This window comes from Chryseobacterium contaminans, from assembly GCF_001684955.1.
In the GTDB taxonomy this organism is placed as follows: Bacteria; Bacteroidota; Bacteroidia; order Flavobacteriales; family Weeksellaceae; genus Chryseobacterium; species Chryseobacterium contaminans.
Genome location: NZ_MAYF01000002.1, coordinates 1 through 81,620, shown reverse-complemented (window position 1 = coordinate 81,620; position 81,620 = coordinate 1). Strand labels below are relative to the sequence as shown.

49 protein-coding genes, 3 tRNA genes and 2 pseudogenes are annotated in these 81,620 nt (G+C 36.3%); 21 read left to right on the top strand and 33 right to left on the bottom strand.

What is annotated here, in order from left to right; translation table 11 throughout:
• Nucleotides 1-592: pseudogene (locus BBH99_RS00935) on the top strand (glycosyltransferase family 4 protein); the annotation flags it as partial.
• 90 nt (nucleotides 593-682) lie between these two features.
• Here BBH99_RS00935 and BBH99_RS00930 read toward each other — a convergent pair.
• Nucleotides 683-1,327 (bottom strand): hypothetical protein, encoded by a 645-nt coding sequence (locus BBH99_RS00930; RefSeq protein ID WP_066690752.1) that lies wholly within the window; start codon nucleotides 1,325-1,327, stop codon nucleotides 683-685.
• Between the two features lie 235 nt (nucleotides 1,328-1,562).
• On the opposite strand from BBH99_RS00930, the gene BBH99_RS00925 reads away from it, so the two are divergent.
• Nucleotides 1,563-2,534, top strand: a complete 972-nt coding sequence (locus BBH99_RS00925; RefSeq protein WP_066690750.1) for a YpdA family putative bacillithiol disulfide reductase — start codon at nucleotides 1,563-1,565, stop codon at nucleotides 2,532-2,534.
• Between the two features lie 505 nt (nucleotides 2,535-3,039).
• On the top strand, nucleotides 3,040-5,829 hold the full coding sequence (locus tag BBH99_RS00920) for a reprolysin-like metallopeptidase (protein ID WP_066690748.1): 2,790 nt from the start codon (nucleotides 3,040-3,042) through the stop codon (nucleotides 5,827-5,829).
• Between the two features lie 85 nt (nucleotides 5,830-5,914).
• Here the strand turns inward: BBH99_RS00920 and BBH99_RS00915 are convergent, their stop codons facing one another.
• On the bottom strand, nucleotides 5,915-7,096 hold the full coding sequence (locus BBH99_RS00915; RefSeq protein WP_123872938.1) for an MFS transporter: 1,182 nt from the start codon (nucleotides 7,094-7,096) through the stop codon (nucleotides 5,915-5,917).
• Nucleotides 7,097-7,395: 299 nt separating this feature from the next.
• Between BBH99_RS00915 and BBH99_RS00910 the strand changes: the two genes are divergently transcribed.
• Both BBH99_RS00910 and BBH99_RS00905 read left to right on the top strand, forming a co-directional pair.
• The gene (locus BBH99_RS00910; protein WP_066690745.1) at nucleotides 7,396-8,274 is read left to right on the top strand and encodes an AraC family transcriptional regulator; all 879 of its coding nucleotides are present in this window, start codon (nucleotides 7,396-7,398) and stop codon (nucleotides 8,272-8,274) included.
• 89 nt (nucleotides 8,275-8,363) lie between these two features.
• Nucleotides 8,364-10,304 carry an oleate hydratase gene (locus tag BBH99_RS00905; protein WP_066690742.1) on the top strand — a complete coding sequence of 647 codons (1,941 nt, stop codon included), beginning with the start codon at nucleotides 8,364-8,366 and terminating at the stop codon, nucleotides 10,302-10,304.
• Nucleotides 10,305-10,448: 144 nt separating this feature from the next.
• Here the strand turns inward: BBH99_RS00905 and BBH99_RS00900 are convergent, their stop codons facing one another.
• Nucleotides 10,449-12,122 carry a glutamine--tRNA ligase/YqeY domain fusion protein gene (locus tag BBH99_RS00900; RefSeq protein ID WP_066690739.1) on the bottom strand — a complete coding sequence of 558 codons (1,674 nt, stop codon included), beginning with the start codon at nucleotides 12,120-12,122 and terminating at the stop codon, nucleotides 10,449-10,451.
• Nucleotides 12,123-12,277: 155 nt separating this feature from the next.
• Here BBH99_RS00900 and BBH99_RS00895 point away from each other — a divergent pair, with 155 nt between their 5' ends.
• The 3 genes from BBH99_RS00895 to BBH99_RS22175 all read left to right on the top strand — a co-directional run bounded on the left by BBH99_RS00895 (nucleotide 12,278) and on the right by BBH99_RS22175 (nucleotide 14,348).
• Nucleotides 12,278-13,408: an alpha/beta hydrolase gene (locus tag BBH99_RS00895; RefSeq protein ID WP_165601854.1), complete on the top strand. Its 1,131-nt coding sequence runs from the start codon at nucleotides 12,278-12,280 to the stop codon at nucleotides 13,406-13,408.
• Between the two features lie 481 nt (nucleotides 13,409-13,889).
• Nucleotides 13,890-14,057 (top strand): bacteriocin-like protein, encoded by a 168-nt coding sequence (locus tag BBH99_RS22180; RefSeq protein WP_165601853.1) that lies wholly within the window; start codon nucleotides 13,890-13,892, stop codon nucleotides 14,055-14,057.
• A gap of 138 nt (nucleotides 14,058-14,195) precedes the next feature.
• On the top strand, nucleotides 14,196-14,348 hold the full coding sequence (locus tag BBH99_RS22175) for a bacteriocin-like protein (protein WP_165601852.1): 153 nt from the start codon (nucleotides 14,196-14,198) through the stop codon (nucleotides 14,346-14,348).
• An 8-nt stretch (nucleotides 14,349-14,356) separates the two neighbouring features.
• Here BBH99_RS22175 and BBH99_RS00890 read toward each other — a convergent pair whose 3' ends face one another.
• Together BBH99_RS00890 and fbp are read right to left on the bottom strand one after the other, a co-directional pair.
• Nucleotides 14,357-15,361 carry an o-succinylbenzoate synthase gene (locus tag BBH99_RS00890; RefSeq protein ID WP_066690734.1) on the bottom strand — a complete coding sequence of 335 codons (1,005 nt, stop codon included), beginning with the start codon at nucleotides 15,359-15,361 and terminating at the stop codon, nucleotides 14,357-14,359.
• Nucleotides 15,361-16,377, bottom strand: a complete 1,017-nt coding sequence (gene fbp / locus BBH99_RS00885; protein ID WP_066690732.1) for a class 1 fructose-bisphosphatase — start codon at nucleotides 16,375-16,377, stop codon at nucleotides 15,361-15,363. The genes BBH99_RS00890 and fbp overlap by 1 nt, the downstream gene beginning before the upstream one ends.
• Nucleotides 16,378-16,955: 578 nt before the next feature.
• On the opposite strand from fbp, the gene BBH99_RS00875 reads away from it, so the two are divergent.
• The 3 genes from BBH99_RS00875 (at nucleotide 16,956) to BBH99_RS00865 (ending at nucleotide 20,239) form a co-directional block, all read left to right on the top strand.
• A complete protein-coding gene (locus BBH99_RS00875; RefSeq protein WP_066690728.1) occupies nucleotides 16,956-18,194 on the top strand; it encodes an aspartate kinase in 1,239 nt (412 codons plus the stop codon).
• A gap of 22 nt (nucleotides 18,195-18,216) precedes the next feature.
• Complete coding sequence (locus BBH99_RS00870; protein ID WP_066690727.1) at nucleotides 18,217-20,058, top strand: lysophospholipid acyltransferase family protein; 1,842 nt, start codon at nucleotides 18,217-18,219, stop codon at nucleotides 20,056-20,058.
• Nucleotides 20,059-20,166: 108 nt separating this feature from the next.
• Nucleotides 20,167-20,239, top strand: a tRNA-Phe gene (locus BBH99_RS00865).
• Nucleotides 20,240-20,485: 246 nt separating this feature from the next.
• Here BBH99_RS00865 and BBH99_RS00860 read toward each other — a convergent pair.
• On the bottom strand, nucleotides 20,486-20,917 hold the full coding sequence (locus BBH99_RS00860; protein ID WP_066690720.1) for a hypothetical protein: 432 nt from the start codon (nucleotides 20,915-20,917) through the stop codon (nucleotides 20,486-20,488).
• Between the two features lie 221 nt (nucleotides 20,918-21,138).
• On the opposite strand from BBH99_RS00860, the gene BBH99_RS00855 reads away from it, so the two are divergent.
• Nucleotides 21,139-21,211 (top strand) — tRNA-Phe (locus BBH99_RS00855).
• A gap of 264 nt (nucleotides 21,212-21,475) precedes the next feature.
• Nucleotides 21,476-21,548, top strand: a tRNA-Phe gene (locus tag BBH99_RS00850).
• Nucleotides 21,549-21,680: 132 nt separating this feature from the next.
• On the opposite strand, the gene BBH99_RS00845 is transcribed toward BBH99_RS00850, so the two are convergent.
• From BBH99_RS00845 to BBH99_RS00760, 18 genes and pseudogenes are all read right to left on the bottom strand, one after another.
• Nucleotides 21,681-23,279, bottom strand: coding sequence for a hypothetical protein (locus BBH99_RS00845; protein ID WP_066690716.1), 1,599 nt, complete (start codon nucleotides 23,277-23,279; stop codon nucleotides 21,681-21,683).
• Nucleotides 23,280-23,281: 2 nt separating this feature from the next.
• Nucleotides 23,282-24,652: a hypothetical protein gene (locus BBH99_RS00840; protein WP_066690713.1), complete on the bottom strand. Its 1,371-nt coding sequence runs from the start codon at nucleotides 24,650-24,652 to the stop codon at nucleotides 23,282-23,284.
• Between the two features lie 2 nt (nucleotides 24,653-24,654).
• On the bottom strand, nucleotides 24,655-26,409 hold the full coding sequence (locus BBH99_RS00835) for a hypothetical protein (protein ID WP_066690709.1): 1,755 nt from the start codon (nucleotides 26,407-26,409) through the stop codon (nucleotides 24,655-24,657).
• 65 nt (nucleotides 26,410-26,474) lie between these two features.
• Nucleotides 26,475-28,145, bottom strand: coding sequence for a hypothetical protein (locus tag BBH99_RS00830; RefSeq protein WP_066690706.1), 1,671 nt, complete (start codon nucleotides 28,143-28,145; stop codon nucleotides 26,475-26,477).
• 85 nt (nucleotides 28,146-28,230) lie between these two features.
• Nucleotides 28,231-34,491, bottom strand: a complete 6,261-nt coding sequence (locus tag BBH99_RS00825) for a hypothetical protein (RefSeq protein WP_066690696.1) — start codon at nucleotides 34,489-34,491, stop codon at nucleotides 28,231-28,233.
• Between the two features lie 11 nt (nucleotides 34,492-34,502).
• A complete protein-coding gene (locus BBH99_RS00820; protein WP_066690693.1) occupies nucleotides 34,503-41,417 on the bottom strand; it encodes a hypothetical protein in 6,915 nt (2,304 codons plus the stop codon).
• Between the two features lie 217 nt (nucleotides 41,418-41,634).
• The gene (locus BBH99_RS00815; RefSeq protein ID WP_066690690.1) at nucleotides 41,635-42,000 is read right to left on the bottom strand and encodes a hypothetical protein; all 366 of its coding nucleotides are present in this window, start codon (nucleotides 41,998-42,000) and stop codon (nucleotides 41,635-41,637) included.
• Nucleotides 42,001-42,020: 20 nt separating this feature from the next.
• Complete coding sequence (locus BBH99_RS00810; RefSeq protein ID WP_066690687.1) at nucleotides 42,021-45,587, bottom strand: hypothetical protein; 3,567 nt, start codon at nucleotides 45,585-45,587, stop codon at nucleotides 42,021-42,023.
• Between the two features lie 5 nt (nucleotides 45,588-45,592).
• Nucleotides 45,593-47,770, bottom strand: coding sequence for a hypothetical protein (locus BBH99_RS00805; protein WP_066690684.1), 2,178 nt, complete (start codon nucleotides 47,768-47,770; stop codon nucleotides 45,593-45,595).
• Between the two features lie 331 nt (nucleotides 47,771-48,101).
• Nucleotides 48,102-48,608, bottom strand: coding sequence for a M15 family metallopeptidase (locus tag BBH99_RS00800; protein ID WP_066690681.1), 507 nt, complete (start codon nucleotides 48,606-48,608; stop codon nucleotides 48,102-48,104).
• Between the two features lie 401 nt (nucleotides 48,609-49,009).
• Nucleotides 49,010-50,467: a hypothetical protein gene (locus BBH99_RS00795; protein ID WP_066690679.1), complete on the bottom strand. Its 1,458-nt coding sequence runs from the start codon at nucleotides 50,465-50,467 to the stop codon at nucleotides 49,010-49,012.
• A gap of 564 nt (nucleotides 50,468-51,031) precedes the next feature.
• Complete coding sequence (locus BBH99_RS00790) at nucleotides 51,032-51,796, bottom strand: LytR/AlgR family response regulator transcription factor (protein ID WP_066690676.1); 765 nt, start codon at nucleotides 51,794-51,796, stop codon at nucleotides 51,032-51,034.
• Nucleotides 51,797-51,870: 74 nt separating this feature from the next.
• Nucleotides 51,871-53,190 carry a RagB/SusD family nutrient uptake outer membrane protein gene (locus BBH99_RS00785; RefSeq protein ID WP_066690673.1) on the bottom strand — a complete coding sequence of 440 codons (1,320 nt, stop codon included), beginning with the start codon at nucleotides 53,188-53,190 and terminating at the stop codon, nucleotides 51,871-51,873.
• Between the two features lie 11 nt (nucleotides 53,191-53,201).
• Nucleotides 53,202-56,534 carry a SusC/RagA family TonB-linked outer membrane protein gene (locus tag BBH99_RS00780; RefSeq protein ID WP_066690662.1) on the bottom strand — a complete coding sequence of 1,111 codons (3,333 nt, stop codon included), beginning with the start codon at nucleotides 56,532-56,534 and terminating at the stop codon, nucleotides 53,202-53,204.
• A gap of 6 nt (nucleotides 56,535-56,540) precedes the next feature.
• Nucleotides 56,541-59,126 carry a zinc-dependent metalloprotease gene (locus tag BBH99_RS00775; protein WP_066690660.1) on the bottom strand — a complete coding sequence of 862 codons (2,586 nt, stop codon included), beginning with the start codon at nucleotides 59,124-59,126 and terminating at the stop codon, nucleotides 56,541-56,543.
• Between the two features lie 113 nt (nucleotides 59,127-59,239).
• Entirely contained in the window at nucleotides 59,240-60,835 is a 1,596-nt protein-coding gene (locus tag BBH99_RS00770) for a histidine kinase (protein WP_066690658.1), read from the bottom strand.
• Nucleotides 60,836-61,010: 175 nt separating this feature from the next.
• A pseudogene (locus BBH99_RS00765) lies at nucleotides 61,011-61,578 on the bottom strand (cysteine hydrolase family protein).
• Nucleotides 61,579-61,589: 11 nt separating this feature from the next.
• On the bottom strand, nucleotides 61,590-62,534 hold the full coding sequence (locus BBH99_RS00760; protein WP_066690657.1) for an alpha/beta hydrolase: 945 nt from the start codon (nucleotides 62,532-62,534) through the stop codon (nucleotides 61,590-61,592).
• A 134-nt stretch (nucleotides 62,535-62,668) separates the two neighbouring features.
• Between BBH99_RS00760 and BBH99_RS00755 the strand changes: the two genes are divergently transcribed.
• The 4 genes from BBH99_RS00755 (at nucleotide 62,669) to BBH99_RS00740 (ending at nucleotide 65,203) form a co-directional block, all read left to right on the top strand.
• Nucleotides 62,669-63,031, top strand: a complete 363-nt coding sequence (locus BBH99_RS00755) for a winged helix-turn-helix transcriptional regulator (protein ID WP_066690654.1) — start codon at nucleotides 62,669-62,671, stop codon at nucleotides 63,029-63,031.
• 152 nt (nucleotides 63,032-63,183) lie between these two features.
• Nucleotides 63,184-64,359, top strand: coding sequence for a thioredoxin family protein (locus BBH99_RS00750; protein ID WP_066690652.1), 1,176 nt, complete (start codon nucleotides 63,184-63,186; stop codon nucleotides 64,357-64,359).
• 6 nt (nucleotides 64,360-64,365) lie between these two features.
• Nucleotides 64,366-64,992 (top strand): DUF3575 domain-containing protein, encoded by a 627-nt coding sequence (locus BBH99_RS00745; RefSeq protein ID WP_066690651.1) that lies wholly within the window; start codon nucleotides 64,366-64,368, stop codon nucleotides 64,990-64,992.
• 4 nt (nucleotides 64,993-64,996) lie between these two features.
• Nucleotides 64,997-65,203 carry a hypothetical protein gene (locus BBH99_RS00740; protein WP_066690649.1) on the top strand — a complete coding sequence of 69 codons (207 nt, stop codon included), beginning with the start codon at nucleotides 64,997-64,999 and terminating at the stop codon, nucleotides 65,201-65,203.
• Between the two features lie 51 nt (nucleotides 65,204-65,254).
• On the opposite strand, the gene BBH99_RS00735 is transcribed toward BBH99_RS00740, so the two are convergent.
• Nucleotides 65,255-66,451: an exo-beta-N-acetylmuramidase NamZ family protein gene (locus BBH99_RS00735; RefSeq protein WP_066690760.1), complete on the bottom strand. Its 1,197-nt coding sequence runs from the start codon at nucleotides 66,449-66,451 to the stop codon at nucleotides 65,255-65,257.
• A gap of 4 nt (nucleotides 66,452-66,455) precedes the next feature.
• On the opposite strand from BBH99_RS00735, the gene BBH99_RS00730 reads away from it, so the two are divergent.
• On the top strand, nucleotides 66,456-67,685 hold the full coding sequence (locus BBH99_RS00730; RefSeq protein ID WP_066690646.1) for an ABC transporter permease: 1,230 nt from the start codon (nucleotides 66,456-66,458) through the stop codon (nucleotides 67,683-67,685).
• 117 nt (nucleotides 67,686-67,802) lie between these two features.
• Entirely contained in the window at nucleotides 67,803-68,786 is a 984-nt protein-coding gene (locus tag BBH99_RS00725; protein WP_066690643.1) for a PLP-dependent cysteine synthase family protein, read from the top strand.
• 51 nt (nucleotides 68,787-68,837) lie between these two features.
• Here BBH99_RS00725 and BBH99_RS00720 read toward each other — a convergent pair whose 3' ends face one another.
• From BBH99_RS00720 to BBH99_RS00710, 3 genes are read right to left on the bottom strand one after another with little or no spacing between them, the layout of a single operon-like run.
• Entirely contained in the window at nucleotides 68,838-69,365 is a 528-nt protein-coding gene (locus BBH99_RS00720; RefSeq protein ID WP_066690757.1) for a hypothetical protein, read from the bottom strand.
• Nucleotides 69,366-69,402: 37 nt separating this feature from the next.
• Nucleotides 69,403-69,705: a chaperone modulator CbpM gene (locus tag BBH99_RS00715; protein WP_066690641.1), complete on the bottom strand. Its 303-nt coding sequence runs from the start codon at nucleotides 69,703-69,705 to the stop codon at nucleotides 69,403-69,405.
• 3 nt (nucleotides 69,706-69,708) lie between these two features.
• A complete protein-coding gene (locus BBH99_RS00710; protein ID WP_066690639.1) occupies nucleotides 69,709-70,620 on the bottom strand; it encodes a DnaJ C-terminal domain-containing protein in 912 nt (303 codons plus the stop codon).
• A gap of 93 nt (nucleotides 70,621-70,713) precedes the next feature.
• On the opposite strand from BBH99_RS00710, the gene BBH99_RS00705 reads away from it, so the two are divergent.
• On the top strand, nucleotides 70,714-71,913 hold the full coding sequence (locus tag BBH99_RS00705; protein WP_066690637.1) for a dicarboxylate/amino acid:cation symporter: 1,200 nt from the start codon (nucleotides 70,714-70,716) through the stop codon (nucleotides 71,911-71,913).
• A gap of 113 nt (nucleotides 71,914-72,026) precedes the next feature.
• Here the strand turns inward: BBH99_RS00705 and BBH99_RS00700 are convergent, their stop codons facing one another.
• On the bottom strand, nucleotides 72,027-72,410 hold the full coding sequence (locus BBH99_RS00700) for a DUF779 domain-containing protein (protein WP_066690631.1): 384 nt from the start codon (nucleotides 72,408-72,410) through the stop codon (nucleotides 72,027-72,029).
• Between the two features lie 321 nt (nucleotides 72,411-72,731).
• Nucleotides 72,732-74,261, bottom strand: a complete 1,530-nt coding sequence (locus BBH99_RS00695; RefSeq protein WP_066690630.1) for an aldehyde dehydrogenase family protein — start codon at nucleotides 74,259-74,261, stop codon at nucleotides 72,732-72,734.
• Between the two features lie 181 nt (nucleotides 74,262-74,442).
• On the opposite strand from BBH99_RS00695, the gene BBH99_RS00690 reads away from it, so the two are divergent.
• Nucleotides 74,443-75,369: a helix-turn-helix domain-containing protein gene (locus BBH99_RS00690; RefSeq protein WP_066690627.1), complete on the top strand. Its 927-nt coding sequence runs from the start codon at nucleotides 74,443-74,445 to the stop codon at nucleotides 75,367-75,369.
• A gap of 100 nt (nucleotides 75,370-75,469) precedes the next feature.
• Here the strand turns inward: BBH99_RS00690 and BBH99_RS00685 are convergent, their stop codons facing one another.
• From BBH99_RS00685 to BBH99_RS00675, 3 genes are all read right to left on the bottom strand, one after another.
• Complete coding sequence (locus tag BBH99_RS00685) at nucleotides 75,470-76,936, bottom strand: RagB/SusD family nutrient uptake outer membrane protein (protein WP_083188703.1); 1,467 nt, start codon at nucleotides 76,934-76,936, stop codon at nucleotides 75,470-75,472.
• A 14-nt stretch (nucleotides 76,937-76,950) separates the two neighbouring features.
• Entirely contained in the window at nucleotides 76,951-79,752 is a 2,802-nt protein-coding gene (locus BBH99_RS00680; RefSeq protein WP_066690621.1) for a SusC/RagA family TonB-linked outer membrane protein, read from the bottom strand.
• A 683-nt stretch (nucleotides 79,753-80,435) separates the two neighbouring features.
• A partial coding sequence (locus BBH99_RS00675; RefSeq protein ID WP_066690619.1) for a hydroxymethylglutaryl-CoA synthase family protein occupies nucleotides 80,436-81,620 on the bottom strand: 1,185 nt, incomplete at its 5' end.

The following is an 81,620-nucleotide window of genomic DNA, read 5'->3' as shown; positions in this document are numbered from 1 at the left end:
TGAAAGTGATTCAGGCGAAAGAACAGAGAAAAAAGAGGCTAATACAACCTTTGTATTGAGTTATATCGGAGTTCTGGAGCAGCTTAGGAATCCGGAAAACCTTTGGAAAGCCCTGGATGAACTGGTAAAGGAAAATTCAGAATTTGCTCAAAATTTCAGTTTAAAATTTGTGGGAAGAATTGATGATAAGATTCTTCATACCCTTGAAAATTCAAACCTGAAAAAGCATATTTTGAATCTTGGATATCTATCACATGGGAAAGCTGTTGAAGAAATGCAGACTTCAGAAATGCTGCTGATTACCAATTTCCCGAATGAATCCTCCAAAGGAATTATCCCCGGAAAGATATTTGAATATCTGGCATCCGGAAAGCAGATCCTTTCATTTGGACCGGAACAGGCTGATGTTGCTAAAATTCTGGAAGAAACCCATGCCGGAAAACATTTCAGCTATAACGATTCTGAAACAATAAAAAGCTTTATCCTTGAAAAATTTGAGCTTTGGAAAAGTGGAAACCTTTCTGAAAACACTCAACATATAGAACAGTTTTCCAGAAAAAATCTTACAAAGCAATTAAGCGAAATTTTATAAAGAATGGAGGTTTGAAGCTGGAAGAAGGAAGTTATGAAATAACATTTTATATCTAAATTCTTTCAGCTTCCTACATCCAGCTTCTCTATTTTATATTGTCCACTGATCATTGACCACTGCGATCAGATAATATTTCCCCTGAAATTCTTCAAATACCATACGAAGTGTTTTCCAGTCCATATCACTCTTTTCTTCAGTTCCTTTGATATAGTTTTCTGTAAAATCTTTATTAGGATAGATTTTTTCAAGATTATTGAGAGAATTTCCACCTCCTATAAATTTCCCCTGAGAATATTGGGATGCTGTAAAATCCGCAGCGAAAACCCATTTGCCAAGATAATCATTGATTGTTGCTTTATAAGGATCACCAGAACCATCCATTGCTCCCCACGTAAATAATGTTTTGGTAGGCTGATATTTTTCAAAATCTTCTTTAGAAAAATGTTTATCTGCCTTTGGATCAACAAAAGCATACATAGAGAAACTAATTCCTTTCTCAGGATGAATCAATGAAGCAAATGTTTTATAATCCTTGGCTTTTAAAGCTTGTAAAACCTCATCATTTACCTTTTTAAGCTCTCCTTCTTTTTTGATCTTCTCTTTAGCAATTGTTGCACTATCCTTTGGCTGTACGCGGGTAATAGTATCAATTTCGCTTGGAACCGGCTTTCCGACCTCTTTTTTACAGGCCACCACCAAACTAAGTACAATCACTGCAACGAGTAGTTTTTTCATATCTTTTAGTTTTGTAATACATAAAAAAGCACCAAAACTAATGCCAATACAGGATTCGGGGTGTGAGAGACAAAGTATCGTAATTTCAGATTTAAAAGCATTAGTTTCTGATTTCCCTTTTCAGACTATCTCGTCTTATTACCTATCCGTCTATTATCTATTCGTCTATTATCTAAATGTCTATTATCTCTTACCTGATGAAAGCTTTTTCCCAATTAGATTGTACCTTTGGAATATGGAAATTTTGGATATTCTTATTATAGGAGCAGGACCTATTGGTATTAACTGTGCCATCGAAGCCCAGAAAAACAATTTAAATTATTTAATCGTAGAAAAAGGAACCATTGTTAACTCACTGTACAATTATCCTTTATATATGCGGTTCTTTTCAACAGCTGAAAAACTGGAAATTGATGGAACTCCTTTTATTTCTACTGCTCCCAAGCCAGGAAGGCAGGACGCCCTGGAATATTATCAGGGAATTGCCCGACAGAAGAATCTGAACATTCATCTTTACGAAAAGGTATTGAAAGTATCCAAAGTATCTGATAGGTTTGCTATTGAAACCACAAAAGGAAATTATAAAGCCAAAAATGTAGTAATTGCCACCGGTTTTTATGACATTCCTAATCTGATGAATATCCCTGGCGAGGCACTTCCCAAGGTGAAACACTATTATACCGAACCTTATCCGTATGCAAAACAGAAAGTGGTAGTGGTAGGATCCAGCAATTCAGCAGTAGATGCAGCACTGGAAACGTATAGAAAAGGAGCTGAAGTTACCATGATTATCCGCCATTCCGAAATTTCAAAAAGTGTAAAATATTGGGTAAAACCGGATATTGAAAACAGAATTGCAGAAGGAAGTATTAAAGCTTATTTTAATGCAGAAATGGTGGAAGTAAAAGAAAATTCTGTGATTTTTAAAGATGAAAATAACAGGCTGCATGAGCTTGAAAATGATTTTGTTCTGGCGATGACCGGCTATCTTCCCGATTTTGAATTTCTGAAAAACTCCGGGATTGAGCTGAATGGCGATTGCCTGAATCCATTTTATAACCTTGAAACCATGGAGACCAATGTTCCCAATCTGTATCTTGCAGGAGTTGTTTGCGGCGGGAAGGATACTCATTTATGGTTTATTGAAAATTCCAGGGTTCATGCCAGTATGATTGTCAACTCTATTCTGTCTAAACATAGCATATAGAAAAAACATCTATAGTTAAAAAACAAAATATTACTATTAATCATAATACTATTAGATTTCCTACAGTAAAACGACTCAATACATCAGGATTTTACAAAATCTTCGATAAAGCAACTTATACCGAGACAGCTTGAAAGATTACAGACAACAGATTACTGAAATCCTACTTAACATCAGCCACTCTAAAGAAAACATTTTATATTTCTTCACTGTATAAATCACCTTATTTCTCAATCATTATCCATAAAATTATAAAGCAGCCTGTTGTTGAGCTGCTTTATAATTTTATATAGTTATAACCTTATTCAAAAAATTTTATTATTCATTAAAAAACAACGATTCCATTTTTAATCAAATCCCAATTTTCAACGAAAAAAAAGAATTATAAAATAATGATTATCAGTTATTTAACATAAAATAAAATATTTCAAACCTATGAGATAAATTTATATTTTTAGCACAGTTATTATCATTTTAATAACAAAAAAACCAAAAAAGTAAAAACATGAAAAAAAAAATCTACCTGCTTTTGGCCATCGCTGCCATAGGAGGCCAAGGTCTGCATGCACAGAACTTCTGGAAAAAAACAAAAATCAATGAGAGAAATGTAATTGATTCCAAAAGGAATATCGGAGCTGATTATTCCAATGCCTACATCCTGGATATTAATCAACTGAAATCTGTATTACAGGCAGCACCAGTATCGGAAACAGGATCAGCAACCCAATCTACTGTCACCATAGATATTCCGGGATTGGATGGAAAGTTTGAAAAATACAGGGTCTATGAAACATCCAATATGGCCCCTGAACTGGCTGCAAAATTTCCGGAGATTAAATCTTACCGAGGTATATCAGTTATTGATCCCGAAAAAAGGATAAGTTTCTCACTATCACCAAAGGGAATAAAGATGATTCTGTTCTCCAGCCGGAAACCTGTGGTAATAGAGCCTGTTACAAAGGATGCTTCAGTATATCTGGTAAGTCCGGCAGTTCCGGAACAGCTTCCTGGTACTATTAATCCGGGCTGTTTACTTGAAGAAGGAAAAGGGAATTCAAATAATAAAAAGGGAAATTTCCCTACTGACAATACCAATGATAAGAAATTCAGGACCTATCGACTGGCAGTATCTGTAGATGGAGAGTTCAGTGAATTTCACGGAAATTCCGTTATCAATTCTCTGGCGGCAGTCAATGATCTGATGAGCTATATCAATCCGGTATACGAAAGAGATTTGTCCATTCATATGAACCTTATCAATAATAATGATCAGGTCATTTTCCTGAATAAAACCACAGACCCTTATACTGTTCCCGCCATCCCCATTCTGGGTGCCCTTACAGGTAATGATTTAAATTCCCAACTTCAAAAAACCCTTACAGAAACTATAGGAGAAGCCAATTATGATATTGGTGTCTTATTTACCAATCAAACAGGTGGCGGAAATGCTGGAAAAATCAAGGCAGTCTGTGTTGATGGCGGAGCAGTGATTAATCCGGCTCCAGTTTTTGGTTATAAAATAGTTCTTGGAAAAGGAGCAGCTTATGCAGGACCAGTAAATGGAACAGGACCACAAGGTTTTGTGTATGCAATGGTTATTGGGCATGAAATGGGGCATCAATACGGAGCCAATCATACTTTTTCCCGACCTGAAGGTGATGGCAGTGCCACAGCCCCTGAAACAGGTGCCAACAGAGAGCCGGGAAGCGGAACCACTATTATGGGATATCCCGGAGTAACAGGAACACATGATGTTGCAGATAAACATAGCGATCAGTTTTTACATTACAGTATCAGCCAAATCAATAATTATATCAAAACAACAAGTTGTGGTACTTCAACGAATATTGCCAATAATCCGCCTATCGTTAATGCAGGTTCTGATTATACAATACCTAAAGGAACTCCATTTAAGCTAACAGCTACAGCAAGTGATCCTGACAATAATGCCATTACCTATTCGTGGGAGGAAGCTGATATCTCGCCTCCTAATCCTGCAGGCTCAGGAGCAAGTGGAGTATACTCCTACCCGGACCGAATGTCTGCCACAACTCCTAACTTCAGAGTATATCCACCAACATCAAGCCCTACAAGATACTTACCTCCACTCAAGGAAGTTCTTGAAGGAAGTTTATACAGTACATGGAATATGACTTCTGATGTAGCCAGAAATATGAAATTCATAAGCCTGGTAAGAGATAATGCTCCTGGTGGTGGCCAAACCGCAACAGATGAAGCCACAGTAAATATAGATGGAAGCACCGGCCCATTTAAAATTACATCCTTATCATTAAACCAGAACTATTCATCAGGATCCACACATCTTTTAAAATGGAATGTTGCAGGAACCAATGCTGCTCCTATCAACACTCAGTCTGTCAATATTTTAATTTCAACGGATGGCGGAACTACCTTTACTCCACTTGTTTCCAATACAGCTAACGATGGAGAAGAGGTGATTACCATACCTTCTACCCCAGCAAAAAAGGCTTTTATCATAGTAGAATCTGTAGGGAACATTTATTATGCAGCAAGTCCGGCATTCGCTATTGACTATAATATAACCATGAACTGTACGCAATATCCAGCCGTTGGAACGTTTGCATTCAGTCCGGGATCACCGGCAAATATTAACATCAATGTTGCCAATACCACCTTAATTGAAGACATCAATATCATCATGGATCTTACCTATACTGATATTAAAGAATCTGCGTTACTGCTTAAAGGTCCTGCAGATCAGGGTAATCAGATATTCTGGCTTGGAAGCTGCTCCGGAACCAATGTACTGAAAGCAACTTTTGATCAGGAAGGAGAATCTCCGGTGATGAACTGCAGCAACATCGGAAACAATCCACATATAGAACCTATCAGATTAGATTTAAGTAAATATTATGGTCAAAATCCAAATGGGAACTGGCTTATAAAAGCATTACACACTTCGGATGTTCTTAACAATGTTACTGCAAACAGCACTTCAGGAACGGTAAATGCTGCTGCCATCGAACTTTGTACCCGACAGCCGATCTCTACTCTTGCCGTAAATGATATGGCATTGGAAAAAGATGGATTCCAGATCTATCCCAATCCATCCAATGGAAAGTTCAATATTCTGATGAATAAAAATACTCCTACAGAGGTAAACATCTATGATATTGCAGGAAGGCTGGTACACAGCCAGGGTGGTATTACCAATGATACCCGAATAGATTTGACCAGTTTTGCAAAAGGAAACTATATTATGGTTTTCAATGTCAATGGTAAAAAAATAGCTAAAAAAGTAATTATCAAATAAACTTCAGATTCTTTTATTCAATGAAAAACCCAGCCGGAATAATTTGGCTGGGTTTTGTATAGTATGTAAGAAAAGAATCATCATTTTAAACCATATCCTCCTCCACTTTCTTCTTATCTTTAAGCATCCATGGAATAACAAAATAAAGAGCAGCTGCAATTCCTGTTGCCAGCACTCCGGTTCCTATCCATAGAATATTAAATCCCAGCTTATCAGCAATAAGAGTTCCTATATAAGGGGTAATAATAAATGCTATGGAAAATGACATTCCGTTCAGCCCCATATAAGCCCCTTTATTATTCGTTCCGGAACGTAAAGCCGTGATGGTTGACATAAAAGGTAAGGTCCAGATTTCCCCTACACAAAGCAATGTCATAGAAACCAATAAGGTAATCATACTATAATCAAAAGCTAACATTGCATAGGAAAAACCACATATAAAAGTTCCTATTAACATGGTGAATGCCAGTGTAAAATACTTTTCTGCAACCTGTACCAGTCCCATTTCCAGCAGAACAATCAGGAATCCGCTATAGCCAAGAATATATCCGATATTTTGCTGGCTCAGATGGGCGGTATCCTTATAAAAAATGGTCAACGTACTGAATAACTGGAAAAAACAGATAGAAAACAACATGCATAGTATACAGTAAATCAAAAACTTACCATCTTTATAAGGTGAGTTTTCTTTTTTAATTTCTATTACCTCTTTTACTTTCTTCGCTTCCTGTTTTGCCAGTTTTGCCCGACCTCTGAAAAACCAGATATACATTAGACCAGCCAGCAAAGCAGCCAAAGCATTACTATAAAACAGAAACTCATAGGAAATCGCAGACAGAATCCCACCCAATGCCGGACCTATAGAAAAGCCTAAATTAACCGCCATACGATTCAGAGAGAAGGCTCTGGTTATATTTTCAGGTTTCGCATACTTTGTAATCGCAACTGAGTTTGCCGGGCGAAATGTTTCACTTACAATACTCTGCGCGAGGATAATGGCTGCTAAACCTACTTCGGTTTTAAATAAGGGAATCATACAGAACAAAGGCACGCTGAGCAGTAAACTTAAGCATTGAACCTTGTATTCGCCAATCTTATCCGTAACCATTCCGCCAAACCATGAACCAATAACCGAACCGATTCCGAAAAAGCTCAGCACAATTCCTGAATTTTCAATGCTAAAATGTAAATGATCAGTCATATAAACTCCCAAAAATGGAAGTACCATAGAACCAGCCCTGTTGATGAGCATTACCAACGCCAGCATCCAACTCTCCTGCGAGAGTCCTTTGAAAGAACTCGTGTATACGTTTATTAGTTTCACAATAATATTTTGGGGAAATTTGAAAGTGCAAAGTTAGGTAAAAATAGCCTCAACCCCCTTTATTTTAAGCCTTTTTTATAAATAACATTCATAAAAATAAATAATGAGCTGTGTCCAAATGAAACGAATATTTTTCGATAGACAGGACTTAAAAATATGTATAAAATTCGTAAATTGCAGTAATAGCAGGTTTTCAGTCTTAAATTTCAAAAAACACCTATAAAAAATCAACCAAAAACAAAATGGTTACCTACGAAAGCTTACACGATACCTTGTCTTTTTACAATATTGACTGCCACCAATCCTATTATATCTCATCTGGAAAACCCATTTTTGAATTCCCTAAAACGGCCTTCAGAATGGATTATTATGCGCTCTGCATCTGTACCGCTGGTGAAGTAAGTGTTGAAATAGATCACCATCAGTATAAAGCAGACGCTAACAGTATTCTGGTTGCAGCTCCGTCTACTATTGTAAAATTTTTGGAAACGAGTCAGGATTTTATGATGAAATTATTATTCTTCGACAAAAATTTTCTGATCAAAAATATCTCGAACCCTTTTATCATCGAGAAAATGAACCTGTTCTTCAAAGGCTCTTATAGTATTGTAAAAACTACACCTAAAAACTCTTTGGTACTACAGAACCTACTGAATTATCTCGAAAAGAAATCCAGAAAACAAGGCAAATTCACAGAGGAGATTGTTCGTACCATTATTTTTAATCTTTTGCTGGAGACTGCTGAAATTCTGGAAACAAAACATTCTACAGCCTCAGAGAAGGAAGAAGGAAAAAAGGATCTTTATCTTAAGTTCAGCCAGCTCATACGGGAGAACATCAGACAGCAAAGAACAGTTCAGTTTTATGCTGATCAGCTTTGCGTTTCCAGTAAATATCTTATTGAGGTCATTAAAAAATCCAGTGGAAAAACACCTCATGAAGTCATTGATGAAGCGCTACTGAAAGAAGCCTATGTTATGCTGGGAAATCCGGACCTTACTATTTCAGAAGTAGCTTTTGAACTTCAATTCAATTCCACTTCTGCCTTTGGCCGTTTTTTCAAAAAACATACTTCCGTTTCGCCTTCTGAGTACAGAGTCTCAGAAAATATCCAGTCATAGGAATTTCGGGACACTAATCCTGACATTAGGGATATACATTGCGTTTTGAATAGGAGTACCTTTATAATGTTAATTAAAAACAAGATAAAATGAGTACGATCAATTCAAAATTCGACAAAGTTTTAAATACCTCAGACCAGTTTGGAAAAATAAACCATGAACCGGATTCAAGCAAAGAAGTTCAGATTAACACTCCTGAAAAGACGATGCCTTTTTCAGACCAGATCGGAAACTATCAGAGAAATAAAGGAATTCCTTTACAATCCTATGAAAACAGCAAAATCTATATTGTCGGAAGCGGAATTGCAGGAATGTCCGCAGCCTATTATTTCATTCGTGACGGCCATGTTCCTGGTAAAAATATCATCTTCCTTGATCAGCTTGCGATTGAAGGTGGTTCATTAGATGGTGCCGGAAATGCAAAAGACGGATACATTATCCGTGGTGGACGTGAAATGGATATGACCTATGAAAATCTATGGGATATGTTCCAGGATATTCCTGCATTGGAATTGCCTGCGCCGTATAGTGTTCTGGATGAATACCGCCTCATCAATGATAACGATCCCAACTATTCAAAAGCAAGATTAATTCATAACCAGGGACAAATCCAGGATTTCAGCAAATTCGGTTTGGAGAAAAAAGATCAACTGGCTATTGTAAAGCTTTTATTGAAGAAAAAAGAAGAACTGGATGACCTCAGCATTGAAGATTATTTCTCAGAATCATTCCTGAACAGTAATTTCTGGTTCTTCTGGCGTTCTATGTTTGCTTTTGAAAACTGGCACAGCTTACTGGAACTGAAACTGTACATGCACAGGTTCCTTCACGCCATTGACGGAATGAAAGACTTCTCGTGCCTTGTATTCCCTAAATATAACCAGTATGATACTTTTGTTACGCCTTTAAAAAACTTCCTGGTAGAAAAAGGAGTACAGATCCAGTTTGATACTTTGGTAAAAGATCTTGATGTTCATATCAATACAGAAGGAAAAACAGTTGAAGGCATTATTACTGAACAAAACGGAGAAGAAGTAAGAATCCCGATCGGTAAAGACGATTATGTGATTGTCACTACAGGATCTATGACTGAAAGTACTTTCTATGGTGATAATACCTCTGTTCCTGAAGTAACGATTGACAACAGCAGCGCCGGACAAAGTGCAGGATGGAAATTATGGAAAAACCTGGCAGCCAAGTCTGAAGTTTTCGGAAAACCTGAAAAATTCTGTAGCCATATTGAAAAATCTTCATGGGAATCTGCAACCTTAACGTGCCGTCCATCTGCGTTTACAGAAAAGTTAAAAGAATTGTGTGTGAATGATCCTTATTCCGGAAAAACAGCTACCGGAGGGATTATCACGATTACAGATTCTAATTGGGTGATGAGCTTCACCTGCAACAGACAGCCTCACTTCCCTACTCAGCCGGATGATATCCTCGTAGTATGGGTATATGCTTTACTGATGGATAAAGAAGGAAATTACATCAAAAAAACAATGCCTGAATGTACCGGGAATGAAATCCTTGCAGAATTATGCTATCACCTTGGAATAGCTGATCAACTGGATAATGTTACTGAAAACACGATCGTTCGTACTGCGTTCATGCCTTATATCACCTCTATGTTTATGCCGAGGGCAAAAGGAGACCGTCCAAGAGTAGTTCCTGAAGGCTGTACCAACTTAGGATTGGTAGGACAGTTTGTAGAAACCAATAATGATGTGGTATTCACCATGGAAAGCTCTGTAAGAACAGCCAGAATAGCAGTATATAATCTCCTTAACCTCAACAAGCAGGTTCCGGATATTAATCCGTTGCAGTATGACATCAGACATTTATTGAAAGCGACTCAGGCATTAAATGATTATAAACCGTTTCTGGGAGAAGGAATTTTAAGAAAAATACTTAAAAACACTTACTTTGAGCATATACTGGTTGACCGTCCTGAAGAAAAAGAAGAACATGAATCTTTCTTTATGGAACAGGTGGGTAAATTCCAGGAATGGATTAAAGGTGTAAAAAGCTAGGTACTTTGAACTCTCCTAAAATATAACGATGCAAAGTTTTTATCGCCACGAATGCCCGAATTATTTTATTAGGACATTCGTGGCTAAAAATAAAAAACCAGGACTTATTTCTAAGTCCTGGTTTTGTTTTATGGATTCCTGAAATTATTCAGGCTTATAAGAATCTTTTAAAGTTACGGTACGGTTGAATACCATCTTAGTATCCGTAGAATCCTGATCTTTCGTAAAGTATCCGATTCTCTGGAACTGTAGAGGTTCTCCAACAGCTACATCCTTCAGGCTTGGCTCAGCAAAACCTTGAACTGTATTTACAGATTCAGGGTTAATGAAGTTTAAGAAATCTACATCCTTTTCAGCATCCGGCTGTTCTACCGTAAACAATTGGTTGTAAATTCTTACTTCTACAGGGATTGCATGTTTGGCAGATACCCAGTGAAGTGTTCCTTTTACTTTTCTTAAACTTTCTTCTGTTCCGCTTCCGGATTTGCTCTTCTCATCGTAAGTAGCATAAATGGTAGTGATTTCTCCATTTTCATCCTTCTCTACTCTTTCAGCTTTGATGATGTATGCTGATTTTAAACGAACTTCTCCGCCTAATTTCAGTCTGAAGAATTTATTATTAGCTTCTTCTTTGAAGTCTTCACGCTCAATATATAATTCTCTTGAGAAAGGAATTTCTCTGGTTCCTGCATTTTCCTGCTCTGGATTATTTTCTGTTTCTACCCATTCTTCTTTATCTTCAGGATAGTTTTCGATCACTAATTTTACAGGATCTATAACAGTCATTACACGTTTAGCCACCTTATTCAGGTCTTCACGTACGCAGAAATCAAGCAACTGGATCTCAATAAGGTTTTCTCTTTTTGCCACTCCAACTTTATCAATAAAGTTTCTGATCGCAGTTGGCGTGAAACCTTTTCTTCTCATTCCGGAAATGGTAGGCATTCTTGGATCATCCCATCCTGTTACCACTCCTTCAGCTACCAATCTTTGTAACTTTCTTTTAGAAGTAATCATATAGGAAACATTCATCCTTGCAAATTCTCTCTGCTTGTTTTTAACCTTTCCTTCTTCGTAAACCTGGTCTAAATACCAGTTGTACAATGGTCTGTGGTTTTCAAACTCCAAAGAACAAAGCGAGTGCGAAATCTGCTCTATATAATCAGATTCACCATGTGCCCAGTCGTACATTGGATAAATTTTCCAAGCCGTACCTGTTCTGTGGTGAGGCTTATTCAAAATCCTATACATCACAGGGTCACGCATATTCATATTAGGTGAAACCATGTCGATTTTAGCACGAAGAGACATTGAACCACTTTCAAATTCTCCGTTTTTCATCCTTTCGAATAAATCTAAAGACTCTTCAACAGGACGGTTTCTGTATGGAGATTCAATTCCCGGTTCTGTAGGATTTTTTCTTTGCTCGGTAATTACTTCAGAAGGCTGCTCATCTACATAAGCTTTTCCTTCTTTAATTAATTGTACTGCCCAATCGTAAAGCTGCTGGAAGTAATCGGATGCATACAAAACTTTATCCCATTTGAAACCTAACCATTCAACATCTTTCATGATAGAATCTACGAATTCCTGCTCTTCTTTTTCAGGGTTCGTATCGTCGAAACGAAGGTTTACGGGAGCATTGTATTTTTCACCCAAACCGAAGTTGATGCAGATAGCTTTTGTATGTCCTACATGCAGATAACCGTTTGGTTCAGGCGGAAAACGGAAACGGATCTGATCTTTATTCAAACCGTTCGCCAGATCATCTTCAATAATTTGCTCAATAAAATTGAGTGATTTTTTTTCTTCTTCCATTAAATTAGCTTTTGTTTTATAGCAAAAAAAGTGGTACAAAGTTAAGGAAAAATAAGCGTTTTTGAAAATGATAATTTTTAAGCCATATGCATTGTAATTCAGTATTTTTCATTAATTTAGGAAAAACTAAAAACCATCGTACCAAATTATCGCTTATGGCTGTTTATATCTTAAGCAATCGGAAAATCGTCCGTTATAAAGGCGAAAAAGTAGATTCTTTTTCCAATGACGAATATTCAATCCCTAATTTCAGGATTGCAAAATGTGATTTTGATCATTATAAGGAGCCTACTGCCGCAGCCAAAAAGAAAAAAGACTATACCAACAGAAATATCCTGAATTACAAACTGTTCTCCGAACCTGAAAAGCAAGGTTATGAAGAAGTTCTAGAAGTTCTTTTAAGCGAAAAAGGAATTAAAAAATCCACTCTTACAGCCAATAATCTTGGCGGAACCCAACGCTTATTCTACGAACTATATAAAAATATGTCTGCCACCAAGGACAGAAGTGATGTATTGATTTTTATTCATGGCTATGCCTATGATTTTGATGATGAATTGAAGGCTATGATTGATCTTAAAAAACTCTTCATTGATAATCCCGCATCTCCTGTTGAACATATTTTATTTGTGAGCTGGCCGGCTTCCAGCAGCATTGTACCTTTAACTTATTTTGATGATAAGGCAGCCAGTATCAATTCCGGAACATCATTGCTGAGACTGTTTTATTTTTACACTCAGTTTTTAAAAGACATTTTTTCTAACCGCGATCTTATCCCGTGCAACCAGAGAATTCATATCATGGCTCATTCCATGGGAAACAGAGTTCTTCAAAGTATGCTGTACAGCCTTAAAAGAGAAAATATTCTGAGGGTGATTGACCAGGTAATTTTGCTGAATGCTGACGTTTCTTATAAGGTATTTGAGGACTCAGAAGATTCTTTCAATAAGTTACCGTTACTTGCCAACCGGATTTCTATTTATCTGAACAGGCAGGATCTGATTCTGGGAATCTCACAGTTTACCAAAAATATCCTAACTCCAAGGCTGGGTAAAAACGGACCGAGTGATATTACTCCTTATAAGGATATTGTTTCTATCATCGATTGTACTTTCGTGAAAGATGATGTATTAAACAGCTTTAAATTTGAAGTGGGAAATCATTGGGGATACCTTTCCAGTTCACAAGTACAGAATGATATTTTTCAGAATTTATATGGAATAGATAGGAATCTTATCAGCAATAGAATCAAAAATAACGAAAATATTTTCACAATTATTTCTTAATGGTTAATTAAAAAAATACTATAAAATTAACCTAATGTTAAAGTTGCCGCAGATCTGAAAAATGGCATAATGATTGCCAATTCAAATAATAGAGAATTACAATTTTTTTATCATGAAAAAGATTAAAAAAAGGTTTTCTTATATCATAACTTATATAAAGAAAGCCATTTTCGTAAAAGATGTGATTTAAATTAATAATAACTTATACAAAAAAAGATTAATTATCCGATCCTAAAATTACTTTATTCTTTAAATGCTCCGATACTTTTGATAATTCCTACATGTACTTTGCAGGGATTCTTTATCATATTTGATTGTTATAAATAATGATTTAAACATCATATATTCCAGCTCTCGTTTTTTACATATTAATACAAAAATTCTATTATTCTGTTAAAAATCAATAAAACAATTCACCATGTATTGTATAATATAAAATGATTTTAGATATTTACTTATCAAACAAATTAAAATATTTACAATGAAAAATCTAAGAAAATTAAACAAAGGAGAATTAAAAAGAATCAATGGAGGAAGACCTCCACTTGGATGTAACAATTGGGATCCTGAAGCAGCATGTTGCAGATCATGGGCAGAAGGATATTGTGGTGGAAAAACCTGCCCTAACTCTCCACCTCCATATTGCTAGTTTATATCTAATCAATATATTTTGAAACCAGAAAACTCAGAAATGAGTTTTCTGGTTTCAAAATGATCTAAAAGCTCCAACGCCTAAACCTTGTGGTGTTGGACTTTTACTATACAACACTCAATCAAAAAATCAACTATGAAAAATCTGAAAAAATTAAAAAAAGGAGAGTTAAAAAACATTAAAGGAGGAAATATTCCTGTAGTTCCCATAGGATGTAACATCTGGGATTCCAGAGCAAGATGCTGCAAACAATGGGATTGGGAACACTCGGATAATCCAACTTGTTAATTTATCTTTTATTTTCTGAACCATAACAGTTCATTTCTGAGATCTAAACTGGATTCAAAATTATTTGTAAATAAAGCTCCAGTGCCTAAACCTTGAGGCATTGGACTTTTTTTTGTGAAGGTATATTGTGCAATGGCATTTAATCCTATATTGCTTTCTAATGCTGAAGTAATCCACCAGCCGATATTCTGCTGTTCTGCCAGGGAAATCCATTCATCAGAACCGGAAAAACCTCCTACTAAAGCAGGCTTTAAAATAATATATTGTGGCTTTATCGTTTCTAAAAGTTTTTTCTTCTCCTCAGGGTCTGTAATTCCGATTAACTCTTCATCTAAAGCAATAGGTGTTGGAGTGTGAGCACACAATTCAGCCATATCACTCCAGTTTCCGGCTTTAATAGGCTGTTCTATGGAATGAATATGCAAATCTGCAAGCTGCTTCAGAACAGTTACAGCTTGTTCTTTACTGAATCCACCATTAGCATCTACACGCAGCTCCAATTGCTCTTTGGAAAATTTTTCTCTTAATTTCTGCAAAATAACATGCTCTGATTTCCAATCAACTCCGATTTTTAATTTGATACAGTGAAAGCCTTTTTCCAGCTTATCCTGAATCTGTTCTTCCATGTAGCCAACATCACCCATCCAGATCAGCCCATTGATGGTGATAGCAGATTGCCCTTCTGTAAACTCACTTGGAAAATAAAGATTTTCTCCAAACTTCAAGTTCTGAATAGCCTGTTCATATCCAAACCAAATGGAAGGAAAACCTTTTAATTCTTCTTTCAGAAACTCCGGGCTTTGGTTTATGTTTTCACAAAGCCACTTTAATTTCTCTTCATAATCCGGTCTGTCATCAAAGCTCAATCCTCTGAAGATGGCACACTCACCTGTCCCTTTTTTTTCATTTGCGGAAATTTCAAGGATAAAGGTTTCCTTATCAAGCAAAACGCCGCGAGATGTTCCACTCGGGCGTTTGAATTCTAATAAATATTTAAAATAAGTTGCTTTCATTACTTTACGCTGTCAATACGCATAAACTCTTCTGCTTTTTCCACCATATCAATACTTCCGCAGAAAAATGGAATTCTCTGGTGAAGTTCTGTAGGTTCCACTTCCAAAATTCTTCTGAAGCCATCTGTAGCTTTTCCTCCTGCCTGTTCTGCAAGGAAAGCCATTGGGTTACATTCGTATAATAATCTTAATTTACCATTAGGTGCCTGGGAATAAGAAGGATAAATATAAATTCCTCCTTTCAGCATATTTCTGTGGAAATCTGCTACCAGTGAACCGATGTATCTGGAAGTATAAGGACGATCACCTTCTTCCATCTGGCAATATTTAAGATAATTTTTTACTCCCTGAGGGAATTTGATATAGTTTCCTTCGTTAATGGAGTAGATTTTTCCTGTTTTCGGGAAAGTCATGTTTGGATGAGAAAGATAATACGTACCTAAAGACGGATCCAAAGTAAATCCGTTTACACCGTTTCCTGTAGTATAAACAATCATGGTAGAAGAACCGTAGATTACATATCCTGCAGCAATCTGATTCACTCCTTTCTGTAAGAAATCCTCAAGCTGTACAGGGGTTCCCGGCTCTGTAACTCTTCTGTAAATAGAGAAAATAGTTCCTACGGAAACGTTCACATCGATGTTTGATGATCCATCCAAAGGATCAATCAGCACCACATATTTGCTTAAGTGACCGTTTTCTCCGCATTTGATATCAATGAAATTATCATTTTCTTCAGAAGCTATACCACAAACAACCTCTCTTTGAGACAAAGCTGTAATAAAAATTTCATTGGCAATTACATCCAGTTTCTGCTGCTCCTCACCTTGAACATTTTGGTTTCCTGCTGCACCTGTAATATCTACAATTCCGGCTTTATTTACTTCTCTGTTAACCACTTTAGAAGCCAATCTTATTGCACTTAGAAGACGAGAAAATTCACCTGTTGAATACTGAAAATCGTCCTGTTTATCGATAAGAAATTCTCCTAAAGTCTGTAATGGCTGATTTGACATATTTTTCTTTTTACGTTTTCTCCAAATTTCGGAAAATTTCTTGCATTAAGAAAATTTAATTACAAAAGAAGCTACACACTGTATATCAATACAATACAAACAAAACAAAACATAATATTAAATATACTCTTATGATTCTACTCCCATTTCGTTATCCCAAACCATTGAAAAATTCAGTTTATTTATTTTAATACTGAACGTTTAAAGACTCCAATGAAAACTGAAAAAATATATCTTATATTATTCTTTCTTAAGCTTTGGCTAAAGCCAATGGAATTTTATTTTTTATTTGAATGGGCTAAAGCCCATCCTATTGAATTCTTAAGGATTTTCCTGTTTTCTAATTCAAAAATAAATATCAAAGAAATGTATGGGATAAATAGGGATTCTTCATAGATCTTAATCCTCTCTGTTCCTGCGTTCAACCGTTATCAAATCTCATATTCATAGGTATTTTAAGGAAATCTTAATTCGATGCTCTCATTAGCCTATTTCATATCTCGTTGTAAATTTATAATTTTGACGTCCGTAAAAAACTCATGTAATTTTTATCTAACAATTTTATTTTTAACAATTTAATGAAAATTTTCAAGTTTGGTGGCGCGTCTGTGAAAGACGCTGACAGTGTGAAAAACGTGTCCATGGTTCTAAAAAGCCAGGGGTTTGCCAAATGTTTGCTGGTGATTTCAGCAATGGGCAAAACGACCAATGAGTTGGAAAAAGTTGTAGAACTTTATTTCAAAAAGGATAACTATCAAACTGAGATTGAAAAGATAAAACGAAAACACATTGAGATTGCGGAGGGTCTTTTTCCTGAAAATCATGCGGTTTTTGCTGAAATCAATCTCTTCTTTGATGATATTGATTCTTTCTTAAGAAGAAATAAGTCTCCTAATTACAACTTCGTATATGATCAGGTAGTTAGCTGTGGAGAAATGATTTCTACCAAAATCGTAAGTGAATACCTGAATGAGATCCAATTTACCAATCAATGGCTGGATGCAAGAGATTATGTAAAAACAGATAATTCTTACAGAGAAGGGGTTGTAGACTGGTCAAAAACTGAGGAATTCATTTCTCATTTAAATCCTGAGATCTGCTATGTAACACAAGGTTTTATTGGTTCTGATGATAATAACTTTACGGTAACATTAGGAAGAGAAGGCTCAGATTACTCTGCTGCTATTTTTGCCTATTGCTTAAATGCTGAAGCCATGACCATCTGGAAGGATGTTCCGGGAGTAATGACCGGAGATCCAAGAAAATTTAAAGATGTTTCTCTGCTTTCCAATATCTCTTATGAAGAGGCTATTGAAATGGCTTATTATGGAGCAAGTGTTATTCACCCGAAAACCTTGCAACCGCTACAACAAAAAAACATTCCATTTTATGTAAAATCCTTTGTAGATCCTACCAAGGAAGGAACTAAAGTAGGCGCTTCAGACAAGAATCAGCAGGAGGAATCTTATATCCTTAAAGAAAACCAGGACCTTTTAAAAATCTCTACCAGAGACTTCTCTTTTATTGCAGAAGACCATATGAGCCTGATCTTCGGATATTTATCTAAATACAAGATTAAGGTTTCTCTAATGCAGAATTCTGCCATCTCATTGGCATTATGTCTGGAAGATAAATTTAATCACCTTGAAGAGCTTAATGAAGAGCTTCAAAAAATTTTTAAAACCGAAGCAATTAAAAATGTATCTTTATTCACAGTAAGAAATGCGAAGATGGATCACATTGATAGATTTTACCATGAAAAAAATGTATTATTGGAACAAATTTCCAAAAATACGCTTCAAATGGTAACACAATAATATTAATTGCGACTAAACACACATGAGTTTAATTTCGAAAAACGATCTGATCAAAGCTTCCGGCTTAAGTAAAATTGGATTTCTAAAGAATCCAGTAGCATCTGCTGTGATGAGCATTGCTAAAATAAATGAAGTAAATAAACTATACGACAAATTAAAAGATAAGGAAGGCAAAGACTTTTTCGACTCGTTTGTAAGAGAAAGAAACCTAAGCTATGTAGCTTTTGAAGAGGATCTGGCAAAAATTCCGAAAACAGGACCCTTTGTTCTGGTTTCCAATCATCCGCTGGGTGCTATTGACGGAATTCTGATGTGCAAGATCTTGTCAGAGGTTCGTCCGGATTTTAAGGTAATGGGAAATTTCCTTTTGGAAAAGATCAAACCTATGGAACCGTACGTAATCGCTGTAAATCCTTTTGAAAACAGAAAAGAAGCTTACAGCAGTGCTTCAGGAATGCGAGAAACGCTCAAGCATTTACAGAATGGAGGCTGCGTAGGTATTTTTCCGGCGGGAGAAGTTTCTAACAAAAACAATCCTTACGGAGAAATTTTAGATAAAGAATGGGAAAAAACGGCACTTAAGCTTATCAGAATGGCTAAAGTGCCCGTTGTTCCTATGTATTTCCATGCAAAAAACAGCCGTCTTTTTTATCAGGTAGCTAAACTTCACCCAAGTTTACAGACCCTTATGCTTCCTGCAGAAATGATGAATGATAGAGAGAAACCTATCAGAATCAGGATTGGAAAACCAATCTCTGTAAAGGCTATGGATGAAATGGAAACCATTGAGGAACTGGGAGAGTTTCTGAAACGTAAGGTTTATATGATGAAATCTTACTATGAAAAAAGAAAATCTCTTGCTCAAAGCATCAACCTTCAGAATCTATCTGTTAAATTTCCTTTACTGAAAGAGGAAAATATTGTTCAGAACATCATTGATGAAACTCCTGTTGAAGACATTATGAAAGATGTTGACAAACTTAGGGGAACTGATAAGATGTTATTCAGCAACGGAAATTACGAGATCTATTTTACTACTTACGAAGAAATTCCTTCTATTATGAGGGAAATCGGACGTCAGAGGGAGTTGACTTTCCGTGCGGTAGGAGAAGGAAGTAATCTTCCGTTTGACCTTGATGAATATGATAAACATTACCACCACCTGTTCCTTTGGGATAATGCTGAGAAGAAACTGGCAGGAGCCTACAGAATGGCCCTTGGTAGAGAGGTAATGAAGAAATATGGCATCAAAGGTTTCTATACAAGTTCATTATTTGAATTTGAGCAGGATATTCACCCTTTCTTTAAAAAGGTAATTGAAATGGGCCGTGCTTACATCTGCCAGGAATACCAACAGAAACCACTTCCGCTTTTCCTTTTATGGAGAGGTATTGTGCATGTATGCCTGAGAAATCCTGATCATAAATTCCTGATGGGAGGAGTAAGTATTTCCAATAAATTCTCTGAGTTCTCTAAATCTCTGATGATTGAGTTTATGCGTTCCAATTATTTTGATTCTGCAGTAGCTCAGTATATCACTCCTAGAAATGAATACAAAGTAAAGCTTCGTGATAGGGATAAAAGTCTTTTCTTTGAGGAAATGGAGTCCGATCTTAACAAGCTGGATAAGATCATTGATGATCTTGAACCTGAACTGAGACTACCTGTTCTGATAAAAAAATATATCAAGCAAAACGCTAAAGTAATTGCTTTCAACGTTGACCCGAATTTCAATGATGCGATTGACGGATTGATGTATATCAGAATCAGTGATCTTCCTGAAAGTACGATTAAACCGGTATTGGAAGAGATGAGTGAGCAAATCAGAAAAGAACAGGAAAATAATTCAGCTGATAATCAATAGGTTTTAGTTATAATCGAAAAAAGTACGATGAATACTTGCTTTGTATACTAAAACTTACTAATTTTGCATCACTTTAAAACAACGAAGTAAGTCAAACAAAAATATAATGGTTTCTTAGCTCAGTTGGTAGAGCAATGGATTGAAAATCCATGTGTCCCTGGTTCGATTCCTGGAGAAACCACTTGAAAACCTCTGATTAGTCAGAGGTTTTTTTGTTTTCTTATCCAGTCTCAAATTCGCTATTATAAAATAGTATTCCTCTTCCAGTTTTATATACAGGTTGAAACCTACTCCTCTACTTCATTAAACTCATTGTCTATAAACGTAGTAAATCTTTGAAATAAACTTAGTTTTTATTTTTAACGGCAAGCCAGACTAAACTTACTATTAGTAATTCAGCACATCAGAATTAAAAAATACTTCTTGTCTATTTAAGATCTTTTCTTAAAAATTCATACCTCAGAAGCCCTGGTGGAAGCTCCTTACAATAAAAAAACAATTCATATTTGTAGAAATTCTGATGTAAACCGAGACTATTAATCTTTTGAGCTACTTCTCTGGAAATTCGAGCGATATTTTCTTTTTTCTGTTCACAAACTATTGTAGAAAGGTAAAGAGTATAAACCAATGTATCTTTAGGATGTAACAGTTTCTGTTCTGTATCAGGAGATCTTTCTATTTGGGTTAAATGATATTCTTTTTTTAATGCAGTAAACAGAATCTTTTCTTTTGGTAAACTATTAATCCTTTTAGTTGAAGAGAAATAACTTATCCAGGAGGCTACTAAAAAGCTCATTCCGAAATACACTATCACTCCAATACCTAAAACAATCAAAATCCGTTTAATTGTGCTTCCCATTAAATTTTATAAATATCACTAAATATAAAGGTATTTATTCAATCTGCCAGCGGTTTCATCAAAGATATATAAAAAGGCTGCACTACTCCTATCCGGACTATACTGATATACAATTCAATAAAAGAAAAAAATCAGATATAAAAATAAAAAAACATAAAAAAACATTGCCAGAATAAAAAAAATACATTAGTTTTGCACCACTTTAAAAACAACGAAGTAATGGTTTCTTAGCTCAGTTGGTAGAGCAATGGATTGAAAATCCATGTGTCCCTGGTTCGATTCCTGGAGAAACCACTTAAAAGCCTCTGATATCTCAGAGGCTTTTTCTTTTACTGTTTACATCAGAAAACAGGAATGAACTTTTCCAGTATTCCAAGATATTATAAGAACAATTTTTCTTAAAACCAACTTACTGAATGGCAATATATTGGGATTTTAAAAGAAATAAACTGACCTATAATTGTAAAAAAGAGTTGCAAAAACTTGCGTGATATTACAAAATGTTATACTTTTGCAACACTTTAAAACAACGAAGTAAGTCAAACGAATAAATATAATGGTTTCTTAGCTCAGTTGGTAGAGCAATGGATTGAAAATCCATGTGTCCCTGGTTCGATTCCTGGAGAAACCACTTGAAAGCCTCTGATTAGTCAGAGGTTTTTTTGTTTTATACTATCCTTATTTTGATAAACCATAAACTCCCCCAAACCAATTTGAGGGAGTTCTTTTTTCAAATAGTATTATATTATTATATTGAATGGTACTATTTTTCAATAATAGCTTTCAGGTTTTCTATTTCTTTATTCTGAGAAATGACATATAGTGTTAGCTCTTCAATCTTCTGAAGCAGTTTCATTTGGAAGTCTCCCAGATTAACACCGTCTTTTTTAATGGCGTCTCCGGAAGGAATCTCCGGAAGGTGCTTATTTTCTTTTACAAAAGCTTCCAGTTTCTGAAGTGTTGGCATCTGATAGTCCGGTCTGAGGGAAGATTCTCCGTCAAAATATTTCTGGAAAACATAATCCGCAGGAACATTCATGTCTACTATCACATCTTCTGCATGAATTTTTCCTTTTACAGTAAGCTTCTGGTCTGGATTTCGAGTCCCTATTCCTACATTTCCACCAGGGGTTATTCTCATAAGCTCTGACATCGTAACTGGTGAGTCCTGTGCTATTTTCTCATAAGCAGAAGACAAAAACCTGATTCCATCATTCCCTGTAGTAACTGCTGTCTTATAACTAGGATAGGATCCACTGCCTGACAACCAGCCATAAGCTGTTTTATTATCAGCTTTTACCCCATAACTCATATAAGTTTCAGCACCACTTCTTAACGATCCCCAATTATTTACTGAGCCATTTTCATAACGGATAGCAAATGCATTGATTCCTTCTGTTGCATCGGTTATACCAGCAACGATATTTCCCCTAACATCTAATTTAGATATTGGATTAACGGTTCCTATTCCTATATTTCCATTTGGCATTATACTTAATCTTGTTTGTTTATTGGTAACTATATTAATAGCACCATAAGTACCATCATCAATATTATTAACAATATTAAAATCCCCATAAGAACCATATCTGAAATTGGTTCCGGTAAACAAAGAGTTTAGCTCAAGGTCTGCTGTAGAATGATACTTTAATTGTACAATATTACTTCCTCCGGCAGCTTCATTTCTATCAAACATCGCTCCTACAACATTGGAGTGCCCCTTATCTTTTGGTGCCATTACATGGAGACTTGTTTCCGGTAAAGAGGTTCCTACTCCCAGATTATAATTATAGTTAATATGATGCACTCTTTGCCCTGTAAGAGCATTAGTATAAACATCTGAAAGTTTTACCTCACTAAGGTCCTGCGTATCAAACGGGCAATGATAAGTAATTCTGACATCATATATATTACCTGAAAAATGAGTGTGATAAATAGGTATTTTATATTGATTAATAGCAGCGTCCCAAACAATGTCTCCAATATAAATATGATTCGTAATAAGTCCTGCTGCTTCTACAATTCTTGATGTGGGTGTATACCACACTCCGTTATCCGGATTGAATCCTACCTGAAACAGTTTCTTAATATTTCCAACGCTATTCCAGTACATCCATGTTCCCACAATTTCTATTTCAAGCCTCCCTGACATTCCCCTATTTCCTAGAAGGATATCTACAGCCTGATCAGCTACATTATGAGGAAAATCTAAACTTAGCCTTTTCTCAAAATAATTCTTAGGAAACAGCTGTGGATCTTCCAGGTTGGCAAAACTATCCATTACGTCACCAAACTGTCCTTCAGTTGGTCTTTTTCCTGCTTTAAAATAATTTTTTAATTCTGTTATTGTTTTTTTTGCCATAATTAATTAGGTTTTAAATCAATCTCCTTTTTAAGAGCAATGATATACAAGGTTAATTCTTCAATTTTCTGAAGTAATTTGATCTGAAAATCTCCTATGGACAATCCATTGTCTGTCATTTCTTTAGCAGAAGGAATTTCCGGAAGATGGTTCTTCTCTGTGATAAATTTTTCGAGTTCATTAATTCCCCTTAAATTATAATCGGCTGCAAAAACATAGTCTGCTGTTGGGGTAGCAGACACTACAAAGTTTTTAGCTTCTACTTTCCCTTGAAAGGCTGCATTACCATTTCTGTTAATAACCAGTTGCCGCCCTTCAGCATATGTTCCACTAGAAACTACAAAAGTATCTGGGCCTGCATTTCCAAAAAACCAATTGTTGCTGCCGTCCAATAATCTGGTCTGGATACCCTGGGTATATCCACCATAATTTTCACTTCTGTCTAGATAAATGGTTGGTGAATAATCAAAAATCCTCTGACTTCTGGATTTTGCTTCTCCGTAAACATCAATATTTCCACCGAATGAACTTTGTCTGTTTTCAGGATTAAATGTCACAATTTGATTTTCATACTTTCCTATATAATATCGGTTAATATTATTTTGCACTCCTACAGCTCCAAAACCTCCTGTATTTTGAGTTCCATCGGATGAAACAAAATTATACCCTCTTGCCCACATAGTCTCATACCCTTTGATTCCGACTCCTCCTACAACAGGAGAATCAGCATCAAATAATATTCTTCCCTGGATATCTAATGAAGCAGCAGGGTTCTTTGTTTTTATTCCTACATTTCCGTGGTAGTGTACATAATGTTTCTTCTGACCTATAAGCGGATTGGTATAAACATCTGAAAGAACTGCTTTATCTACCATTGCGTTTAATGTAGAATGTTGCACCAGTCTTACTACATAATCGTTACCCCTTGAGTTTGTATGATAAATAGTTATTTTATATTGTTTAAGGGTATTATCCCAAACTATATCACCAATATAAATATTATCGACAATCTCTCCTGAAGCTTCAATAACTCTTGATAATGATGGTCTCCAAATACTATTATCATTAAAGGCTCCAATAACTATCTGCTTTTTAATGACTCCTACACTATTCTGGAAATTGTAAAAACCAGTAATTTCCACTTCAACCCATCCATCAATGCTCACATTTCCTAGCAATATATCTATTGCCTGATCTGCCTGTTGCTCAGGAAAAGTAAATCTCAGGTTATTTTTTTCCTTATAATGGGTTGAAAATACATTTGGATCATCCCAATGGGTAAAACTGTCTATTAAATCTCCAAACTGGCTTTCAGTTGGTCTTCTTGCTGCTTTGAAATATTCTTTTAATTCCGGTATACTTTTTTTAGCCATGATTAGTTTGCTTTTAAAACATCAATCTCTTTTTTCATGGAGATCATGTATAGTGTTAATTCTTCAATTTTCTGAAGCAGTTTAATTTGAAAGTCTCCTACTGACAATCCACTATCTGTCATTTCTTTAGCAGAAGGAATTTCCGGAAGATGGCTTTTTTCAGAAATAAATTTTTCAAGCTCATCAATTTCTCTTAAATTATAATTGGATGCAAAAACATGATCTGCTGTAGGTGTAGCTGTAATAACTACATCTTTTGCTTCCAGTTTACCAAAAATGGCAACATTTCCATTTGCTTTCCATTGCAAAGCGATCTTTTCTACTCCTAAATTATCTTGCTTTACCCCTAAAGCACCACCACTGTATCCATAAAGTACTGGGCCATCTATAACAGTATTAGCAAAAGTTTTATGAGTATACTTTAAGCCGTGATTTGTATCAAAGCCTGATAATTGTAAGGTAGATTCACCCGCAATGGAAATATTACCAGCTACATCCAATTTAGCTTGAGGGCTTGCAGTTCCAATTCCCACATTTCCATTATCTGCAATCGTCATTCTGGAACCATAGCTATTTCCATCTGCAGAATAGCTCCAGAACTGTAATCCGTTGCCATATCCTCCGGTCATATTATAGATGGCCCATTGATGAGCAGTACCTGCTGTTTTATTAGGGTTCTGTAAAAATACAGCTCCTCCTTCATTACTAGCTACCTGTGATGTAATTATCCCTCTTACATCAAGCTTCTGCTGTGGATTCTCTGTTCCAATTCCTACATTTCCATTGGGACTAATTCTCATCAATTCAGACATATTAACCGGAAGATCTAAAGCTGTCTGCTGATGGCTTGAACTAAAAAATTTAATTCCTTCACTTCCTGTAACTACTGCTGTATTAGAGCGAGGAAAAGCACCACTGGTAGATAACCATTTTAATCCGGCATAAGGATCTGCTCTAACACCAAAACTCATATAAGTTTCTGCACTGCTTCTTAATGATCCCCAGTTATTTACCGAACCATCTTCATAACGAATAGCCATTGCGTTATTTCCTTGTGTTCCGTCTCCCTGTCCTGCATAAATAGTTCCTCTGACATCCAGCTTACCTTTGGGAGCTTCAGTTCCCATTCCTACATTTCCGTCTTTATTTACTTTTAGGGCTACTTTAGCACTCTCACTTGACAAAAGATTGCCCACCCAAAGATTCCACTCATTGGTCATAGGCTGAAGAGGAATAGAATCAGAGGTATTTCCTCTGATATCTATAGAAGCCCATACATCATTTTTATTAATGGATCTTACTTTAATAAAAACCCTTAATACCTGATCAGCAGAACCATAGGTATGAACTGCCCTGATACGAAACTTATTGGTTCCACCATTAACATCGATGGTGAAATTATAGTTTATGTTACCATCAACATAATTATTTTCATTGATGGTTCCACATTCTCTCCAGATATTGGGATTTGAATGCGAAACCGCTGCAATATGCGTTGCTCCACAAGCAATATTTCCTCTTGTATAGGCTAACGATACTTCAAAAAACCCACCTGCACCTACACTGGATGGGGCGAAATTTAAAAATTCCACATAATCTCCTACCTGATAATTGGCAGGGAATTCTACTATGGTTGAATATTCTGATGATTCGTCTACATGAACATAGCTATCTATAAGATCACCAAACTGACTTTCAGTAGGTCTCTTTCCAGCCTTAAAATACTCTTTTAAAGCTGCAATTGTTTTTTTGGCCATAATTTGTTGTTTTTTGATGATTATTCTTTCCTGTTATTGGCTTAAACAGGAAAGTTTTTGTTTATTTAAGCCAAAACTTCTAAGGTAAATTGGCCCAGATTTATGATCTTCAAATCTTTTGTGATATAAATCTTTATATAGTTCATTGGTTCTACCACAGCAGCAGAGATTCCTTTTAACTGAAGATTAATTGATGAAGATGCTGACAGGTTGATGATTTTAATTTCCTGTTGAGAATATGATTCCGTTATATTACAAACCATATCTGACAACTGATTACCTGTGATTGTAATAAATTGTGTTTCATCGTTTACTTCCAGATAAAAGGTTGAATCAATTTCATATTCTTTCTTGCCGGACAGATTATTTTCTGTGGATTGAGCAAAGGATACTTTTTCTGGTGATAATGTAGCTTTGGATGCTGAATTTAACTGATTGATAACCCAATCTCTTGAAGCAATCTGTCTCCAGGCTCCTTTACCATCACCGGATTGGAACCACAGATTATCCGAGTTATCTCTGGCTCCCAATAATCTTGTTGAAACAGCTGCGTTACCAAAAGAGATTAGCCCTCCTGCTTGCGTAAAAGGCAAATTGACAGACGCTGTGCTCACTGTTGCTGCATAAGTTCCTACCGGCACAGCCAACATATCGTTTTGATAAGGCAGTGCATTAACAGGAGTAGCATAATTTATGGGTAGGTATTTTCCTGCATGATTGCCCCAGCCATAAGCCGTATTCCATTGGTCTGAGCTTCCATTATTTAGTGTGCTGATCACTCCTGTACCTGATATCTTTACCAGTTCAATAAGAGAAACTGCAGAACCATTCACTGTACTGCTATTCGCTTTGTTAAAGGAAAAACCTTTGTGATTATTGACTGTAAAAGCCCAGGAATTTAAGCTACCTCTTGGCTGAATAAAGTCTGTTCCGTTAAACTGAAGGTTGTGCCCCATCCATATTCCATAACCGGGAGTGTTAGTTCCTGAAATATTGGTATGAAAAATAGATGATCCTGCTGCTACCTGAGATCCGAAAAGTAAGTTATAATTATCTACGTACTGAGTTCCGTTCGCGCTAATAATTATCTGACCGGTTCCAACTGTGTCTCCCGCAGGTCTTAAAAATATTCCACTTGTAGAACTGCTGGATGTTCCTGATAATATTGTGTTGGCACTGTCTGCCCTTAGTTTATTAATTCCCAGATGCTGAACCTGTAATGAACCCTGATAGGTATTCAGGCCACCGGCAAAGGTAACATCTCCTCTTACATAAGCATTTCCTATTACATCTAATGCATATCCGGTAGTAGGAAGTACTGAAGAACTTCCCCCTATAGCCACTCTCTGATCTGAGGTCCATCTGATTGCATTTTTACCATTATAAGCAGTTCCTCCAATAAATCCCCAATTCATTGTTACTGAGCCGGTATTGGTTACTGCCCCATAATATCCAAAACTGTCAATATCTCCATTAGAACCCGTCAGTTTTGTAAAGTATCTGGAAAAGTTGGTGTTAGTCGTTATATCTGACAAATCCCTGGAAATATATGTTGTGCTGGCATTTCCCAAACTTAAAACACCTGTCATTTTGCCTCCTGAAAGTGGTAGATAAGCATTAGGATTAAAAGCGTCCATATGGATATAACTATCAATTAAATCTCCAAACTGGCTTTCAGTTGGTCTCTTTCCAACTTTAAAATATTCTTTTAATGCTGCAATTGTTTTTTTTGCCATAATTTTTTTGTTTTTGATAAACAGTCCCCCTTTCCTACCGGTAAGGAGGAACTGTTTTATCTTTATTAGTTATGTGAAAGGTTAATTAAGGTCTTACAATGAAAGTTCCCTGTAAGATCATTCCGTCTGTTCCGTCATGGGAAATTCCACCTATATCTGTCCAGGTTTCTTCTTTGTATATCGTAAGAATCTTTTCTTCGGTACTGAACATATTAGATGTATTCTGAGATACCATCTTGAAGTGATGATAAAGTACTCTTCCTTCTGCATCTTTAATCTTCATAGGATCCAATCCTAATTTTTCAACAGGAAGGAAAAACTCATTTCCAGTCATGTCAAATGTTTCTGTAAGGAACCATTCTTCTTTATTGGTTGCCGGATTATTCCCATAAACATACAGTTTTGCTTTTGAAGTATCTTTCTCATCTGTGTCTATTCTGGCGATTTCTTTCCAGTTCCCCGTTGGGCTCATTTTATAAAGGTGGTATTTTCCTTTATAGCAGACTTGATCCCAGGATAGGATCACCCAATTGATCACATCCGAATCTACTGGCTCTGAATGATATCTTAATACAGGTGCAGGCGGATTATAATTTTCAACCAACATAGTTACCGTTGTCTTTGAAGGTAATGACGGAGCCTGTTCCTGTACCGTTTTAGAAGCAGGAGGTGATACGTTATAATCTATTGTAGTATACTCTACTTTTCTGGAAGCAACTACACGATAGAACAACGGATCTCCGTAAGGTTTTTCATCCAGATCTTCAAATTCATCGTACACTGTCCACGATCCGTTTTCAGGATTCACTTCCACATCAGCAATTTTCACTGTTTTAATGTGCTTCATACTCAATATGGAATCTGCATCCAGTTTATTGGTTGCCCTGTAAATGGAAATTTCATTGATCTTGTGTACATCAGTATAGGAGTTCACTTCAATCCTTACTTTCGCAGAAATTCCCAATGTAGAATTATCCACTACCGGAAGTAAGCTTAAAATCTTTGGTGGTTCAGCAGGATTGGTGTTAACCAGTTTAATAGGTCCCTGGAATTTACTGAACTCTCCCATCTGCAATTGATTTCCCAATTCTCTTACTCCGTAGAAGTAGAAGTTATCCGAAGCTCCATCAAGTGTAAAATCGGTAAACAGTGTTGAATGAGGAGTTCCGCCCTGACCTTGGCTGTATATAGCTGCCATTGGGGCCATATCAAAATCCGCATGGGTAGTAGGCAGTAAATATCCTGAAGCATCCCTGATATTCTGTTTCTTATTTTTAGGCCTGTGCCCTTTCAGATCATTGAAATCAAAATTATGAATCTGCTGATAAATAACAGGTACTTCTGTAAGCGGCAGGAAGCAGTTAATCATTGCTTCTTTAATAAAATGTCCCAAACGTAATTCCTCAAACTTATTGGGAACTGCCTCAATCACATGATAGTTAATTGGATATTGTCCATTTTTCCACTTGGTTTCATCTAATAAGTTAGCATATCCACTTTGTCCTGCCTGGAGCCCAAAATGTTCGTTATGATTCGCAACAAAATAATTAATTGCATCCAATAATATTTTACTGTTTGGAAGTGGCAGGGCATATTTCACTGGGCTATCCGGTGGAAATGCTTCAAATTCTGTTTTCGTTGTATTAAGAAGCATTTCAAAATCCACGAAATTCATCCATCTGTCAGTAAAGAATTCTTCATCATTACCTCCAAGAGCATTAAGCCTGTTTTTAATTTCCTCAATCTTTAACGGTTCATATAAAGAAGCCAGCAATACGGCATTATTCGCTCTGAAAAACTGTACTGAATAAGGTTTATGATCATACTCTGTGATAAAGCTATAGGTTGACTTTCCGAATTTATCCGGTCTGGTTGCATACATAGAGCCTTTTGGCTTTCTTGGAGGCTTAGGTTCTACAATTCTATTGGCAAACATTACAGCAGGAACACTGAATTTAGATTTATACTTAGCTCCCTGCATATCCACATTATCATTATCAACACTCTTAAATCCAAAGATAGAGTATCTTACATCTTCATTTTCAGAAGGTAAAACAGCATTCTCAATTAAATTATTGGCTGCATTCTTATACAGATATACCCTGTAAGAAGGATAATAATTGACCTGCATATTTTTGCCCATAACAGGATCAGTAGGATATACTGGTGGAGTTATTGGTTTAGATGGCATTGTTGCCACATCATCAGGATGATAATTAAATATAGGTAAATGAGCCGCATTTTCTTTAATGCTGAAATTTTCATCGTAAATATATAATACAAGATCCTGGTTTGTTCCAATATTTTCTGTTTTTACCACTTTGAAAATAGATCTGGACTCTTTAGGAACTCCATTACCATAATCTTCTACGGTAAATAACCTTACAATACCATTAAACCATTCAACAGAATCTGAGGTGGGTGAAAACTGAGAATGCTTTGCCAGCTTGAATCCAGGGAATGTAACTTTATAAACCCCTCTATGGACCCTATAATCTTGAACCGGTTTATCTATAACTACTCCCTCACTGTTTTGATATTTATCAATTTTCTCATAATGCATCTCTATTTCAGCTGTTTTCCAGAATCCTCTACTCTTTTCAAGGAATCTCTGAACAGATCCATCTGATTGCTGTGTATGAATAATCTCTCTGTGAATTGTCCAATCATTGGTTCCGATTTTCACTTTCAGCGAGTTAGGGTTTTTCGGTCCCCAGGTTGGTGTATTCTGCATATTTTCCGTAGCGCTGAATAATCCTTCAGTTCCCGGACTGAATGTAGGAAGTACAAGACTGCTCTGATCGATCATCGGTGAAGTTCCTGCAATAATAGCTGCACTTGGTGCTTTTTTAAATACTGTAAACTTCAATCCTGTAGATTCCACTTCGATGCCGTTAATGATATAGCTTTCACCATCCAGTAAGAAAATTCCTCCGATAAAATCATTGATCGTTGTTCCTGCCGGAATTTCTGATTTTAAAATATTTAATGGAATTGAAGGCTGAGCAGGCATACCAGATCCCGGAGCAATGGTTCCTCCTGAACTTGGCAAGGTATAATCTACCGTTTTGATTTCTGCCAAAAGCTGATTACTTGGATGATGATGAATACTGGCCACCTTCGCAGAGATTTCCTTCATCGTATAATTCCTGTAGAAGATCTCTACTTCGTCTGCCATCACCTCTTTATCATCCGGGAAAACAGCATCCGGATTCAGGTAGTAACTATCCTGCAACGTTGAGTCAAATGGAATAGGATATACAATTTCATCCTGGTAAATATGATGATCAAATCCAAGTCTTACCAATGTTTTATCAGGGTCTGTAATTGCATTTCTACGATCCTGCTCACCTTGAGAAGTAAGGGTTACAGGATATTCTTTCTGGATAAGAAAAGCTGTTGTTGCCGTTGGAGGCAATAGCCTGTTGTTGGGTTTAATTTTGGTCTCGATAGACAGCTCTTCTCCTCCAACCTGCGCTCTTGAGAACCAGTTGATCCCATATCCTTTATAAAAATACGTTCCACTTTTATCCTGCTTATGCATATATAATGGAGCATACGTATCAGGAATCTGAAGAGGCAGTGTTTCAAAAGAGTCAGCCGCATTATCAATATTGGCATATTTAGTATCATGGCATAGTTCCGGCTTAATCCATTGATAATCATCTATTTTTCCAGGCTCTACAACACGATATTCCAGTCCAGCATATACCGGGAAGGTAAATGAAGACGCATTGAACTCCTGAGAATCCCCCATAAATGTAGGGTTTACTTCAATTTCGGGAACCTGTTGATTATAAATACTGATGTAACGATACTTTCCATTATGGGAATACCCTTCAGCATCATATAATCCGGCAGACTGAGGATTATTAGAGTCCATTCCTTTATTCAGCTTCATCAGCTTCACAGGTAATGAAAGCCTTTCAATCTCTGTAGAAACGGGAAGAGACATTGAAAGCAGCTGATAAGTCTTATCATCTGAATTAATATCCAGGTTTTTATTGGTATAATATTCTGCGATATAAATATACTCGTTTCCGAAAACATCATCTTTGATATCAAGATATCCCAATCCCAGCATTCTTGCAACATGGTAATCCAGAGCAGCAATATTCAAAATATCCAGGTTGGACACCTGCATATCTCCATCCTGAGGAAGATTCGTGCTAATATCAACTACTTGTTGTGAACCCGTAGGAGAAAGGTTAATTGAAATGGTTTCATTCGCTTTTGGATTCTGCTGGTCATTACTTAACTCTACATACCTTTTTACCACAGTCTGAATATCTCTGTCCAAAGGACCGGTAGAAGCATGTTCCCATTTCATCCGATAATTTTCTGTATTGACGTACGCTCCATCATTGTATCTCAGCCATGCTCCATGAACAGGGTTGTCACCCGGTAGAGGATCTAATCTGTCAAAGGCTCTGTCTCTCTCATCAGTAAGAGAAAATTCTCCCATTAATTTCCATGCGTTTGCCTGGTTTCTGCTGATGATAAAGTCTGAATAGAATTCAAATTTAATTCCGGTAACAAGGCAATGGGTTGGTCTGAAGCGCAATGTCTTTCCATTCTCAGCATTAAAATAGGTATTGGCAAGCCCGTTAAAGCTATAAGGGTGTGCCCTGTAAGAAAGCTGCTGTTGGGATAGGTTGTTGGGTTCTGCAATAGAAAGAGCTTCCAGCTCTACCACTGAATCCGACTGCTGATTTTCCACCCTTAGTTCTGCGGCAAAGAAAATGTCTGTTTTACAAAGAATTTCTACAATTTCATTACCATATTGCTCCATGAATTTAAGAGGATCAGTCATCGGGTTGACAGATTGCCTTACCTGAGCATATTTTGTTTTATTTTTGAAATAGACATAAAAGATTCTACTGTCATTATTAAACTTATATACCCACATCTTCTTACTTTCATCAATAAGCTGAGGAGATTCCGTAAAATCCAGGCTGAATATTTTCTTTTCATAAAGGGTTCTGTATACTTTTACAAAATCATCAGGTTTATTGAAATTGTTTTTATTATCCGTCAGTTTACCTTTAGGAAGGTGATTTTCCCCCAATTTACCACCGAAAGCCCATCTCAGGTGAATTCCTTTGGTACTGTCTTCTCCTCTGGATCCAGCAGCCTGAAGATAGAAATTAGGGGTTTGTAATCCTGAAAATTCATTAAAAGTAATCTCTGTTCCGTCACCACCATTTGAACCACATGCATTTTCATTAGCATAAGGCTTATTGATGATATCAAAATTAAGGTCTTCTTCCTTAAAATCTACTTTGTTGGAGATATAGAGCGCTTCTTTGTACTTATACCCCTCTAGTGATACATTGGTATTATTAGTAGGCGAGGTAAAACATGTATTAATGCCAGAGCTGACAAGTCCTGTAAAATCGGAAGTATGTGTACCTCTTATGGTCACTTCATTTCCTACAATCTGATCAATATAAAAACCTTTGACTAATGACTGCTGCGTCCATACAGGTGTATAATTATAATCAGAATAGCAGAAGCTAGAACCTGCACCTGTAGTTGCATAGAAAAAGTCTTTACCATGGATAAATTTTACTGATTGAGAACCCCAGTCTTTAAATAAAAATGCTCTGTCACCGGGTGCCAAAAGAACAGGTATATTGTTAATTTTACCTCCCAAATGCAGCTCATAGCTACCTTGTTGGTTCGGGCGGCAATAAACTCCGTTTAATACAACAGGAATCCCATTCACAGAAGGATATTGAGCTGTCATTACCGGCTCATTTACCTGCCCGTAGAAAGACACACCGCGTGTTACTCCATTCAGGGTTTCATTAGCACTGATATGAACAATTTCACTAAAGGTACTGATCCCGGTTACTTCCAGGGTTGCCCCTGGAGTACCGTTATTAATAATATCTGTTCTGGAATCTACCTTTCCTTCCCATCCGGTTAGTAAAAGAGTTCCGCTGGTCTTTGTGTTTACACTATGAAAAGTAAGGTAAATCAGTGAATCAGCAAAAATGTCAGCAAAAATACGTCTTTCATCAGTTTCAATCGACGGAAAAACTTTACACCATAGTACTTCTCCAGTTCCTTTGATCCTCATCACAACAGGAGTTTTATAGGCGGTTACCCCTACCACGGCGAAATCACCGTTTTTGAATGGGATTACCTTAACAAAGGTAGTATATCCTCCTTGAGGAGATTTGAAAGCTCTGTTCCATTTCAGGTTACCGCTTTCGTCAAGAACTGTAATCAGCCCAACGGAATCAATACTTCCTACCTGCATTACATTTCCCTGGCTTCTTGTAGAAGAATTGATTAATCCTTTGGAACTTATATAATTATGATTTTTAAAAAAACTCATTTTAGATTTAATTAATTGTTTAGTTTTAATTCGTTGATTGTCACTCTGCTTCCCGGAAATTCAGTATAAGCTGATCCATTCCAGTATTTATACATAAACTGCAGTTTTAATTTCAGATCTTTGATCTTATTGCTCTTATGCACGACTAAAATCTGAGAATAATCTTTAGAAAAGATTAATTGGAAATCTTTATTATGCTCGTTTAAGCCGTCAAGAACTTTAAGACATTCCCTCACTTCTTTCAATGGAATTCTAGGATCATTGAATGGCTCCGGATTCCTTATCAGTAATGCAACTACGTCATTATTGGTATTGACTATTTTAACAAATTCCGTATTGGTTGGCGGATTTAATGGTTTTAGCCCCATTACTCCTTCAAAAGCACGGTCAAATACTTCGGAATAGGTATTGGCAAGCCCTTTTAAGTTTGGATTTTCAATACCTTCTGAAGCTAAGATATAAAGGTCATTAAGCTGTTGTGGCTTAAGATCTGCTTTCACTTCATAGATAGCATCTTTCTGTCCGATCACTTCGTTTTTATCATTGTATTCTTTCAGCTTATAACTTTCTACCTGCTCTTTGAAATCCTTGTATCTTGAAGTTCTGAATACAAATTCATGAATCTTCTGGTTTTCTTCATATACTTTGTAAGGATCTTCCGTTGTTGGTGCAGGCTGTGGATTATAATTTCCGTTGCCGTCATCATCAAAGGCATTGTAAATAATGGCTGTATATAATTTTTCCGGACTCAGATCTTCCAGCTTAACCGAGTATTTATATGCTTTTGGGGTAACGGGCTTTCCAAGATTAATGGTACAAGCCATCCCTATATTGCTTTGGTTAACGTGATTCACATAGTTAAGCATCTGCTGAATTCCCAATGGTAAATTCGGATCGTCTTCTTCCCAGATTTCTTTAGTTACCGGTATTGTTTCATGTTTTGTCCATGTAGTAGGCAATGGATATGGAATACTAATACCCGTTACAGGATCTTTAATTGCGATATTAATACTTCCTTTGATCTCTCCTATATCCATTCCATTTGCATTATGAGCAGCCCATGTTTTAAGCATATTGTAGATATAAGGCTTGGTAAATGAAAGTACAATTTTGCTCTGTTCATTACCGTAGAATAATGGTTTTGACATTAGAAGATCTCCATCTACATTAGGATATGATTTTTTCATATCGATATATGATTTCAGGGAAGTAATTGGATATTCATCTATATTTTTCTTCTTATCAGGAATTGGATTGCCATGTTCATCTTTAAGATTTTCAATATAACTTTCCTTTTTCTTTTCAAAGTGCCCGATAGGCCCTGCCGTTTTAAAAGCGAAGTAATAATCAATGATATGCGGTGTATCTCCGTTTACATTATCTTTCAGTTTAAGGTTGATGTAGTATACACTGTTGGGTCTCCAAACCGGCTGTACCACTTTGCTCATTGCCTCCTGCATCAGCTGCATATCTTCTGTTACAGCATCTTGTGATGGAATGGTCTGCTGATATTCATAATCTTCAGCCGTTACCCATCTCACCTGATGGAACAATGTATAACAAAGGTTGGATGTATTTCCACTACCATCATCATCACTACATCCGCAGTTTCCTAGTCTAAAAATGATGTCGTGAATATCTTTTGTTAACTGTACTGCCACAGACATCTTAGCACCTTCGGTATTCAGATAGCTTCTCAGTTTCTCCACAAGCTCTCTCACATATCCTGCCCCTTGGATCAGGTTATATTGTGGGAACTCTTTATCAAACTGGTAGATGGCATCAATGAATATTAAGAAACATTTTGAACTGTATCTTAGCTGGGTTACTTCATCTACTCCCTGATAAACAATACACTGGTTAAGATTATACATAAGCCCTGTAAGGAAATCGCAAAGTTTTGTATCTTTTGTACAAGGTTCTTCTACAGAACTACATCCGCAATCAGGGGTAAACTTCAGATTGAGAGGCTTTGGAGTAGTCTTGCTCACCTTAATAATCACCGCTTTGTTCGTTGTTTCTTTCGGATAATCACTTGAATAGCAGATATCAATACCATCCGCTTTATCTGAAATTTTTGTGATTACACTATTATATTTAATAAACTGGCTGGTAGGACCATAAGGTAAAACCAGGAAAATTACGGAATGAGTATTGAAATCAACAAATGGCGGAGTGTTTCCTCCTGTTATCATCATATACTGGGTTTCATAATCTGCCCACTGAGTGGCTAGATTAGACATATTAAAGTTTACGTTTCCATTACCCCATACTCCATTATAACCATTTTCAACATGCATCACATTAAAGTCAAGCTCCTTACATTGAGAGGTTGTACATCCTCCTTCTTTCAGTTTTTTTAACTGTTCAGCAAGTTCATTGTATACAGCCTGTTGTTCCGGTGAAAGGACAACGCTGGTTACCTCACCCGTTGTATTAGCCGTTGCATTGGCCCAGATCTGATCAATTTGTGCATTGATAGCATCAATCTCCTGCTGGTTGGCATTATAAGGAATAATTTCAATCTTACTTACATACTGACCACCATGATTAACTGCTTCATACACCAGTTTTGATGCCAGTTCGGCTTTGGTTTTGGTTACTTCTTCAATCAGAGCATAATTCTGATTAATAGCATTAGAGAATACATCTTTATAATATCTTACCCTCACTGAGCTAGCCATTGTAGAAAGGAATAACTCTATACTTGCTGATGCTTCAGGAAGTAAAAGAACCATTGTATTTCCGTTGGTAATCTTTAAGGATTTAGAGAAATTATGCGGGTTAGAAGCATTTGAAACCATCATATAATCCGTTGTATCCGATACTGTTCCTAAAAGGTTGTAATAGGCCCCATTAATGAAGTTATAAGGTGCTCCTGCCGGTGGATAATATACCGTTCCTACCGTTTTATCCTTCACATCAGATTCATGCCATACTTTTTCTGTTTTTGTACAGAATAATGATGAAGCCGTAATTCCATATTGTTCAGGAATAAACCACCCCGGTTGTGCAGAATCCAGGAATGAGAATGGCGTAGATGCCAAAATCCTGATGGTATCATACTTATCATTGGTTTTCTGCCAGAATCCTAATTTAAATTTATCCAGATTAGCGATGCTGTTTGCTTCATTCTGGGTAAGCACGGCTCTGTAAGGGTTATATTTATTCCATGCAGTTCCTTGTTTATTAAGAATTTTAATCTCTACATCTTCAATGGAATACTGGTGTTTTACCTGACGAAGAACATGACCTCCCGGCTGTGTTTTCTGAGGCGGGATAAGATCTGTAAATTCACTTGCTCCGTTGGTATGGCCTCCGATTTTCTCACCTGCAGTAGAAGTTGGAATAAGTCCTTTTTCAATTTTGATATCAATATATGTATCCAATGGAATGGTAGGCAGCTTTTCATGATCTTTAACAGATGGTAACGGTGCATTACCAACCTGTACAACAGGAAGATCAAAGGTCTCACTGGTCAACATATGGACTCCTTTCACCGCATTTTTCAATCTTTCTTCTTTCGGATAATCAATCTCTGGCGGATCTGATTCGTAAGTAAGAGGCGGTACAGCGGTTGTATCTACCTTATCATTTTTCTCCCATTTGATGCTTAGGTGAACTTTAAGCTTAATTTTAATGAACAGCAACTTAATCTTCAGTTCGAATTTGAATTCTGCCAGGATCAGGAACGGGAATACAAGCTCTACTCTGAAATAGATCGAGATAAACAGGGCAACACTTACGATGAATAGATTGATCTCTGCTCCTCCTTCCACATAAATGTATCCTCCTACCTGTGGCCTTTCAAAACTGATGTGGGCTCCCACTTCAATAGCGGCATACACTTTTACAATGATCAGGTTCAGGTTAAAATCTACCCTTGCGCCGGCTTCAATTCCTTTGGCGGCAATCATCAGATACGATTCTGCCTTAATATTCACCGAATCTTTAAACAGACTGGCTCTGATTGGCTTATCCCTTGTTCCGAAATTAACATACCATGGTCTTTGATTTTTAAAGAAGAAGCCCATCTGAACTTCGGCCTTAATATCAATGAATGATCCGTTATTTTTGTTAAGCTGGAAGTTACCTCCCGCTCCGATTTCCAGTGAATTATCACCTACGATCACGAAAGCATAGAATGGCGGAACTTTAGGATCATCTTCCGTCAGTCCAAGACGCTCACTGATGATCGTTAATCCGGCATCAATAGCAAACATACTTGGTACTGAAAGCAATACCATGGCTCGTAATGAGGCAAGACGTCCGTCTAGAGTTGCCAGGGAAGCCCCTGCTCCAAAAGAGAATGGTGCACTATACTTCTGCGTAAACTGAGGTCCGATAAATTTATCCGTATTGATTCCTCGCTGCGGATGTACATAGTAATCGTACCAGGTATCGTTTTCTGTCATTCCGATAGCCTCTTTATGGGCTACATATCGGTATCCGATGAGTCCCCTGAATCCGAAAATACCAAATGAACCTAATGGAATCACAAACGGAAGTTCTACGCTTGCATCTACCAGGAATCCCGGATATTTAGGATCAAAAGCCATTTCTGCAGAGCCGGAAATATTCATTTTTGGCAGCTGAAGAGAAACTTTTCCTCTGTATTCTGTAGATTTCCCTGGTTCCGGAATGGTAAGAGCCCCTTTGATAATGGCTACGGCAGCACTTGCACTCGCTGTTCCCGGAATGACAAGATCTACTTCAAGGGTTGAGATATGGAAATAAGAATCTTTATATTCCTCAATATTCCCTCCGTATTTCTCAACCATTTCATCGTTATCTGCAGTATAATAATATTTAACCCCATTACCTCTTACATCAAGACCTAATGGATTGATATTGATACCACCATCAAATCCGATATAATTATAGGTACGCATTTTGTCTTTATACATACGCTGAATAGTTCCCATGTGGATGGCTGTAACCGCCATACGTACCGGACCTAAATTCAGATGAAGGTTGGTTGGAATGATAGAACTCCCGCCCGCAATTTCAAATTTACCGTTGGCGTAATAACGGATAGCCGGCAGATCGATTCCTTCTTTTCCTAACAATTTTTCTCCGAATGATCCTTCAGGGAAGGTAATTTTGGTATCTGCCTCCACATAGAAGTTATCATTTTTCTTTCCGATTTCTATTCTTTGCAAATAAAAGGTAAGGATGTTGAAAAGATTCATTGGCAGACCAAAAGGTAAAACGGCAGCAGAAAGTTTAAAGTTTTCTTTGCTCTCCCATTCCCCTATGACATCAATGATCATATCCTGTCCATCATACTTTTTGAACTTCTTAATCTTCAGTCCGGCATGTAGTGAGGAATGCACTACCTGCCCCTGATGGAAATCAATATCAAATTTGCTGAATCCTAATTCCCATGACTTTTCAGAATCTTTCCCAAGATTAAACCACAGGGTACGGTTAGCATCATCAAGACTATCAACAGACAGGCTTGCCAGAAACTTATAATAGTCTTCTTCTTTCTGGAATTCCCTGTAATCTCCTGCAACGGTTCTTAATCCCATTGGATAAACAAATTTAAGCTCAGAAGGTGATGCCAAACCGTTCATGAAAGTCATCAGTTCATCCATGTCATGAATAGTTGTTTCATTAGAACTGCTCATGGATTTCACTTTCAGATTATCATAATCCAGCGTAAAAAACTTGCTGAAATAATCAACAACTTTTGTTTCAGTTCCTACTGTCTTTACGGCGTAGGTAGGTCTAATAGCAATATTTCCTGAAAGTCCTCCGGTTCCGATCAGCATATGATTGGCTGAAATACCGATGGTCTGCTGAGTATTTCCTTCTGGATTTTTCTTTTTAAACCATTTTTTAGGAAGGAAAATCTCGGTGTATTCCATATAGACTCCCATAAATTCCTTAGGTCTTCCGTCTGCATCGGCTTCAGCAATATTTTCCGTTTTGCTGAGGTCAATTTTAAGGTTGTGAATATCAATGATAAAACCTGTGTTTCCAATCTGAGCAGGGTTACTCATATTCAGGACCAGATCCATATTGTATCCGAAACCTTTTTCAGTATCCGCATAGAATAAAGCTTCCCCGAAGCTGAGGGTTACTTTTTTAGTTTCATCTTCAATAACTTCTAAAGGAGCAGTCGGGTGCTTTAATGGGTTTACTGGTTTTAAAATACTTCTTGGAAACTCAATCGCTGCCGACAGCATTAAGGTTGCCTTGAATTTCGGAATGGCTACTTCTTTGATGAACTCATCAATATCTTGTGGCATTAAAGCTTTGAAGTAGGTTTTTACCTTTTCTGCTGTCTCCTGAAGATCGTTTGAAAGTAAATACGTTGCAAAAGCAACAAGGGATGCGTATTTTTGATTTGAGTTCTGGTAGATATCTTCTACAATTTTTGTTATTGTAGTTGCTTCGTTTACTACCAGTCCTAAATTATGCTTAGCATTAATATCACTCGCAAACTGCATCAGAGGTGTGATATTCTGATTCGCTGGAGAGACAAATGTGTTCACAAAGTGCGCGATGGCCTGTTCTTCCGTTACGTTGAGCACCCTAAGGGCCACCTCGAAGATCTGCTGAGGTTCAAAGGAGAAGTTTCCTAAGCTGAAGTAGCGTAAATACGCCAGGATCTTCCATTGGTATTCAACGGTAATGGGAAATGCGGAGATCGCGGTGTCATCTGTTCCGTTCAGGACCAATGAAATCCCCGTTCCCGGAATTTCAATATCGATTCTCTTGGAAACGACAGATAAACTGTAAAACGCTGAATCTCCTTTCGGCCCTTTACTATACTGTAAATCTTTATAATAGATTTTATCGAGGAGGTTAGTAATCCCCGGTTTTAAGAATCCCAGAAGGTCCGGGATGTCGTCTTGTGTAACCACAGAGGATAACCTCGGGTAATACCTGTGTGTTACCGGTGTTTGATTTGACATAAAAATAATTTTGTGTTTGGGTGAGTGGAAGGCTTTCGTTTAGGCAAACAAAAGCCTTATTAAGTAGGGTTTACTTAATTTCTCGTGGTGTTGGAATGTTTCCTAATTGGTTGCCTGATTATCAGTATATGACTTTAGTAGCTAGATAACAATAAATATTATTGTTATATTATTTTTTTACCATTAAAAATAATATTTCTTAGCTCAAACAATCATTTTACTTAATAATTCCATGATTAGTTAGAAACTCAATCCAAGACAATATAATTTCTTTTAAATCTATTGTAGGAATAGAAACATTTTTTGTTGATATTCCAGTATAAGTAAAGTTTGAATTAGTTTTTCCTATAGTAAGGATAACACTATCTCCTCTTTGAAAATCATCTATTGTCCCGTTATTCAATGCATTATTTATTTGTGGTATAATTTCATTATTTAAGTAATTCACATAAGGGTGTTCAATTAAGAATATTGATATCAAATATCCAAGATCTGTCAATATTGTTTGCTTAACTATAGCTTCGTTAATATTAGATAAAAACTGAAAATCTATCTTATAATTATTTAAAACAGTTGTATTCATATATGTATAAAATTGAAAGTTTAAGGTTCAATTAAAATTGCTGATAAATGGTGTGAGAATATATCATCATATTCGTCAATCCAATGTGGTTCAATTATTACTAGTTTTACAGGAGTTCCATCTTGAAATTTAGAAACATATCTCAGATAAGTTTCTCCTTTTGGAGATATCTCTTCAAGATAATTGATTTTATTCAAATATGCAAACGCAACGTCTTCTTTAAACTCTTGTCTAGATATACCTTCAATCCAAGTGTGCCAACCATCCTTTCTTTTTGATGTTATCCCGTCCGTCATGGTGATAGATGTAGTTCTTACTTGTTTATAAATTCTACTACCTCTTGGAGTACTGAGAGGAATTGTACCAGGATCTAATATAGCATAAATATCATTTGATGAGTCAAACAACTCTGAACCTAAGTGTCCTCCTACCCATTTGCCATTAATTGACTTTATTTGAGCAAGTTTATCAATAACATGAATATCTGAAACGTAACTATATGCTTCTAAGTAATCAATTTGTTTTCTTAGAATATGATTGTTAATTTCAAGCCAGCTATTAATAAAATTAGGATCTTTTTTAAATCTCACAAAATTTCCGCCATGTTCTGTAAGAAAGATTATTTGTTCTGATGCAGATAAACTATCAAACTTTGCTTGGGTATTTAATTCTGTATGGAACAATTTCCAGTGATCAATTAATTCTGGATTTTTCTTAAAGGCCTGAAGATTATTACGATGCTTTATTAAAAGATTAAGCTGAATATTAGCCTCTAAATTCATAAACGAAGTGGTAGTATTTGCTTCTTTATAAAGTATATTCCAATCATCTAATAATTCCCAATCTTGTCTATACGTATTAAAAACAGTATCATCATCTTTTACTTTTCTAAGAAATTTCCATCTTTCAGATGTACTCCAATCGCTCAATCTTATTCTGATTCGATATTGTTCATAATACTTAACAATTCGATTAACTTCACTTGTATTAGTAGTGATATCTAATATTAATCTATCAGCAATATTATTAGTCAATAATTTTTCCCAATTTGCAAGGGCAACATCATCATTTAGTCTTAATAAATCTGCATTAGATAAACTTTTAAAATCTTCATAAAACTTTTTTTGTTTTATAATACTCCATAGGGATCCTGTTTCAAATTTTGCAGATATTTTGGATAACCCTGTTAACTTTTGTTGCTTAAATGCATTTAATGCAGCTGTATCATATCCTGCAATCTGACCTACCATATTTCGTATTTCAGAATCTAAGCCATTTAAAAATGTATTATCCGCAGCCAGTACTTTCCGTGCATATTTTCCAACTCCATATTCCAAAGCACCTGTAACTCCTGCTGAAATTAAGGTAAGATTAAGAAAAATTTTATGTAAATACTCATAATTCCTTTTTTCATCTTCAGTATAATGATTATTAGGATCTTTTAACTTTACTAAAAGATCATAATATCGTTCACAAATGGCACTCGTCAAGGTAACAGTCTGTGCTGCTCCAGATAAGCCTTTTAAAACCAAAACTGTATAATGTGCACTGCCTGTTCCTGCTTTAATTGCCTTAGCAATTTCCGTTGCGTACCTCAAATACCTTAATTCAGCTAAAGCAGTAACCCCTCCGGTCAGGAAGAATAAACCTACTTCAATTCCTACATCAATGGCAAAAGATAATTCAGCATGAAAATCCTTCAATCTATTAAATTCTTCAGAATAATACCATAAAAATGCAGGAACATATTGCCTTTTAGGAAAAGTAGGTTCCAGCTCTTCATCGGTCTTATATCCCACCAACGTAATAGGTTGAAATAAATGAAACTTTAATTCAGTTGGAAAAATATTAGCAAAATCTACGTGAGCTTGTGTATCTTTAACTTCGTTATTAGAATTTAAAGTTTTTTCTACGTTGATAAACTGCCAAGAACATACAACATCTGTGGATTGAATTTTAGGTTTCGTATACTTTTTCTCAATGGATGCAATAGTCTTTGTATCATCATTACCAATTGCATCTCCCTGCCATATTGTTCCAAACTCTAATGCGATATTTTTAATTTTATTAGCATTCCCTTCAAAATACTTTTTCCCATTGGTAGTGTAAAAATAAGAATTGGGATTCAATCCCCATTGATCAGGAACTACTCCATCAATGAAATTAAAATTATAGTTTGACTTTTGCCACAATCTATACACCCCATATACAAAATTTCTGCGATTGGTTCTTTCATTTGCAAAAAAGCCTACAACTGGAGAAACCTGTTGAATATCTTTGTCATCAAATAAATCAAATAATCTTTCAAAATTTGTTTTTGTGTATCCATCTACAGTTTGTAATAAAAAATCCAAGAAAAACTGACCATCGGTAGAAACAAGACTAAATGAATATATGATTCTAAGGACAATATCTTCTGCCTCTGTAGGAAGTTCATTTTTACTGATATAAAGTTCAATAATTTTTACTCTTTCTGCTGCGCTTAACAATATCAATACTTCTTTTGGTAAAATAAAGTTTAAATATTGAAATCTGATATTATTCTGTTCTGTCCATACAGCTGGAGTCCAAGTTCCAGGATCTGTATTTGGTGCTCCAAACAATTGGGTTTCATTTTTCTGGTAAAGATTATTATAGAGATTTACAAGAGCATTATAATAGGTATCAAATGGTTTGTATAAACCTCCATAAAATTTATCTTCACTGAAATCAAGAGTCAATTCTTTAGTATCAGCATAACTTCTGTACCCCCAATCTACTAATAGTTGTGCTATCGTTTTATCTGTAGTACTTGACAACAACGTATTATTAGATTTAATAGCTTCACTTACACTTGTTCCAACGGGAATGCCATTTTTAATAAAGTTCAGAATATCTTGTAGTTTTCTTATTGCCAGAGTATCTAAAACATCTTGAAAAATACGATCAATCCTAAAACATATTTTAGTAATTCCTTCATAAAGAACTTGTTTACTTTCTTCGGAAATATTAATATTTGCGATTTTATTTTTGAAATTTTTTGTAAAAAAATTCCCTTCGTCCTTTGTAGAATATGAATTTATCTGATCCTGATCAACAAGTATTTTTTTGCAATAATTAGGACTTGACTGGTCTGGATTTTCTACTGGATATTCTTCTGTATTAGAAAACTTAATATTTAAATTCGTAATTCGAAACTCATATTTTGTATGAATAAAATACTTGGTATAATTATTTGTAAAGCTACGACTAAATTCAACTTTTTCTATTTTGAAAATATCTCCAATCTGAGCAGACTGAAAATCAGTAAACCAATTTTCAAGTTTCAAAAAATCCTTTAACCTATATTCACTTATACTATTTCTATATGTATTATAAGCTGACTGCTTACAATAGCCAAATATCAAACCTCCTTTTCCCCTATCTCTTACATCATATTGTATTAAATCAATATTAATATAAAGATGTCCGTTAAATGTAAAGGTTAATAATTCACCCTTAATATTGTAAGATACAGGTATAATTTCATAATTAGCACCATTAATTTGTGGTGAGGTTCCTTTAATTCGGACCGGTGCGCCTCTATTTATAGCCAATACTGCATTCATAATTTTTAGTTTTTAATTTTTTCATAAATATTATTGTTTACAGTTTGTTCAATCACTGGAGTCCATTTCGCATATTCATCTGTTGAGAATACCAAATTATCAACCGTACTTACATATATTTTAGGTGTTGGGGTAACGATTTTAAGTGCTCCTGCATTATCTTCACCAACTACTGCTAAATAATACTTCCTATATTTTGTATCCTGTTTGGAAGTGTAATATCCATTGTTCTGTAAATCACTTTTAAAGAAAAATTTAGGATTGTTGAGAGTATGAAAATTAATCAATTCAATAAGCTTCTCATTTTCATCATAGGTGACTCCTAATATCTTTTTACTTGGTAATGCGCCATCTTCAAGATATAAGGATAAAGCGTTAATAATTGTACCTTCAATGCCTTCAAAGACTTCTTTTTTTAAACTGTAAGGTTTTTCAGGCTGATAAAAATTATTTCTACTATCTTCAAATGAACGTGTACCACTATTACTATTATCAGAGTATGCAGTTCTGTTCTCAAAAAAAGCTCCCATATTCTGTCTGATATTATTTAATAATGTCTCATACGTTATCCTCATTAAATTGGTTGCTCCTTCTTTTACAATTGTATCTTCTACACGTTTTGTTGTTACCGTAGCAATATCCGGTTGCCCAGTCTTATTTTCGAAATCAATTAATAAGAGGTTCTGATCTATAACATATTTCTGTTCGTAATTTGTGCCAGACTTTATTTTTGGAAAAACATTGATAAGACCAAAAATATCATCAATATCTTTCATATATAAACTACTTACCTGTGATGGGATATTTGGATCATTGCTAACTGTATTTTCTTCAACAACAATTGTTTTCCCTTCATAAATCAACTGTATAAAAGAAGCAACCGTTTTACCAGCACTTGTTTTATCTAGTTTGAAAGTAATAGGTTTCGTAAAATTCATATCCGCTCCGTTTCCTTCCTCCTGAAGCAGGTTTTTCCCTCTGATAAAATAATCCTCATTTCGGGTATCTGCATGTAAAACGCCCTGTTTTACGTACATGGCAGCGGCGTCATTGTTATCTGTTGTAAGCTGAACTACCAATGAAGGTTGTGCAGCCAGCTCTTTTACCGGCCAGCCTGCTTCAAACTGTTCTAAAGCAAGGTTTGCAGTGGTGGGTCCAATTTTAATATTGTTGGTACTTCCTTCCAGGTTCTGATTTCCATAGAAATTATAAGATCTCTGCCTGCTGCCCTGGATGTACAGATAGGTTGTATCAGCCGTTTTAAAGCCTGAAATCTGACTGGCAATTTCTTCTACCGTCTGCAGAACAGAGTTATCACTCATATAGATCTTTCCTTTCCCCTGCGTATGCAAACCATAAAAGGCTGCAATATCAAGGAACTGGGTGGCTGTTTCTCTGATCAGCTTCTTTTTAAAAGCTGTATTGCCAACAGCCTGATCTAAAACATGGTCAGCACTTCGGGCAAAAGCCAGATTCAATTGAAATGGATTTGGGTCGTTAGCTATCGTATAATCTCCTTCGTTCAATACAATATCAATCCCCACACTTCCCGTAACATTTCCAAGATGGGTTCCTCTTGGGATCATCGGCAGCTCAAAAGCTTTTTTAGGCTGTTCAGTAGCAGTACCTCCAGTGACTTCAACTTTAGAGATCTTAAGGAAATAATCATCAATAAGATCAGTTTCTAATTGAGAATTTCCTACCGGAAAGCCGATATGCTGAGCAGTAAACTGAGGAACAGCAATTCCCAGCATATTGTAAAGCCCTGTAAATTCTTTTTTGATAATGTCTACAAAGGTTGTTGGTGTTCCTGATGTGATCAGATCACCTTGGAAGAAGTCTGATCTGTTCAGGCCTCTGTATACGATATATTTGATCGCTAGTCCTTTAATCGGCTGATTAAAAGGCTTCAGGATCGCATTTACTTTAGTGGTATCTGTACCACAAGGTTGTAAAAATACCTGTCCCTGGCAAATGGTGTATACTTTGCCGGTGTATCCGTTTATTTTGGAGGTGGTCCTGAATACAGTCCCGTTAGCTCCAAATTTTTCGGATAGGCTTTGCGTGAACGTCTTTCCCTTCTCCAGGAAGAAGAAAGATTCCGGCAGAAGATCCGGCCGTACGTTAAGCCCTTTGCTGTCGGGAGCTGTTGATAAGCTTCCCGATGGAATATTTTGTGGCATTTTTGTGATTTTTGGTGTTAATAAAAGGTAAGACGGTAGTAATGATCAGTCTGATAAAACTGAAAAGGACTCCGAACCCTTAAGGTTACTGAAGGCTTTAAGAATAGTAAGCCCGGTTATTTTTTTAAAGAGTGTTTTTCTTAAAAATTCGATATGATTTTTCTTCATGCATCTTAACTGCTTCAATAATTTTTTTATTCAGAGTTTTTAGATTTTAACAACTGTTCAATAAGGAAGAAGGGTTTTATTTTTCCGGAAAAGACAAAACCCTTCCTGTACAATCATTTCCGGTTGATTGTAGTATTGATTTTCACTGTGAATAATCCCGGGATTATTTGGTAAAAATTACATATCCGTCTTTATCTTTTGGTAAGTTTTGTAAGTTTCTCCAGGTTGCTTTGACCTTTCGTTCGGCTTTCCAGATGAAGCTTCGCTCAAAATGCGGCAGGTCTTTAAAGGTTTTCCAGTTTCCGCCCCAGCTCCAGCCGTGTCTGGCAAAGATTTTCACACATTCGTACCAGTCTGCTACGCCATCATTATCCCAGTCTTTCGCAGTGTCCCAGCTTGCTGCTTTTCCGTCGATAATCAGGCAAATATCTACTGCTAATCCGTAATTGTGAATACTTTGTCCGGCTTTGGCATTGGTGACTTTTTTGCCGGCTTTTGTTCTCCCTTGTGCATACAATTCATCTTGTTCTTTGAAAGTTCTAAGCCCTTGGGTAATTCTTACTTTTGCTCTCCCGGTAAGGGCTTCATCACATTCTTTTACAATCTGTGTGACTTCTTTCCTTACCAATGGATGGAGTTTTTTTATTCTGTTTTCACTTGGTTTATCCATGGATGATTACTATTTTGTGATTTGGTGTTTGATTCTTTAGCAAAGCTATTTCAGGCTAACGCCAAAACTTGACGTGTTATATTAAATGATTAAAAAAATTGTAATTGTTTCCTACAACTGGTTTGAAACTTTAAGTTTAGAAATGGTAAATATCATTAGGATAAGCAAGTTTACAATCATTTATAGTTTGTTCTTTAATTCTGAAACAAAAGTATAGCCCGCTAACGTCAAAACTTGACGCATTATATTTTTTTCCAGGAAAATTTCATCACGGAAGCAGTATTCACTGAAACTATCTATTAATCAAAAATTAGAAACTTATGTCCTATTATTAAAAACAGAAATCCGACAATAGAAAATGAGGTCTATTGCCGGATTTATTATTTTGTATTGATATTTAATTACTTCTTACACTTACTGTAATCAGAAATAATCTGGATCAGGTTTTGTTCATTTTTAAGATCAAGACTTTCCTTTTTTAATTGATCGGAGACCGTTTTACAATCTTTGAGATACTCTGCCAGCTTTTCTGAAAGTTTATCGTTGGACCTGTTATCAAGCATCTGCCCTTTAGGCTGAAGGTCTGTTTTGATAACATATTTCTGTAATTCTACAGGATCCTGAAGCAGCATAATTTTATTTTCTTTCGCAATAAGCCTGTAGAAATAAGAATTATTGCCATGCAAACTTCCATAGTTCTGCATTTTCTTCATAAATTCTCCTTTTACATCCAATCCATAGTAACATTCTTCATTTCCATTAGGAGAAACACAGAAATGCACACCGGAATCTGCATCATAGATCTTGGTTGCCATACTGTTCATTCCCGGTAATTGTTTTTTAAGGGTAACGCGCTGCCCAAAGAAGTCTGCACCTCCTTCAGGAAGTTTCTGGCCGGTTCTTTCCGTATCCAGTATTTCAAACCAGATAGTGATCTTTCCTTCTGTTTTCTTTCCTGATTTTTCTACCAGATATCCCGGAACATCATATAAATTAATGCTTCGATTAATAGCATCAGCAACCTTTACATGCTGCAGTTCCTGATTTTTATAATAGGCCTGATGTTCCAGCGTATATCCCTGAATAAAAAGATTCGCGATAAATTCATTCACGAAAGCATAATCCGATTGAGCATAAGGTCTTGTAGCCGTAAAAGTAAATTCATTCTGATCAAATGTTCTTACGGCATAGGTCTTAATGCCCTGCGTCTGATACATAGAGGCTACTTTAATCCCATCCAGATCAGTCACTTCAAGGCATGGCCCGGCATTGCTGAAACCAACGCAATTATACCCTTTGGCATAGCCAATTATTTTAGCAGGATAGGAACCATTATTAATCAAAATCTCCCCTTTTGATCCTAATCTTGGATTATAAAGACTTCTGATATTATCAAGCCTGCTTTTTCTTTCATTATCTTCGGCAATGCTGTTGGTTTTTGCTTTCAGGTATTTATCTGCTAAGTTTTCCCTTGGTGTGGCAAAAAATTTTTCCACCTCATTTTTATCAAATCCATTTTCACTGAAAAGGTGGTATTTTACTGCCAGCTGATGGGCTACAATTCTGTCCGGTTTAAAAGAGGTGATTAATACTTCATACGGAATCTGAGTGGTTTTCCCGTCTGCCGATTTCATATCCAGATAATAAAGAAACTGATCTTTTGCCAAGGTAACGCCTTTAAGGTCTGCATCAAAAATTTTTTCATTGACCAGGTTATAGAACTCAAAATGATCTCTGTAAGGTGATTTCAGGATTCCCACCTCCTTTTCATTGAATAAGATTTTATCTTTTTTAAGCTGTATCTTTTGTGAAAATACCGTACCGGAAAGCATTATGGTAAGAAGTAAGTATATTTTCATAGTTCCGTTTTTAAATAATAAGTTTTAGGTGGGAAAATACGAAAAAAAATGAAGAGAGAGATTAGAAGCTGGAAGAGGAATGCTGGAGGTTATTGTTGTAAGGTGAACTCTTATTGTTGTTTGATGGAAATGAAGTATTGGATGGTGATTTTTTCAGGTGCAAGGGTTTAAATAACCACAAAATTCACAAAAGATTTTAAACACTTAAGTAATTTTAAGCTAAAAGAATAATTCATAAGAAGTACACATAAGTTTTTGAAAATCTTTGATTTTCTTATCCGCAAACATCTGCGAAATTTGTGCTATCCGCGGGAGATAAAAAAGCATAACAATGCATTATTTACCACATACAATAAGCAAATTCATCGTTAATAAAGCTATGTGATTCCTATGTTGTTATTACAAAAAATATTCAAGGAAATAATTTAAAATAGTGTAAAAAAATGGATTAATGACATTTAGATTCTTCCTTCGTCAGAATGACAAAGTATAAATTAAAAAAAATTAATCAGATATTATGACTACAAGTATTTCCCTCTTCCAGCATCAAACATCCAGCTTTTCTTAATTCTTCAGCCAGTTCAGACACTCAGTAATCTGCATTTTACTTATGAAAACCTCATCACTTACTTCGGGTTTGGGAGAAAGTTTCAATTCTACCTTTTGGCTTGAATGTTTGATGATCTCTATAATCGCTTCTTTATTAATGATAAACTTACGGTTCACTTTAAAGAAAACCTGAGGATTCAGTTTCTGGATAATATCTTTGATGGTATCGTCATAAATATAAGTCTGGTTGTCCATTGTAGTAAGGAAAAGATATTTTCCGGAAGCAAAGAAATAGGCTGTATTCTGCTCATCTACAGATCTCAGCTTATTGCCTTCTCTCACCATAAAACGTTTCATCATCTCAGTATCTTCTCCCTGACGCAAGGTGGAAATGGATTTCAATAAAGGTTCGGGATCGAAATTATTCCGGATAGAAACAAATTTCTGTAATGCCTGATGAAAATCTTCCTCCTCAAAAGGTTTCAGAACATAATCTATTGTAAAATGTTTGAAAACCCGCATCGCATACTCATCAAATGCCGTAATAAAGATAATGGGTGTAAAAAGCTCTACCTGCTCAAAAATCTCCAAGCTCATCCCGTCACCAAGATGAATATCCATAAAAATAAGATCGGCCGAATTATTTTCAAAAAAGTCTATTGCCTGTTTTTTGGAACGAAGAACTACTATTTCCGTAACAGGAATGATGCTCTGTTTATCTAAAAGTTCTTTCAGATAATTAACAGCCAGCAGCTCATCTTCTATAATGGCAATTTTCATAAATACAAAAGTACAAAAAAACCGCTAGAACGGTTAAATTCCAGCGGTTTCAAGGGTTGTTAATATGAAGTGTTCTATAAATTAGGATTATTCTTCTTCGCACTCATTGGATATTCTATTGTATATCTTGGGTCATTCTGCTGAAGAATATAGTCCTTACCATTAATGGTATGTTTAATTTCTTTCTGGTTGGCTCTTCTCAAGTCAAACCATCTGTGCCCTTCTACAGCAAATTCTCTGGATCTTTCATCAAGGATGAAATTCATGAAGTCTGCAGCATTCATTGATGTTATCGTGTTCTGAACTGCTGTATATCCTTCCGGAGTATATCTGTTTTTAAGAACTTTAGATAAGGTTTCTTTTGCTTCATCAAGTCTGTTCAGTTTCAGAAGGGCTTCAGATTTTATGAAATACATTTCTGTTGTTCTGAAGGATACTTTAAATTCTGAACTTCCTTTCTTAATGATTTTATACTGGCTTCCATTTTTTTCAAAATAGAGTTTGAATCTTTTATCTGTAGTTGTATTGAATTTTGACATCAATTCAGGAGATGCAAAAGATAAGTTCTGTGCAGCACTGTCAAATACATCATCCAATGCCATAATAGATTCTACCGCCATGTAATGATGAGGAAGTGTACTGTTTGCATTCAGGTCTACCAAATCTCCTTTCATCGCTAATGCCTGCTCTGCATAGTACAACGCTTTATTCCAATCGGTCTGATAAAGAGCTGTTCTGGCCTGTAAAGCTGTTAATGCAATCTTAGAGAATCTGTAATTGATTCCCGCAGTCTGCTTCTGCTCTACCATAAGACCTTCTGCTTTGCTCATATCTGCATGAATAAGGTCATAAACCGCCTGTACGCTTGATGGCTTCAATACTGCTTCGATATCCATTTCAAGGCTGATAGGAACTCCTCTGTCTGTAGAAGCTGTAGCACTGTTGTATGGTTTTGCATAAAGGTTAACCATATCAAAATAGGTATAAGCACGTAATGCATAGGCTTCTGCAAGAATCTGTCTCTTTTCAGGAGAGTCTGCCATTGTTTTGCTTCCTTCATTGATGATCTGGTTCAGATAAAAAATCACTGAATAAAATCTCACCCACGGAAATTCTGCCGTTGCGGAATCATTGTTCGTATCTTTCCACATGGCAATTTCACGGTATACATTGAAATCACTGATATTTTCGTTAATGATTACCTCATCGGTACGAAGAACTGACAATGATTTATGAGCCGGGTATTTTGCATATGCCGAAGTAAGAACTTTGCGGTAATCTTCAACAGTGGTAGGAATTACTTTTCCCTCAGGCTGAATATCCAGAAATCTGTCACATCCCACACTGGTAAAGCTGATAACGGCTAATGCTATAATAGTTGTTATTTTTTTCATTTTTTCAAGTTTTAAAAAGAAACATTAAATCCTACTGTTACCGATTTAGCAATAGGCTGTGCATAAATATTACCATACGTCTCCGGATCAAAATATCCTTTATATCCATTACTGAATACAAACAGGTTACGTCCCTCCACACTCAGTCTAAGACTGCTGATTCCCATAGGAGCTGTAAACTCTTTCGGAAGTGTATAGCCCAGACGGATACTGCTGATCCTTAAGTAACTGATTTCTTTAGCCCATACATCAAGCAATCCGTAAGTGTTGGAACGGTTACCTGCAAACCATTTATTAGCCATCCACCCATTCGGGTTAGCATCCATATCCGGACTTGTAATGCCTGGCAATGAACCTCCTGCTTCATAAATCTCTCTGGTATAATTTCTTCCTCTGTCAAGCTCCATTCCTCTGTAAGATGGGCTGCGCATTACCGTCTGCTTAAAATTGAATGTTGCAGAAATGGTCAAATCAAAATTCTTCACTTTGAAGTTGTTGATGATCCCTCCTGTAAATTTAGGATCTCTATCTCCTACATAAGTAAACAGGTTTCTCAGTTCTTCGTTTGTTAATTTTGTATCTACGAACTGCCCCGGAAGGAAGTCTGCATATACATCATACAATTTGAAGAATTCTTCGGCAGATACCTTTTCATTTCCTTTCCAGAACATTGGGTTTCCATAAGCATCCATTCCTGCTGTTTTTAATGCAAACAGAGCATTTACAGGAAGACCTTCCCTGGATGGAAGTAGTGCATTATCACGTGGCTGTTCACTTAACACATTGCTCTTGTTGTGAGCAAAGTTGATGGTAGTAGACCACTTAAAGTTCTCTTTGTCGATGTTTCTCGTAGATAAAGCCAATTCAAAACCTTTATTTGTAAGGCTTCCCCAGTTCATCATGGTATATTCAAATCCGGATTCAAGCGGAGTTTCTTTCATACTGATCATATCCGTTCCTTTTCTGCTGTATATATCAGCGGTAAGGTTGATACGGTTTTTGAACAATCCTAAGTCAAGACCAAAGTTAACGTTGGTTGTTTTTTCCCAACGAAGTTTATCATTAGGCGGGCTGATCACGTTAATTACATCTTCTCTCATTCCCGGAAGAATATTGGCATAGTTATATTCTCCAATAAAGAATGGTGAAGTATTACGGTCAATATTTCCCTGCAGACCATAAGAAGCTCTCAGTCTAAGGTTGGAAACAGGCGTGATATTCTGCATGAAGTTTTCCTTCGTTACCAGCCATGAACCGGAAACAGCCCATATCGGAAGGTATTTATATTTCTTGTTTACCCCGAATAAATTGGTACCATCATATCGCACACTTCCGAAGAAAGTATATTTCTGGTCATAAGTATAGGAAGCCGTAGCAAACATAGAGGCATAAGCATTCTCTACCGGCGGCATTTCACGATACGTCTCATATTTTTTCTCTGCTGCAAAATTGGAGCTAGGGAAAGCTATAGGAGTAGCGGTTCTTGTATTTTTGTTATACCCGAAAGCTCTGGTAAGCGTTGTATTATCTTCTGTCTTACGGATCTCTGTTCCTGCCATCAAATCAATTTCATGTACAGAATTGATTTTGGTATTATAAGTTCCCTGTAATTTCCAATTGTATTGGAAGAAATCATTATCCCAATTTTGCTTGATATCTCCGGCAGGAAGGAAATATTTATATCCGCCATCTTTATAATAACGGGTTCCTTCCTTCATCTTTCTGGTGAAATAGGTCTCTTGTCCGGCATATTTTTCCGTCTTGTTGGTATCATACTGAATTCCTAATTGAGACGTGAATTTCAGGTTTTTTGAAACTTTATATTCTAAATCTAAAATAGCCTTTAAAGAGTGGTTTTTCAGGGTATAGCTTGTATTCTGTCTCTCTTCAAGGAAGTTGAACGGAACGTAAGTATCTGCAAAACCATCAATGTCTTTATCATATCTGTAGCTTCCATCCGGATTAAACGGGTTCATGTACGGATTGGCATTTCTTGAATAATTGATTGGGCTTGCCGCAGCATCTGCATCCGTCATAAATGATTCTTTCTCACTCTGGGTACCGAAAACAGAGATCCCGGCCGTTAATTTATCGCTTAACTTATAATTATTCTTTAAAGTAAGGTTATAACGCTTAAATCCTGTCCCAATAGTGGTTCCCTCTTCATCATAATATCCTAAGGAGAAATAGTAATCTGCATTTTCTCCACCTCCGGAAACACTTACTCCATATTGTTTATTGATAGCATTTCTATACAACAGCTTGCCCCAGTCGGTCGTATTATTTCTTAATGCATTAATTTGGTTACGGGTGGTTGGAGTTAAAGCATCAAGACCACCATTCCTAAAGTCATTAAGCTGATTGTTTTGAGTTAAAATCCTCATCACCTCTCCTTTATCTGCACGGTAAGTAAGATCTGCACGCTTGGCAAGCATCAATTCAAGGTCTACTTTCTCTGATGCATTCATCAGGTTTAATTTCTCAAAATCAGGACGGGCTGTTACAAAAGTATCCGCAGAGAAGTTTACTCTCATGGTTCCTTTCTTTCCTTTTTTCGTAGTGATGGAAATTACCCCGTTTGCTGCTCTTGCTCCGTAAATGGCTGTTGCTGCAGCATCTTTCAGAATGGTGATGTCTTCAATATCGTTCGGGTTCAGTCCTGCAATGGAGAAGTTCTGAAGCTGATCAATATTATCTTTATCACTGAAATTAGGCACATCATTTCCTTCTAACGGAAGTCCGTCAATTACCCATAGCGGATCCTGAGGACCAGACAAAGAAGCTGTTCCACGGATTCTGATTTTCGCAGGTCCACCCGGAGATCCTGTTTCCGGAGTCACCACTACCCCGGCAATCTGTCCGGATAGCATCTGGTCTACACTCGCTACTCCAGCCTGGCTGATATTATCCATTTTTACCGTAGCAACTGCTGAAGTCTGCTTACGTTTTTCGATCTTCTGATATCCTGTAATAATTACTTCCTGAATTTTATTTTTATCTGAAACTTCAGGAGCCAATCTTACAATATAGTTGGTTTTATCTTCACTGATTTGAATAATACGGGATTCATATCCTGGAAAGCTTACCAGGATGGATTTCGTACCTACCGGAATTTCCAGTATAAATTTTCCGTCTTTATCGGCTACTGTACCTACTGATACACTTTCGATGATGCCGTCCAGATCGGTTTTTGTAGAAACGGACTGTGTTTCTATCTTTACAGATGCTCCTGCAATTACGCTGGAAGTATTACCGTCTTCTATCTTTCCTGTAATGGTCTTTTTTTCCTGAGCCAATGCAACCTGGGCCGCTAAAAGAGGTAAAAGGATTAGAGTTTTTTTCATTGCTGTTTATTTGTTTAAAGCCTCTTCAATACGAATAATTAAATCTGCGTAATGCGCTCTTGAAGCGTCATCACCTCTGTATCTGGTTCCATTCAGGAAGTTCAGAACCTTTTGTAATTCTGCTCTTTTGTACGTTGTTACTTCAGATACTCTTTTCATGGATGAATAATTGATGTTTCTAAGGTTTTTACCTTCTTCATGATAGTTGCAGATCATCGGCATATTTAATGTCTGATCTGTTTTCAATGTTTTTACGGCTGTTTTTTCGAATAATTTGTTCACCGAAACAATCAATGCATCCACGTAATTTTTCTGCGCCATTTTCTCAAGCATCGTGAGGCTTCCTTTCTTATTAAAAATGGCTGTTCTCACCTGTTCAAACAGGTTTTCAACGGTATAAATCTCCTCTTTGGAACCTGAAACTTCATGCTTCAACTCGTTCTCAAGGAGTCTAAGCAATCGGTCGTCCATAAACAGGGAATAGATGTTGGCATACTGCATTCCTCTTGCCAGGGTATATGGCGTCTGTTCAAACGGTCCCATTGGTGAATTTTTCACCGAATATGTTTTCTCTGTAATCGGGTTAAAGAATAGCCATTCCGGAAGATGGATTGAGTTTTTAACCAGGTAATCAACCGCTCTTCTCTGGGTTTCAGCAGGAACTGCTTCATAGGCTTTTTTCTTGTTTCCAAAAACGGTATTGTTCAGGTAGATCCCACCTACATTCGCCATTACATGTCCTGTATACAGATCCCATTGCCCAATAACACCCATGTATAATTTACCTGCATCCGTATAATCTTTACCGTCTTCATACGTCCATTTTAAAAGATTATTGGCAACCACCTTCAGGTTTTTCATTCCGTATTCGCTGGCTTTCATCGCATCATCACCCAAATCTTCCGACTGTGAGCGCGGATCTATTGTTTCAAGGTAGCTTTGCTGTTCCCCATAGAAATACAATGGATCATCTTCGTGCTTATCAATCAGATTTTTTAATGCTTTTTTCTCAGCAAATTCGTCCGGATACCAACGGTAACCCCATTCAATGGCATATTTATCATAGATTCCAATCTTTGGAGTAATCGCTGTAACACCATCTTCCGGCTGTGCCACGTAGTTGTAACGTGCGTAATCCATGATAGAAGGTGCAGTTCCACCCATTTTATCTGTGAACTCTTTAGAACGAAGCGATTCTACAGGGAATGCAAATGAAGATCCCATATTGTGCTTCAATCCGAAGGTGTGTCCTACTTCATGAGACGATACAAAACGAATAGCTTCTCCCATATATTCATCACTAAACTTATTCGCTCTTGCTTTCGGATCAATAGGTCCTATCTGAATTCTCATCCATTCCTGAAGAGAAGTCATTACATTGTGCCACCAGATGATATCCGCTTCAATGATCTCCCCACTTCTTGGGTCTACTACAGATGGTCCCATCGCATTCGACTTAGGAGAAGCTGCATAGGTAATCACGGAATATCTTACATCATCGATATCAAAATCTTCATCTTTTTCATCCGGCATCTTAGCAATTACTGCATTCTTGAAACCAGCCTGTTCAAAAGCAACCTGCCAGTCATGAACTCCTGCAATGATCTTTTCACGCCATTGTTTTGGTGTTGAAGGATCTATATAATAAACGATCTGCTTTTTAGGCTCTACAAGCTCTCCTCTCAGATATTTCTCCTTGTCTTCATCTTTAGGTTCCAGGTTCCAGCGGGTGATGAAAAATTTCTCATCCATTTTCTGCTGCTGATCGTTAAAAGACCAATGCTTTTCGCTGAAGAATCCTACTCTTGCGTCTGCAATCCTTGGTTTCATAGGAACTTTGGGAAGCAACACCAGGTTACTGGTTACTCCAAGTGTTACCGGTAAATCTACTCCACCTTCATTCACAGATGTGCTCAGCTGAGACTTAACCACAACGTTCTCCGGGAATGTTTTTACTCCTTCAATAAAGGAAAGACTTGATTTTACTGATCCGCCAAGGCCAACATTGGCCAACACATCATTAAAGCTTTTCTGATTTCCGTCAAAAACCTTATTTACTTTAATGGCTACCGAAGTAGAGTCACTGTTCTGTGCTTCAATATCAAAAACTTCAATGACAGATCCTGAAAAGTTATCTTTAACAGATTTTGTAATGGCATCATTTTTAGGAGAAGACACCTTAGCTTCAGAAGTTCTTACCCATACCTTTTTGGCAACACTGTCTTTGTAAAAAGAAATAATCTTATTCTCATAATTCATTCCTTTGTTCAGACCAGCTTCATTGACCTGCAACGGTACCTGAGACAACTTATTCACTACCAAAAACTGGCGCCCCATCAAACTGTCAGGGATTTCAAAATAAAGATCTGTTTTTACCTGAATGGTATTGAAAAGCCCTTTTTTATAAGTCCCTTTCTTAATCAGTTCGTCAATCTTTTTTGTTTTTTTTGATGATGAAAGATCTGCTTTTTCGGTTTTGTCCTTGGTCGTTTTTACAGTATCTTTTTTCTGTGCAAGGACGGCCGGCGATGCCATAGCTAATCCAAGATACAGTGCAAGCCTGTAATTCTTCATTAAAATAGTCCGATTCATTCCAAATAGTAAATATCTTAGTTTCAGCTGGCAAAGCTATAGGTATAGTGAATTATATAGGGTGTTTTAGGGAGTGAAAGGTGATTATTCGGGAGTGAATGGATTTTTCCATTTTATTTCATTAATGGCAAAAAACATATAAACTTTTCACCATCTACAGAAATATGAAGCGGATTTTCTCTAAAATACTCATAAACCTGATTCAAATAATCAATTCCGAATTTCTCTCCCTGTACCTCTTCCGTTTTGGGCTGATATGTATTCTTTACTGTGATTCCATTTCCTTCTACTTCTATTGTAATCTCCAAGGGTTGATCTATGGTTGCAACATTATGTTTTATAGCATTTTCCGTGACAATCTGAAGGGATAAATAAGGAATCCGTTTCTTTAAACTTTCTTGATCTTTTATAATGAGCTGAAAATTCAGCTCTTCATCAAACCTGCTTTTCAGAAGCTCCATATATTTCTGGATAAAATCAATCTCTTTAGAAACAGGAACAATATTTTCCTTTGGCGGAACAATCAGATACCTGTAGATCTTGGAAAGATTCATCGTAAATTTCTGGGCATTCTCTTTATTAATTCCAATCAGCATATAAAGAGAGTTCAGAGAATTGAACAGAAAATGGGGATTGATATTATTCTTAAGCTGCTGAAGCTGATTAATCACTTCTGCTTTATGCATTTTTTCATTCTCTACCAGCAGCAGGTTTTTTTCAGACTGTATCTTTTCTTTTTCTTTATATGCGATGCTTGTAGACCGCTGGAATAAAATGAAAACAGTAACGATCAGAAATAAAGCAGCCAGAAATATATATACTGTATAAGCTTTTACTTTATTGATATTTTCATCTGTAATAAAGTTGACATAATTAACCACTGCATACCCATCGAAATTATCTGTTTTCAAAGGTTTGATAAAGCGTGTGACTTCCATCGCCAGATATTCTGAGTTGGCAAGTCCTTCTGTATATCCTGATTTTACGGCATTACATAAAGTATCTTTTGCTTTAATATCCGTAAAACTGAAAACATTCTTCCCAATGTACTTTTTTTCAGGATGGGTAATACAGATTCCTTCCTTGGTAAAAACATAAGCATAAGTATTGGAGCTTTTATCTACATTGGTAAAATATTGGTGAAGATCATCCAGGCTTACCGTAGAACCATAATACAGAACATTTTTCTCCGGCAATGTGATAGAATCATAGCTCACCCAGAACATGCTGTCTTTACGACTTATTAAGAGATCTTTGAAATGTCCGGAACGTGTATTTCTTATAGCAATAGATCCTTTTTCACTATTTCTCTCTTTGAAAACATTAGCCAGAGGATTATTACTTTCATATTTTCCTGTTTTATGATTGTCGTAATAATACCAACTGTAGGTTAACAGGTTTCTTTTTTTATTCAAATCATTTAAAACCAGAGAATAATCTCTATAGTTTTTCAATCCGTCTTTTTGAATCAGCTCACGAAGGAGATACTGGTAATCTTCAATATTCCTGAATTCGCTTTCCACAGATTCATATTTCCTGAAGAATGTTTTTTTCGCAAAGTCTTCATTATTTTTACGGTTATCTTCGGCAATTAAATGACTTAAAACGGCAAAAGCCACTACTGCAATCAGGCAGGTGGATAAAGCGGCAACATAAATAGATTTTTGGGATAAGGCGTTTTTAAAATTAATACTCAAATTCTTCTGCATTCTATTTTCTTATACAGAAAACCTTAACAATGCTGTAGTAGAGCCTATATTTTAAAGATCACTTCTGTATATAAATTATTCGTTTGCAAAGGTATTACAAAGATTTGAGGACCATTTGGTGAATTAAAATTATCTTAAAATTTGTTGTAGACACAACTTGTTTTGATAAAATTCACTACAAGCTTTTTAATAATTCTTCAGCATTCATAACTGTTGCAAACTCTTCATTCAAATTGGCTAATGCCATCAGATGAACCAACTCTGCATTATATTTTTCACCATGTATCCCAACCCTGTCAAAAGCTGCTGTAGCATCTGAAATAACATACGTTTCATATCCGAAATTCCCTGCCATTCTTGTGGTTGTAGAAACACAATGATTGGTTGTTATCCCTAAAATAACCACCGTATTTATTTTCCTGAACATCTAATTTTTCTTTCAGATCTGTTCCTATAAATGCGCTGTTAACATTTTTGGTGATAATACATTCATCATGTTGAGGTAAAACGTTCTCATTAAATTCAAATCCCGGATCAGATTCATGCAATTTAGATTGAGGATTGGCTGAGCTGTGCCGAATGTGAAATATTGGTAAATTCAGTTCCCGCCATTTTTCCAGTATTTTACCGCTTGTTTTTTCTGCATCTTTATTATTTCGGTTTCCGCCCCAATAGTTTTCATCAAGAAATCCTTTTTGAATATCTACAAGAATCAAAGCTGGTCTTTTTTCTCTTAATTTCATGTGTTTTTATTTTATTTAAACAGCTTATTCATCATAAACTTTTTGTATTCATCAGTTAAAGGGCAATCAAACAAATCGAAGACATGTACTGCTCCGGGAACTACCCACAATTCTGTAGCAACTCCGGCCAGATATAACAATTGGGAATATTCAATACCTTCATCCCTTAAAGGATCAAGCTCACAGGCTACGATGGTGGTCTGAGGTAAGGCAGAAAAATTGCGATAATGCGTCAGATCTGAATAAGTAACACATTTATCTATATTCTCTTTACCTAGAAAATGCTGCCATGCTATTTCAGCATATCTTCGGCTCCATAATGGTGAATCTGTAAACTCTTTCATAGAAGATGTATTCAATCTATTATGAATAACCGGATACAATAAAAACTGATGTTTTATATTATCAATATTCTGATCTACGGCCATCTGGGTAACTGATGCAGCTAAATGTCCGCCGGCACTTGCTCCGGAAACAGTAACATTTCCTGGGTCAATTCCCAATTGGGTTTCTCCGTTATCAATGAGCCATTTTAAAGCATCAAAACCATCCAAAACAGGCACAGGAAAACGATGTTGAGGTGATAATCTGTAATCTACCGATATAATAGTTGCCTGCAATCCTTCTGCTATTTCAAACATTTGGCTGTCAACCTGCTCCGGCAAGCCAAAAACATAACCGCCACCATGAAAATAAATCAATGTTTTATTCCGGTTGAATTTTTCCGGCTGATAGATATGCAGACGTATTTTTTCACCATCCACTGAACTTGGAATAAAAATATCTGTCACCTTAATATGAGCCGGCTGCTTAACAGAATGAGCCTTTGTAAATTCTATTCTTTCCTTCTGTAGTATTTCAGGAGCATTCAAAAATAAATTTTCATCAAGTTCCAGCGAATACGGAACACTTTCAATACTTGCCCTCAGTTCTTTATTAATTCTATTTAAATCCATAATATTTTATTGTATAAGAATCTATGGAAATAGGATCATCACCTATATTTCCTGTTTTATTTGTAAATTTAAATCATCAATGTTGCAGTGTACAAGTATGCAACAGATTGTATGAAGCGAACAAAAATGTTAGTATGAGTATTAAAGAATCATCCACCAATAACGAGAATAAAAAAACAATGGAATCCTGTTGCTCCGAAATATATGCTGTCAACTTAATTAGTGGACGATGGATTCTTTCCATTTGTTACCAACTCAAACAGGAAAGGCTGAGGTTTGTTGAGCTGAAAAACAGAATTCCCAATATTTCCGAAAGGATGCTTACCCTACAGCTTAAAAAAATGGAACAGGAAAATCTGGTTATCAAAACAGTATATGCAGAGGTTCCTCCCAGAGTAGAATATGAATTATCAGAAATAGGAAAAAAGTTACTTCCGGTACTCAGCCAGCTTGAAGTTTGGGGCAAAGAACATAAAGCATCTAAGAAAAAGGAGTAGATACAGTTATTTTTAATCACAGAAAAGATAGGCAAGAGAATCACAATTAAAAAAGGTAAGTCTTAAAATTAGTTAATATCAACATTCAACCTTCAGATTCCAGCTTCTATATTTTGAAATTTATTTATCTTCGCTTCAAATCTTAATTGAAAATGAAGAAGATCATCTCCGGGATATCTATTGTTTGCTCTATTGCCATCTCTGCTCAAGAGACTATACAGTTTCAGGAACTACCATTTAAGGAAATTATAGCCAAAGCCAAAAAAGAAAAGAAATTGGTTTTTATTGATGCGTATGCTTCATGGTGTGGGCCGTGCAAAATGATGGAAAAAAATGTTTTTCCTCAGAAATCTGTGAGAGAATATTTCAATACCAACTTCATTAATGCAAGATTTGATATGGAAAAAGGAGAAGGAAGAGACCTTGCCACCAAATTTGGAGTCCGCTCTTATCCTACTTACCTTTTCCTGAACGGTGAAGGTGAGCTTGTTTCCAGAAATACGGGGTATATGGAAGAAAGTATGTTTGTGACAATGGCTCAGGATATCAATTCGCAAGGGAATAAAAAAGGTTCCCTTAAAGAAAGGTTTGCTAACGGAGAAAAAGATCCTGAATTCCTGATCAATATTATGAAGCTTAATTCTGATACTGATTACGAGTTCGCCAAAAAGGCTTCTGAGAGATATTTTGAGAACAAAAAAGCTTCTGATCCTCTTTCAAAAGAAGAAATCGGATATATGCTGTTTTTCCTGAAATCAGCTGAAGATGCCAATTATAAAGCTTTTACTTCCAGAAAAGCAGAGATCATCAAATACCTTCCTGAAGAAACATACAATGAATTTGATGGCCAGATAAAACTGTCAAAAATTGTAGAACAATCCATTGATGATAAAAACAAAAAAATCAACGATGAGTACTTCATGAAAATGGCTGAACCATTGGTAGGAAAACAAGCCGCGAATACAAAGCTCAGCCAGACGAAACTTCACTACTATGAATTAAATGCCAATTTTCCAGAATACGAAAAAGCAGCTTTAGATTATTATAAAAATCCGGATGGATTCAGTCCAGATGAACTTTTAAGAGCAGCATGGGTATTTGCAGATCATGTACAAACACCATCTTCACTAAAAAAAGCAACTGAATGGGCAGAAAAGTCTGTGATGAGAGGTGAAACTTCAGAAAACACATACATCTTAGCTAAACTTTATTTCTTAACAGGAAATAAAGAAGTAGCCAAAAATTATGCTGAAATGTCTAAAAATATAGCCGTTCAGGCCAACAGAGATTCTAAATTAGCGGAAGAATTATTAAAACAAATAAAATAACACTTGATGAAATACAGAGTATTAATGGGTGCTTTGGCATTCCTGAGCATAGGTTCACTTAAGGCACAGGAGCAGGAACAAAGCGATGAGAAAAGTTTGTATGTAAAAGGTAATGCTCTTTTTTTACCAATAGGTATTTTCAATCTGGGTATAGAAAAGCAGATCAGGCCTAAATATACCCTTCAGGGAGATGTCTTTATCTCACCATGGAAGTCTTTTGCAGGACATGAATTACAATTTTATTCCGCTTCTGTCGAAGGAAGATATTATTTCAAAGAAGCCTTTAAGCACTGGTATATAGGAGTTAATCTTTCTGTTGCTGCTTATAATGCTGCAAAATGGAATTATTGGAATGATGATATTACTCAAAAAGAAGACGGAGAATACATTATGAATTCTAATCTTTACCAAAAAGGTTATTCTATTATGTTAGGAATTACGGGAGGCTATCAGTTTCAATTATCTGACCGTTGGAACCTTGACCTTTATGCGACCATAGGAACTTCACAAAGTTTTTATAAAGGCTATGACAGAACAACAGGAAGGCGTTATGATGTAGCAGAGAAATTTAACAAAAGTGGAGAAATTATCCCTTACAGAGGTGGTGTGATGATTTCTTATAAATTTAAATAATACAATGAAGCCATTCGGAAAAAACCATATTATCATTTCTGTAATCACTTTTGTGATCCTTTTTTTAATGAACTACCTCGGAAATGATCTTCCAGATAAACTACAAAGAGCCTCATTAACTGCTTTTGCAGGAGTTGTTGGCTTAACAATAGGTCTCTTTATATTAAATAAGGGCAAGAATGATAAAACCCCACCCCACAATTTTGATTAAAAAAAGTGGAAGCTGGAAGCACGAGGCTGGAAGTTACTTTAAGACATATTATTAATCCCCATACATCACATATCGGGTTCTGATCTTTTCAAAATCTTCCAGATCTTTCTTCCATGAAGCTTTAATTTCCGGAATTGATTTCCCGGCAATAATCTGCTTTCTGAGTTCATCGGTTCCGGAAAGAGTATCAAACCAAAGATTTTTCAAAAAGAAATCCAGCTGAGGGTTTTTATAGTTCTGGTAAGCTTTGATTACCCATTCAAGGTTCAGTTCTCTCAAATCCTTAGGATAGTTGGAAAGATCTTCACCATAACACAATTTTCCGTTTAAAAATGGATCTTTTGCCCCATAACTTGGTTTGGGAGTAAACTTATAAGGAAGGTTTTCAGTCCATGGTGAACCATAGATCTGGAAAGGCTGTTCAGTACCTCTTCCTACAGAAACCTGAGTTCCTTCAAAAAAGCATAAACTTGGATATAAATTAATGGCTTTATCATTAGGTAAATTTGGAGATGGTTTATCCAGCATCGGGTAACGTTGCTTTTTGTGGTAGTTTTTCATTTGAATTAAGGTATATTTTGCCTGAACTCCATTTTTCAGCCACTTTTCTCCATTCACCATTTTCCCGTACTCACCAATAGTAAGTCCATATACTACCGGAACTTCGTGCATTCCCACGAAACTTGTCCATTTTTTTTTCAAAACAGGTCCGTCAGTATAACCATCGTGTGGATTGGGGCGATCCAATACCATTACTTCGACATTATTTTCAGCTCCCGCTTCCATCAGGTAAGTTAAAGTAGAAATATAAGTATAGAATCTTACTCCTACATCCTGAATATCAAAAACCACAACATCAATTCCTTTTAATTGCTCAGGTGTAGGCTTTTTATTATTTCCATAGAGAGATACAATTGGAATTCCTGTTTTAACATCTACTCCATTTTTCACTTTTGCTCCGGCATCAGCATCACCTCTGAAACCATGTTCAGGGGCAAAAATAGCTTTGATCTTCACTCCGTTTTTCACTAAAAAATCCACCAGATGGGTTCTATCGCTCATTAAACCTGTCTGGTTGGTTACTACTCCAATCGTCTTATCCTTTAGTAAAGGTAAATAAAGTTCTGGCTGATCTGCCCCGGTTTTAAAATCCGGTTGAACTTGAGTTTGAGAATAATATTGGTTGAATACTCCTAAAAAAATTAGGCAAATCAGAAGTAAATTTTTAATTTTGAAATCTAAATTCATAAGCTTGAAGTTTCCTTTATATTTCTCTAGAAAAATAGCGTTTTCCAAAGATAACAAAAATAACCTTTCAAGGGTTATCATCTTCATTGGCAGGCTTTCTGTAGCATTGGGAATCATTGTTTCCCTGATTACCGTAGCCACAGGATTCGGTTCCAAAAAAGCTATTAAAGAGAGGCTCGCAGATTTCAGCGGACACATTACGGTAAGATCAACCCGATCCAATTCTTCTTATAACACTTCGGTTTTAGATAATCAGGGACTGAATATTGCCAAGATCAAGCAACTTCCGGACGTTGAAAGCATTCAAAAATATGTAACTGTTACTGGGATTATGCGTAATGAGCATAATTTTGCGGGAATTATATTTAAAGGAATCGGAAAAGACTTCGACAGCTTACGATTTAAAAAATTCCTTATTGCCGGAACCACTCCAAAAGTAACAGAAGTAGGTTTTAATAATGATGTGGCAGTTTCACAGAAAATAGCCAATGATCTGCACCTTAAAGTGAATGACAGTATTGTTACTGTTTTCTTAAAAGCAGACCAAAAACCTTTGTACCGTAAGTTTAAAATCATCGGAATTTATAGAACTGATATCAAACTTATTGATGAACAATTTGTAATTGGAGGAATTAACCACGCGAGAAAGATTCAGGATATGAAACCTGACGAGATTGGAGGCATTGATATTTTCCTGAAAAATGTTAATGATATAGACAAGGATTTCCCCGATATTGAAAAACTAATCGGTTATAAAAACTATGCTGAAAAAGCTACTGAAAAATTCCCACAAATTACAGACTGGATCAGTATTTTCGATACCAATATTGCTCTCATTATCATCATTATGCTGATTGTAGTGGTTATCAATATTATCATGGTTCTTCTTATCCTGATTATTGAAAGGACCAATTCCATCGGGCTACTTAAGACCTTAGGAGCCAGCAATGCTCAGATCAGGGCTACCTTTATCAATTATACCCTAATCATTATGATTCCGGGTCTTTTGTATGGAAATGCCATTGGATTGGGGTTAATTCTTATTCAGAAATTCTTTGGAGTAATTAAACTTAATCCTGAAAATTATTATGTTAGCACTGTTCCGGTTGATCTTAACCCTATTGCTATTGTTTCCATTTCATTAGGAATTTTGCTTATCTCTGCTCTTGCCTTAATTATTCCAAGTTATCTTATCAGTAAGATTTCTCCAGTGAAGGCTATTAAATACAATTAAACCTTATTATTGGAGTTTAAAATAAGCTTTTAATGATCTGTTTTGAGCTGTAATTATGCATGCTCTCAGTACGGATAATTTTAAAAGCATTATCTTTGCACCGCATATAAAACATTTATGAAATACGCAAAAAATATCCTAGAAACTATAGGAAACACACCATTGGTAAAACTTAACAATGTGCTGGGTGAAGATTTTCCGGCATTAGTTTTAGCAAAAGTAGAGACATTCAACCCTGGAAACTCTGTAAAAGACAGAATGGCTCTTAAAATGATTGAAGATGCTGAAAAAGACGGCAGATTAAAACCTGGAGGAACTATTATTGAAGGAACTTCCGGAAATACAGGGATGGGATTGGCATTAGCTGCTATCATCAAAGGGTACAAATGTATCTTTGTTACTAATTCCAAGCAATCTAAAGAAAAATGTGATATCCTTCGCGCTGTAGGAGCTGAGGTAATTGTTTGTCCTACCGATGTAAAACCTACTGATCCGCGTTCTTATTATTCAGTATCTAAAAGACTGGCAAAAGAAACTGAGAACGGATGGTATGTAAACCAATATGATAATTTATCTAACAGGGCTGCTCACTATGAGTCTACAGCCCCTGAGATCTGGGAACAAACAGAAGGAAAGCTTACTCACTTTGTAGTAGGTGCCGGAACAGGAGGTACTATTACAGGATGTGGAACCTTCTTCAAGGAAAAAAATAAGGATATTAAAGTAATCGGAGTTGATACATATGGTTCTATCCTTAAAGAATTCCACGAAACAGGAGAATTGCATTACGATCACGCTTACACTTATATTACTGAGGGAATTGGTGAAGATATCATTCCTGAAAATTATGATATGTCTGTTATTGATCACTTTGAAAAAGTAACGGATAAAGATGGAGCGATCTACGCAAGAAAACTGGCTAAAGAAGAAGGAATTTTCTGCGGATATTCAGCAGGAAGTGCTATCGCATCATTGGTTCAGATGAAAGATCAGTTCACTAAAGATGATGTGATTGTAGTATTGCTTCACGACCACGGTTCAAGATATGTAGGAAAGATCTACAATGATGAATGGATGAAGGAAATGGGGTGGCTGGATTAACGAGACAAAACATTATAAAAATAAAAATCAGAGCATTTTGCTCTGATTTTTTTATGCCTGGATTTTATCTTTTAAAATGGTCTTCAGAAAAGAATAATCTCTTTCACTCATTGATTTTCTGGGAAACATATAACTGTATTTTCCTTCAAGAGAAATAAAATCATGATTGCTATCAAAAAACTCGAAATCTTTCCATTCGCTGGTTTCTTTTTCACCATCAATATTGACTGTAAAAAAATTCTGTTCTATTCTGATTTCGTAAATTTTGCATTTTTCCAATGTGTTCAGATATTGGTTAACCTGTTTTTTCCATCTTGAAACTTTATTGACACTTACAGATAAATAAACAGCACAAAGCAATAAGATAAAGCTGAAAAAATATAAAATACCCTGACTTTCTTTACTAAAATTATCTTTCAGAAGAAATGCAATCAGTAAAATAACAGCGGCAGCAATTGTCGTGATCGTTTTACCCTTCGTGGTAGGAGAAAAAAGCAGGCTGCCCTGACTTCCGCTAAAATAAATCTCTTCAAAGTTCTTCCTTTCAGGTTTTAATATAATCACTTTTTCCTCACTCATAATATACATTGTTGCTTTAAAAAGCTACAAAACTAAGCTAAATATCTTCATATTGGTCACTGATTGCTGAAAGTTTATTCATCAGTTCTCTGTTTCTTCTTTTTAAAGCTTCCAGTTTCTTCAGCATATTATGAATTACTTCCAGACCTGGAAGATTAATTTCAAGGTCATAATGCCAATTAGCAAATTTTTCCAAATCCGGCAGGTCTTCATACATCAGATAATGAATATCATCTTCAATATGTACCGTTAAAAGCCCATAATCTACAAGCTCATCAAAAAAGGTGATTTCTATATTGTATATTCTTACGAGTTCTTCCCGTGATATTCTTTCACTCATAGCCTAAGAATTTTTAAGTTGTTCAAAAAGATCTTTCTGCTTATCGGTAAGATTCGTAGGCAGTTTCACTTCATAGGTCACAAAAAGATCGCCATGTTCTCCTTCTTTCTTGTATACAGGGAAGCCTTTTCCTTTCAGTCTTACGGTCATTCCGCTTTGGGTTTCCGGTTTTACTTTAAGATTGACGCTTCCATTTAATGTATTTACCTTTACATCTCCGCCTAAAACTGCAGTATACAGATCAATGGCAACCTTTGTTTTAAGATCATCTCCTACTCTTTCAAAATCAGGATCTATTGGAATATTAAAAGTAATGTAAAGATCCCCGCTTGGGCCTCCATTTACTCCCGGATTTCCATGGCCTTTTAATTTGATCTTCTGCCCATCATAAACTCCGGCAGGAATTGTGATTCTTACTTTTTTACCATTAATTTCAAAAGTTTGCGGATGAGTTACAGCGGCATCTCTTAAATTCAGGGTTAATTCTGCCTGTACATCCTGGCCTTTGAACTTTCCTGAAGCTCTTCCTCTTGAACTTTTACCAAAGCCGCCAGATCCGCCAAACATATTCTGGAAGAAATCTGAAAAATCTTCGCCTTCACCAAAATCTGCACCAGAGAAACCACCACCGTAGTTCTGGTGTTGCTGATACTGCCTTTGCTGCTGTTGAGCTTTTTCATATTCTTCGCCATGCTTCCAGTTTTCTCCGTACTTATCATACTTTGCACGATTTTCCGGATTACTGAGCACTTCATTGGCTTCATTCAGCTCTTTGAATTTTCTTTCTGATTCTTTATCATCAGGATTAAGGTCCGGATGCAGTTTTCTGGCCAATTTCCGGTAAGCCTTTTTGATATCATCCTGGGTTGCGCTTTTATCTACGCCTAAAATTTTATAGTAATCTATATAAGCCATAGAAACGATGTTTACTCAAATTTATGAATTTTAGGTCTGAAAATTGCATAACGAAGTGTTAAAAATAAACTTATCTTTGATAAAAACTACCACATGAAAGAGGTACTGAAAAACTATTCCGGAATTATATTTTTACTTCTGGGAATTACTATTGGAAGCATCATAGGAATTGTTGCACCTGGTTTTGTAGAATACATTAAACCTTTGGGAGATATATTTCTGAATCTTCTCTTTGTAAGTGTTGTACCTCTGGTATTCTTTGCGGTATCCAATTCTATTGCCTCGTTAGAGCAGCAATCCAAATTCGGGAAGATTATTCTTGTTATGGCACTAACGTTTCTGTTTTTTATTCTTACAGCTGCCGTTTTCACTATCTGTGCTGTTTATCTTTTTCCGGTTTCGGGAGTTTCCGGAAGCTCTGATATGATAACAGAAGCTGCCAATGAGGATAGTTGGGGAAATAGAATTGTAAGTTTCTTTACTGTGGGTGAATTTACAGCTTTATTCTCCAGACAAAATATGCTGGCCCTTCTTATTTTTGCTTTCATGACTGGTTTTGCAGCCAGAAAAACAGGAGATGCAGGACAACCTTTCAGGGTTTTTATAGCCTCTGGATATGAAGTGATGAAAGAGCTACTGTTATTGGTAATGAAGCTGGCACCGATTGGTTTGGGAGCTTATTTTGCTTACCAGGTGGCTACATTAGGGCCACAGCTTTTTGGATTTTATGCGAAACCTTTAGGATTGTATTATGTGGCCGGAATTATTTACTTCCTTGTTTTCTTTTCCATTTATGCATTTATGGCTAATGGACAGAAAGGAGTGAAAAGTTTCTGGACCAACGCTATCTATCCTACTCTTACCGCAATAAGTACCTGCAGCAGCTTTGCAACCATGCCTGCCAATTTACAGGCTGCATCTAAGATCGGAATTCCGAATTCTATTGCCAATCTTGTAATTCCTATTGGGACAACGCTGCATAAAAATGGGTCTTCAATGTCTTCGATTATTAAAATCTATGTAGCATTTTTAATTATTGGAAAAGACTTTTTTGATCCTTCTAACTTGCTTTTAGCTCTGGGAATTACAGTTTTTGTGAGTATTGTAGCGGGAGGAATACCTAATGGCGGATATATTGGAGAAATGCTGATGATCTCGGTGTATAAATTGCCTCAGGAAGCCATTCCTGCCGTAATGATTATTGGAACTTTGGTAGATCCTTTGGCTACTGTGTTAAATTCAGTGGGAGATATTGTCGCCGCGATGTTTGTCAGCCGGTTTGTCAAGGATTGACAATTCATATCAATTTAACTATACTTGAGATTCTTCCTTCGCCATAAATCGAAGATTCTGCTTAGTCAATGATAACACACATAAAATAGTATATATTTACCCAATTTCAGAGCTTATACGCTGCGTTTTACCGGCTGGAGGTTCTTATATTCTTCAGGGGTAAAAAGTCTGTATTGTACTTTGAATGTCTTTCCTAAAGGAGTTTCCAGCGAGAAGCCTCCCGGTCCGAAACCATCCGTTATATCCAAAGTAAAATGGGAGTATTTCCAGTATTCAAAAAGATCACGGTCTATCCAGAATTCATGCCCGTTGATGGTTCCGATCATCGCATCATTCATTCTTGGGAAGAATCCTCCTTTTTCGAAACATTGTGGCTGGGTACCTTCGCAGCAGCCTCCTGCCTGGTAGAACATCAGGGCACCATATTTTTCTTCAAGTTCACGGATGACTTCAAGCGCTTTTTCTGTGGCGGAAAGCCTTGCTATTTTTGTTTCCATTTTTTCTTAATTTATAATTGAATTGCTATTATTCTTCATTAAAAAGTCCGGCAAATATGATTTGCCGGACCTGCTCATACATCATGTTTAAATTGAGCCTGTGATTCTGTCATTGAAGCGCCTTCATCTTTTAGCAAATTTGGGATTCCCCATTTATTTTAATTATTGTAAATGATTTCTTTTTTGCGTGAGGGATAGTAAGGGCGGCGAGGAACGAGCCGGTGCAAAATGAAATGGAGCACCGAAACGAAGTGAAGCCCTGCATAGCCCGACCGTTTGCCCTGGGAAAAGCCAAGGCAATCGGGCACGTCCTACATAATATTAAAAGAAACCTAACTTATTCTTATTATAGGAGATCAGCATATTTTTCGTCTGGCGATAATGATCCAGCATCATTTTATGATTCTCCCTTCCGATCCCGGATTGTTTGTACCCTCCAAAAGGAGCTCCTGCCGGATACGAATGATATTGGTTAACCCAAACTCTTCCTGCCTCAATCTGACGTGGAATATTATATAGCTGATGAGCGTCCCTTGTCCACACTCCAGCTCCCAAACCATAGATTGTATCATTAGCGATTTTTACAGCATCTTCTTCATCTTTAAAGGTGGTAAACGCTAATACGGGACCGAAGATTTCTTCCTGGAAAATTCTCATTTTATTATTTCCTTTGAAGATTGTAGGTTGAATATAGAATCCGTCTTCCAAGTCTTCTCCAAGGTGATTGACATCGCCGCCTACCAACACTTCAGCACCCTCGTCTATTCCCAATTGGATATAGGAAAGAATTTTTTCTTTTTGAATTTTGGAAGCCTGTGCTCCCATCATCACGGTTTTATCCAAAGGATTTCCTACTTTAATGGCTTTTACCCTTTCAATCACTCTTTCGATGAAAGCATCTGCGATTCCTTCCTGAACCAACAGTCTTGATGGGCATGTACAAATCTCTCCCTGGTTAAGCGCAAAAAGAACAGCACCTTCAATAGCTTTATCCAAAAATTCATCATCAGCATCCATTACAGAATTAAAGAAAACGTTAGGTGATTTACCGCCTAATTCCAATGTTACAGGAATTATATTTTCCGTAGCATACTGCATCACCATACGTCCCGTAGCTGTAGATCCTGTGAACGCTGCTTTGGATACTTTAGGATTGGTCACCAAAGCTCTTCCCAATTCTGCACCGAAACCATTGACAATGTTAATTACTCCTGCCGGTAAAAGATCCCCGATCAGCTCCATTAAAATCATGATAGAGACAGGAGTACTCTCTGCTGGTTTTAAAACTACGCAATTTCCGGCTGCTAATGCCGGAGCCAGCTTCCAGGTTGCCATCAGGATCGGAAAGTTCCATGGAATAATCTGTGCTACTACTCCAAGAGGTTCGTGAACAATCAGGGAAACGGTATCTTTATCCAGTTCGTTGTGGGATCCTTCTTCTGCACGGATAACGGATGCAAAATACCTGAAATGATCAATTGCCAATGGAAGGTCAGCCGCTAATGTTTCTCTAACCGCTTTTCCGTTATCAATAGTTTCTACAGTCGCCAGATATTCTAAATTCTGTTCTATCCTGTCTGCAATTTTATTAAGAATGATACTTCTTTCTGTAGCTGAGGTATGCTTCCATGTCTGAAATGCTTTTTCTGCTGCATCTACGGCAAGTTCCAGATCTTCTTTTGAGGAATGAGCCACCTGAGTAAAGTTCTTTCCATCAACAGGTGACACTACATCAAAATATTGTCCTTTAACGGGTGGTGTAAATTTCCCATCAATATAATTATCATATCTGCTTTTGAACTCAGGGCGCTGTAAAAGCGTTGCTGATCTTGGTTCTGTAAGAGTGCTCATATCAGTATTTATTTTAATTTTTTAGATACTACCAAATTACACGGATGCATGAAAAACCTATAGCACAATCGTATAAAAAAAGTGCAGAATAGTACATAAATCAATTTTATTATTTTCTTAACAGCAACGTTGGAGCAAATTTTATATATTTGAGTTAGTGCCTTCATCAAAATATTTAGAAATGAATAACAATAGTAAGATTTTATTAAATACTCCTGAATTACATAAGGAAAACCAGCTATTGAGTCTTGTTGAAAACCAGACAAAGTTCAATCTAAACAATTGTGAGTTCAGTATCTACGAAACACATAAAACTGCTTTCGGAGTGAAACTTCATTTTGAAAACATTGCATTTACAGCCATGCTAAGAGGGAAGAAACATATGAAACTGGATAAAAAAACCAGTTATTTTGATTACTTTCCTGGAGAAAGTATTCTTGTTGCTCCCGGAGAAACTATGGTAATCGATTTTCCAGAGGCTGATGAAACTCCTACGCAATGTATTTCTTTAAGTTTAAACCCGGATTTTATAGAGAATTCCCTTAATTATTTAAATTATCACCTCCCAAAGGTAGATGAAGCCTCCCAATGGAATATTCAGTTGGATGAATATTTTCTATTTAACAATCAGGCATTGGCTTCTGCCACCAACAATATTATGAGAATAGCCATGGATGATAATTCCCAAAAGGATATTATGGCTGATTTCGCTTTGAAAGAACTTCTGATACGGCTTATGCAGACACAGGCCAGAAGCATGGTGGAAAGAAATATTGTAAAGAATAAATCGAGAATTGGATTTGCTGTAGATTATATTAAAAGAAACCTGCATCAGAAACTGTCTATTGAAAGTATTGCCAAACTTGCTTATGTAAGTAAATCGAACTTTTTTAAAATGTTCAAAGATGAGCTGGGAACTTCTCCTAATGACTTTATCCTGCAGGAAAGAATCAATAAGGCTAAGGAGTTGTTGGCTACTCAGAACAGCATTAAAGAAACAGCTTACCAGACCGGATTTTCAGACACCAATTATTTTACCAGAGTCTTTAAACAACTGGAAGGTATCACCCCGAAGAGTTATCAGAACAGGATGGTTGTACGGGAGTAATGTTAAATACTAGATACATGTTCCTGGAGACCTATCATCACAATAAAAAAAGAGCCCCATATTCATGGAGCTCTTCTTATTTATATTAAAAAATTAATTCTTAATATTTATCATTCTGCTTAATATTCGGGTTAGCCTGAATAGCATTGATAGGAATTGGCCATTGCCATAAGTAGCTATCTGCAGCTAAAGTCTGAGTAAGCGCTTTTGATCCGCTACCATCAGCAATATCTCCTTTCCCTGATCTCTGAACAGGAAGACCAAGTCTTTTCAAGGTATACCATCTGTCATTTTCAAAAGCAAGCTCTAGTCTTCTTTCTTTCAGGATAGCATCTAAAAGAGCTGTTCCTGCTTCTGCTCCAGGAGTGAATGAAGTATATCTTTCTTTTCTCAACTGGTTTAGTAAAGTAAGAGCTGTTCCCTCGTCTCCTGATCTGTAAGAAGCTTCTGCTACGTTAAGTAATACTTCAGCAGTTCTCAGATATTTAATCGGAACGATGTTAACCGGTCCACCGTTACCTGCATATTTTGTAATGTGGTTGTACATCTTTTTGTTGTACAAAGCAGTAGTAAAGTAAGACGTTTTTCTTACGTCATTATTAGCAAACATGTTGAAGAAAGCATAATCTGCAACAAATTCTGATCTGTACTGACCATCAATTAGCTGGTTGTAAGCAACCCCTACTGTATTACGCTCAGGTGCAGCATTTGAAATCTGGAATAAAACTCCATCGGTAATTTTAGCCAATCCTTCATTTTCTTTCCAGATTCTATTGAAGTTATCCAATGTTGTAACACTTGGTGAAAGTCCTAAAGCTAATTGACCGTATTTTACAGTATTGGCATACTCTCCTTTATAAAGGTATACTCTTGATAATAATCCGTATACAGCAGCTTTGCTGAATCTTCCTTTATCAGCATCATTCTGAGTAATTTTATCAGCAGCAAATAAAAGGTCATTAATTACTTTTTTATATGACTCATCTACAGATAAGCTTCTGGATGAATTATTATTTAAAGGATTAAAAGATTCAGAATAATAAATTCCATATTGGTGTTCTGCTGTTGAATTCTGCGTAGGAATTACAGAATAAGCTCTTAAGATATCAAAGTGAGCCGCTGCTCTGATCGCTCTGGCTTCTGCTTCTATATTATCTTTCTGAGCACCTGTTAATACTCCGTTATTTAAATAAGATAAAACGAAATTAGCTCTGCTTACTACCGCATATGCTGCACTGAACAACCCTGTAGTCTGTGAATTATCTGAAGAGAATTCAAAGTTGGAAGCTGAAGCATTAGAGTTTCTTCCTGCATCTGAAATAATAAGGTTATCTGTAGTAAGGTCACCCATAATAAGTTGGTTACCTGCATCACTAGTGTAATAACCTGTTCCTTTAAATGCAGTATAAGCTCCATCTAAAGCCTGTCTGAATGATTCAGGTCTGGTCATCGCCTGCTCTTCTGCCTCATTCACTGATGAAATCTGATCCAAATTTCTTTCGCAAGACGTTAACGATACAAAAACGGTCAACGCAGCTAAACTTATTGTTATTATATTCTTTTTCATAAAGCTATTCAATATTAAAATTCTAATTGCATTCCTACCATGATCGTTCTTACAGCAGGATAAGTATAAAGGTTAAATGATCCTGGAACAAATAATGACGCAGATTCAGCAGATCCTACAGAAATTTCAGGTTCTCCGTGGAAACTTGTTACTGTAAATAAGTTCTGCCCTTGTACAAACAATCTTAGTTTATTAATTGGTGCATCTTCTCCAAGCAATGATTTATCAAAAGTATATCCTAATGTAAGGGATCTTAATCTTAAATAGTCTGATTTTTCAATCCACTGATCAGAATCACGCATACCGTTAGAGTCTACTCTTTGGAATACTCCTGTATCACCCGGATTTCTCCACATATTAGCAGCTGCCTGAGCCATGTTTCTTCCTGCTTTAGCCTGAGTTGGGTCAACAGCAAGTAAATACATGTTGTTATAAGTATAACCTCCTAACTTGAATGTAAAGTCTGCACTGAAGTCGAATCCTTTATATTGAAGTGTAGTTCCGAAACCTCCGAAGCTTGTTGGGAAAGGAGATTTGTCTGTAAGTGGAACAGCATCAGAAGCACTGTATTTTTCTGTAATATTTCCTGCTTTATCGTAATATTGAGCATTTCCATTTTCCGGATTTACTCCTGCAAATCTAACGCTATAGAATGCGTATGGAGATTCACCTACTTTAAGGTAAGTATATCCAAGATTTCTTTCAGTTTGCCCTTCTGCAAGCTTATCAAGAGTTGATTTCTGGAAAGAGATGTTAGCACGTACAGTCCATTGGAAATCTTTCTTTCTCATCACGTCTACGCTTAATTCAGCTTCAAGACCTTTCTGAGTCATATCACCAGCATTGATATATTGGTAATATGAACCTTCCTGCTTATCTAATGGTACTAACTGTACGAAATCTTTTCTCTTGTTTTGGTAAACTTCTACGGAACCACGGATTCTTCTCTTCCACATTACAAAGTCAACCCCTGCGTTAGTTACCGCATTAGATTCCCATTTCAGATTCTGGTTACCAACGATGTAAACTTTTTCAGTGTTGTTATAAGTTCCAGGGAATAAAGCTGCGTTATTTCCGTATAAATCGAAACCAACATTCGCAACGTTGTAATAATCAGATAATGAACCGTCATTTCCGGTTGTACCATAAGAAGCTCTCAATTTCAAGTCGTTGATGAAACCACCTTTCATGAAGTCTTCTTTCGCAATGTTCCAAGCAGCACTTGCTGACCAGAAGATCCCGCTCTTGTTATTAGCTCCAAATCTTGAAGAAGCATCTCTTCTTAATGATGCAGTTGCTAAATATTTACCTTCATAATCATAATTTACCATACCAGCTAAACTGAAAAGGGTATTTCTGATTTTAGTTCCGGTAAATGTATTTCTGTCTGAAGGAGTCGTGATAGATGGAACGCTAAGTGTTGTAGATTTTAATCCATAAGCACTTGCATTCACTGTTTCCGTGAAGTTATCGTTATACTCAATAAATCCTAAGAAATCGAAATTATGTTTTCCGAATGATTTTTTATAATTTAATGAGTTGTTCCATGTATAGTTAAATCCATAGAATGAGTTTTTCGCTAATGAACCTGTAGGAACTTTGTTGGTCGTTAAATCCAGGTTAGATCCCTTTTTCATCCAAGTGGTATTCATGTACCAATCGTAAAGTCCGTTGAAATTCGTTTTAAATTTCAATCCATCTGTGATCTTATATTCTCCGAATAAAGTTACCGGAACTCTTAATCTCTGATCTTCTGATCTGTTATTACGGATCTGCTCTACAGTGTTTGAACCCGCTCTCATTTTTTGGTTGTAGCTACCATCTGGGTTATAAATTGGCTCGTAAGGAGCATATTTATACATTGCTGCGAATGGGTTCTGTGTGTTGTTTCTGTCTCTGAAGTTTTCTGTAACCTGATACTGAATTCCAACATTAACTCCAACATTTAACTTCTCACTTAACTTATTAGTAAACCCGAAGTTACCTGTATATCTTTTAAGTCCGTCTACATCTCTAAGAATACCATTATCAGCATCATATCCTAATGAATAGTAGAATGTGCTTTCTCTGGAACCTCCCTGTGCGCTGAACAAATAAGACTGAATACTTGAAGGTCTCAAAAGGTCTTTTTGCCAGTTGTGATCATAAACTGCAAGAGCATTAATTTCATCCTGAGATCTTGGCGCTACACCTAGGTAACCTAACTCATTCTGATAGTTCATTAGCTCTCTAGAATTCATCATTTTAAAGTTCTTATCCTTCAGCTTTTCACTAAAACCAAACTTACTTTCAAATGAATAATGAGTTTTTCCTACTTTTCCGGCTTTAGTTGTTACTACAACTACCCCATTTGCTCCTCTCGCACCATACTGAGCCGTAGCTGCAGCATCCTTAAGAACAGAAATTGATTCTACGTCTGCAGGGTTGATTGCACTGAACTGTTTAGCAGTCATGTACATACCATTTACTACATAAGTAGGTTCAGAAGAACCACCAACACCCGCAACTCCTCTTACCATAATTGTAGCAGTAGACCCTGGTTGTCCGGTAGCACTTTGTACATATACCCCTGAAGCTCTACCTTGTAAAGAGTTTCCGATAGATGTTGTAGGAGAGTTTCTTCTGATAGCATCTCCACTTACAACGGCCTGAGCCTGGGTAATTTCATCTGCTTTTTTCTTCTGATATCCAGTAACGATTACCTCATCGATCTTATTCTCCTTCAGAATAGAATCATTCTTAGATTTTTGTGCATAGGCAGCTTGTCCTAAAAAAAACAAAGCTCCAGCACTTAATACATGTAACTTCACATTCATATTAACAGATTTTAATATATTCAAGGGGACAAATATGTTAATAAATATTAATACCATCAATTTATTAAAACCTCAAAACAGCCCTACACAAAAGGATTATTCTTAAATAACTCTAAAAAATGATAAAAAAAAACTTCAATTATATTTGAAATTTTAGAGAATACCAAAGCATTTTAAATATTAAAGGAATTTTAACGAAAAGCAAAATAAAAATTAATGTACATTAATTTTAAAAAATAAGTGAAAAAAATAAACATTAAATATTTATATAAGTGAAAAAAATAAAACAAATATGATCCATTTTTTAAGTAAAAAGAGCAAAAAAATTAGTGTTTTTTAGTGAATTAATATAAAAAAAGACCTGATAAAAGTCAGGAATACTGCTTAAAAAGGCAATTACTGTAAAAATAAAATTAAAAATACCTTAATATATATTAATTAAAAAGAAGTCTTAACCCATAAACTTTTTAAACTATTTCTTAATCTTATTTTTGATATTTACATTATACTTTTCACAAAAAAATTACGTTCTTTCCTTTTTTGAAATTAAATTAATCACAAGGAATAGATAGAGCAGATATCATACAATCAGTTAATATTTTGTTATGATTCCTCAAGTAAGGATATCATAAATAAAAAAGCATTCCAAAAATTGAAATGCTTTATGATATTTATCTGTTAGTCTACTTTTGGTAATTATAATACCTGGCTCCTATTAAAACAGGGTTTTCAGTTTCAATAGAAACAAGACCAAATCCCCTGTATTCCGGATTTACAGACTTATTTAACTGCTTTCTGTGAAGCTTTTCATAAGTTTCAAAATCAATAGCCTTTCTATGATTCAGATTCTCAAATAAATTCCATTTTTCTGCCACAGTTTTCCAATTAGGAGAAACTTTACCAGCAAATACTTTTGATTTAGAGCCACTGCCATATCCAAAGAATCCGATTTCTTTTCCGGATAGATCTTCATTTTCATTAAAGGAAGTCTGCAACCCGGAAAGGAAAGCCATAAAAATAGAAGCTGTATACATATTCCCTATTTCTGAAGATGCCCTTTGCGTCTTCTCAATAGTAGTATTAATCAGTTGCAGATAATTTTCCGATTTAGCAACTGCTTTTTGTTCATCCGGGGTTTCATAGGAAATTCCGTTTTCCAGACTATAAATCTCTGTAAAGACTCTCTTCCCATGGAAAGCATATGGTAAATGGAAAACAATATATCTCCAATCTTCATAAGGTTTTTCCTTCCCTGTAATTTCTTTATAGTGCTGATAAGCTTCTCTGATTCTGTCCTGGTAACACTGATTGGAATACTGTCCGTCAAAAACAGGTTCATCCGTAAAAATCTCAATTTTATCAGGATACATTTCTGGAGCTCCATTCAGATCTTCTTTTTTATATTGCCTTCTCGGTTTAAAGAAATCAAAAACACTTTCTGTAGCTACTCCCCAATTGTTTTCGATTTCAAGAAGGTCTGGCTTTGCAGAAATCAATAATGCTACAGCTCCGCCACCCTGAGTATATTCTCCTGACGAAGCCAGTTCATATTTAGCATAATCACTGGCAATAATTACAGCTTTTTTATCTGGGTTTACTCTTACAAAGTCCAATGCATTATGTAAAGCATCTACCCCGCCTACACAGGCAAAGGTCATGTCTACTACATCACAGTTTTTAAAAACTCTTTCACCAAATTCTTCCTCCAGCACCTTTTCAACCATCTGCATGGCATAAGAAGCCGTTGGTTTTGCGGCGTCTACAGCACTTTCCGTACCCAGATAAATTCTTGAAATTTCTTTAGGATTGATCTGATAATCCTGAATCAATCTTAATAAGGCTTCTGCCGCAAAGGTTGCTGCATCTTC

Excerpts from the sequence above, each read along its gene's own strand:
- BBH99_RS00930 (WP_066690752.1), bottom strand. The coding sequence starts at position 1,327 with ATGAAAAAACTACTCGTTGCAGTGATTGTACTTAGTTTGGTGGTGGCC.
- BBH99_RS00925 (WP_066690750.1), top strand. The coding sequence starts at position 1,563 with ATGGAAATTTTGGATATTCTTATTATAGGAGCAGGACCTATTGGTATT.
- BBH99_RS00920 (WP_066690748.1), top strand. The coding sequence starts at position 3,040 with ATGAAAAAAAAAATCTACCTGCTTTTGGCCATCGCTGCCATAGGAGGC.
- BBH99_RS00915 (WP_123872938.1), bottom strand. The coding sequence starts at position 7,096 with ATGCTGGCGTTGGTAATGCTCATCAACAGGGCTGGTTCTATGGTACTT.
- BBH99_RS00910 (WP_066690745.1), top strand. The coding sequence starts at position 7,396 with ATGGTTACCTACGAAAGCTTACACGATACCTTGTCTTTTTACAATATT.
- BBH99_RS00905 (WP_066690742.1), top strand. The coding sequence starts at position 8,364 with ATGAGTACGATCAATTCAAAATTCGACAAAGTTTTAAATACCTCAGAC.
- BBH99_RS00900 (WP_066690739.1), bottom strand. The coding sequence starts at position 12,122 with ATGGAAGAAGAAAAAAAATCACTCAATTTTATTGAGCAAATTATTGAA.
- BBH99_RS00895 (WP_165601854.1), top strand. The coding sequence starts at position 12,278 with ATGGCTGTTTATATCTTAAGCAATCGGAAAATCGTCCGTTATAAAGGC.
- BBH99_RS22180 (WP_165601853.1), top strand. The coding sequence starts at position 13,890 with ATGAAAAATCTAAGAAAATTAAACAAAGGAGAATTAAAAAGAATCAAT.
- BBH99_RS22175 (WP_165601852.1), top strand. The coding sequence starts at position 14,196 with ATGAAAAATCTGAAAAAATTAAAAAAAGGAGAGTTAAAAAACATTAAA.
- BBH99_RS00890 (WP_066690734.1), bottom strand. The coding sequence starts at position 15,361 with ATGAAAGCAACTTATTTTAAATATTTATTAGAATTCAAACGCCCGAGT.
- fbp (WP_066690732.1), bottom strand. The coding sequence starts at position 16,377 with ATGTCAAATCAGCCATTACAGACTTTAGGAGAATTTCTTATCGATAAA.
- BBH99_RS00875 (WP_066690728.1), top strand. The coding sequence starts at position 16,956 with ATGAAAATTTTCAAGTTTGGTGGCGCGTCTGTGAAAGACGCTGACAGT.
- BBH99_RS00870 (WP_066690727.1), top strand. The coding sequence starts at position 18,217 with ATGAGTTTAATTTCGAAAAACGATCTGATCAAAGCTTCCGGCTTAAGT.
- BBH99_RS00860 (WP_066690720.1), bottom strand. The coding sequence starts at position 20,917 with ATGGGAAGCACAATTAAACGGATTTTGATTGTTTTAGGTATTGGAGTG.
- BBH99_RS00845 (WP_066690716.1), bottom strand. The coding sequence starts at position 23,279 with ATGGCAAAAAAAACAATAACAGAATTAAAAAATTATTTTAAAGCAGGA.
- BBH99_RS00840 (WP_066690713.1), bottom strand. The coding sequence starts at position 24,652 with ATGGCTAAAAAAAGTATACCGGAATTAAAAGAATATTTCAAAGCAGCA.
- BBH99_RS00835 (WP_066690709.1), bottom strand. The coding sequence starts at position 26,409 with ATGGCCAAAAAAACAATTGCAGCTTTAAAAGAGTATTTTAAGGCTGGA.
- BBH99_RS00830 (WP_066690706.1), bottom strand. The coding sequence starts at position 28,145 with ATGGCAAAAAAAACAATTGCAGCATTAAAAGAATATTTTAAAGTTGGA.
- BBH99_RS00825 (WP_066690696.1), bottom strand. The coding sequence starts at position 34,491 with ATGAGTTTTTTTAAAAATCATAATTATATAAGTTCCAAAGGATTAATC.
- BBH99_RS00820 (WP_066690693.1), bottom strand. The coding sequence starts at position 41,417 with ATGTCAAATCAAACACCGGTAACACACAGGTATTACCCGAGGTTATCC.
- BBH99_RS00815 (WP_066690690.1), bottom strand. The coding sequence starts at position 42,000 with ATGAATACAACTGTTTTAAATAATTATAAGATAGATTTTCAGTTTTTA.
- BBH99_RS00810 (WP_066690687.1), bottom strand. The coding sequence starts at position 45,587 with ATGAATGCAGTATTGGCTATAAATAGAGGCGCACCGGTCCGAATTAAA.
- BBH99_RS00805 (WP_066690684.1), bottom strand. The coding sequence starts at position 47,770 with ATGCCACAAAATATTCCATCGGGAAGCTTATCAACAGCTCCCGACAGC.
- BBH99_RS00800 (WP_066690681.1), bottom strand. The coding sequence starts at position 48,608 with ATGGATAAACCAAGTGAAAACAGAATAAAAAAACTCCATCCATTGGTA.
- BBH99_RS00795 (WP_066690679.1), bottom strand. The coding sequence starts at position 50,467 with ATGAAAATATACTTACTTCTTACCATAATGCTTTCCGGTACGGTATTT.
- BBH99_RS00790 (WP_066690676.1), bottom strand. The coding sequence starts at position 51,796 with ATGAAAATTGCCATTATAGAAGATGAGCTGCTGGCTGTTAATTATCTG.
- BBH99_RS00785 (WP_066690673.1), bottom strand. The coding sequence starts at position 53,190 with ATGAAAAAAATAACAACTATTATAGCATTAGCCGTTATCAGCTTTACC.
- BBH99_RS00780 (WP_066690662.1), bottom strand. The coding sequence starts at position 56,534 with ATGAAAAAAACTCTAATCCTTTTACCTCTTTTAGCGGCCCAGGTTGCA.
- BBH99_RS00775 (WP_066690660.1), bottom strand. The coding sequence starts at position 59,126 with ATGAATCGGACTATTTTAATGAAGAATTACAGGCTTGCACTGTATCTT.
- BBH99_RS00770 (WP_066690658.1), bottom strand. The coding sequence starts at position 60,835 with ATGCAGAAGAATTTGAGTATTAATTTTAAAAACGCCTTATCCCAAAAA.
- BBH99_RS00760 (WP_066690657.1), bottom strand. The coding sequence starts at position 62,534 with ATGGATTTAAATAGAATTAATAAAGAACTGAGGGCAAGTATTGAAAGT.
- BBH99_RS00755 (WP_066690654.1), top strand. The coding sequence starts at position 62,669 with ATGAGTATTAAAGAATCATCCACCAATAACGAGAATAAAAAAACAATG.
- BBH99_RS00750 (WP_066690652.1), top strand. The coding sequence starts at position 63,184 with ATGAAGAAGATCATCTCCGGGATATCTATTGTTTGCTCTATTGCCATC.
- BBH99_RS00745 (WP_066690651.1), top strand. The coding sequence starts at position 64,366 with ATGAAATACAGAGTATTAATGGGTGCTTTGGCATTCCTGAGCATAGGT.
- BBH99_RS00740 (WP_066690649.1), top strand. The coding sequence starts at position 64,997 with ATGAAGCCATTCGGAAAAAACCATATTATCATTTCTGTAATCACTTTT.
- BBH99_RS00735 (WP_066690760.1), bottom strand. The coding sequence starts at position 66,451 with ATGAATTTAGATTTCAAAATTAAAAATTTACTTCTGATTTGCCTAATT.
- BBH99_RS00725 (WP_066690643.1), top strand. The coding sequence starts at position 67,803 with ATGAAATACGCAAAAAATATCCTAGAAACTATAGGAAACACACCATTG.
- BBH99_RS00720 (WP_066690757.1), bottom strand. The coding sequence starts at position 69,365 with ATGAGTGAGGAAAAAGTGATTATATTAAAACCTGAAAGGAAGAACTTT.
- BBH99_RS00715 (WP_066690641.1), bottom strand. The coding sequence starts at position 69,705 with ATGAGTGAAAGAATATCACGGGAAGAACTCGTAAGAATATACAATATA.
- BBH99_RS00710 (WP_066690639.1), bottom strand. The coding sequence starts at position 70,620 with ATGGCTTATATAGATTACTATAAAATTTTAGGCGTAGATAAAAGCGCA.
- BBH99_RS00705 (WP_066690637.1), top strand. The coding sequence starts at position 70,714 with ATGAAAGAGGTACTGAAAAACTATTCCGGAATTATATTTTTACTTCTG.
- BBH99_RS00700 (WP_066690631.1), bottom strand. The coding sequence starts at position 72,410 with ATGGAAACAAAAATAGCAAGGCTTTCCGCCACAGAAAAAGCGCTTGAA.
- BBH99_RS00695 (WP_066690630.1), bottom strand. The coding sequence starts at position 74,261 with ATGAGCACTCTTACAGAACCAAGATCAGCAACGCTTTTACAGCGCCCT.
- BBH99_RS00690 (WP_066690627.1), top strand. The coding sequence starts at position 74,443 with ATGAATAACAATAGTAAGATTTTATTAAATACTCCTGAATTACATAAG.
- BBH99_RS00685 (WP_083188703.1), bottom strand. The coding sequence starts at position 76,936 with ATGAAAAAGAATATAATAACAATAAGTTTAGCTGCGTTGACCGTTTTT.
- BBH99_RS00680 (WP_066690621.1), bottom strand. The coding sequence starts at position 79,752 with ATGAATGTGAAGTTACATGTATTAAGTGCTGGAGCTTTGTTTTTTTTA.